Source organism: Litorilinea aerophila (genome assembly GCF_006569185.2).
GTDB classification, from domain to species: Bacteria; Chloroflexota; Anaerolineae; order Caldilineales; family Caldilineaceae; genus Litorilinea; species Litorilinea aerophila.
In genome coordinates this window covers 1-113,515 of sequence record NZ_VIGC02000009.1, presented here as the reverse complement: position 1 = coordinate 113,515, position 113,515 = coordinate 1, and the positions used below count along the sequence as shown (strand labels likewise).

103 protein-coding genes and 2 pseudogenes (1 of these 105 cut by a window edge) are annotated in these 113,515 nt (G+C 64.5%); 48 read left to right on the top strand and 57 right to left on the bottom strand.

Annotation, left to right across the window (positions count from 1 at the left end):
• A protein-coding gene (locus FKZ61_RS08865; RefSeq protein ID WP_141609725.1) for a hypothetical protein crosses the window boundary here: on the top strand, positions 1–670 show its final stretch. 1,136 nt of this gene lie to the left of the window's left edge; only the last 670 of its 1,806 coding nucleotides appear in the window; the start codon falls outside the window, past its left edge; the stop codon is at positions 668–670.
• Here FKZ61_RS08865 and FKZ61_RS08860 read toward each other — a convergent pair.
• Both FKZ61_RS08860 and FKZ61_RS08855 read right to left on the bottom strand, forming a co-directional pair.
• Positions 667–1,629 carry a hypothetical protein gene (locus FKZ61_RS08860; RefSeq protein ID WP_141609724.1) on the bottom strand — a complete coding sequence of 321 codons (963 nt, stop codon included), beginning with the start codon at positions 1,627–1,629 and terminating at the stop codon, positions 667–669. The genes FKZ61_RS08865 and FKZ61_RS08860 overlap by 4 nt on opposite strands.
• 277 nt (positions 1,630–1,906) lie before the next feature.
• Positions 1,907–3,262 carry a hypothetical protein gene (locus FKZ61_RS08855; protein WP_141609723.1) on the bottom strand — a complete coding sequence of 452 codons (1,356 nt, stop codon included), beginning with the start codon at positions 3,260–3,262 and terminating at the stop codon, positions 1,907–1,909.
• 234 nt (positions 3,263–3,496) lie between these two features.
• Between FKZ61_RS08855 and FKZ61_RS08850 the strand changes: the two genes are divergently transcribed.
• Complete coding sequence (locus tag FKZ61_RS08850) at positions 3,497–3,721, top strand: transposase (RefSeq protein ID WP_141609722.1); 225 nt, start codon at positions 3,497–3,499, stop codon at positions 3,719–3,721.
• Positions 3,700–3,831, top strand: a pseudogene (locus FKZ61_RS08845) (IS5 family transposase); the annotation flags it as partial. The gene FKZ61_RS08850 and the pseudogene FKZ61_RS08845, both read left to right, overlap by 22 nt.
• Before the next feature lie 186 nt (positions 3,832–4,017).
• On the opposite strand, the gene FKZ61_RS08840 reads toward FKZ61_RS08845, so the two are convergent.
• The gene (locus tag FKZ61_RS08840; protein ID WP_141609721.1) at positions 4,018–4,989 is read right to left on the bottom strand and encodes a hypothetical protein; all 972 of its coding nucleotides are present in this window, start codon (positions 4,987–4,989) and stop codon (positions 4,018–4,020) included.
• A 1,284-nt stretch (positions 4,990–6,273) separates the two neighbouring features.
• A complete protein-coding gene (locus tag FKZ61_RS08835; RefSeq protein ID WP_141609720.1) occupies positions 6,274–7,272 on the bottom strand; it encodes a serine/threonine-protein kinase in 999 nt (332 codons plus the stop codon).
• Between the two features lie 274 nt (positions 7,273–7,546).
• On the opposite strand from FKZ61_RS08835, the gene FKZ61_RS08830 reads away from it, so the two are divergent.
• From FKZ61_RS08830 to FKZ61_RS08765, 14 genes are all read left to right on the top strand, one after another.
• Positions 7,547–8,170 carry an FHA domain-containing protein gene (locus FKZ61_RS08830; protein ID WP_170199461.1) on the top strand — a complete coding sequence of 208 codons (624 nt, stop codon included), beginning with the start codon at positions 7,547–7,549 and terminating at the stop codon, positions 8,168–8,170.
• Positions 8,167–9,429, top strand: coding sequence for a radical SAM family heme chaperone HemW (gene hemW / locus FKZ61_RS08825; protein ID WP_211358482.1), 1,263 nt, complete (start codon positions 8,167–8,169; stop codon positions 9,427–9,429). Before FKZ61_RS08830 ends, hemW begins: the two co-directional genes overlap by 4 nt.
• 79 nt (positions 9,430–9,508) lie before the next feature.
• Complete coding sequence (coaD, locus tag FKZ61_RS08820; RefSeq protein ID WP_141609718.1) at positions 9,509–10,051, top strand: pantetheine-phosphate adenylyltransferase; 543 nt, start codon at positions 9,509–9,511, stop codon at positions 10,049–10,051.
• A gap of 201 nt (positions 10,052–10,252) precedes the next feature.
• Entirely contained in the window at positions 10,253–10,639 is a 387-nt protein-coding gene (locus FKZ61_RS08815; protein ID WP_141609717.1) for an ATP synthase subunit B family protein, read from the top strand.
• 383 nt (positions 10,640–11,022) lie between these two features.
• A complete protein-coding gene (locus FKZ61_RS08810) occupies positions 11,023–11,613 on the top strand; it encodes a YceD family protein (protein ID WP_141609716.1) in 591 nt (196 codons plus the stop codon).
• A 167-nt stretch (positions 11,614–11,780) separates the two neighbouring features.
• Positions 11,781–11,969: a 50S ribosomal protein L32 gene (gene rpmF / locus FKZ61_RS08805; protein ID WP_141609715.1), complete on the top strand. Its 189-nt coding sequence runs from the start codon at positions 11,781–11,783 to the stop codon at positions 11,967–11,969.
• Positions 11,970–12,093: 124 nt separating this feature from the next.
• Positions 12,094–13,125 carry an ACP S-malonyltransferase gene (gene fabD, locus FKZ61_RS08800; RefSeq protein ID WP_141609714.1) on the top strand — a complete coding sequence of 344 codons (1,032 nt, stop codon included), beginning with the start codon at positions 12,094–12,096 and terminating at the stop codon, positions 13,123–13,125.
• 26 nt (positions 13,126–13,151) lie between these two features.
• Positions 13,152–13,898, top strand: a complete 747-nt coding sequence (fabG, locus tag FKZ61_RS08795) for a 3-oxoacyl-[acyl-carrier-protein] reductase (RefSeq protein WP_141609713.1) — start codon at positions 13,152–13,154, stop codon at positions 13,896–13,898.
• A gap of 297 nt (positions 13,899–14,195) precedes the next feature.
• A complete protein-coding gene (gene nusB, locus FKZ61_RS08790) occupies positions 14,196–14,675 on the top strand; it encodes a transcription antitermination factor NusB (protein WP_211358481.1) in 480 nt (159 codons plus the stop codon).
• 8 nt (positions 14,676–14,683) lie between these two features.
• Complete coding sequence (tatB, locus tag FKZ61_RS08785) at positions 14,684–15,793, top strand: Sec-independent protein translocase protein TatB (RefSeq protein ID WP_141609711.1); 1,110 nt, start codon at positions 14,684–14,686, stop codon at positions 15,791–15,793.
• The gene (gene tatC, locus FKZ61_RS08780) at positions 15,790–16,578 is read left to right on the top strand and encodes a twin-arginine translocase subunit TatC (RefSeq protein ID WP_141609710.1); all 789 of its coding nucleotides are present in this window, start codon (positions 15,790–15,792) and stop codon (positions 16,576–16,578) included. The genes tatB and tatC overlap by 4 nt, the downstream gene beginning before the upstream one ends.
• A gap of 14 nt (positions 16,579–16,592) precedes the next feature.
• On the top strand, positions 16,593–16,793 hold the full coding sequence (locus tag FKZ61_RS08775; RefSeq protein WP_141609709.1) for a hypothetical protein: 201 nt from the start codon (positions 16,593–16,595) through the stop codon (positions 16,791–16,793).
• 154 nt (positions 16,794–16,947) lie between these two features.
• Positions 16,948–17,772, top strand: coding sequence for an NTP transferase domain-containing protein (locus FKZ61_RS08770; protein WP_170199459.1), 825 nt, complete (start codon positions 16,948–16,950; stop codon positions 17,770–17,772).
• Positions 17,765–18,358 carry a phosphatase PAP2 family protein gene (locus FKZ61_RS08765; protein WP_141609707.1) on the top strand — a complete coding sequence of 198 codons (594 nt, stop codon included), beginning with the start codon at positions 17,765–17,767 and terminating at the stop codon, positions 18,356–18,358. The genes FKZ61_RS08770 and FKZ61_RS08765 overlap by 8 nt, the downstream gene beginning before the upstream one ends.
• Here the strand turns inward: FKZ61_RS08765 and FKZ61_RS08760 are convergent.
• Positions 18,308–20,098, bottom strand: a complete 1,791-nt coding sequence (locus tag FKZ61_RS08760; RefSeq protein ID WP_141609706.1) for a long-chain-fatty-acid--CoA ligase — start codon at positions 20,096–20,098, stop codon at positions 18,308–18,310. The genes FKZ61_RS08765 and FKZ61_RS08760 overlap by 51 nt on opposite strands.
• Before the next feature lie 535 nt (positions 20,099–20,633).
• Between FKZ61_RS08760 and FKZ61_RS08755 the strand changes: the two genes are divergently transcribed.
• The 12 genes from FKZ61_RS08755 to FKZ61_RS08700 all read left to right on the top strand — a co-directional run bounded on the left by FKZ61_RS08755 (position 20,634) and on the right by FKZ61_RS08700 (position 35,266).
• Complete coding sequence (locus FKZ61_RS08755; protein ID WP_141609705.1) at positions 20,634–21,065, top strand: OsmC family protein; 432 nt, start codon at positions 20,634–20,636, stop codon at positions 21,063–21,065.
• Positions 21,066–21,099: 34 nt separating this feature from the next.
• Entirely contained in the window at positions 21,100–21,999 is a 900-nt protein-coding gene (locus tag FKZ61_RS08750) for a hypothetical protein (protein WP_141609704.1), read from the top strand.
• Positions 21,996–22,427, top strand: a complete 432-nt coding sequence (locus FKZ61_RS08745) for a thioredoxin family protein (RefSeq protein ID WP_211358480.1) — start codon at positions 21,996–21,998, stop codon at positions 22,425–22,427. The genes FKZ61_RS08750 and FKZ61_RS08745 overlap by 4 nt, the downstream gene beginning before the upstream one ends.
• Positions 22,428–22,437: 10 nt before the next feature.
• On the top strand, positions 22,438–24,228 hold the full coding sequence (locus tag FKZ61_RS08740; RefSeq protein ID WP_141609806.1) for a proline--tRNA ligase: 1,791 nt from the start codon (positions 22,438–22,440) through the stop codon (positions 24,226–24,228).
• Between the two features lie 4 nt (positions 24,229–24,232).
• Positions 24,233–25,609 (top strand): bifunctional folylpolyglutamate synthase/dihydrofolate synthase, encoded by a 1,377-nt coding sequence (locus FKZ61_RS08735; protein ID WP_141609703.1) that lies wholly within the window; start codon positions 24,233–24,235, stop codon positions 25,607–25,609.
• Between the two features lie 63 nt (positions 25,610–25,672).
• Positions 25,673–26,614 (top strand): GTPase Era, encoded by a 942-nt coding sequence (gene era, locus FKZ61_RS08730; RefSeq protein ID WP_170199489.1) that lies wholly within the window; start codon positions 25,673–25,675, stop codon positions 26,612–26,614.
• A 176-nt stretch (positions 26,615–26,790) separates the two neighbouring features.
• Positions 26,791–29,226, top strand: a complete 2,436-nt coding sequence (locus FKZ61_RS08725) for an endonuclease MutS2 (RefSeq protein ID WP_141609701.1) — start codon at positions 26,791–26,793, stop codon at positions 29,224–29,226.
• Positions 29,227–29,298: 72 nt separating this feature from the next.
• Complete coding sequence (locus tag FKZ61_RS08720; protein ID WP_141609700.1) at positions 29,299–30,291, top strand: glycosyltransferase; 993 nt, start codon at positions 29,299–29,301, stop codon at positions 30,289–30,291.
• Positions 30,288–31,340 carry a lysylphosphatidylglycerol synthase transmembrane domain-containing protein gene (locus tag FKZ61_RS08715; protein WP_170199457.1) on the top strand — a complete coding sequence of 351 codons (1,053 nt, stop codon included), beginning with the start codon at positions 30,288–30,290 and terminating at the stop codon, positions 31,338–31,340. Before FKZ61_RS08720 ends, FKZ61_RS08715 begins: the two co-directional genes overlap by 4 nt.
• A 207-nt stretch (positions 31,341–31,547) precedes the next feature.
• Positions 31,548–32,228 (top strand): HD domain-containing protein, encoded by a 681-nt coding sequence (locus FKZ61_RS08710; protein ID WP_141609698.1) that lies wholly within the window; start codon positions 31,548–31,550, stop codon positions 32,226–32,228.
• Between the two features lie 126 nt (positions 32,229–32,354).
• Positions 32,355–34,757 (top strand): S8 family serine peptidase, encoded by a 2,403-nt coding sequence (locus FKZ61_RS08705; protein WP_141609697.1) that lies wholly within the window; start codon positions 32,355–32,357, stop codon positions 34,755–34,757.
• Complete coding sequence (locus FKZ61_RS08700) at positions 34,757–35,266, top strand: MogA/MoaB family molybdenum cofactor biosynthesis protein (protein WP_141609696.1); 510 nt, start codon at positions 34,757–34,759, stop codon at positions 35,264–35,266. Before FKZ61_RS08705 ends, FKZ61_RS08700 begins: the two co-directional genes overlap by 1 nt.
• A 312-nt stretch (positions 35,267–35,578) precedes the next feature.
• On the opposite strand, the gene FKZ61_RS08695 is transcribed toward FKZ61_RS08700, so the two are convergent.
• From FKZ61_RS08695 to FKZ61_RS08675, 5 genes are all read right to left on the bottom strand, one after another.
• Positions 35,579–36,133, bottom strand: coding sequence for an NUDIX hydrolase (locus FKZ61_RS08695; RefSeq protein ID WP_141609695.1), 555 nt, complete (start codon positions 36,131–36,133; stop codon positions 35,579–35,581).
• 1 nt (position 36,134) lies between these two features.
• On the bottom strand, positions 36,135–37,244 hold the full coding sequence (gene menC / locus FKZ61_RS08690; protein WP_141609694.1) for an o-succinylbenzoate synthase: 1,110 nt from the start codon (positions 37,242–37,244) through the stop codon (positions 36,135–36,137).
• Between the two features lie 83 nt (positions 37,245–37,327).
• Positions 37,328–38,194 carry a hypothetical protein gene (locus tag FKZ61_RS08685; RefSeq protein WP_141609693.1) on the bottom strand — a complete coding sequence of 289 codons (867 nt, stop codon included), beginning with the start codon at positions 38,192–38,194 and terminating at the stop codon, positions 37,328–37,330.
• A gap of 80 nt (positions 38,195–38,274) precedes the next feature.
• Positions 38,275–39,312 carry an AIR synthase family protein gene (locus FKZ61_RS08680; protein WP_141609692.1) on the bottom strand — a complete coding sequence of 346 codons (1,038 nt, stop codon included), beginning with the start codon at positions 39,310–39,312 and terminating at the stop codon, positions 38,275–38,277.
• 811 nt (positions 39,313–40,123) lie between these two features.
• Positions 40,124–41,479, bottom strand: a complete 1,356-nt coding sequence (locus tag FKZ61_RS08675; protein WP_170199455.1) for a LysM peptidoglycan-binding domain-containing protein — start codon at positions 41,477–41,479, stop codon at positions 40,124–40,126.
• A gap of 282 nt (positions 41,480–41,761) precedes the next feature.
• On the opposite strand from FKZ61_RS08675, the gene abc-f reads away from it, so the two are divergent.
• From abc-f to FKZ61_RS08655, 4 genes are all read left to right on the top strand, one after another.
• On the top strand, positions 41,762–43,783 hold the full coding sequence (gene abc-f, locus FKZ61_RS08670; protein WP_141609690.1) for a ribosomal protection-like ABC-F family protein: 2,022 nt from the start codon (positions 41,762–41,764) through the stop codon (positions 43,781–43,783).
• Positions 43,784–43,800: 17 nt separating this feature from the next.
• Positions 43,801–44,073 (top strand): acylphosphatase, encoded by a 273-nt coding sequence (locus tag FKZ61_RS08665; RefSeq protein ID WP_141609689.1) that lies wholly within the window; start codon positions 43,801–43,803, stop codon positions 44,071–44,073.
• Positions 44,074–44,687: 614 nt separating this feature from the next.
• The gene (locus tag FKZ61_RS08660) at positions 44,688–45,938 is read left to right on the top strand and encodes a valine--pyruvate transaminase (protein ID WP_141609688.1); all 1,251 of its coding nucleotides are present in this window, start codon (positions 44,688–44,690) and stop codon (positions 45,936–45,938) included.
• Between the two features lie 49 nt (positions 45,939–45,987).
• Positions 45,988–47,658, top strand: a complete 1,671-nt coding sequence (locus FKZ61_RS08655; protein WP_141609687.1) for a DEAD/DEAH box helicase — start codon at positions 45,988–45,990, stop codon at positions 47,656–47,658.
• A 78-nt stretch (positions 47,659–47,736) separates the two neighbouring features.
• Here FKZ61_RS08655 and ettA read toward each other — a convergent pair whose 3' ends face one another.
• Positions 47,737–49,416 carry an energy-dependent translational throttle protein EttA gene (gene ettA, locus FKZ61_RS08650; protein WP_141609686.1) on the bottom strand — a complete coding sequence of 560 codons (1,680 nt, stop codon included), beginning with the start codon at positions 49,414–49,416 and terminating at the stop codon, positions 47,737–47,739.
• 299 nt (positions 49,417–49,715) lie between these two features.
• On the opposite strand from ettA, the gene FKZ61_RS08645 reads away from it, so the two are divergent.
• The 6 genes from FKZ61_RS08645 (at position 49,716) to FKZ61_RS08620 (ending at position 56,714) form a co-directional block, all read left to right on the top strand.
• Positions 49,716–52,649 (top strand): lamin tail domain-containing protein, encoded by a 2,934-nt coding sequence (locus FKZ61_RS08645; protein ID WP_141609685.1) that lies wholly within the window; start codon positions 49,716–49,718, stop codon positions 52,647–52,649.
• Between the two features lie 39 nt (positions 52,650–52,688).
• Positions 52,689–53,501 carry a polyphosphate polymerase domain-containing protein gene (locus FKZ61_RS08640; protein WP_141609684.1) on the top strand — a complete coding sequence of 271 codons (813 nt, stop codon included), beginning with the start codon at positions 52,689–52,691 and terminating at the stop codon, positions 53,499–53,501.
• A 98-nt stretch (positions 53,502–53,599) separates the two neighbouring features.
• Positions 53,600–54,292: a DUF4956 domain-containing protein gene (locus FKZ61_RS08635; RefSeq protein WP_141609683.1), complete on the top strand. Its 693-nt coding sequence runs from the start codon at positions 53,600–53,602 to the stop codon at positions 54,290–54,292.
• A 111-nt stretch (positions 54,293–54,403) separates the two neighbouring features.
• The gene (locus FKZ61_RS08630; protein WP_141609682.1) at positions 54,404–54,817 is read left to right on the top strand and encodes a Fur family transcriptional regulator; all 414 of its coding nucleotides are present in this window, start codon (positions 54,404–54,406) and stop codon (positions 54,815–54,817) included.
• A gap of 89 nt (positions 54,818–54,906) precedes the next feature.
• Positions 54,907–55,392, top strand: coding sequence for an adenosine-specific kinase (locus FKZ61_RS08625; RefSeq protein ID WP_141609681.1), 486 nt, complete (start codon positions 54,907–54,909; stop codon positions 55,390–55,392).
• 254 nt (positions 55,393–55,646) lie between these two features.
• Positions 55,647–56,714: a metal ABC transporter substrate-binding protein gene (locus tag FKZ61_RS08620; protein WP_170199452.1), complete on the top strand. Its 1,068-nt coding sequence runs from the start codon at positions 55,647–55,649 to the stop codon at positions 56,712–56,714.
• Positions 56,715–56,725: 11 nt separating this feature from the next.
• Here FKZ61_RS08620 and FKZ61_RS08615 read toward each other — a convergent pair whose 3' ends face one another.
• The 11 genes and pseudogenes from FKZ61_RS08615 to FKZ61_RS08570 form a co-directional block, all read right to left on the bottom strand.
• A complete protein-coding gene (locus FKZ61_RS08615) occupies positions 56,726–57,535 on the bottom strand; it encodes an alpha/beta hydrolase (RefSeq protein WP_141609805.1) in 810 nt (269 codons plus the stop codon).
• A 119-nt stretch (positions 57,536–57,654) separates the two neighbouring features.
• Entirely contained in the window at positions 57,655–59,664 is a 2,010-nt protein-coding gene (locus FKZ61_RS08610; RefSeq protein ID WP_141609679.1) for a (Fe-S)-binding protein, read from the bottom strand.
• A 98-nt stretch (positions 59,665–59,762) separates the two neighbouring features.
• Positions 59,763–60,827, bottom strand: coding sequence for an Mrp/NBP35 family ATP-binding protein (locus tag FKZ61_RS08605; RefSeq protein ID WP_141609678.1), 1,065 nt, complete (start codon positions 60,825–60,827; stop codon positions 59,763–59,765).
• Positions 60,828–60,854: 27 nt separating this feature from the next.
• Positions 60,855–62,324 (bottom strand): NAD(P)/FAD-dependent oxidoreductase, encoded by a 1,470-nt coding sequence (locus FKZ61_RS08600; protein WP_229964191.1) that lies wholly within the window; start codon positions 62,322–62,324, stop codon positions 60,855–60,857.
• Between the two features lie 151 nt (positions 62,325–62,475).
• Positions 62,476–62,847 carry a hypothetical protein gene (locus FKZ61_RS08595; RefSeq protein ID WP_141609676.1) on the bottom strand — a complete coding sequence of 124 codons (372 nt, stop codon included), beginning with the start codon at positions 62,845–62,847 and terminating at the stop codon, positions 62,476–62,478.
• Positions 62,848–63,081: 234 nt separating this feature from the next.
• Positions 63,082–63,564: a hypothetical protein gene (locus FKZ61_RS08590; RefSeq protein ID WP_141609675.1), complete on the bottom strand. Its 483-nt coding sequence runs from the start codon at positions 63,562–63,564 to the stop codon at positions 63,082–63,084.
• Between the two features lie 40 nt (positions 63,565–63,604).
• Positions 63,605–64,297, bottom strand: a complete 693-nt coding sequence (locus tag FKZ61_RS08585; protein ID WP_141609674.1) for a metal-dependent hydrolase — start codon at positions 64,295–64,297, stop codon at positions 63,605–63,607.
• Between the two features lie 206 nt (positions 64,298–64,503).
• Positions 64,504–65,355: a NuoI/complex I 23 kDa subunit family protein gene (locus tag FKZ61_RS08580; RefSeq protein ID WP_141609673.1), complete on the bottom strand. Its 852-nt coding sequence runs from the start codon at positions 65,353–65,355 to the stop codon at positions 64,504–64,506.
• Between the two features lie 17 nt (positions 65,356–65,372).
• The gene (locus FKZ61_RS24445) at positions 65,373–66,530 is read right to left on the bottom strand and encodes an NADH-quinone oxidoreductase subunit D (protein WP_407659884.1); all 1,158 of its coding nucleotides are present in this window, start codon (positions 66,528–66,530) and stop codon (positions 65,373–65,375) included.
• Between the two features lie 219 nt (positions 66,531–66,749).
• Positions 66,750–67,238 (bottom strand): annotated as a pseudogene (locus tag FKZ61_RS24440) (NADH-quinone oxidoreductase subunit C); the annotation flags it as partial.
• 119 nt (positions 67,239–67,357) lie between these two features.
• The gene (locus FKZ61_RS08570; protein ID WP_407659883.1) at positions 67,358–68,113 is read right to left on the bottom strand and encodes an NADH-quinone oxidoreductase subunit B; all 756 of its coding nucleotides are present in this window, start codon (positions 68,111–68,113) and stop codon (positions 67,358–67,360) included.
• Between the two features lie 902 nt (positions 68,114–69,015).
• On the opposite strand from FKZ61_RS08570, the gene FKZ61_RS08565 reads away from it, so the two are divergent.
• The 3 genes from FKZ61_RS08565 (at position 69,016) to FKZ61_RS08555 (ending at position 71,065) form a co-directional block, all read left to right on the top strand.
• Positions 69,016–70,416, top strand: coding sequence for a B12-binding domain-containing radical SAM protein (locus FKZ61_RS08565; RefSeq protein ID WP_229964190.1), 1,401 nt, complete (start codon positions 69,016–69,018; stop codon positions 70,414–70,416).
• A 61-nt stretch (positions 70,417–70,477) separates the two neighbouring features.
• Entirely contained in the window at positions 70,478–70,684 is a 207-nt protein-coding gene (locus FKZ61_RS08560; RefSeq protein ID WP_229964189.1) for a hypothetical protein, read from the top strand.
• A gap of 54 nt (positions 70,685–70,738) precedes the next feature.
• Positions 70,739–71,065 carry a hypothetical protein gene (locus FKZ61_RS08555; protein WP_229964188.1) on the top strand — a complete coding sequence of 109 codons (327 nt, stop codon included), beginning with the start codon at positions 70,739–70,741 and terminating at the stop codon, positions 71,063–71,065.
• Here FKZ61_RS08555 and FKZ61_RS08550 read toward each other — a convergent pair.
• The 9 genes from FKZ61_RS08550 to FKZ61_RS08510 form a co-directional block, all read right to left on the bottom strand.
• Positions 71,024–71,329, bottom strand: a complete 306-nt coding sequence (locus FKZ61_RS08550; RefSeq protein WP_141609669.1) for a YkgJ family cysteine cluster protein — start codon at positions 71,327–71,329, stop codon at positions 71,024–71,026. The genes FKZ61_RS08555 and FKZ61_RS08550 overlap by 42 nt on opposite strands.
• An 8-nt stretch (positions 71,330–71,337) precedes the next feature.
• Positions 71,338–72,105 carry a class I SAM-dependent methyltransferase gene (locus FKZ61_RS08545; protein WP_141609668.1) on the bottom strand — a complete coding sequence of 256 codons (768 nt, stop codon included), beginning with the start codon at positions 72,103–72,105 and terminating at the stop codon, positions 71,338–71,340.
• A gap of 47 nt (positions 72,106–72,152) precedes the next feature.
• Positions 72,153–73,811, bottom strand: a complete 1,659-nt coding sequence (locus tag FKZ61_RS08540; protein ID WP_170199450.1) for a DNA methyltransferase — start codon at positions 73,809–73,811, stop codon at positions 72,153–72,155.
• Between the two features lie 19 nt (positions 73,812–73,830).
• A complete protein-coding gene (trmB, locus tag FKZ61_RS08535) occupies positions 73,831–74,640 on the bottom strand; it encodes a tRNA (guanine(46)-N(7))-methyltransferase TrmB (RefSeq protein WP_170199448.1) in 810 nt (269 codons plus the stop codon).
• 87 nt (positions 74,641–74,727) lie between these two features.
• A complete protein-coding gene (gene thrC, locus FKZ61_RS08530) occupies positions 74,728–76,092 on the bottom strand; it encodes a threonine synthase (RefSeq protein WP_141609665.1) in 1,365 nt (454 codons plus the stop codon).
• Positions 76,093–76,134: 42 nt separating this feature from the next.
• Complete coding sequence (locus FKZ61_RS08525; protein ID WP_141609664.1) at positions 76,135–77,127, bottom strand: electron transfer flavoprotein subunit alpha/FixB family protein; 993 nt, start codon at positions 77,125–77,127, stop codon at positions 76,135–76,137.
• Positions 77,128–77,235: 108 nt separating this feature from the next.
• Entirely contained in the window at positions 77,236–78,015 is a 780-nt protein-coding gene (locus FKZ61_RS08520; protein ID WP_170199446.1) for an electron transfer flavoprotein subunit beta/FixA family protein, read from the bottom strand.
• A 126-nt stretch (positions 78,016–78,141) separates the two neighbouring features.
• Positions 78,142–79,221 (bottom strand): GTP-binding protein, encoded by a 1,080-nt coding sequence (locus tag FKZ61_RS08515; RefSeq protein WP_141609662.1) that lies wholly within the window; start codon positions 79,219–79,221, stop codon positions 78,142–78,144.
• Between the two features lie 13 nt (positions 79,222–79,234).
• A complete protein-coding gene (locus FKZ61_RS08510; protein WP_141609661.1) occupies positions 79,235–80,449 on the bottom strand; it encodes an MFS transporter in 1,215 nt (404 codons plus the stop codon).
• 243 nt (positions 80,450–80,692) lie between these two features.
• On the opposite strand from FKZ61_RS08510, the gene FKZ61_RS08505 reads away from it, so the two are divergent.
• The 4 genes from FKZ61_RS08505 (at position 80,693) to FKZ61_RS08490 (ending at position 84,743) form a co-directional block, all read left to right on the top strand.
• On the top strand, positions 80,693–81,439 hold the full coding sequence (locus FKZ61_RS08505) for a hypothetical protein (RefSeq protein ID WP_211358478.1): 747 nt from the start codon (positions 80,693–80,695) through the stop codon (positions 81,437–81,439).
• Positions 81,440–81,443: 4 nt separating this feature from the next.
• On the top strand, positions 81,444–82,694 hold the full coding sequence (locus tag FKZ61_RS08500; protein ID WP_170199444.1) for a CDP-alcohol phosphatidyltransferase family protein: 1,251 nt from the start codon (positions 81,444–81,446) through the stop codon (positions 82,692–82,694).
• Between the two features lie 16 nt (positions 82,695–82,710).
• The gene (locus FKZ61_RS08495; protein WP_170199442.1) at positions 82,711–83,814 is read left to right on the top strand and encodes a lysylphosphatidylglycerol synthase transmembrane domain-containing protein; all 1,104 of its coding nucleotides are present in this window, start codon (positions 82,711–82,713) and stop codon (positions 83,812–83,814) included.
• 149 nt (positions 83,815–83,963) lie between these two features.
• Positions 83,964–84,743, top strand: coding sequence for a hypothetical protein (locus FKZ61_RS08490; RefSeq protein WP_141609659.1), 780 nt, complete (start codon positions 83,964–83,966; stop codon positions 84,741–84,743).
• 44 nt (positions 84,744–84,787) lie between these two features.
• On the opposite strand, the gene FKZ61_RS08485 is transcribed toward FKZ61_RS08490, so the two are convergent.
• The 7 genes from FKZ61_RS08485 to FKZ61_RS08455 all read right to left on the bottom strand — a co-directional run bounded on the left by FKZ61_RS08485 (position 84,788) and on the right by FKZ61_RS08455 (position 93,096).
• Complete coding sequence (locus tag FKZ61_RS08485) at positions 84,788–85,666, bottom strand: alpha/beta fold hydrolase (protein ID WP_141609658.1); 879 nt, start codon at positions 85,664–85,666, stop codon at positions 84,788–84,790.
• 14 nt (positions 85,667–85,680) lie between these two features.
• A complete protein-coding gene (gene menH, locus FKZ61_RS08480) occupies positions 85,681–86,487 on the bottom strand; it encodes a 2-succinyl-6-hydroxy-2,4-cyclohexadiene-1-carboxylate synthase (protein WP_141609657.1) in 807 nt (268 codons plus the stop codon).
• A gap of 28 nt (positions 86,488–86,515) precedes the next feature.
• A complete protein-coding gene (menE, locus tag FKZ61_RS08475; RefSeq protein WP_141609656.1) occupies positions 86,516–88,054 on the bottom strand; it encodes an o-succinylbenzoate--CoA ligase in 1,539 nt (512 codons plus the stop codon).
• A gap of 72 nt (positions 88,055–88,126) precedes the next feature.
• Positions 88,127–88,960 (bottom strand): 1,4-dihydroxy-2-naphthoyl-CoA synthase, encoded by an 834-nt coding sequence (locus FKZ61_RS08470; protein WP_141609801.1) that lies wholly within the window; start codon positions 88,958–88,960, stop codon positions 88,127–88,129.
• A gap of 165 nt (positions 88,961–89,125) precedes the next feature.
• Positions 89,126–90,919: a 2-succinyl-5-enolpyruvyl-6-hydroxy-3-cyclohexene-1-carboxylic-acid synthase gene (gene menD / locus FKZ61_RS08465; RefSeq protein ID WP_211358476.1), complete on the bottom strand. Its 1,794-nt coding sequence runs from the start codon at positions 90,917–90,919 to the stop codon at positions 89,126–89,128.
• 147 nt (positions 90,920–91,066) lie between these two features.
• A complete protein-coding gene (locus FKZ61_RS08460; protein ID WP_141609655.1) occupies positions 91,067–92,479 on the bottom strand; it encodes an isochorismate synthase in 1,413 nt (470 codons plus the stop codon).
• 2 nt (positions 92,480–92,481) lie between these two features.
• A complete protein-coding gene (locus FKZ61_RS08455; RefSeq protein ID WP_141609654.1) occupies positions 92,482–93,096 on the bottom strand; it encodes a TetR/AcrR family transcriptional regulator in 615 nt (204 codons plus the stop codon).
• A 237-nt stretch (positions 93,097–93,333) separates the two neighbouring features.
• Between FKZ61_RS08455 and FKZ61_RS08450 the strand changes: the two genes are divergently transcribed.
• Entirely contained in the window at positions 93,334–94,299 is a 966-nt protein-coding gene (locus FKZ61_RS08450) for a glutaminyl-peptide cyclotransferase (RefSeq protein ID WP_141609653.1), read from the top strand.
• 140 nt (positions 94,300–94,439) lie between these two features.
• Here the strand turns inward: FKZ61_RS08450 and FKZ61_RS08445 are convergent, their stop codons facing one another.
• Together FKZ61_RS08445 and FKZ61_RS08440 are read right to left on the bottom strand one after the other, a co-directional pair.
• Positions 94,440–94,721 (bottom strand): metal-sensitive transcriptional regulator, encoded by a 282-nt coding sequence (locus tag FKZ61_RS08445; protein WP_170199440.1) that lies wholly within the window; start codon positions 94,719–94,721, stop codon positions 94,440–94,442.
• A gap of 56 nt (positions 94,722–94,777) precedes the next feature.
• Complete coding sequence (locus FKZ61_RS08440) at positions 94,778–94,975, bottom strand: FmdB family zinc ribbon protein (protein ID WP_141609799.1); 198 nt, start codon at positions 94,973–94,975, stop codon at positions 94,778–94,780.
• A gap of 514 nt (positions 94,976–95,489) precedes the next feature.
• Here FKZ61_RS08440 and FKZ61_RS08435 point away from each other — a divergent pair.
• On the top strand, positions 95,490–96,779 hold the full coding sequence (locus FKZ61_RS08435) for a hypothetical protein (protein WP_141609651.1): 1,290 nt from the start codon (positions 95,490–95,492) through the stop codon (positions 96,777–96,779).
• Positions 96,780–96,798: 19 nt separating this feature from the next.
• On the opposite strand, the gene mntA is transcribed toward FKZ61_RS08435, so the two are convergent.
• From mntA to FKZ61_RS08350, 17 genes are all read right to left on the bottom strand, one after another.
• The gene (gene mntA, locus FKZ61_RS08430; protein WP_170199438.1) at positions 96,799–97,236 is read right to left on the bottom strand and encodes a type VII toxin-antitoxin system MntA family adenylyltransferase antitoxin; all 438 of its coding nucleotides are present in this window, start codon (positions 97,234–97,236) and stop codon (positions 96,799–96,801) included.
• Positions 97,237–97,469: 233 nt separating this feature from the next.
• Complete coding sequence (locus tag FKZ61_RS08425; protein WP_141609649.1) at positions 97,470–97,871, bottom strand: hypothetical protein; 402 nt, start codon at positions 97,869–97,871, stop codon at positions 97,470–97,472.
• 1 nt (position 97,872) lies between these two features.
• On the bottom strand, positions 97,873–98,292 hold the full coding sequence (locus tag FKZ61_RS08420; protein WP_141609648.1) for a hypothetical protein: 420 nt from the start codon (positions 98,290–98,292) through the stop codon (positions 97,873–97,875).
• 13 nt (positions 98,293–98,305) lie between these two features.
• Entirely contained in the window at positions 98,306–99,460 is a 1,155-nt protein-coding gene (locus FKZ61_RS08415; protein ID WP_211358474.1) for a hypothetical protein, read from the bottom strand.
• Positions 99,444–99,830 carry a cupin domain-containing protein gene (locus FKZ61_RS08410; protein WP_141609647.1) on the bottom strand — a complete coding sequence of 129 codons (387 nt, stop codon included), beginning with the start codon at positions 99,828–99,830 and terminating at the stop codon, positions 99,444–99,446. Before FKZ61_RS08410 ends, FKZ61_RS08415 begins: the two co-directional genes overlap by 17 nt.
• Positions 99,831–99,889: 59 nt before the next feature.
• Positions 99,890–100,279, bottom strand: a complete 390-nt coding sequence (locus FKZ61_RS08405) for a cupin domain-containing protein (protein ID WP_141609646.1) — start codon at positions 100,277–100,279, stop codon at positions 99,890–99,892.
• Between the two features lie 22 nt (positions 100,280–100,301).
• Positions 100,302–100,715, bottom strand: coding sequence for a c-type cytochrome (locus tag FKZ61_RS08400; RefSeq protein ID WP_141609645.1), 414 nt, complete (start codon positions 100,713–100,715; stop codon positions 100,302–100,304).
• Between the two features lie 228 nt (positions 100,716–100,943).
• The gene (locus FKZ61_RS08395; protein WP_141609644.1) at positions 100,944–101,450 is read right to left on the bottom strand and encodes a nitrous oxide reductase accessory protein NosL; all 507 of its coding nucleotides are present in this window, start codon (positions 101,448–101,450) and stop codon (positions 100,944–100,946) included.
• 18 nt (positions 101,451–101,468) lie between these two features.
• The gene (locus tag FKZ61_RS08390) at positions 101,469–102,302 is read right to left on the bottom strand and encodes an ABC transporter permease (RefSeq protein ID WP_211358473.1); all 834 of its coding nucleotides are present in this window, start codon (positions 102,300–102,302) and stop codon (positions 101,469–101,471) included.
• A gap of 23 nt (positions 102,303–102,325) precedes the next feature.
• A complete protein-coding gene (locus tag FKZ61_RS08385) occupies positions 102,326–103,177 on the bottom strand; it encodes an ABC transporter ATP-binding protein (protein WP_211358472.1) in 852 nt (283 codons plus the stop codon).
• On the bottom strand, positions 103,174–104,547 hold the full coding sequence (nosD, locus tag FKZ61_RS08380) for a nitrous oxide reductase family maturation protein NosD (RefSeq protein WP_141609641.1): 1,374 nt from the start codon (positions 104,545–104,547) through the stop codon (positions 103,174–103,176). Before nosD ends, FKZ61_RS08385 begins: the two co-directional genes overlap by 4 nt.
• Positions 104,548–104,558: 11 nt before the next feature.
• On the bottom strand, positions 104,559–105,233 hold the full coding sequence (locus tag FKZ61_RS08375; protein WP_141609640.1) for a cytochrome C: 675 nt from the start codon (positions 105,231–105,233) through the stop codon (positions 104,559–104,561).
• Positions 105,234–105,383: 150 nt separating this feature from the next.
• Entirely contained in the window at positions 105,384–107,369 is a 1,986-nt protein-coding gene (gene nosZ, locus FKZ61_RS08370; protein WP_141609639.1) for a Sec-dependent nitrous-oxide reductase, read from the bottom strand.
• A 34-nt stretch (positions 107,370–107,403) separates the two neighbouring features.
• Positions 107,404–107,646: an ATP-binding protein gene (locus tag FKZ61_RS08365; protein ID WP_211358471.1), complete on the bottom strand. Its 243-nt coding sequence runs from the start codon at positions 107,644–107,646 to the stop codon at positions 107,404–107,406.
• 421 nt (positions 107,647–108,067) lie between these two features.
• Entirely contained in the window at positions 108,068–108,349 is a 282-nt protein-coding gene (locus tag FKZ61_RS08360) for a hypothetical protein (RefSeq protein ID WP_229964187.1), read from the bottom strand.
• A 715-nt stretch (positions 108,350–109,064) separates the two neighbouring features.
• Positions 109,065–112,181 carry an ExeM/NucH family extracellular endonuclease gene (locus tag FKZ61_RS08355; RefSeq protein WP_170199436.1) on the bottom strand — a complete coding sequence of 1,039 codons (3,117 nt, stop codon included), beginning with the start codon at positions 112,179–112,181 and terminating at the stop codon, positions 109,065–109,067.
• A 310-nt stretch (positions 112,182–112,491) separates the two neighbouring features.
• Complete coding sequence (locus tag FKZ61_RS08350) at positions 112,492–113,190, bottom strand: Crp/Fnr family transcriptional regulator (RefSeq protein WP_170199434.1); 699 nt, start codon at positions 113,188–113,190, stop codon at positions 112,492–112,494.
• Between the last annotated feature and the right edge of the window lie 325 nt (positions 113,191–113,515).

Genomic DNA, 113,515 nt, shown 5'->3' with positions numbered 1-113,515 from the left:
CTACACCAAGCCCCACAGCCACCGGGTCGTGGCTTATCTGCGCCGACAGGTGACGAACCAAACCGCCTGGGTGCGGGTGGGCGCTAATGCCGAGATGACTGCCTGGCCCGAATGGAAACTCAAAGGCTGCCCGTATCCGCTGGACGTGGCCCTGGAGCGTTTCTACACCGGCAAAACCCTCCAGCACAGCGCCTTGGCCCACTTCGGCTCCGACCCGGTTACCCAGAACCTGCCCGCCTGGTTTGAGCATTACAACGGCCGGCAGACCATCGAAGCCGGGATCAAGGAGAACAAACAGGTCTTCCACCTGCACCACATCCAAGTGCGCTCTGAGCCCGCCATCTATTTGCAGGAGTGTTTCGTGGTCTTCGCCGCCAATTTCATCCGCTGGGCGTCGCACTGGCTGGCGAGCCAGGCACTACCAGGCGACAACGCCCTGAATGTGGGCCAGTTGGGTATCAAGCGCCAGGTGCAGGTGGCCGCTCATGCCTCGGCACAGGTGATCCGGAATTCAGAAGGTCGGTTGTTAAAGTTCAGCGAGCACAGCGCCTTTGCAGGCAAGGTGCTCCGACTACCAGGCCGTAGTCATCCGCCGCCTGAAAGACCCAAATTTGCAAGTTTGATGCCGTTTTTCATCGAATCGCATCTGATTGCACAACCGTTACGCTAGGGCCATAGGTTCCTTAATAACTTGAATATAGAGAGGTTTTTACCATCACCTGGGTTCATCTGTGGAATCTGTGGGTCTTTTAATAGAGCCACAGGTTCCTTAATAACTTGAATAGTATACTCAGCGATATTTTTAAGAGAGTCCTTGGGATGTTTCTTGTGCTCAAAAACATCTTTGCATTCATTAAGCATGTAAATTAAAAACTTCTCTATAATTTGCTTATTTCGAGAATCAACGGGCATACCAGAAGGTATGCATGCATGTCCGGAAATATAATAGCTCCCTGCCCCATATTTATTGAGCTCTAGAATTAAGGGGTTTTGAACGATATATGCCAAAATAGTGGCAATATACAATTCGGTTAGACTGGCTATATTGAAAAACTGTAATGTGGTCTCTTTGTACTCTTGACGAAGTCTTGAGAATAATGTGTGAAATGTTGCATTACCTGTCCAGATTTGTTGCCAATTCTTTGTCACATCGACTGTGCTATCAATGTCGTAGAATACTAGGTGCATTTGCTGATTATTTTTTACTAAGCCTATATTGCTCCAATCCATATCAAAATACGCAAAACGGGCTAATTCAAGATGTTGAAATAGCAGTAACCAATTTTTGATCCACCAATCTTCGCCCTGATAAAGAGCCTGGAGTACTTCATTAATATCGAGCTTATCTGCTTTCAATTGAGAAAATATATAGAGGTAATTAAAATTCTTCCCCCGTACAAGGCAGGGCTGTCTTAGTTTCCCAAACTCATTAAGCTGGGCCGTTAAGCCTATCTTGACTAAGGCATTGTAGCTATTTGATAACAGAAAGTTATGTCCTGGTGCTTCCTCTGGCCATAACTTATAGAACTTTCCATTCATGAAATACCACGCAGATTGATTGCCTATTTTAAAATCAGAACAAAAGCGCCTTATTTCATGTTCTGTTTTCCGGCTTATAAATGAAGACATATGCTAATGCTAAAGCTCCCACCCTATTTATTTTTGACCAAATCAGTGACTCTTTTGCAAATAAGGGGCGTTCAACAAGGGAAGGACAACAGACGGGGCCGATCCCGAAGGAATCATGCACCATGCTCTTGGGAGGGGACAAAGGGAACCATTTGAAGGCGCAAGTGGACAGAATGGCATCTGAGATATGTCACCAGGGCCAAAAACCAGACCCCAAAGGCCAAAAGAAGCGCAACACAAGTTCGATCTCGACCCGGAATTCGACAATTTACCGATTTCAAATTGATATCGGTATAGAATCCCTCGCTGAGATTATCAATAGTGTCTTATCATCGCCAGAGGGTATAGAAATTTTTCGTAAGTTTTCTACTAATGATTTGAAGTCTGCTTGGCTTAGATTTCGTAAGGTAGACATAGCACCATATACTCCATCACTCATGACAACGATTCCTTGTACTTTCAGAAATTCTTCGACAATGGGATTAACTGTAAACTCGAGTTCAATCTTTTCCTCCTTTAAAATCAATTGTGTATATAATGGTTTGCCACTTCTTATTTCTACTGCCTCTGAATCAAGCTTCCCTATACACGCTACTGTATCTCCCATTTGATAGAGGTATAGTTTTCTGGAATGCACATCAAAAATGAATCCGGTAAATGAAGCCTGCCACTCTAATCCTGGTTGCCCTTTGAATCTCGGGAGGATGTCTCTTTTGGCTTTTAACATGTTTATAATCCCCATCCCCAGGACTTTCAATAATTCCTTTCTCATTCTTTCTTGTAGCTCTTGTAGGAAGTGTTCTTTATCCTTCAGACCCGGTATTTCCCCTACCCTTAACGCTTCCTGCGCTAAATTCAAAAAAACCTCGTGTCCCAAAATACGTGCATGGATACGAGAAGTGAATAATCCGGACAACTGAGGTCCTGGCGCCCCATCGGTTACGTATCCTATATAATAAGGGGGAATGCTTATCAGACCAGCGACATCTTCAGCTAAAGGTTGCGGTTCCTTCGGATTTCCACAATGACGTTGCCCTGCGGATGTCAGTAGTTCTACGTCAACTACAGAAGAATGGATAGGCTCTACAGCGATGACACTTTTTGAAAAGCCTTTTATTGTATCTTGGATATTGTCAATTTTATGACCTACTCTTTGTATGCCTTTAGAAATTTTCCCGAAGTAATCTGTCTCTCGGCGCAAGAAGAGAAATATAACCATTAAGGTGAGTATTTCAAGCAGGTACATCAATATAAACCATGGAAGTATATAAGAACTGTTTCCTCCAGAAGGTGTTGGAGTTATCGTGGACAAAGTAGTGTTCGTAATTACTGAGACCGCGGACTTAGCAGAAGATTGGCTAATTGTCGGACTCTGAGTTACAGCTGGAGCAGGAGTAAATGTATTGGTTAAAGTCTGAAGAGGGAATTCGGTGGGTATTGAAGTAGTGATCGGTGTAATAGTTGCTGAAATTTCATTTGTTACACTTTCGAAGGTTTTTGTTGTGTCCTCGGTAGTAAGTATTGTAGTGTTTTTTATGAGGATTGGGGGAAGAGCCGGCATTTTTGCGAAAGGAAACAGGGCGACTTTTCCCAGATATATCTCTTGAACTGGTCTACTAAGCAGAGAACTCACCAATATCATCCATGTCAAACATATCTGTATCTGTGTAGCCATATTATCAACACCCACTATTTTTGCAGTTTTCGGTTCTCCCTCCTGAGGAATCAGCGTTCAGCGATGAGCGCTACCTCTGGTGCTAGACAAAAAGTGCAAACATAGTAAACACCTTCGCTAAATTGTGATAGTGAGCATATACCCGCCATCCAACAGGTCCAGCCAGTCGTGAGCTAAGAGTCTATATGAAAAGTGACAGCTATCGGCCAAGTCGTGGTACACGTTGTGTTCGTGAACACGCAACGATACCCAACCGACCTGACCGACAGCCAGTGGGCCATTATCCAGGATCTGATTCCACCGGCCAAACCTGGAGAACGACCGCGCAGCCTGGATATGCGCCAGGTCGTCAATGGGATTCTCCATCTGACCGTCAGTGGAATCCAAGGTTCGCCGAATGGACCTTCGCCTGGCTAGGGCTCAACCGCCGGCTCTCCAAAGACTACGAACGACTGTCGGCAAGCAGTGAAGCGTTCATTCATATCGCCATGATTGGCATCATGCTGCGCCGTTTAGCACCTACCTGACCCTTTTCATACAGGCTTTTAGGAACTGGCTAGGTGCCTGGTAAGGTACTGTTCTGGTTAACTCAAGTGATTAGAAACTGCCTGTAGTGGCGCTAAGAAAAGAAGTAGTCCGTATCCGCGGGAAAAGAAGGTTTGTAGTCTTTGCAAAATGCGCGAGTGATAAAATTTAAGACGAAACAAGGTCAGCTACAAAATTGTCTTAGTACACTCTATACAAAAACCACTTGCCTTGCTTGAAAGATGAATCAAGTCACGAAGATATTTGTAATGTTCAATGGAAGAGATGGGAATAGTACCCACCTCTCCATGCACAGGGCAAACCCCTGCGATTTCGTCCATTTGTTTGGCTCCATTTGTTCCCGGCGGACCGAAATAGATACTTATCACCCCGTTGACCATTCTTTTCGATTCTGAAATGACACTTGAAGTAAGAGATGAATTGATAAAGGGATTACTGAATGCTCCCCCAGTATTGTGTTCCCCATCACTATATATTAGCACTCTAATGTTGGGTATTTCGATAACGTCACCTCCATAATGTACTCTTTGGCTTCCAATTTCAAATCCATTATTTAGGTCATTAAACTGAGCTGAATAATGGGTGGCTATATTACCTTGCAGAGCCGCCTCATAAATCTCCTTCGCAACTTCAAGTCCTCTAGTGATATTTGTCATATCCCCAAAATTATCAAAGAAATTGAGTACTTGCTGTTTCCAAAAATGCCATGTGCTAGTATAATCGCCTTTTTTCATGCTTGCGAGTTGGTATATGCCTAGGATTTTGGCATTATCGGAAAATCCTATTAAAGCTAAAAAGTAGTGATCGGGAGTTCTCAGGGCTTCGGATCCACCACCACCATGCAATAAAGTTGCAATAGTTGTGCCGAAGGCATTGGACACGGCCTCTATCTTGCTTAGGGGATTACCACTGTTCGGATCCAATCTTTCTCTCATAGAGCCGCTAAGATCGAACACCAAAATGCCGATACCATCTTTTCCTTCGTACTGGATTGTTCCTCCCCCAATCGAAATGTTCGGTTGTTTTTTGATAGTCTCTTTAGGGACTAATACACCCCCATCGCCTTCTGGACAAAAACCATCGCCAACAGAATCGAAAATATGTTTAGGATTCTCTGAACAAACCCATTGCTTCTCCATTTTTATGTCTCCCATTCATAGAGGAAGATCATGGTAACTCCATAGAAGGCCGTAAATCACATGAATCACAAGCTCGACTGTGTACAAAATTGTACAAAATGAGCGGATGAACAAGTCAATAGCAGACGACAGAAAGCAGATGCTGGCAGTGCGACGGTGAGATTTTTCGCAGATCCGACGGGGTCTCGCCTGTCTGAAAAAGCAAATACAGCCAGAGTCTTCTACGGACCAAGCGCAGCAGGTCGTGAAAGGTGGCTCTGGACTTGGGATACCAAGCAGCCTGTTGACAAGGCACATCGCCGGCTGGGCAGAGGGCGTGGCCCATGAGTACTACCAAGGAGAAGAGGCCAAAGAGAGCTGGCGTGGTGCGCTCGATGGCCAAATCGCTCCACTGGCGTTGCGTCTCGATGCCCAAGTGAGTTCGGCTCGGTATCACTGTAGGCATGATCCACCACCATCCGCAAACCACAACCATAACCTGATTCGTGAAGGTATTGATGTGTAATAGGGGGATTTATTTTACTTGACCTCTTCCCCCACAGGCACCACAGCGTACTACACCCGAGCCATAGCAATTCTCACATCGCTTAGTTTTACCTCCACTTAGAAGGTCACCGCTGTCATAGTAGGTACCCTTACCCTTACACTTGGGACACCGAAGTGACCCCTTACCACTGCAAGCTTTGCATGTTGCCATGGCTACCCCCACTTGATCAGTTCGTGTAAACAGAAAAAACGCCCTAGAGACGAAAGCATCATCTAAACTGTGGTCCTTTTGAAAGCGAAAGTTTCCCGACTCTCGTCAGATGCGCCACCTGGCGGGTCATGGATTCGACGAGCGCATTCAAAACCGTCGGTTTCAATTTGGCATTGGTATAATCATTTCCACTCCCTGCAGAGTTTATCCAAAACAGGGAGAGAATGTAAAGCCCTTTTTTGAAAATTTTCAAAAATTGAAAATGAGTACCGTCAAGCCAAACATGAATTTGACCTGACAGCAGTTTGGAGTTGCAAAAACGAGAGGTTTGAACTGGATGGCAGTCTAACGCTAGTCCAGTCTGGCGTAAATACCACAGCAGAAACTTCAGGTGCCCTCTGGGCGCACTATCTCTGGTGGATGTTATCGGCGAATTTCTGCTGGGATTTATGGCTCTGCTGCAAAAAGGTCAAATGAGGACGCTGCCCCACGCAGATGAACGCGGATTCGGGTGATTCTCTCCTGCGCTTCTTTGTGCCTTCGTGCCTTTGCGTTCAGAAATACCCTTTTTGCAGGGGAGCCATTTACTAAAGACTAACGATCAGGGCGATGATCAACAGGGTGAGCGCCGTGAGGATCAGGTGCAGGTTCTGGCGGAAGAGCTCCCGCCAACTGGGTTCCGGTTCCGGTGCCGATTGCACCCCCATGGGCGCGACGGGCAGAGCGGTGCCGAACAGCAGCTCCCGGAAGGCCCGAGCTGAGGGAGGGCGTTCGTTGGGGTGCATGGCCAGGGCCTGGAAGATGGCCCGCTCCACCCGTGGGGAGACGGCCGGGTTGAGCTGACGAATGGGCGGCAGGCAGCCGGGGCGCAGGAAACGCTCCTTGGCATCCACCGGCGGTACGCCAGCCAGGAGGTGATACAGGGTGGCACCCAGGCTGTAGATGTCGCTGCGCACGTCGGTGAAGCCGGTGTCGCCGCCGTACTGCTCCAGGGGCGTGTAGGCCACGGTCCCCCGCCCCTGAACCACGGTGACGGTCCGGCTGTCGTCGGACTGAAGCACCTTCACCAGTCCGAAGTCGACCAGCTTCACCACGCCGTGGGGCGTAAGCTTGATGTTGCTGGGCTTGATGTCCCGGTGCAGCACAGGCGGCTGCTGATCGTGGAGGTACTCCAGGGCGTCCAGCAACTGGCCGGCCCAGCCCAACACCTGCTCTTCGGGCAGGAACTCGCCCCGCTGGCGAACCTCCCGCACGATCTCCTGGAGATCCCGCCCGTCCACGAAATCCATCACCAGATATTCCCGGCCGCCTGTGGTGAAGTAGTCCGAAACTTTGGGCAGGTTGGGGTGATCTAGCCGGGAGAGGATGCTGGCCTCGGTCCGAAATTGTTCCGAGATCTGCTTCATCTCCTGTTTCGAGCGGGCCGGATCCGAGAGGGTGGGCAGAACCTCCTTCACGGCACAGATGCGACCGTCCAGGCGCAGATCCGTGGCTTTGTAGACGGCCCCCATCCCGCCCTGCCCCACCAGCTCCAGGATTTTATAGCGCCGACGCAGGACGGTGCCGGCTTCTAAAATGGGTAGCACCTGCATCTCCTACACAAGTTTGGCCTTTGATCCAGCGTTCGGGGCATCTCCCTGCCCTGGGCCCCCTCCCTGGACGCATTTTTCTTGTGCTTTATTTTTGGTATAATGGCGACTGTATCCAGTATCATCTGCCCCCTGTCTACGGAGCATTATGCGCGACACTGGTAGCCGTGTCAATTTGGTCGAAAGCATGACTATGCCAATTAAACCTGAGCAAGAAGATACGACCCCCCTTGGCCATGAACCTGCGGCCCCCCGGCAGCGGGAAAGCGCCATGCTGGTTCTCCAGCGGGGCTCAGAGGCAGGACGTCGCTGGCCTCTGGATCGCTCCCGCCCCATCACCATCGGGCGCAGCGAGGAGTGCGACATCATGTTGCCGGACCGTCAGGTGAGCCGCCTCCATGCCCGCATTCGCTGGCAGGGGGAATATTACCAGCTGGAGGACCTGGGCAGTAAGAACGGCACCCACGTCAACGGCCAGGAGGTACAGTCGGCCACCATTTTGCACGACGGCGACGAGATCCAGATCGCCCTGCGTTTCAAGCTGGCTTTTGTGGACGCAGGTGCTACCGCCCCCCTGACCTTCGAGCCTGCCACCAGCGGCTTGCGCCTGGACAAGGAGACCCGCCAGGTCTGGGTGAACGGCAAGTTGATCGATCCGCCCCTCAGCCTGCACCAGTATCGCCTGTTGGAAGCCCTCTGGGATGCCGGCGGCGGCGTGATCACCCGAGATCAGGTCATTGCGGCCGTCTGGCCGGAAGCCAGCAGTGAAGGCGTGAGCGAACAGGCCATCGATGCCCTGGTGCGCCGCCTGCGGGAGCGGATTGCCGAGCTGGACGAGGATTTCCGCTATATTGTGACCGTCCGGGGACACGGCTTCCGCCTGGAGAATCGTTGACCTTGTGGGAACCCATGTCCGCCGAGCCTGAATCGGCCTTCTCGCCCCTGGGGCTCTACATCCACGTCCCGTTCTGCGAGCGGAAGTGTCCCTACTGCGATTTCAATACCTACGCCGGTTTCCAGCACATTCACCAGGATCTGGTGGACGCCCTGTGTGCCGAAATGGCCCGCTGGCAGGAGCCCCTGCAGGCACGCCCCATCACGTCCATCTTCCTGGGCGGGGGGACGCCCACCCTGTTGACGGCCGGCCAGCTGCACCAGATTTTCGAGGCGGTGCATCGTCACTTCTCCCTGGCGCCCGGCTGCGAAATCACCAGCGAAGCCAACCCCGGAACGGTGGACCGGGACAAGTTTCAGGTGTTGCGCTCCCTGGGGGTGAATCGCCTGAGCCTGGGGGTCCAGAGTTTCCAGCCCGACGAATTGCGCTTTCTGGGGCGCATCCACGACGTGGCCGACGTCTACCGGGCCTTTGAAGCAGCCCGAACGGCCGGCTTCGACAACGTGAACCTGGATTTCATGTTTGGCCTGCCCGGCCAGAGCCTGGCCGACTGGCAGCAGACCCTGGAGGAGGCCCTGGCCCTGGCGCCGGAGCATCTCAGCCTGTACAGCCTGATTGTAGAGCCGGGCACGCCCCTCTACCACTGGGTGCAGCGGGGGGAGGTGCCCCCTCCAGACGATGACCAGGCGGGAGCGCTGTACGAGGCCGCCATGGAGCGCCTGGCCGCGGCGGGCTACGTCCACTACGAGATTTCCAACTGGGCCAAAGCCGACCCTGCCCGGCCGCTCTTGTCCCACGAATCCCCCCCTTGGGCCTGCCGTCACAACCTGCTCTACTGGCGGAATCAGGAATACCTGGGCGTCGGTCCCGGCACCCATAGCCACCTGCGCCAGCCGGGAGAGGGCGGGGTGCCGGTGAGCCGCCGCTGGTCCAACCAGAAGCCGGTGCCGGGCTACATCCGCCGAATCCGTTCCGGCGCGGAGGTGACCGACTTTGCCGAGGAGCTGACGCCGCCGGTGAGCATGGGCGAAACCATGATGTTGGGCCTGCGCCTGGTGCGGGAAGGGGTGCCGTTTCTTCGCTTCCAGCAGATCCACGCCGTGGATCTCCGCCAGGTCTTTTCCCAGGAGCTGGAGCGGCTGGAGACGTGGGGGCTCATCCAGATGGACGAAGCCCGGGTCCGTCTCACCCGGCAGGGGCTGATGGTCGGAAACCAGGTCTTCTGTCGCTTCCTGCCGGACGAGGCGGCAGAGACATAGGCCTGAAAATCGATCCGGCGTGTGGAGCCGAAGGATACAAGGGGCCGGCCACGGGTCGGCTGTGGAAAGGGTTTGCACCATGATTCGTGCTCTCTACCCGGGCACTTTCGATCCGATTCACAACGGCCATATCGACATCGCCACCCGGGCCAGCCGTATCTTCGACGAGGTGGTGGTCGCGGTCTACGATGCGCCGCCCAAGAAGCTCCTCTTCACCACCGAGGAGCGGGTGCAGATGGCCAGCGCGGCCCTCACCCATCTTCCCAACGTCAGCGTCATTTCCTACCGGGGCCTGACGGTGAGCTGTGCCCGTTCGGTAGACGCCCAGGTGATCGTGCGGGGGTTGCGCAATGTGGCCGATTTCGAGTTTGAACACCAGATCGGCTGGGCTAATCATCAGCTGGCGCCGGAGATTGAGCTATGCTGCCTGTTCTGCAACGGCGAGTATGCCAACCTGAGCGCCACCATCCTCAAGGAAGTGGCCAGCCTGGGGGGGGACTACCGACAGTGGGCCCCGGAACATGTCCGCCTGGCCCTGCAGCGCAAATTCCCGGAAGCGGATTCGGCCGCGCTGCCCAACGTGGTCTCGCGCAGCGACGGCAAGCTTTCCCATCATGGGTAAGGACTCTCCCGACGGAAGTCCGGCGATTGCTTCAATTTCCAACCGCAGGCCGGTTGAGTGTGCCCTGCGGTCCAGCGTCCAAGCGGGAGGTGGCTCATCGCAATCCTACAGCTGGTCGATCAATTGGCCGACATGCTGAGCCAGGGATGGCACATACCGTTCACGCCATACCGGGTCATTCGCGCCCGGGATTTTGAGCAGATGATCGAGCGGCTTCGCATCAACGTGCCCAGCTCCATCCGGGACAGTGAGCGCACCCTGGCCGAGCGGGATCGGATTCTGGCAGAGGCCAGCGCCGAGGCCGAGCGTATTATCCAGCAGGCCCGGCAGCAGGCCATGGAGATGGTGAGCGAACGAGCCCTGCTGGCCACGGCCCGTCAGGAAGCGGAACGGATCATCGAGGAGAGCCGGGCCCTGGCCCGCCGCCGCACCGAAGAGGCCGACCGGTACGCGGTGCAGAAGCTGGAGGAACTGGCCGAGCGGCTGCAGCTACTCCTGCGGGAGGTCAACAACGGCATCCAGATCCTCCAGGCCCCGGAAGACGAAGAGGCAGACGAGGCATCCCCTGGTCCATCCAAAGGCGCCTGAGCCTGCCGGAGGGGGCAGGCCAGGGGTGGCACTGGTTCCGGTGGCACGCACCCGAAGATCGGGCAAGGTTTTGACAGATGGACGCCCCAAAGCTATAATGACCATCTGTCTGCGTACCGGCAGCCTCTCACGGTAGGGGTTCCCGTGGCCATCCTTCTGGCCTGCCGAAAAGGGCTGCGCTGGCGCCGACAGGTCCGGTGAACCTGGCCGGGTACCGGTCAGGGTTCTGGTAAATCCCGGCAGAAACTCGTCGGTGGTTTCCACCAGAAGGCGTGCAGCCAATCTCTGCCGCGGTATTGACGGTACTTACGCCGGACTGTACGAGTGGTCGAAAACGACCCGGCACATTCACAGGAGCCCTGCTGTGTCAGGGGCAAATAGCCATGCAATTCAACGTTGCTCAACTGCTCAAGGAGCCCACTGGCTCGACCCGTCGTTACGAGTTGGTGGAGGACATCCGAGACATTGATCCGGAGTTGGAGCTGCTTGGCCCGTTGATGGGCCAGGTCCAGCTCATGCGCACCCACAGCGGTGTACTGGCCAGGGGACACCTGAGCACGGCCGTGAAGGTGATGTGCAACCGTTGCCTGGAACCCATTGCCATGGCGGTGCGCTTTGACTTCGAGGAGAGTTTCCGCCCGCTGACGGAAGTGCACACCGGCCGTTTTATCCTGCCCCAGGAGTTTGAAGGCGCGTCCGAAGAGCTGGAAGATGAGGCGCTGCTCATCGACGCCCACCACATTTTGGACATCTCCGAGGTGGTACGTCAGAATATCTGGCTGGCGCTGCCCATGTATCCAGGCTGTAACTGGGAAGGCGCGGGAGAATGCCCCAACTGGCTGAACTATCAGCAGGACATGCGCAACGTGGATGTCAGCCTGATCACAGAGGAAGAGCAGGAAGCCGATACAGGCAGCATCGATCCCCGTTGGGCGGCCCTGTTGCAGCTCCGCAGTCGGCTGGAAGACGAGTAAAGGCTCTACTGCACAAAGGTCAAATGAGGACGCTGACCCACGCAGATGAACGCTGATTCGGGCGATTCTCTCCTGCGTTTCTTTGTGCCTTTGCGTTCAAAAATGCCCTTTTTGCAGCGGAGCCAGTAAATCGCGAGTTATAGAGATTATTTACAAAGGAGTCCAAAATGGGTCCACTACCAAAACGAAAAGTGAGCAAGGGCCGGCGTGATCGTCGGCGTGCCCACGACGCCATCGGTTCGCCCAAGCTGGTGGAGTGCTCCAACTGCCACCAGATGACCATGCCGCACCGGGTCTGTCCCCACTGTGGCTACTACAAGGGGCGGCAGGTCCTGGATCTGGCGGATCAGGTCTGAGCGTCGAGACAGGCGTGCCCAGGGGGGGATTTGGTGAACACGACCAAATCCCCTTTTTGTTGTGGCTCTGATCTGTGGCGGATGGAAAAGCCGTCCGCTCAAGCGCTGAAGGATGCACGTTGACATGACGGTGGAATTCCCGTTGATTCATCAGCACCTCCTGGGGGGGGAGCGGGCCGTCGCCCTGCTCTTCCCCGGCCAGGGCAGTCAATTTGTGGGCATGGTGGATGACCTGGTGGCCGCCTATCCGGCGGCCCAGGCTGCCATGGCCGAAGCGGATGAAATCCTGGGCTTTGCCCTCAGCGAACTGTGCCGGCAGGGGCCAGAGGAGGTACTCACCGACACCATCAACGCCCAGCCGGCCCTCCTGGCTGCCAGCGTCGCCATCCTGCGGGCGCTGGAGTCGGAACTGGAAGGGCTGCAGGCCCAGGCAGGTAGCTCGGGGCAGCCTGTCTTTGTGGCCGGCCACAGCCTGGGGGAGTACACCGCCCTGGTGGCCGCCGGCAGTCTCACCTATGCCGACGGCCTGCGCCTGGTGCGGGAGCGGGGGCGCCTGATGAAGGAGGCCGGCGAACAGACGCCAGGCATGATGGCCGCTGTGCTGGGCCTGGAGGAAGAGGCCATCGCCGCCATCTGTAGTGAGGTGCAGGAGCGGACCGGCGGCGTGGTGCAGGTGGCCAACGACAACTGCCCGGGCCAGGTGGTGATCTCCGGCGACCGGACGGGGATGGAGGCCGCCATGGCCGCGCTGGAGGCCGCGGGCGCGCGCCGGGTTGTTCCCCTGGCCGTCAGCGTGGCCTCCCATAGCCCGCTGATGGCACCGGCCGCGATCGCCCTGCAGGAGGCCATCGCCGCTACCCCCATTACCCCGCCCCGGGTCCCCCTGATCGCCAACACCACGGCCCGGCCCCTCAGCTCCCCAGACGAGATCCGCCAGGAGCTGGCCAGCCAGTTGACCGGCAGCGTCCGTTGGACGGCATCCATGCGCTTTGCCGTGGAGGCCGGCGTCACCGACTTTGTGGAGCTGGGCCCAGGGGATGTGTTGACCAAGCTCATGCGGCGCATCGATAGCGGGGCACGCCGGCATACGGTCAATACGCCGGAAGGAGTGCGCGCCTTTGTCGACTGGCTGCGCAGCCCCCAGAACCCCAAATAACTTGTCAGGTAGAAAGAAGTGGAGCTATGGATTTTGCGGGTAAAGTCGCTTTGGTGACCGGCAGCAGCAGCGGCATCGGTGCTGCCATTGCCAGGGAATTGGCCAGCCAGGGCGCGGCGGTGGCCATCCACTACCGGGGGAACGCCCAGGGCGCAGAGGCAGTGGCCGCGGCCATCCGGGAGGAACAGGGCACCTGCGCCATCTTCCAGGCGGATGTGAGCGACGTGCAGCAGGCCGCCGACCTGGTCAAAGCTGTGCAGGAGACCCTGGGCGGCCTGGACATCCTGGTCAACAACGCCGGCACCACCCGGGACACCCTGTTGCTGAGCATGAAGGAAGAGGACTGGGACACGGTGATCGCCACGAATTTGAAGAGCGTCTATGCGGTCAGCCGTGCGGCGTTGCGGGGCATGATTCGCAAGCGCTGGGGGCGCATCATCAACATCACCAGCGTGGTGGGGCTGGCCGGCCAGGCCGGGCAATCCAATTACGCCGCCAGCAAGGCCGGTATCGTGGGCTTTACCAAGAGCCTGGCCCGGGAGGTAGCCAGCCGTAACATCACGGTGAACGCGGTCGCCCCGGGCTTCATCCCCACAGCCTTGACGAACGTCCTCAGCCAGGAACAGCATGACGACATCATCCGCAACACCCCGGTCGGGCGTATGGGCACGCCGGAGGAGGTGGCGTGGGCAGTGGCCTTTCTGGCCCACGAGCGCTCCGCCTTTATTACCGGGCAGGTTTTAAGTGTTGACGGTGGGTTGGTAATGATGTAGGATCAGGCAGGGATCATGCACGATCCCTGCCAGGTGTTGTGTCCTGCCACATCCATCGCCTGCCCTGCGCCGCTCTGTACAACTGGACGCCGGCTGGATATGCCCGTTGAATCCAGTTGAATGCAATACCGTGAATGCAGTACCGTGAATGCAATACCGACGTGAGAGCGACGTAGCCGTTCCGGCGGATGGATATTCTGAGCAAATCACAGGTACATACTTTCGTCCATGCCAGGCCAACAATCGATCCCTTGCCAGCCAACTTCATCCAACCCTTCCACCCCTGATACCGCCAGGGTGGAGGACAGCCAACGTTCTCCCGAGGAGCGCAATGGTCGCCCGGAGCACCTCCAGCTCATCCGGCAGCGGCAGCGGGCACGGCGGCTCGCCCTGCAGGCGCTGTTCGAAATCGACAGCGTAGGGCACCGACCCGGCCCTGTGGTGGACGAGCGGCTGGCCGCGGAATATCCCGGGGAACATGGGGCCGAATTCTTGCGCTGGCTGGTCAGCGGTGTGGTCCGCCACATGGACGAGCTGAATCGCCTGATCGGCAAATACGCGCCAGAATGGCCGGTGGAACAGCTGGCCATCGTGGACCGCAACATTCTTCGCATGGCCCTCTTCGAGTTAGGTGCCACCGAAGCCACGACGCCGCCGAAGGTGGTCATCAACGAGGCCGTGGAGCTGGCGAAGCTCTTCGGCAGCGATAGCAGCCCCCGTTTTGTCAACGGCGTGCTTGGCTCTGCACTGACAGAAGTGCAGCGTAAACTTTTCTAAGGCCTGCTATGGACAGCTTCTTTGGAATCGGCATCACGGAGCTCTTCTTCATCGCCATCCTGGCCCTGATCTTCCTGGGGCCGGAACGTCTACCGGGCACCATCCGGGAGGTGATGAAGTGGCTGCGGTACATCCGCAATTTGAGTCAGGAACTTTCCAGCCAGTTCAGCGAAGAGTTCAAGGCCCTGGAGGATATCAACCCCCAGCGGATCTTGAAAGAATTGGGCGACCAGCTGGAAGCGGACGCAGAGGTCCAGAAGGGCCAACCCAAGGGCGCCCAGAAGGAGGCCGGCCAGGGAAGCACCAAGGCCGCACCCAAGGACAAGCCAGTCCCCGCCGGCAAAGCGTCCACAGCCGCAGGGGCTAAAGCCACGCCAGCCACAGGGGCCAAGGCCGGCACAGCCGCCACGGCAGGCAGTCAAGGTAGTGTCAGCCCGGCCGTGGACGGGAAGGCCAACGGCCGGGGGGATGGCACCCCGGCGGCCGCTTCGAAGAAGGACGTGAATCAAACGGGTGCCAATCAAACGGGTGCCAATCAAAATGTGAAGAAGGACGGAGAGGCGGCGCCGGCAGAGGCTGCCTCTGCCCCGGCTTCTGAAGCGCGCCCGGCCACGGATCAGCCCAAGAAAGAGGGTGACCTGGCGGCGCCAGTTGCCCAGGAGATGCCCCCAGTAGCCACGGACCAGCCCCAAGCGGACCCTGCCATCCAGGCCCGGGCGGAGGCCGGTGAGGAACCGGTGAACGCCTCGGACGCCCCATCGGCCGCTGGCGAGCCCACCGCCGCGTCGGCGGACAACCGCATCCTCCCGCCCGAGTTGGAGCGTGGGATGGCTGCCCAGGCGTCTTCCCCAGAAGTTGCCCCGGATCCCGAGGCTGCCCCGGCGGAGGAAGCGCCAGCACCAGCAGCGGACGGACCTGAACCGCCTGAGCCGGCTCCCGCGGGCCAGCCACAACCAACGGCGGAAACGAAGAGCCCGTCCCCTTCGGCTGAAAGCGACCCATCCGCCGAAGTCGAGGCCGAAGCAGAGCCGGATGTGGTCGCGCCCAAGCGGCCGGCAGCCGGAACGCCTTCCATTAGTGTGAACGGGAAATCTGGCCAGGCTGAGGTTGAAGGATGAGCGAGCAGGTTCTCGATCCCATCGAAGAAAGTAGCATGACCCTCCTGGAGCATCTCCAGGAGTTGCGGGTACGCCTGATGTGGATCGTGGGCGGGCTGATCTTGGGCACCCTGGTGGCCATGATCTTCGTCACGCCCATTATCCAGTTCATCACCGAGCCCCTGGGACGTTACGGGGTCAAACCCCAGGCCATCGGCCCCACGGACACCATCGGCATCTTCTTCAAAGTCAGCTTCACGGTGGGGGCGGCCCTGGCCATGCCCATCATCGTCTACCAGATCGTAGCTTTTGTGGCCCCAGGCCTCTACCCCCACGAGCGGCGTATGCTGCTCATGATCCTGCCCGGGGTGATGCTCCTTTTCGTCACCGGCATCGCTTTCGCCTACTTTGTGCTCATGCCCGCCGCGGTGGGCTTCTTGCAGAATTTCCTGGGCGATGTGATCCGCCAGGACTGGACCATCGACCGTTACATCAGTTTCATCACCCGGGTGGTCTTCTGGATCGGGGTCTCCTTTGAGACGCCCCTGGTGATGGCCTTTCTGGCCCGGGCCGGCATCGTCAGCGGCCCGTCCTTGCTGGGCTTCTGGCGCCATGCCATCGTGATCGTGGCCATCATTGCCGCCGCCATCACCCCCACCATCGATCCGGTCAACATGACCATTGTCATGGGGCCGCTGCTGGTCCTCTATTTCATCAGTGTGGGGCTGGCCTACTTGCTCTACAAACCCCGGGAACCCCGGGACTTCTCCCAGGAGCCCTTCATCCGCCAGGATGACGACAGATAGGGACCCGGCTGACCATGGCTGACCGCTATCAGCTCATTGCCCGCAAACAGGAGGTGCGACGCCAGATCGAGCGCCTGCAGCGGGAGCTGGAAGCCCTGTGGGCCCAGGTGGGCCGCGGCCAGCAGCGCCGGGTGGCCCGGCTGGAAGGGGAACTGGAGCGGCTGATGGCGGAAGAGTATCAGTTGCGGATGGCCATCGACCGCAGCCCCGGTTAGCTCCGGCCGACAAGCGCGCCAGAGCCTGCCAGGTCGGTACCAGGTCGGTACATGAATAGAGCAGCAACCCACAGGGGGCGGCGCGTGATAGCGTCGCCCCTGTTTGAGCCTTTGGGTCCTTTCCCTGCCCACCCAGCAGAAGGAACGTTTGCCCGTGCAAACCCCGCCGCAGACCACCTTTGATGCCATCATCCTGGCCGGCTATGACCCGGACCGTCCCCACCCCTTGACCCAGGGACGCGGGGAGCCCCACAAGGTCCTGCTGCCCGTGGCCGGCAGACCCATGATCGGGTACGTCCTGCAGGCCCTGGCCGACAGCGGCTGTGTGACGTCCGGGGTCATCGTGGGGATGGAGCCCACGGCCGGCCTGGAGTTCGACCTGCCGGTGGACTACCTCCCCAACCGGGGCTCCATCTTTGCCAACGCAGCGGCCGGTTTCCAGCATCTGGCGGGCCGTCAGGACCCCCGCCGCCACGCGCTGCTGGTCTCGGCGGATGTGCCTTTGCTCACCGGGGAGATGGTGCGCTGGTTTGTGAACGCCTGTCAACCCCTGGACAAGGATGCCTATTGGGGAATTGTGGAGAAGCAGGTGCTGGAGCGAACCTTCCCCCACAGCCGGCGCACCTACCTGCGCCTGGTGGAGGGACAGTTTTGCAATGGGGATCTTTTCCTGGGGCGCATCGAGGCAGCCCTGCGCCAGCAGGCGCTGATCCGGGAGCTGGTGGAACGGCGCAAGAATGTCCTCTCCCAGTTGCGGCTGCTGGGGCCGCGGGTTCTGCTCAAGTTCTTGCTGCGGCGTCTGAGCATGGCCGATCTCATCGGCGTGGCCGACCGGGTGTTGGGGTTGCAGGGACAGCCGGTCATCCTGCCCTTTGCCGAAGCGGGCATGGACGTGGATAAACCCCATCACCTGGCCCAGGTGGAGGCCTATCTGCGCAGCCGTGGGCAACAGGCTGCCGGAGGGGCTGCCCATGGTTGAGCTGTTGCGGGCCCTGCGCTGGCATCTCCATCACTGGGATGTGGCCCTCAGCTATCGCTGGGCCCTGCGCCGGGAGCCGGCCACCCGGCCAGCGGGCTATTGGTTTGCCCGACTCTGTGCCCACATGGGGGATGGATGGCTCTGGGGGCTGGTGGCCTGGCTCCTCTGGCGGCGGTGGAACACCGGGGGCGATTCCGCTGCCGACGGCGTCAACCGGCGCTGGATGCTGGCTGCCTGGGTGGTCAACATGTTGGCCACCGCCGGGCTCACCCTCTGGATCAAACACCACATCCGCCGCCCGCGGCCCGGCGTAGCCCGGCTGATGTATGGCCGGGGGCCGGACATTCACAGCTTCCCCAGTGGCCACGCAGCACGCCTGGGGACCATCAGCGTATGGGCCAGCTCGCTATTGCCGGGCTGGGGGCGTCTGGCGTGGCCACTGGCTGCGCTCATCGGCTGGAGCCGGGTGCGGCTGGGCATCCACTACGTGGGCGATGTCTTCGCCGGTTTCCTGCTGGGCGCGGGGCTGGCGTGGCTATTTCGTCGCCACCTTCCGTCCCTGCCCATCTTCCGACGGATTGGCTGACTGGGCGGCTTTTTGAGCGGCCTGTTTCTGCCGCTCTTCTTCCACCAGGAGGCGACGCAACACCTTCCCCACCTGGCTTTTGGGCAGCTCGCTGCGGAACTCCACCTGGGTGGGCACCTTGTAGGGGGCCAGATTCTCCCGGCAGAAGGCCCGGATCTCGTCTTCGGTGGCGCTTTCGCCCGGCTTTAGCACCACGTAGGCCTTGACCGTTTCACCCCGCTTGGGATCGGGGATGCCGGCGACGGCTGCCTCCAGCACCTTGGGGTGCATGAAGAGGACCTCTTCCACTTCCCGGGGGACCACGTTGTAGCCGCTGGCGATGATCAGGTCCTTCTTGCGATCCACGATGTAGAAGTAGCCGTCCTCGTCCATCTTGCCGATGTCGCCCGTGTGGAGCCAACCCCGGCGGTCGATGACCAGGGCCGTTTCATCGGGGCGATTCCAGTACCCCTTCATCACCTGGGGCCCTTCAATGACCAGTTCCCCCTCTTCTCCCGGCCCCAGAACCCGATAGTCCCCTGTCTCATCCGGCTCCAGAGAAACCACGTGGATGGCTGTGCTGGGGATGGGCAGCCCGATGGAGCCCACCCGTCGCTGGCCGTAGATGGGGTTGGCCGCGGCCACCGGCGAGGATTCACTCAGGCCATAGCCTTCCACCAGGCGCCCCTGGGTGATCTCCTCGAAGCGGGTGGCCACTTCCACCGGCAGGGCAGCGCCGCCGCTGAGGCACGCTTTAACCGACCGCAGGTCGTACTCTTTGACCCGGGGATGGTTGTTGATGGCGGTGTACATGGCCGGTACGCCCGGGTAGATGCTGATCTTCTCCCGGTGGATCACCTCCAGGATGTGCTGGGTGTCCCGGGGGTCCGGCACGATGACCAGGGTGCCGCCGGTCGCGACGGCGAACAGCATACCCACCGTCATGCCGTAGACGTGGAAGAAAGGCAGGGCGCCCAACACCCGCTCATTGCCGGGCTCGAGCCGGGTAAACCAGGGGAGGAGTTGATGCACATTGCTGACCAGGTTACGGTTGGTCAGCATGGCCGCTTTGGGCACACCGGTGGTGCCGCCCGTGTACTGGAGGAGGATCACATCGTCCGGGTTGCTTTGGATGGTGGGCGGCGTGGCCTCGTGGCGCTGGAGCAGCTCGTCCAGGCGGTGGATGTGGGGGGCAGGCGGGACGTCGGCGATCAGGCCTTTGGCCCGCAACTGCCGGCCGGCCAGATGGCGGAAGGGCCAGCTCAGGGTGTCGGAGACGTCGGTCAGGATCACCTGCTCCACCTGGGTCTGCTCCCGGATCTGGGCCAGGCGCTGGTAGAAGCCGCTCAGCATGACGATGGCCCGCGCACCGCTGTCGGCCAGCTGATGCTGGAGCTCCCGGGGCGTGTAGGTGGGGTTGACGTTGACGATGATGGCGCCGGCTTTCAGGGCGCCAAAGTAGGCGACCACGTACTGGGGCAAATTGGGCAACATCAGCGCCACCCGCTCCCCCGGCTGGATGCCCAGGCCATGGAGGGCTGCGGCAAAGCGGTCACTCAGCTCGTGAAGCTGCCGATAGGTGTAGGCCGACTGGATGGCCAGGCCCAGGGGGAGGTACTTCAGGACCATCTTCACGGCCACATGGTTGGGAAAGCGGAACGCGCTCTCCACGAGCAACTGGTAGAGGGGGATAGACGGGATCTCGATGGTGGCTGGAACGCCGGGTTCGTAATGTTCAAGCCAGCGTGGTGGATTGCTCATGGCGCCCTCCTTGGTCAATTGAAACCATCCCGTATCGGCCTGAAGTCTACGATTTCGACCATGATGATCCTGATATCGACATCGATATGGACCACAACATGGGGTGGCCTGGCACGGGAACAATACCGGACAGGACAACGTACTGTTTTCCAGGGCACGGTACTTCCACGGCGCGCCCTGGAGATGAACGAAGGTGCTGGCCCTGGACGCCGATCTGGGGGGAGCTGTCCGTCCGAAGCACCCATGATTGTACGGCGAATCGGTAGTAGGCTAAGTATAGCACAAATTGATTGCGGCGTGGATTGACGGAGTATTGAAGGCCCGGTTAGAATGGACGCCGCGACCAGCCGAGGGTGAAGATTCAGGAGCCGGAGTTCATCACAAATCAGGGCAGGCCAACATTCACAGGCCAACATTCATGGGATGTGCCAGCCGATGATTTCAATCATCGGCCCAAGGCTGGGGTTTCTCTAGAGAAGAGAGTGCAATTCAGTTTCAACATTCAGTTCACCATTCAGTTCAACAAGGAGCAAGCATGCCTGGCACCGCGCGGGTCAAGTGGATCGAAGACAAGACATACCTGGGCATTGACGCCAACGGACGGGCAGCCCTCATGTCCGGTGGGGGGGAAGGTCCAGGGGTGAGCCCCATGCAGATGTTGCTGCTGGGGCTGGGCGGCTGCTCCATGGTGGATGTGATCAACATCCTCCAAAAGCAGCGGCAACCTGTGGAAGATGTGGAAGTGCTCCTGGATGGCCAGCGGGGCGAGGAGTGGCCCCGGCCCTGGAAGACCATCCACATGCACTACGTGATCACCGGTCGGGGGCTGGATCCCGCCAAGGTGGAGCGGGCCATCAACCTGAGCATTGAAAAGTACTGCGGCGTCCATGCCACCCTCTCCGGCGTCGCCCAGATCACCCACGACTTTGAAATTCGAGAGAGCAGGCCGGAGCCGGGAACGGGATAAGCCCCCCGGCATTGGGAAAGGGAGCAAGCAAGCCATGGATACATCCAGCCAGGCCGGCACCCGGCGGGGCCGCGGTAAAGATCTGGTAGAACACTGGACCTACCAGGCCACCCGCATCATCAACAGCGCCAGCCCAGAGGCCGCCCGGGAACGGGTCCAGACCCTGCGCCAGACATACCCGGACGCCACGCCGGAAGCCCTGGTGGAGCAGCTCATCAAACAGAAGAGCCTCCAGACGGCCGGCGTGGGCCTGCTGACTGCCGGCGCTTCGGCGGTGCCCGGGCTGGGAACCCTGGCCACCTTGACCCTGGGCACGGCGGCCGACATCGGCATCACCCTGCGCATGCAGACCGAGCTGGCCCTGGAGATCGCCGCCCTGTACGGCCATGACCTGCCGCCCGAACGCCTGCGCAATGTCATCATGCTCATCACGGGCATCAGCCTGGGCGGGGAGCGCCTGGTGGGACAGGCTGGCCGCCGGGTGGCCGAAGGCGTGGCAGAACGGCTGGCCAGCCGCTCCGCCGTCAAGGCGCTCCCCATCGTGGGGGCCCTCGCCGCCGGCGCCATCAACGCGGTCACCACCTACGTCATCGGCCGCCGGGCCCACGCCTACTTCTCCCTGGGGCCAGAGGCCATGCCCTCCTGGGAGGAGAGCCTGCGGGCCATCACCGGCGTCGATGAGCGCAAGATAGTCACCTGGCTGGAAGAGCTGGTGGACGGCCTGAAGGAGGGCGCCCGCAGCCGGCGGCGTCACCTGGTGGATTCCCTGCGCAGGCTCGAGATGCCCCAGTTGCTGCCCGACCTGAACCCCCGACGCCTGGGCGAACAGGCGGCCCAGGTGGTCTGGACGGCCGGCGGAGACCTGCGGGATCGCCTGGCCAGGTTGGGCCGCCGGGAACGAGACCACGCCGGCGGCCAGGAGGAGCGGCCATGATGGGCCGCCTCTGGAAGCGCCTGGCCCGCCGGCCCGCGGTCCAGGAAGCGCCACCTGCCGAGCCGTCAACTCGCCCGCCCGAGCCCCGGATCCTCACCGACGCCGATTTCGCCGCGGCCCTGGCCGGGGAAGAGCGGCTCCTGGTGGTGGACTTCTGGGCCGAGTGGTGCCAGCCCTGCACCATCATGGCCGCCTACGTGGACTTCCTGGCGGCCGACTTCGGCCAGCAGCTGGCCGTGGCCGCCCTGGACGTGGACGAAAATCCCGAGACGCCGGCCCGGTACCAGGTGATGGGCCTGCCCACCCTGCTCTTTTTCCGCCGGGGTGTGGAGGTGCACCGCCAGGTCGGCCTGTGCGACTACGCCGAGCTGAAGGAGAGGGTGGCCCACTTGCTGGCAGACACAGACACCGAACGGACGGACGCCTGACGCCATGCGCATGTCACGACTGTTTTTCCGAACCCTGCGGGAAGTTCCTGCCGACGCCGAGAGCGCCAGCCATCGCCTGCTGCTGCGGGCCGGCCTGGTGCATCAGCTCGCGGCCGGCATCTTCGACTTCCTGCCCCTGGGGCAGCGGGTAAAGGCCAAGATCGAGGCCATCATGCGGGAGGAGATGGACGCCATCGGCGGCCAGGAGGTGAGCCTGCCCCTGGTCCATCCGGCCGAGCTCTGGCAGCGCAGCGGCCGCTGGTACCAGATCGGCGACGATATGGCCCGCTTCACCGACCGCAACGGCCGGGCCTACTGCCTGGCCATGACCCACGAAGAGGCCATGGCCGAACTGGTCCAGCAGGTGGTGCGCAGCTATCGACAGCTCCCCCTGCTGCTCTACCAGATCCAGACCAAGTTTCGCGACGAGCCCCGGCCCCGGGGCGGCCTGATCCGGGTGCGGGAGTTCACCATGAAGGACGCTTACTCCTTCGACCGGGATCAGGCCGGCCTGGACGCCTTTTACCCCCGGATCTACCAGGCGTACTTTAACATTTTCCGGCGCTGTGGCCTGGATGTGATGGCCGTGGAGAGCGACACCGGCATGATGGGCGGCAGCATGGCCCACGAGTTTATGGCCCTGACCCCCGTGGGCGAGGATACCCTGCTCCTCTGCGATGCCTGTGGCTACCGGGCCAACCGCCAGATCGCCCGCTTCCGCAAGCCGGAGCCGCCCCAGGCGTCCCCCCTACCCCGAGAGGAAGTCCACACGCCGGGGGTGGACACCATCGCCGGCTTGGCTCGTTATCTGGGCATCCCGGAAGCGGAGACGGCCAAAGCCATCTTCCTGGTGGCCGAGATGCAGGAAGACGGGTCCGGCGAACCCCGCGAACAGTTCGTCTTTGCCGTGGTGCGGGGCGACATGGAGCTGAACGAAACCAAGCTGGCCAACGCCGTGGGCGCGCGCCGGCTTCGGCCGGCCACCCACCAGGAGATCCGGGCCATCGGCGCCGAGCCGGGCTACGGCTCCCCGGTGGGCGTCGACCGCAGCCAGGCCCTGGTGGTGGTGGATGACCTGGTGGCCCGGTCACCCAACCTGGTGGCCGGCGCCAATCGGCCCGACTACCACTTCCGCCATGTGAACTTTGACCGGGATTACCAGGCCCATGTGGTGACGGACATCGTGGCCGCGGCCGAAGGGCATGGTTGTATCCGCTGTGGCAGCCCCCTGCGTGCCGCCCGGGGCATCGAAGTGGGCAACATCTTCAAGCTGGGCACCCGATACAGCGAGGCCATGGGCGCCACCTACCTGGACGAGGAGGGCAACGCCCGGCCCCTGGTCATGGGCTCCTATGGCATCGGTTCCGGGCGGCTCCTGGCCAGCATCATCGAGCAAAACCACGACGAGTACGGCATCATCTGGCCCATCACCGTCGCGCCCTATCAGGTCGCCCTGGTGAGTCTCTTCACCGGGCGGACGCCCCAGGTGGTCGAGGCGGCAGACCGGTTCTACGAAGCGTTGATCGGCGCCGGGGTGGAGGTGCTCTACGACGACCGGGACGAGCGGGCCGGCGTGAAGTTTAACGACGCCGACCTGCTGGGCATCCCCATCCGGCTGACTGTGGGCGCCCGGGGGCTGGCCGAAGGCCTGGTGGAGTTGAAGCTGCGGCGCAACGGCGAAACCCGGCCCGTGGCCGTGGAGGAACTGGTGCCCGCGGTGCAGGAGGCCATCCAGGCCGAGCGGGCACGGATTGAAGCGACGTTAACCCAAGAGGTTTTGGACATTCAACCAGGACGATAACCCTGTGGAACAACCTGATTTTCCCTACTACAACACGGTCGACCAGATCTACCATGCCGAGTGGTCCACCGCCAAGCTGGCCCGGCTGGAACTGCTGCGGGAATCCATCCGCGCCCTGTGGCCCAACGGCCATCCCACCCGGCTGATCCACGTGGCCGGCACCGGCGGCAAGGGCTCCACCTGCCGTTTTCTGGAGCTGGGATGCGGCGTGGTCGGCCGGGCCGGCGCCTTCATGAGCCCTCACCTGTTCGACTACCGGGAGCGATTCAGCATCGACGGCGAGTTCGTGAGCCGGCAAGACGTGACCCGGATCTGGCAACAGCGCATCCAGCCCCACTGCGTGCGCCTGGCCCTGCGCAACCCCCACCACGTCCACACCTTTCACGAGGTTTCCATCCTGATGGCGCTGGCCCTCTTCGAGGAGCATCAGGTGGAGTGGGCCGCCATCGAGACCGGTGTGGGCGGCCGCTACGACCAGACCCGGGCCCTGGACGTGGAGGCCACGGTCCTCACCAACGTGGGCAGCGACCATGCCCACATCCTGGGGCGGGAACAGTGGCAGCGGGTCCTGGACAAGGCCGGCATCGCCCGGCCGGGGGTGCCTTTCTTCACCAGCGATGCCGACCCGGCCAACCTGGAGATCATCCAGGCCGTCTGTGAGGACGTGGGCGCCCCCCTGACGGTGATCGGCCGCCAGGAGGTCTACGCCCTGGCGGAGCGGGCCACCGAGCTTTGCGGCGGCTCCATCCCGGAGGAATCCCTCCTGAGCGCCGACTACCAGCAGTGGAACGCGGCCCTGAGCTTTGCCGTGGTCCGCCATCTCTGTCCCCAGGCGCACCCGGACCAGATCCTGCGGCGCTTCATCGACGCGCGGCTGCTGGGGCGCTTCTGGAAGGTGGAGGAGGGCATCTACGCGGACATCGCCCACAATGCGGAGAAGATCCGGGCCCTGGCTGGCGAGATCCAGCGCAAGTTTGAGCACCAGCAGAAGATCCTGGTCATGGGCATCTCCGGCCACCGCATCCCCACCGAGGTCTTTGGCGCCCTGGCCCGAGTGGCCCGGGCCATCATCATCACCGGCGCCTCCTACAAAGGCCAGGATCCCAACAAAGTCCGCAGCGAGCTGGAGGCGATCACCGGGGACACGCCCATCCTGGTCATTTCTGAGCCCCGTCAGGCGCTGGAGATCGCCAGGTCCATGCGGGGGGAGAACGACATCATCCTGCTGACCGGCTCCACCTACATGATCGAGCAGGTCTTGAATCCGGATCCGTACATGCGGTATCTGAGCGCGACCTTTGGCTGGCGCATGCGCACCAACACCGAGGCCACCGGCACCATTCAGCTGAACCTGCCCAAGCCGCCGTCGCCCTACCGCTGATGTTTGGGTCAATGAAAGGGGAGCATCGTGGACGGTGAGTCGACCCTGCTGGACGTAGCGCAACTGCCCGCAGACCATCGCAGCGGTTTTGTGGCTGTCATCGGCCGGCCCAACGTGGGCAAATCCACCCTGTTCAACCGGCTCCTGGGGCAGAAGATCGCCATCACCAGCCCCAAGCCCCAGACCACCCGGGATCAGGTCCTGGGCATCTTGACCCGGGAAGACACCCAGATCATCTTTCTGGACACCCCCGGCATCCATCAGCCCCGGCACAAGCTGGGCGAGTACATGGTCACCGTGGCCACCGAAACCATCGAAGATGCCGACGTGGTTCTCTGGCTGGTGGATATCAACGTGCCGCCGACCGAGGAGGACCAGCAGATCGGGACGTTGCTCCATCAGCTGCAACAGAAGGGCACCCTGCCGCCCCTGGTGCTGGGCGGCAACAAGCTGGACCTGTTCCAGGGCGACGAGGGCGCGCTGGCCGTTCGCCTGGACGCGTACGCGTCGCTGTTGCCCTGGCTGGCCCAGGGCGAAGAACCCCTGCGGCGGGTGGCCCTCAGCGCCCTGACCGGCGCCGGCGTGGACGAGCTGGTGGCGCTGTTGCGGGAGCTCCTGCCCCTGGGGCCCCGATATTACCCGGCGGATCAGGTCACCGATTTGCAGACCCGCTTCATCGTGGCCGAGCTCATCCGAGAGCGGGCCCTGCACCTGCTCCAGCAGGAAGTGCCCCACAGCATCGCGGTGGTGGTGGACGAATTCGTGCCCCGCAGCGAGAACCTGACCTACATTTCGGCCGTCATTTATGTGGAGCGCCCCAGCCAGAAGGGCATCGTCCTGGGGGAAGGCGGCCGCATGATCCGGCGCATCGGCCAGGAGGCCCGCCGGGAGATCGAGGAGCTGTTGGGCACCCGGGTCTACCTGGAGCTGTGGGTGAAGGTGTGGGAGAAGTGGCGCCGGCGGGAGAACATGCTGCGTCGGCTGGGCTACGCCACCCGGTCGTGAGCCCCTTACCCTGGGAATGCTTTGGTGGATGCCCAAACGCTGTGATATGATCAGGCGCGGCAGGGGGAATTTGTCCCCTCGCACTGTTTTCATGTGCGTTTGGATGTAGGCCGACCCGGCGTCAACGGGGATGGCCGTGGAGGTAAGGGCCTGCCTGGCAGGCCATCGATTGTGCCATGAATCCGCGAACCCTTCGCGTGTTGGAATACGATAAAATCCAGGAACGGCTGGCCCAACACTGCGCCTTCAGCGGCGGTGTGGAGCTGGTCCAGGCCATGTTGCCCAGCGACGACCTGGACACCGTGCGGGAGTGGCTGGCCCAGACGGCCGAGGCCCATCGGCTGCTGGAACAGAAGGCCGACGTCAGCTTCGGCGGCGTGCGGGACATTCGCCCTTTCCTGGACAAGGCGGAGCGCCACGCCATGCTCTTCGCCCAGGATTTGGTGGAGATCCGGAGCACCCTCCAGCGGGCCCGGAGCCTGCGCAACATGCTCCTCCACCTGGAGCAGAGCTTCCCCCGGCTGGCCGACCTGGCCTACAACATCGAGCCCTGCGACCACGTGATCGCCGAGATCGGGCGCTGCATCAACGACCGGGGCGAAGTGATGGACCAGGCCAGCGAAGCGCTGGCCCGCATTCGCCAGGAGCTGCGGGTCGCCCAGGAGCGGCTCCTCAGCACCCTGGATCGGCTGGTCCACAGCCCGGATATCCGCCCCTATCTCCAGGACGCGCTGGTGACCCAGCGCCAGGGCCGCTACGTGATCCCGGTCCGGGCCGAGTACAAGGGGCAGGTGGAGGGCATCGTCCACGACCAGTCCTCCAGCGGCGCCACCCTCTTCATCGAGCCCCTGAAGGTGGTCCAGCAGAACAACGCGGTGCGGGAACTGGAGCTCCAGGAGGAAAAGGAGATCCGCCGCATCCTCACCGAGCTGACCGAGCTCATCGCGGACGAAGCCATCTACCTGCGGCGGAATTTCCAGATCCTGGCCGAGCTGGACTTCATCTTCGCCCGGGCCCGCTATGCCTTCGCCCTGGAGGCCACCGTGCCGGAGATGGTGCCGTGGCGTCCGGTGGCAGAAGCGGGCGACGATGGCCAGGTGGAATTCCAGCATCCGGGCTCGGTGATCGACCTGCGTCGCGCCCGGCACCCCCTGCTGGATCCGGAGCGGGTGGTGCCCATCGACGTCTACCTGGACGATGAAACCTACATCATCGTCATCACCGGCCCCAACACCGGCGGCAAGACGGTTACCCTGAAGACGGTGGGGCTGCTGGCCCTGATGGCCCAGTCTGGCCTGATGTTGCCCGTGGAGCCGGGCAGCAAGCTCAGCGTCTTCGAAGGCATCTACGCCGATATCGGCGACGAACAGAGCATCGAACAGAATCTGAGCACCTTCAGCAGCCACATGACCCACATCATCGAGATCCTGGAGGAGGCCGACCCCCGCAGCCTGGTCCTCCTGGATGAAGTGGGGGCCGGCACCGACCCGGATGAGGGCTCGGCCCTGGCCATGGCCTTGCTGGACAACCTGCGCGATCGGGGCATCACCACCTTTGCCACCACCCACTACAGCGACCTGAAGCTGTACGCCCACAACACGCCGGGGGTGCGCAACGCTTCGGTGGAGTTCGACGTCGAGACCCTCAGCCCCACCTACGAGCTGAGCATCGGCCTGCCCGGCCGATCCAACGCCTTGACCATCGCCCGGCGGCTGGGGCTCAACCCGGTCATCGTGGACCGGGCCGAGACCATGGTGCGGCCAGACGCCCTGCAGGCTGAAGCCCTGCTGGATGACATCAAGCGGGCCCGGCAGGAGGCTCTCCAGGCCAGCGAACGGGCTCGGGAACGGGAACGCCAGATCCAGGCCCTGGAGGCCGACCTGCGCTACCAGCTAGCCCAGATCGAAGAGGCCCGCCGCAGCGTCATCGCCGAGACCCGGGCCCAGATGCAGGCGGAGCTGGAGGAAGTACGCCAGGAAGTGGAGCAGATCCGCCGCCGGCTGGCCCAGGGCGGTTCCCTGGGGGGCGCGCACCAGGAGTTCCTGGCCCGGGCCCAGCAGACGCTGAGCACTCGCCAGCGCAGCCACGGCGAAGTCGACCCCCAGGTCATCGTCCCGGGCAACGCCGAAGAGCGGCTGGCCGGCCCCATCGAGGTAGGCGACCGGGTATGGGTGCCCAGCCTCCAGGCCAGCGGCGAAGTCCTCTCCGTCAACCCCCGGGCCGACGAGGCGGAGGTCCAGCTGGGCAATTTCCGGCTGAAGCTGCCCATGAAGCGCCTGGAGCTGCGCCAGAAGGCCGTGCGGGAGAGCGCCCCGGCCCCCAAAGTCCGAGTTCAGGCCGGTGCCGTCCACGAGAGCCCGGGCATGGAGTTCGACATGCGCGGGGAGCGGGTTGAGGAGGGGCTGGAGAAGCTGGACCGCTATCTGGACAGCGCCTACCTGGCCCGGTTGCCCTGGGTGCGCATCATCCACGGCAAGGGGACCGGCGCCCTGCGGGATGCCGTACGGGCCATGCTGCGGGAGCACCCGGTTGTCGGGGAATTTCGTGCCGGCGATCTGGGCGAGGGTGGCGACGGCGTGACCGTGGTCAAGCTGATCGACGAGGGCTCGTAGCGCCCGGCCAACAGCCCGGCAAACGGCAAATCCATCGGCTGCATTATCCGTTTTTTGTGAAGGAATCATGTTATGTCTATGCCTGCCCAGGAGAAGCTCGTCTGTAGCGTCGGTGTCACGGCCTACAACGAGGAGGAGAACATCGGCAACCTGCTGACCGCCCTGCTGGATCAGCACCTCCACCGGGTGGAGATTGCGGAGATCATCGTGGTGGCCAGCGCCTGCACCGACCGCACGGTGCCCATCGTCCGGGAGTTCATGGCGCGCGACCCCCGCATCAAGCTCATCGAGCAGGAGCGGCGGGAGGGCAAGACCAGCGCCGTGAACCTCTTCCTGGCCGCCGCCTCCAGCGACATCTGCGTCCTGGAAAGTGGCGACACCATTCCCGACGAGTACGCGGTGGAGCACCTGGTGCGGATGTTCGAGGATCCCAACGTGGGCATGGTGGGCGCCCAGAAGGTGGCGGTGAACACGCCGGATCACATCGTGGGCCTGCTCAGCCATCTGCGCCTGCGTCTGGAGCATGAGCTCTGCCTGGAGATTCCCCGCCTGGGCGAGATGATCGCCTTCCGCAAGGTCTTCGACCGCATCCCGCCCGACGTGGCCATGGATGAAGCCTTCGTGGAGGCGCTGGTGGTCCGCCACGGCATGCTGGTCAAATATGCCCCCGATGCGGTGGTCTACAACACCGGGCCCACCACCATCAGCGACTTTGTGCGCCAGCGCCGGCGGAACCACGCGGGCCACCTCTATTTGAAGCACAAATATGGCTATGCGGTCAGCAGCATCCAGAATCGCCGGGTGTTGCGGGTGGCCCTCAAGGAAGTGTGGGGCGTCATCCAGCTGCTCTGGCTGCTCTTCCTGCTGGCCGTGTTGGAGGGGTGGAGCCGGCTCCTGGGCTGGTACGACTTTGCCATCCGTCGGGAGCGGCACGTGGTCTGGGACATGGCCTGGACCCAGAAGCAGAACGTGAAGTCTGCCCGCGAGCACATGCCCAAGGGGGTCATGGTGGAGCCGCCCAAGAAGGCTGTGCCAGCGGTTTCCCCAGGCCGGTTGAAACAGTGAGATCATACCGGGAACACCTGTTCAGCCTGTTGAAGCTGGCTGTTGGACTGGGCCTGCTCTACCTGCTGTTTGCCCGGCTGGAAGATCCCGGCCTGCTGTGGGAGCGCATGGTGCAGGCGAATAAGTGGCTGCTGCTGGCCGGCGCCAGTTGTTACGCCGGCGCGGTGGCCATCAGCGCGCTGAAGTGGGGTGTGCTGCTCCGGGCTGCCGAGATCCGGGTGCCTGTGCCCCGCCTTCTGCACTACCAGTGGGTGGCCGAGTTCTTCAACAATTTCCTGCCCGCGCAGGTGGGCGGCGACGTGATGCGGGGGTACGCCCTGGCCCACGACACCCGGCGCACCGCGGATGCCGCGGCCAGCGTCCTCATCGACCGTTTCCTGGGCCTGATCGTCTTCATGGCCGCGGCGGCCCTGGCTTCATCCGCCATGTTGCTGTGGGGAAAGCCCGACGGCACCCCGTTGACCGCCCAGGGGCTCCTCTTTCTGCGCTTTGCCGCCGTGGGGAGCCTGGGCTTCACCCTGCTTCTGCTGGCGGCGGTGGCTGCCCTGCTCAGCCGTCGGCTGAAGCGCCTGGCAGAACGGCTGCTGTCACGCCTGCCCCTGGCCACCTACACCATGCCCGTGTGGCAGAAGCTGGCCCAAGCCTTCAACGTCTACCGCCACCATCCCCGGGCCCTGGCCCTGACCGGCCTGGGTAGCGCGGCCATCGTGGTGCTTACCAGCATCAACATCTGGCTCATCGCCCGGGCCATCCACCCCGGGCAGGTCAGCCTGCTGGAAGTGCTGGCCATCAACCCCATCATCGTCTTTGCCCTGTTGGCCGTCCCCCTCTCGCCCGGCGGGCTGGGGGTGCGGCAGCTCTCCTTTGCCGGCCTCTTTCAACTCATCGGCCAGGGCTATGGGTTGGGCGTGGCTGTGGGCCTGCTCCAGCAGTTCATCGGCTACCTGGTCAGCCTGCCCGGCGGCTACCTGTGGCTGCGGGGGAACAGCGCCAGAAAGGCCACCGCCGAGGAGCTGGTCCAGGCCCGACCTTCGCCGGGCGATGTCTGAGGGGAACCGGCAAGGCGCACCAGACAGCCGTATTTGCATCCGGGCGGGTCACTGATACTCGCCCTTTTTGTTTGCTTTCCAGGCGTGGGCATCAACAGGTGGGTATTTCCAGGATGGGGAAGCCTTCAGGCGGATTTCCTGCCCCCATGCCGACCGCTTGACATCTGCCCCGTCGAGCCACAAGTTTCGTGAGGAGTTTTCTGCACCATGTCATCCGTCTACCTGACCGAGGAAGAAGCCCGTGCCCTGTACGTGCAGGGGGACGCCGCCCACGATTTCGACCATGTGCTCCGGGTGACCCGCCTGGCCGAACAGATCGCCCGGGCCGAGGGTGCCGATGTGACCGTCGTCCGCCTGGCGGCCCTGCTCCATGACGTGCCCGTGGTCGACGACGGGCCGGCGGACGCTCGCCTGGCCCATCACCTTCGGGCTGCCCGCTTTGCCGGCGACTTTCTGGCAGCCCGGGGATTGGGAACCGGGCAGGTGCGTCAGGTCGTTCATGCCATCGAGGCCCACCGTTTTCGGGATCAAACCCGACAGCCCGAAACGCTGGAGGCCCAATGTCTCTACGATGCCGACAAGCTGGACAGCATCGGCGCCATCGGCGTGGGGCGGGCATTCGCCTTCGCAGGCGCCCATGGGGCCCGGCTGTGGACGGAACCCTGGACCCAGGCGCCCGACTTCCCGCGCAGGCCCCAGGGCGCCGACTACACGCCGGTGCACGAGTTCGTCTACAAGCTGCGGGCTGTGTTGGATACCCTGCATACCGAAACGGCGCGTCGCATGGGCGCCCGGCGCCATGCCTTCATGGTGGCCTTCTTCGACCAACTGGATGCAGAGATGGCCGAGACCGGGTGGCCTGTCGCCGCGGACGGCAACGGCTCCTAGTACAGTCTGGCGTAAATACCACGGCAGAAATTCGGCGGCCCTACCTCTAGTGGGAACCATCGGCGAATTTCTGCCGGGATTTACTAGGTCCTGCCCGCCTTTGACCCACAGGGAGGAGCGAAACCCTTGTCCACATCCGGCCTAGTACCCGTCAACCCCGTCTCCTGGACGGCCCTGCTGGGGGCTGCTCTCTTCTCTTGTCTTCTGACCCTGGGGCTATGGAGTCTCCCGGCCCTGGCCCAGGAGGCTGCACCCGGCCAGGCAGTGGCCCCGGCAGCCACCTGCCAGCTTCCAGACTTTGCCCCGGGCGAGATTCTGGTGGGCATGGCGTCCCGCGTGGAAGGGGCGGCCCTGCAGTCGGACGCTGGCTCCCTGCCGGTGCTGGAGATCCTGTCGCTGAGCACGGGAGAGGGCACGGCCGCCCTTGCGGACACGGCCGCCCATGCCTACCGGCTGCAGGTGCCCGTGGGCCAGGAATGGGCCGTGATTCAACAGCTCCAGCGCCAGCCGGATGTCTACTTTGCCACGCCCAACTGGCTGGTCTTCGCTGCGGACAGCCGCCAGAGCCAGCCTGAAGTGCCGTATCCGGTGGACGATCCCCTGTACGCCGGTGAGCAGTGGTACCTCCAGCGCCTGAACGCCAGCCGGGCCTGGCAGGCCATCTTCAGCGAGACCCACGCCAGCCTGACGTCGGTGCAGGTGGCGGTGATCGATACCGGCGTGGATTACAGCCATCCGGACCTGGTGGGGCGGCTGTTGGCAGGCCGCAACTACATCTCGCCCACCCTCTCCGCCGCGGACCTGGATGGCCACGGCACCCACGTGGCCGGCCTCATCGCCGCCACCACCCACAACGGCAAGGGGATCGCCGGCCTGGCGCCCAACGCCCTCATCGACCCGCGCAAGGTGCTCCAGACGGACGCCTGCGGCCGCCTGAGCGGGACCATCGCCAACGTGGCCCAGGCCATCCGGGATGCCACAGACGCCGGCGCCCGGGTCATCAATCTCAGCCTGGACACCGAGACAGATCACCCCGTCCTGCGGAGCGCGGTCCAATACGCCTGGGGAAAGGGGGTGCTCCTGGTGGCAGCCGCGGGCAACCAGGGCACAGCCGTCCGCTATCCGGCTGCCTATCCGGAGGTGATGGCTGTGGCTGCCACGGACTATTTCGATCGGCGGGAGTACTACAGCAACACGGGCCTGGCAGTGGAGATCGCGGCACCAGGCGGTGATACCAACAGCGCCATCCGCAGTACCTGGTCCTCCCAGGTGGTGGCCGCCAGCAAGTGTGCCCTGGGCTACATGGTGGTGGATGGCGGCGCCTACTGTCGAGCCTCGGGCACCAGCATGGCCACCGGCCTGGTCAGCGGTGTGGCGGCGTTGGCGTGGGGGCTGCGACCTGGCTTGACAGCAGCCGATGTGCGGGCCATCTTGAACGAGAGCGCCTGGCCCCTGGATGGGACCGCGGAACAGGTGGGGAGCGGCCGGCTGGACGCCCACGCCGCCGTCCGTCGCACCCTCTTGCCGGACCTGCTGGCCGACACTTCCCAGCTCCGCCACCTGGCCCCGTCCGATGCCGCACCCATCTCGGTGACCCTGCACATCGAGAACCCTAGCGCCATCTCCATCCCGTGGGAGGCCAGCGTTTCAGCCGACCCCCACTGGCTGGCCATTGCCAGGCCCGGCGGCGTTCCCACCACGACCGGCACCCTCACCGGCACCGTCCAGTATGGCCAGCCCTTGCCGCTGACCGTGGTGCTCTCCCCCACCGGGCTGTCGCCGGGCATCTACGTGGGCACCCTGCGGCTGCGGGGCACCCGCCCCGATGGGGCGCGCGTCAGCCGGACGGTGGAGGCCCGGCTGACGGTCTATGCCGCGGGGACGGGCAGTCAGGTTTACCTGCCCCTGGTGGCCGGGGGACAGGACGCCGCCGCGGGGGTGAGCTTCCGGTGGGAAACGCCCCTGCCGGGCACCCGGACGGTCTACGGCCTGACGGACAACAGCAGCGTGGGGATTTCCCTGCCCTTCTCTCTGACCCTGCGAAGCCGGACCTACCAGACGGCCCGGCTTTATTCCAATGGGGTAGTCTCTCTGGGAGAGGAGTTGCCGGGCGTGGGCCTGCCCAACGGCTGCCTGATCAACCGGACCGCGCCGCCCCACGCCATCTACGGCTGGTGGGCCGACCTGGATCCCGGCGCCGGCGGTACCGTCTCCACCTTCTCCGCCGCAGCCGACAAGTTTGTGATCGAGTATGAACGGGTGCCTGCGGCCGTGGGCTCTGTTCCGCCGGGGGCATCGGCCTATCTGGTGACCTTCCAGGTGGTGCTGCACCGCAATGGCGCCGTCGGTCTCAACTATCGGGAAGCGCCGGGATGGCTGGCCGGGAACTGGCCCCGGGTCACCGTCGGCGTGACCACCCTGGATGGCCGCTTTCGCGGCCAGGTGGCGTGTGTGGATGAGTTCTATCGCCTGGGCACCGTGCCCGGGCCTCGGCAATCCTACTTGATTCAACCAGAGGAGCTGTACTGATGGGCGTCAACGTACACCGCCAGCAGGCGGAAAGCCAGGGGAGTGTCCCCATTGCCATCGTCACCGTCAGCGACACCCGGACCCCGGAAACCGACGTCAGCGGTCGCCTGATCCGGGAATTGGCCGAGGCGGCCGGCCACGTGGTGGTGGACTACCGCATCGTTCGAGACGAGCCCGACCAGGTGGAGCAGGCGCTGGACGACTTCGCCGCCGGCCTGGCCCGGGTGATCATCTTCAACGGCGGCACCGGCATCAGCCGCCGTGACCGTACCTTCGACGTCCTCAGCCGCCGGCTGGAGAAGACCTTGCCCGGCTTCGGTGAGCTCTTCCGCATGTTGAGCTACCAGGAGGTCGGCGCCGCGGCCATGCTGAGCCGGGCCACGGCGGGCGTCTACCGGGACCGCATCGTGGTCAGCACGCCCGGCTCACCCAACGCCGTGCGCCTGGCCATGGAAAAGCTACTCCTGCCAGAAATTCAGCACCTGGCCTGGGAGCTGGTGCGCACGTAGGTACAGCTATCTTTGCAGATCCGCCCCATCGATTTCACAGCCGCCCCCCATATCCGTGGCGTCCGATCTGTGCGGATGGCGGCTCCTGTCGTAGGTGCGGTCTCCGGCCGCACGGTGGCGCCCGGAAGGGCGCCCATTCCCGTAGGGGCGGGCCGCCGTGCCCGCCCGCTGTCGAACCAGCCACCCACGGCGGCCAGAGACCCGCCCTACGCACGTGTTGCACCCAATCCGGACAAAAGAAAAGATAGTGACCAGTTGCCAGCACCCCCGAGGAGACAGAGAGACTCCACCTCAGCGCTGTGCTTTTCCCTTTCACCCCGGATCGTCTCCGCCTTCGGTGAATGCATAGGCCATGGTGCCGTCGGCCAGGGGGCGGTAGTGGCCGAAGAAGATGGGGCCCGGGCGCAGGGCGCGGGGGATGAGCTCGTACAGGTCGTCCACCAGGGGATAGCTTCCCAGCGCATTCACGGGAATCCATTCAGGCGTGCCTTCGTCCGTGGTCTGCACCTCCCGGCTGGGGCTGACGCCATGAAAGACAAAGACCAGCACGCCGGGCCGGGGCGCCTGCTCGTCCGTGCTGGTCTGGATGTGGACGATGCCCCGCAGGGTCAGCCTGTCCACCTGGATTCCTGCCTCTTCCCGCAGCTCTCGTCGGGCCGCGCTGTGGATATCCTCGTCCGCCTCCACGTGGCCGCCCAGGCCGTTGTAGCGGTTGGCCCACAGGCGTTTGGTGGGCGCCCCTTTGAGCAGGAGCACCTCTCGGCCACCGGTGGTCGGGTTGACGCTGGTCAGGAAGATGAGGGTGCGGGGGATGACCTGGTGGCGGCGCTGCCCCGGGCCCGGAACACCCTGTTCCGACACGTTCATCTTACGCCCGCATCTCCCACCGTTCCACGGTCACCTCGTCCAGGTACGCCTCATCCACCTCGGCCCCGCAGCCGGGCGCCGTGGGCACGGTGAGGGTGCTGTCCTCGTTGAGGGTGAAGGGATTGTGGACGATATCCCGGGCGAAGTAGCGGGCATTGGCGCTGATGTCGCCCGGCAGGCTGAAATTGGGCAGGCTGGCCAGGGCCACGTTGGCCGCCCGGCCGATGCCCGTCTCCAGCATCCCACCGTGCCAGACGGGCATGCCTGCCTCTTGGGCCATGTCGTGAATCCGCTTGGCGTCCACGAAACCGCCGATGCGGCTGGGCTTGATGTTGATGATGTCACATGCCTGCATCTCGATGGCCCAGCGGGCGTGGGCAGGGGAGACGATGCTCTCGTCCAGACAGAGGGGGGTCTTCAGGTGGGGTTTGAGCTTGGCATGGTCGAAAATGTCGTCGTGTTCCAGGGGCTGCTCGATGAGCAGCAGGTTGAACTCGTCCAGCCGGGCCAGGTGCTCGGCGTCGCTCAGGTGATAGATGCTGTTGGCGTCCACCTGGAGCATCAGGTCCGGCCAGGTGTTGCGCACGGCCCGGGTCGGCTCGATGTCCCAGCCCGGCCGGATCTTCAGCTTGATGCGGCGGTATCCCTCTTCCAGGTAGTTGCCCACCACCCGGATCAGGGTGTCGATGTCCTTCTGGATGCCCACGCTCACCCCTACCGGCACCCGATCCCGGGTCCCGCCCAGCATCTCCTTCAGGCTACGCCCCTGGAGCTTGCCGAAGAGATCCCAGACGGCAAATTCCAGCCCGGCCTTAGCCATGCGGTTCCCCCGCACCCGGGCGAAGGCCGGGGGCACATCTTCCGGCCCCTGCAGGTCGGCCTGGAGCAACATGGGCACCAGGAAGTCCTGCTGGATGGTCCAGACGGTGTTGGTATTCTCCTCGTTGTAAAAGGGGCTGGAGCCCACGGGGGATTCCCCCCAGCCGGTGATGCCGGCTGCATCGACCCGCACGATGACCGCGTAGCTGCCGTCCTCGCGCCAGCCGCTGGTCTCAAAGGGCGTCACGTAGGGCAGTCGGATTTTGCGCAATTCCACTCGTTCGATCTTCATGGCATCACTCCTGGGTGGTGTTGGAGGTGGTAGATGGTAGGCGGTAGACGGTAGACAGTAGGCAGTAGTGGGTGGCGTGGTGGTCATTCGGGTTGGTGGATCAGGATGTAGCGCCAACCGTGGGACTCCAGGTGCAGGCAGTCGACCATGACATAGCCGGCAGCGAAGGCGGCTTCCAGCACCTGCCGCAGGTAGAGGCGCCAGGCCATGGAGAGCTCGCCGTCGGTGCGCCGGATGAGGCCGATGTCCTCGGGGATGGGCACGGCCAGGGGCCGCCCGTCCAGGGGCAGGGGCGCGTCCACCGGGTGGGGCAGGCCATGTTCCCCCTGGGCCACGGGCAGCACGGCCAGGGCGTCCGCCGGCCAGGGCTGTCGCTGCCGGGGGGTGGTCACCTCCCGCAGCACGTAGGGGCTGTTCAGGCGCCAGTCCACCTGACAGCGGTCGCTGGGCACGCCCGCGTTGAGGGCGTCCCGCAGCTCGCCGTAGACGTTGCGCAAATAGGTGCGGCAGGTGGCGCCCAACCGGTGGATGTTGAAGACGCCGTTGACCCGGTAGAGCGGATCGTAGGTCCAGGTGATCCAGTCGGTCAGGCCCTGGCGGAGCACCGCCTCCCGCTGGGCCAGCTTCAGCCGCAGGCCCACCCCTTTGCCCTGCCAGGCCGGGAGAACCCCTACCATGTGGCTGCAGATCTTGAGACGGGGCGGCGCACCTGGGGTGGCCGGATCGGTGCCCAGGCCCAGCCACCAGAGGGCCGCGCCCACCATGCCCCCGGTCTCGGCAGGGCCGGCCGGGTCATAGGCCCCCAGCAGGACGCCACCATTTTTGATCAGGGTCATGGTCACATGGTTGGGGACGACGTCGATGGTCTCGCTATGCCAGACCTGACGCTGAAGTTCCTGAAAATGGAAGCAACCTTCGATATCCTGAACAGGGCGGAAGGTGATGTTCATGGTGCTGGGTTCGATTGACTCACTCTTGTGGATTGTGTATGCCATGGCCAACGCACGGGGCTTTCCCCCAGGGGCGTGCCTCACGCCCAGAGGCGGGTGATCTCGTCCACCGGGAAATCGGGCAGGGGGCAGGGGCGACCCCGCTGGCGGGCCATCAGCCCCTGCTCGGGTGCCGTCACCCGGCCGATGACTGCGGCCGGCCACCCCTGGGCCTGCCAGCCTGCCAGCAGCGCTTCTACCTGCTCTGGCCCGGCCGTGGCCAGCAGCGCGCCCGAGGCGATGGTGCCCAGGGGATCCAGGCCGAATTCGGCGCACAGGCGCCGGGCCAGGTCGGGCACGGGGATGGCATCCAGGTCGATCTCCAGGCCCACCGCGGCGGCCATGGCCAGCTCTCGCAGGCCGGTGACCACCCCACCTTCCGTCGGGTCGTGCATGGCAGTGACCAGGGCCTGTTGGGCGGCGAAGTGGGCGGGCACCAGGACGCTGATGCCCGGGTCAAAGAGGAAGTTGGCCGCCCGGTCCAGCTCCTGGGGAGACCAGCCCCGTTCCAGCAGGATGGGGCGCATCTCCCGGGCGATGATGCTGGCGCCCTCCACAGGGACAGAGCCGGCCAGCAGGACCACGTCGCCGGGGCGGCTGCCGCCGCTGCGCACGAAGCGCTGTCGGGGGACGGTGCCCAGCATGGTGCCGGCCACCACGGGCTGGGTGACAGTGTGGGTCACCTCGCTATGGCCGCCGGCCACGGTGATCTTCAAGCGCCGGCAGGCCGCGCCAATCTGCTGGAAGATGCGCTCTGCCAGCTCCCGATCTGCCTGGCCCGCTGGCAGGAGGATCGTGGGCAGGTAAAAGCGAGGCACGGCGCCGGTCACTGCCAGGTCGTTGGCGCAGACGTTGACTGCGTAGTAGCCGATTTCGTCGGTGGCGAAGGTGATGGGGTCGCTCTTGGCCACCAGCAGCTGGTCGGATTGGGAAGCAAAATCGATCACGGCGGCATCTTCGCCCACGGCAGGCCCCAACAGAAGCGCGGGATCCTGGGTCGGCAGCCCGGCCAGCAGCTGGTGTAGCAGCTCGGGTGGCACCTTCCCGGCCTGGAGCCGGGCAGATTCGTGGTTGGCCATGGTGCTTTTTAACGGTGCTTTTCAATCGTTTGATGGTATTTCAACCGGCTCACATTGTTTCTAACCGGTTCATTGTACTGTACCTGGCAGGCCGCACCAAAAGCCGGGTGCCCGCTTTTGTGGGGGCGGGCCGCTGTTGCCAGGCCCACACGGACGCCGGTACCCCGTCGAGCTGGCCCCGTTCGGCGGGCCGGAGACCCGCCCTACGTTCCCGTTGTTCCCAATTCGCGTGGGTGGCAGCCCTGGCCGCACGGTTTCGCCAGATCCAGGCCGGTGAAGGGATGGCGACGGGTGCGCCATATGTAGAGGCGAATCATGATTCGCCTCTACCGCCTACGACGGGGGCACCGGTTTTCGTGGGGGCGGGCCGCTGTTGCCAGGCCCACACAGACGCCGGTACTCCGTCGTTCCGGCCCCGTTCGGCGGGCCGGAGACCCGCCCTACGTTCCCGTTGTTCCCAATCCGCGCGGATGGCAGCCCTGGCCGCACGGTTTCGCCAGAGGCAGGCTGGTGAAGGGATGGCGGCGGGTGCACCATATGTAGAGGCGAATCATGATTCGCCTCTACCGCCTACGACGTGGGCACCGGTTTTCGTAGGGGCGGGCCGCCACGGCGGGCCGCTGTTGCCAGGCCCACATGGACGCCGGTACTCCGTCGTTCCGGCCCCGTTCGGCGGGCCGGAGACCCGCCCTACGTCCCCGTTGTTCCCAATCCGCGCGGATGGCAGCCCTGGCCGCACGGTTTCGCCAGAGGCAGGCCGGTGAAGGGATGGCGGCGGGTGCGCAGTCTCGCTCGGCGGGTTCGTCTGGGTTTATGGCACGATGTGGACCGGCATGCCCAGGTAGGCGTTCTGGAAGAGGATGGCTGCGTCTTCATCGGTCAGCATGGCGCAGCCGAAGGTAGCCGGCTGGCCGATGAGCCCCTCCCAGATCTTCTCCCCTGTCTCCCAACTGACGGGCAGCCCGTGGATGCCGTTCTCGTAGCTCCCCACGTCGTAGATGCCCAGCCAGTAGGGCATGTCCAGCTGGTAGGCATTGCTCTGGGCCATCTCCAACTTGGTCTGAACCTGGAAGGTGCCGGTGCGGGTGATCCAGGCGCCGTAGCCGGTGCTGCACGGCCAACTGTAGGCCACGGCTTCGCCCCGCAGCAGCCAGCACTGCTGGCGACTGAGGCTGACCAGGAAGCGGGTGCCGGAGAGGGGAACCGGCGGCAGGCGCAGCGGGAGGGGCGGCGGTCCGAAGGGGATGCGCAATTCCAGGCCGGTGTACACCGTCTCCGCGTCCGGCAGATCGTTGTACTCCAGCACAGCCAGCACCGTGCTGTCGAAATCCCGGGCCAGCCCCGAGAGGGTATCTCCGGGACGGACGGTGTAGTAGAAAAAGCCGTTGCGAGCCGGCCCCAGGCGCAGGGGGGCCGGGGGCGGTGCCTCCGGCTCCGGCCGCGGTGGGATGGTCAACTGCTGGCCCACGTAGATGGCGTCGGGGGCCGCGATGCGGTTGGCGGCCAGCAGGTCGGCCAGGGAGAGGCCGTGGGCCTGGGCGATGCCGCCCAGGGTGTCGCCCGCCTGGACCACGTACACCGCTGCCGCCTGGCGGGAGCCGGCCTCCCGTGCCTCCCGCAGGTCTGCCGGCGTGGCCGGCAGCAGCAAAATCTGGCCGATGGCCAGCCCAGGGTTGTCGAGTGGGAGGTCGTTCAGCCGGGCCAGGGCTGCCTCGTCCACCCCGGCGCGCAGGGCGATGGTGTGCAGGGTGTCGCCCGCCTGGACCTGGTAGGTCCGGTTGAGGGTGGCGATGGGCGGACGGCTCGCTTCCTCCCCAGGTCCGACGGGCGCTTCAGCCATGGGGGGCGGGATGGCCATGTCGGCAGCCAGGCTGGGCGTCAGACGGAGCTTCTGCCCCACGTAGATGGCGTCCGGGTCATCCAGGCCGTTCAGGGCCATGAGCCGGTCCAGGGGGATGCCGTAGTTGGCCGCGATCTGGCTCAGGGTATCGCCCGCCTGGACTACGTGGATGGTGGCTTCCGGCGTAGGCGGCGAGGGCTGGGCGCTCGCTTGTCTGGCTGTGCCCACGCCCAGCAGGCCTACCAGCAGGAAGATCACCAGGGGACGAAGCAGGGGGCGGCCTGATCGTCCTGGATGAAGAAGAAAGCTGTTCTGGAAAAGGTTCATTCGGGTGCGTTCCATCTGGCGAGAAATGGGCGAGAGAGGCGTCAGGTGGTGCGCCAGCTGTGGGGAATAGCATAGCGAATGTGGATTTCTTTGACAAGTAGGGACGGCGTCTCGGTCATGGTTCCAAGCCCGTCGAAATGGCCTCCTGGGAGGCCGTACAGAAGCGCTGCCTGCTGTGCCCGTGGACCGGCTAAGCTACGCTCTTTGTTGAACTTATGGTAGACTCTCCTGCACAGAGGGGCTGTCTGTGAAATCTGTGGTTTCTGCAGTGGAGTCATCGTTATGTCCATCGTGACGCTGAACAACGTGGGCCATTCCTTCGGCGACTTTGATGTCTTCACCGGCATCACCGCGTCCATCCCCAACGACGGCAAGATCGGCCTGGTGGGTCCCAACGGCATCGGAAAGACCACCCTGCTGCGCATCGTGGCGGGGTTGGCCACCCCCACCACGGGCCAGGTCCACGTGGCCCAGGGCGCCCGCATCGGCTACCTGCGCCAGGAGGCCATGGAAGCCTTCGCCGGCCAGGACAACACGGTGTACGCCGAGATGCTCACGGCCTTTGGCGATATCAAAGCCCAGGAAGCGCAGCTGCAGGCGATGGAAGCCCGCATGGCCGCGGGGGATGTCTCCGAAGAACTGCTGGCCGAATACAGCGCCGCCCAACAGGCCTTCGAACTGGCCGGCGGCTATGAATACGAGACCCGCATTGCCCAGGTACTCCAGGGGCTGGGCTTCAGCAAAGAAGACTGGTCCCTGCCCCTCAGCCACCTGAGCGGCGGCCAGAAGACCCGGGCCTTGCTGGCCCGTCTCCTCCTGGAACAGCCCGATCTCCTGATCCTGGACGAGCCCACCAACCACCTGGACGTGGCAGCCATCGAGTGGCTGGAGGGAACGCTGCGTTCCTGGTCCGGTGCGCTGCTGGTGGTCAGCCATGACCGCTACTTCCTGGACAGGGTGGTGGACCGCATCTGGGAGCTGAGCCGGGGCGGTATTGAGGCTTACCGGGGCAACTACAGCGCCTACCTCCAGCAGCGGCAGGAGCGCTGGGAACGACGGGAGGCCGAGTTCCAGGCCATGCGGGAAAAATTCCTGAAGGAGCTGGACTACATCAAACGCAACATCGCCCGGGACAGCACCTCCAACATGGCCAAAGGCCGCCTGCGCCGGCTGGTGCGGGAGGTCAAGGTGGTGGAAGCGGGTGGCCTGCAGGCCCTGCTCAGCAAGCAGTGGGGCAAGGTGATGGAGGAAGTGGACATCGCCGATAGTCGCTGGGGCGTGGCCGATGTGGAGCAGGCCATCAAGGCTCTCCAGAGCCCGGTGACCCGGCCACCCCGACTGAACTTGCGGCTGCACACCAAACTGCGCAGCGGCAACCTGGTGTTGCGCACCAGCCAACTGACCATCGGCTACCCGGGCCACCCCCTTTTCGTGGCCGACCCCATTCAGCTGGAACGCCAGGAGTGTGCCGCCCTCATCGGCCCCAACGGTAGTGGGAAGACCACCTTCCTGCGCACCCTGATGGGCCAGCTGGAGCCCCTGGCCGGCGAGATTCGCCTGGGCGCCAGCCTGCGCATCGGCTATTTTGCCCAGGCCCACGAGGACCTGGACCCGGAGAACACGGTCCTGGAGGAGCTGCTCCGCCACAAGCACATGCTCCTGGGGCAGGCCCGCAGCTACCTGGCCCAGTACCTGTTCCGGGGTGACGACGTCCACAAGCCGGTGAAGCTCCTCAGCGGGGGCGAGCGGGGTCGGCTGGCCCTGGCCATCCTCGCGCTGGAGGGAGCCAACTTCCTGCTCCTGGACGAGCCCACCAACCACCTGGACATCCCCGCCCAGGAGATCCTGCAGTCGGTCCTGGAGCAGTTCGACGGGACCATCCTGCTGGTCTCCCATGACCGCTACCTGATCGACCGCCTGGCCACCCAGATCTGGTCCCTGGAGGATGGCCGCATGCACATCTTCCCGGGCACCTACGCTGAGTATCTGGCCGACCGTGCCCGACAGGTGGAGGCTGCCCGAGAGGTGGCCGCGACCACCCAGGCCAACGGGCGGGAAGAACTGCGCGCAGCCCGGATGCGCCGCAACGAAGAACGTCGGCGGGAACGGGCTTTGGCCGATCTGGAGGCGGAAATCCACCGCCTGGAGGCGGAAGTGGCCCGGCTGGAAGAAGCGCTGCAGCAGGCCAGCCAGGCCCAGGATCTGGCGCGCATCCAGGAACTCAGCCAGGCCTATGCCGAGACGCAGCAGGCGCTGGAGCAGTCCATGGAGGCGTGGGCCGAGCTGGCCGAAGCCCTGGCGTGAGCAGAAAGGAGAGGAAGATGCAGAGGTTGACAGCCATCGTCCATGGCCGCGTGCAGGGCGTCAACTTCCGCTACTTCACCCTGCAGGAGGCCCGCCGGCTGGGGCTCACCGGTTGGGTGGCCAACCGGCCGGATGGCACCGTGGAGGTGGTGGCCGAAGGCCCAGAGGATGCCCTGGCCAGCCTGGAGCGCTGGCTCCACCGGGGCTCCCCGGCCGCCCGGGTGGAGCGGGTAGAGGTGCAGTGGTCTCCGGCCAGCGGGGAATTCAGCCGGTTTCAGATCCGCTATTGATGGGTCTACGGCAGAAACTACTACAGTTTGGCGTAAATGCCATGACTCCCCTGCAAAAAGGGCATTTTTAAACGCAAAGGCGCAAAGGTGCAAAGGCGCAAAGAAACGCGGGAGGGAATCTCCCGAATTAGCGATTTCATAGCCACCCATGGCGGGCCGGAGACCCGCCCTACGCATCCGCCGCGTCCAATTTGCGTGGATGGCGGCCCCTGTCGTAGGTGCGGTTTCTAACCGCACGATGTGACCAGCTCCCGGCGGGCGAAGGGACAGCGACGGATGCACGGTAGGGGCGGGCCCCCGTGCCCGCCCGCTGTCGCCACATCCCGGCAGGTGAAGGGAAGGCGACGGATGCGCAGCTACGAGCTGCGCCTACGGCGGAGGGCGCCGGTGTTCGTAGGTGCGGTTTCTAACCGCACGGTGTGACCAGCCCCCGGCGGGCGAAGGGAAGGCGACGGATGCGCAGCCCGGTAGGGGCGAATCATGATTCGCCCCCACGACGTGATACCCGTTCCCGTCGGGGCGGTCCCCCGTGCCCGCCCGCTGTCGTTGTCGAACCGGCCACCCACGGCGGGCCGGAGACCCGCCCGACGAGTGAATCTACGAAGGGTCGATCTATGAACTATTCGAAATTTGGTCAGAAATTTCTGGGAGATTCCGGCATCCTGCGATTGATGGACGACCTGGGCAACGCCGCCCGGGAACCCGGCATGATCATGCTGGGCGGCGGCAACCCCAGCCACATCCCCGCGGTGGAGGCCCGCCTCCGGGAGCGCATGGAGCGCATCCTGGACAGTGAGGGGGATTTCGAGGCGCTGGTGGGCAATTACGACGCGCCGGGCGGCAATCCCACCTTCATCGCGGCCCTGGCCGAACTGCTCCGGGAAGAGTGCGGCTGGGCGGTGGGGCCGGAGAACATCGCCCTGACCAGCGGCAGCCAGACGGCGTTCTTTTTCCTTTTCAACCTCTTTGCCGGCCCCTACGGGGATGGACGTGACAAGAAAATCCTCCTGCCCCTCGCGCCGGAGTATATCGGCTATGCAGATGCCGGGATCGCCGGCGACATCTTCGTGGCCCACCGTCCCCAGATCCAGCACCTGGGCGATCACCTCTTCAAATATCGGGTGGATTTCGACACCCTGACTGTGGGCGACAACATCGGCGCCATCTGCGTTTCTCGGCCCACCAACCCCACGGGCAACGTGCTGACCGACAACGAGGTGGCCTGCCTGAGCCAGCTGGCCAAAGCCCATGGCATCCCCCTGATCGTGGACAACGCCTACGGCGCGCCCTTCCCTGGCATCATTTTTGAGGGGGCCACGCCCGCCTGGGAGCCCCATATCATCATGTGCCTCAGCCTCTCCAAGCTGGGCCTGCCGGGCGCGCGCACCGGCATCGTGGTGGCCACGCCGGAGGTGATCCGGGCCATCACTGCCATGAACGCGGTCATCAGCCTGGCGCCGGGCAGCTTCGGCCCGGCCCTGGCCCTGGACCTGGTGCGCACCCGGGAAATTATCCGGCTGAGCAATGAGGTGATCCGGCCCCACTACCTCCAGAAGGCCCGGCAGACCGTGGCCTGGTTCCAGGAGGAGCTGGCCGGCCTGGACTTCTACATCCACCGGCCCGAGGGCGCCTTCTTCCTCTGGCTCTGGTTCAAGGATCTCCCCATCACCTGTCAGGAACTCTACCGACGGCTGAAGGAGCGCAAGGTGCTGGTCCTGCCCGGCCACTACTTCTTCCCCGGCCTGGAAGCCCTGGACTGGCGCCACAAGCACGAGTGCATCCGCATGAACTACGCCGGCGATCCGGAAGTAGTCCGGGCTGGCGTGCGCATCCTCGCGGAAGAAGTGCGCCGGGCCTACGCATAACCCGCATCACCTGTCGCACTACACCCTTCGGTTTCGGCAAGGAGTATCCATGTTCACCCTACGACCCCATCAACGAGCTGCCGTCGACGCCGCCCTTGCCAAGCCCCACGGTGGTACCCTGACCGCGGTGATTCCACCCGGCGGAGGCAAGACCATCCTGGCCCTGGCCGTGGTGGATGCCCTGTTCAAGGCCGGGCGTATCGACGCCGTCGCCGTCTTCACCCCCCGTCTGGGCCTCTGCTCCCAGTTCGAGCTGGACTGGAAGGCGGTGCGGGCCCACTTTCAGCCGGGGGCCATGGGGCCCATCGTCCACCGGGAGAACGCGGCCATCCATGCCCTGCGCACCTTCGGCTACGTCTCCAGCTACCAGTCCCTCTGCGCGGATCCCGCCGTGCACCGGCGTTTCGCCCGGCGCCACAGCGGCCGGCTGGCCATCGTCTGTGACGAAGCCCACTACCTGGGCGAAAAGCTCTACGGCAGCGGCGACACCACCCAGGCGGCCCGCATCCTCTCCGACCTGGGGGAGCACGCCGCGTGCAAGATCGTCATGACCGGGACGCCCTACCGCTCCGACGAGAACCCCATCGTCTTCGCCGAATATGACCACCAGGGCAACATCGTGGCGGATGTCCAGATCACCTATGCCGACGGGGTGGCCCAGGGCTTCCTGCGCCCTTTCGACGCCGTGCTCTTCGACGGCCGCCTCTATCAGACCCGGCGACGCCAGCGGCGGGGCCGGGCCGTCTATGCCACCGAGGAGATCGAGCTGCGCCATACGGCCCAGCAGTTGACCCGGGTGGCCACCGACCCCCACTTCTGGCAGGTGGCCGCGCGCCATGCCTTCGAAAAGGTCAAGGAACTCCAGGAGATCTGGCCCCGCTACTGCGGCATTGCCGGCTGTGCCACCCAGGAGCACGCCCGCCAGGTGGCCGACTACCTCCAGTCCCTGGGGGCCCGCTGCCTCCTGGCCGTTTCCGACGACAGCAACGCCCATGAAAACCTGCGGGCCTTCAAGCGGGGTGGCTGGGACATGCTGGTCACGGTGGGGATGGCCCACGTGGGCTACGACCACAAACCCATTGCCGTGGCCGCGGTGCTCAACGGCATCCGCGAGTACAACTGGCTGGACCAGTTCACCATGCGCGCCGGCCGGGTAGTCCCCAACCGCCCCCGAGCCGAACAGACCGCCTGGATCTTCGGCCTGAACGACCTGGCCATGCGCCGCTATGTCAACGCCAAGCGGAACGAGGCGGCCCGGGCCATCAAGCTGGCCGAGGGGGAGGAGGCGCCGGAGCCAGGGGCCGGACCCGGCGGCGGCATCCAGGGGCCTCGGGTCCTCTACCATGGCGTCACCCTGGAGGCCATCGCCAACATCGGCTTCAACCACAGCGGCTATTCTGAAGAGCTGGAGGAGGAGCCGCCCCTGGTGACCGACCGGGAGCGGCGGGAGCAGTTGCGCCGGCGGCGGCAGGGGCTGGTGGGCCAATACGCGGCCAAGGTCTACGGCCACGTCAACGGCGAGACCATCCGCAAGGTCAACGCTACCCTGATTGAACGCTACGGGAAGCCCGTCAGCCAGTGCGATATCCCGGATCTGGAGCGCCAGATCCAGTGGTTGGAAAAACAACTGGGGTTGGACGAAGCCTCGGGCGACCCGCCGGAGGCGGCGCCACCCGAGGCGGAGGATGAACAGCCGCTGATCCAGGGCGGGCTCTTTTGAGGGGACACGCCCACCGGGAGCAGTGGCCGGGCGCCGGGTGGGCGGCATCGGCAGAGCGCTCCCACCCGGCGTGTCCCGCTACGCCCGGCGCAGCTTGCGGTAGGTGATGCGGTGGGGCCGGTCGGCCGCCGCGCCCAGCCGCCGACGCCGGTCGGCTTCGTACTCGCTGTAGTTGCCCGGGAACCAGACCACCTGACTGTTGCCCTCAAAGGCCAGGATGTGGGTGGCGATGCGGTCCAGGAACCAGCGATCGTGGGAGATGATCAGGGCGCAGCCGGCGAAGCTCTCCAGCGCGTCTTCCAGCGCGCGCAGGGTGTTCACGTCCAGGTCGTTGCTGGGTTCGTCCAACAGCAGGACGTTGGCGCCGGATTTGAGCATCTTGGCCAGGTGGACCCGGTTGCGCTCGCCGCCAGAGAGGCTGCCCACCTTCTTTTGCTGGTCAGTCCCGGTGAAGTTGAAGCGGGCCACGTAGGCCCGGGAGTTGACCAGGCGGTCGCCGATGCGGATCTGTTCGTTGCCGTCGGAAATTTCCTCCCAGACGGTCTTATTGGGGTCCAGGATGTCCCGGCTTTGGTCCACGTAGGCCAGTTTGACGGTGCTGCCCACGGTGATGGTCCCGGCGTCGGGCTGTTCCTGGCCCACGATCATGCGGAAGAGGGTACTCTTGCCGGCGCCGTTGGGGCCGATAATGCCCACGATGGCTCCCGGCGGCACGTCGAAGCTCAGGTTCTCGTAGAGCAGGTTGTCGCCGAAGGCCTTGGTGATGTTCTCGGCCCGGATCACCACGTCGCCCAGCCGCGGCCCCGGCGCGATGTAGATCTCCCGCTCCTCTCGCGCCCGCTCCATCTCCTGGGAGAGGAGCTCGTTGTAGGCGTTGATGCGGGCCTTGCGCTTGGTCTGTTGGGCCTTGGGCGTCATGTGGAGCCAGGCCAGTTCCCGCTCCAGGGTCTTCTGACGCAGGGAGGCCTGCTTCTCCTCCTGAGCCAGGCGCTGTCGTTTTTGCTCCAGCCAGGAGGAGTAGTTCCCCTTCCAGGGGATGCCGTGACCCCGATCCAGCTCCAGGATCCAGCCGGCCACGTTGTCCAGGAAGTAGCGGTCGTGGGTGACGGCGATGACGGTGCCCTTGTACTGCTGCAGATGGCGCTCCAGCCAGGCCACCGATTCCGCGTCCAGGTGATTGGTGGGCTCGTCCAGCAGCAGGATGTCCGGCTCCTGGAGGAGGAGGCGGCAGAGGGCGACCCGCCGCCGTTCGCCGCCGGAGAGCACCGCGACCGGGGTATCCCCCGGCGGACAGCGCAGGGCGTCCATGGCCAGCTCCAGCCGGCTGTCCAGATCCCAGGCGTTGAGCGCGTCCAGCTTGTCCTGGACCTCGGCCTGGCGGGCCAACAGGGCATCCATCTCCTCTGGGGACAGATCCTCGCCGAACTTCATGTTGATTTCATCGAATTCGGCCAGGGCATCCACCACTTCCTGCACGCCCTCCTCCACCACCTGGCGCACGGTTTTGTTGTTGTCTAGCTGGGGTTCCTGCTCCAGGTAGCCGATGGTGTAGCCTTCGGCCAGGATGGTCTCCCCGATGAAGTCCTTCTCCACACCGGCCATGATGCGCAGCAGGGTGCTCTTGCCCGCGCCGTTCAGGCCCAGGACGCCGATCTTGGCGCCATAGAAATAGGAGAGGCTGATATCCCGCAGGACCTGGTTGTTGGGTGGGTAGGTCTTGCCGACGCCTACCATGGAATAGATGATTTTTTCGCTCATTATTTGAAGTCCGTCTCTTTGCTTTCTTTACAGCCGACCCAAATGACCGCTCCAATGTAACACATGCGGCCGCTTTGCATAAAGCCGCCCCGGGTCTGTGGCATCGTTCAAGCGCATCGGGAAGGTGGGTGGACTCCTTTTCAGCCTTCCATATTTCTAGAATCCCGCCGGACCATGTACACTTGTAGGATGCAATCTTCCCTGTCCGCCTGTTGGACGCGGGGCAGCGGCGGCTTTGGCCATCCGGATCGGCCGGGGAGGCTGCCGGGCCCCATGGGGCACGAACGGGTTGTGAATCGATGAACAAGGGCATTTATTTTCGACGGCGCTGGGGGCGCACCCTGGCTCTCCTGGCCGTCCTGCTGATTCTCCTGAACCTGCAACGGCTGTTGGCAGACCCCACCACCCCCAACCCAGGAGAGGCCGGCCCGGTGGTCATCAACGAGTTTCTGGCTGCCAACGGGGGCGGCTTCCTGGACGAAGATGGCGACCCGTCCGACTGGATCGAGCTGTACAACCGCACGGCCACCGACATCAACCTGGTGGGCTGGAGCCTGAGCGACGATCCGGCCCGGCCCACCAAGTGGGTCTTCGAGGATGACCTGGTGATCCCCGGGGGCGGCTACCTGCTGGTGATGGCGTCGGGCAAAGACCGCAGCCAGATCGACGCCGAGGACGGCGAGCGCTACGTCCACACCAACTTTCGCCTGAACAGCCAACAGGGCTTCCTGGCCCTCTATTCGCCCACGTCCCGCCGCTTCATGGACGCCTCTGCCATTGAATATGGCCAGCAGTTCGAAGATGTCTCCTACGGCCGCATCGGGGACGGCTACGGCTACCTGGCCAACCCCACGCCCGGCGCAGCCAACGACACAGACCAGGTGTGGCAGGATCTGCTGCCAGCGGTCCAGTTTAGCCCGTCCCGGGGCTTCTACGACGAGCCGTTCCTGCTGACCCTGTCCGTGGACGATCCGGAAGCGGTCATCCGCTACACCACCGACGGCAGCACGCCGACGGAGGAACACGGCCACCTCTACCGGGAGCCCATCCCCATCACCACCACCACGGCAGTGCGGGCAGCCGCCTTCCGCCCGGGCTATCGCCCCGGGCTGGCCGTCACCCACACCTACATCTTCCCGGCGGATGTGGCGCGTCAGCCGGCAGAGCCGCCAGGTTTCCCGGCCACCTGGGGGACCCACGCCATCGACTTCGGTGGCTATCAGGCCGGAACGCCCCAGGAGGCCGACTACGCCATGGATCCCCGCATCGTGGAGGACCCCCGCTACGGCCCCATGGTTCAGGAGGGGCTGCTGGCCCTGCCCACCATTTCCCTGGTCACCGACCAGGACGCGCTTTTCGAGATCTACAGCCGTCCTCGGGACCGGGGCCGGGAGATGGAGCGGCCGGTCTCGGTGGAGTGGATCGACCCCCAGGGGCAAGTGCCGGATTTCCAACTTAACGCCGGCCTGCGCATCCAGGGCGGCGCCGGCCGCTGGGAGTTCATGCCCAAGCATTCCTTCCGCCTCTTCTTCCGCCGGGAGTACGGCGCCGCGTACCTGACGGTGCCTATCTTCGCCAATTCGCCCGTGGACCGGTTCGATACCCTGATCCTCCGGGGCGGTGTGGACCGCAGCTTTGCCGGCCACCCCTGGGCGCCGGACAACCCCATCGACCATCGCCTGGATACATACGCCCGGGATGAATGGGCCCGCGCCTCCCAGATCGCCATGAGCGGCCTGGGCTCCCACGGACGTTTCGTGCACCTGTATCTGAACGGCCTCTACTGGGGCATCTACAACCTGGTGGAACGCCCGGACGAATCCTTCGCCGCCGCGTACCTGGGCGGCCAGAAGGAAGAATGGTCCAGCGCCAACCACAGCGGCCCCGTGAGCGGCCCCCAGGATCGAATCAACGTCCTCATTCAACTGGCCCAGGCCGGCGGGCTGGCCGACCCCGAGAAATATGCCACCATGTTGGAGTTCATCGATCCCATCCAGTTCAGCGACTACATCATCCTCAACTGGTACGCGGGCAACCGGGACTGGCCGGAGAACAACTGGTACGTGGTGGTGCAAAACCCGGCGGGCCGCAATCTCTTTTTTGTGTGGGACGCGGAGCGCACCTGGGAGGATGGCGCGGCCATCGTGCTGGGCTCGGATGGCTTCGAAGGGGCGCCCTACCCCAATGTGGTGAAACGGGTCTTCACCGCCCTCATGGAGAACCCGGAGTTCCGGCTCCTCTTCGCCGACCGTCTCTATCGGCATCTCTACCACGACGGCGCGCTCAGCCAAAAGAACGCGCTGGCCCGCTGGGAAGCCATCACCGCCCCCCTGGAGAAGGCCATCGCGGCCGAATCCGCCCGCTGGGGCGATGTGCGCTACCCCGAGCCCATCACGCCGGATGACTGGCAGCGGGCCCGGGCTCTGGTGGCCGAGCAGATGGTGGGTAACGCCGACCGGCTGATGGAGATGGCCCGGGCCCAGGGCTTCTACCCGCCCATCGATCCGCCCACCTTCAGCCAGCAGGGCGGCACCTTTGCCGACCGTCTGGCCCTCACCCTGTCCGCCCCCGAGGGGGAGATCTACTACACCCTGGACGGCAGCGATCCCCGCCAGCCGGGCACCGGCCAGGTGGCGCCCGGCGCCCGCCGTTACCAGGGCGATCCCCTGCTGTTGACCACGGCCACCACGGTCAAGGCCCGGGTGAAGGTCGGGGAGACCTGGAGCGCCCTCCAGGAGGCCACCTTCCGTCGGGAGGGCCAGCGCAGCGATGTGCGCATCACTGAAATCATGTACGACCCCGTGGGCGGCAACGACTACGAATTCATCGAGCTGAAGAACCTGGGCAGCGTGACGGCCCGCCTGGGCGGCGCCTACTTCGAAGGCATCGACTTCGTCTTTCCCCGCTACACCCGGCTGGCGCCTGGCGCCTTCCTGGTATTGGTGCGGGATTTCAAGGATTTCCGTCGGCGCTACCCCGAGGCCGAGATCGGCGGCATCTACCAGGGGCGGCTGGCCAACGAGGGAGAGACCATCGCCCTCTACAGCGCCACGGGCCAGCTCATCACGTCGGTGACCTACAGCAGCGATGACGGCTGGCCCCAGAGTGCAGCCGGTGCAGGGGATTCCCTGGTCCTGGTGGATCCCCAGGGCGATCCCAACCTGCCGGAAAGCTGGCGGGCCAGTGCCGAGCTCTACGGCTCGCCGGGCCGAGATGATCCACCCGTGGAGTGAAGCCCGGGAGCGTGCCATCCAGGGAAGTGAGAGGCGAACATGCAAGCCATCGACCGCAGCTCCAGCGCCCACCTGCGGGTGAAAACCCGGCTGCGCTACGAGCTCAAGTATCTGCTGCGGCGAGAGCAGTACCAGGCCGTGGCGGAAGAGTTGACCCAGTACATGGTGCCCGATCCCAACGGCGATGCCTTGGGCGGTTACCGGATCGCCAGCGTCTACTTCGACACGCCGGACCTGCGCTCCTTTTGGGACAAGCTGGACGGCCACCGGGAGCGGCGCAAGATCCGGGTGCGGGCCTACGGCAACCAGCCCATCGGGCCGGACACCCCCGTCTACCTGGAGGTGAAACACCGGGTGGATCAGCTCATGGGCAAGCGGCGGATTCAACTGCCCTATGCCCAGGCCATGGACTTCGACCGGCTGGATCAGGCCTATCAGGCGACAGCCGACCCGTCCGAACGGGCGCTGTTGGGCGAAATATGCTGGCTCTACTACACCCTGCAGCTCCATCCCACCTGTGTGGTGACCTATCACCGTCGCGCTTTCCAGGGCAATGAATACTACCCGGATCTACGCATCACCTTCGACACCGATCTCAAGGGGCGCACCCATGACCTTTCCCTGCTCTCCACCGGCCATGCCCAAAACCACTACTTCCTGCCGCCGGATTTCTGCATCATGGAGGTTAAGGTTAACCACAACGTGCCCTACTGGCTGGCCCAGCTCCTGAGCCGGCATCGCTGCACCTTTCAGCGCATCAGCAAATACTGTCTGGCCCTCCAGCAGAGCCGACGGATCGCGGGCCGGCGCCGCATGCTCATCTACCCCGGCTCAGACGGTGCGTCGCCGTAGGGGTGCCTGCACCTCGGTCACGCAAGGATGCGTGACCTGCGTCCCTTATGTCACTACTACGTACCATCCCCCATGGGCCTATGAATGTAGGAACGGAAATGGATTTCACTCAGCTACTCCAACAACTTCACGACGCCACGGAAGTCTTCACCGTGCAGGATGTGGTGATCACCGTGGTGCTCAGCTTTCTCCTCTCCCTGGTGATCGCCTGGGTCTACCGGGAAACCCACCGGGGCGCCACCTATGTCCAGTCCTTCGTCCATACCCTGATCCTCATGTCCATGGTGGTGGGGATCGTCATGCTGATCATCGGCTCCAACATCGCCCGGGCCTTTACCCTGGTGGGGGCCCTCTCCATCGTCCGCTTTCGGAACGCCATCAAAGAGACCCGGGATGTGGGCTTCATCTTCTTTGCCATGGCCATCGGCATGGCCTGTGGCACCCGCTTCTATCTGCTGGCCATCATCGCTACCTTTGTCATCTCTGCCCTGGTGTGGGTGATGGTGAATTTCAACCTCTTCGCCAAGGAGACCGCTAGCCAGCTCCTCAAGATCTGGCTGCCCAGCACCGTCTCCTACGATACCCTTTTCGACAACGTGTTTGGCCGCTACCTCAACCGCTATGAGCTGGTGGCCATCGAGACGGTACAGGCCGGCACGCTGACGGAGCTGGTCTACAGCGTGGAGATGAAGCGCCCTTCCGAGGCCCAGGAGTTCCTCTCGGCCATCGGCAATCTCAACGGCAACAACCGGGTGGTGCTGATCACCGGCCAGCAGGAAGTGGACCTCTGAGCCGCCGTTGAAAAAGGCGTCCAGGTCGTGTATCATGATTGGGACATGCAGCCTGCAGCGGCAGATCGCAGGCTGCCCCGTCGTATCAAGCGATGATGGCAGGAAAACCCCATGACTGACCGTTGGATTGAGCGCCTCCGCGCCGCCGGCTACAAGATTACCCCGCCTCGCCTGGCCGTCCTGGAAGTCATCCGCCAGGAGGGAGAACACCTGAACCCCAGCGAGATCCTGGAGCAGGCCCGCACCATCCACCCCGCGTTGGGGCGGGCCACCGTCTATCGCACCCTGGAACTCCTGACCCAACTGGGCGTGGTGCGCCCCATTTACGTGGGCGAGGAAGGTCCCATGTACATCCGGGCCGAGGGCGGCCACCATCACCTGGTCTGCTCGGCCTGTGGCAAAATTATCGACTTCGAGCAGTGCATGGCCGACGAGATGGCCCAGGAGCTGGCCGAGCGCTTCGGCTTCCAGATCGAGAGCCACCTGCTGGAATTCTACGGCCTGTGCGCCGACTGTCACGGGTAGGTGCCTACCCTGGTGGAGCATACCCATTGTGGGACATACCCATTGTGGGACATACCCATTGTGGGGCATACTAAATGGAGGAGCAAGCCATGGAGCTGTCCACCGTCCGTATCGAGAAACCGGAGTCCATCAACTTTATTCTGGGGCAGAGCCACTTCATCAAGACTGTCGAAGACATTCACGAGGCCCTGGTGACGGCCGTGCCGGGCATCAAGTTCGGCCTGGCCTTTTGCGAAGCCTCCGGCCCGGCGCTGGTCCGCTGGACGGGGACCGACGAGGCGTTGATCGAGCTGGCCAAAAGCAACGCCCTGAACCTGGCTGCCGGCCACACCTTCATCCTCTTCCTGGGCGAGGGCTTCTTCCCCATCAACGTGCTCAAAGCGGTCCAGGCCGTTCCCGAAGTCTGCCGCATCTTCTGCGCCACCGCCAACCCCACCGAGGTCATCATCGCCGAGACGGAGCAGGGTCGAGGCATCCTGGGGGTGATCGACGGCGTCCGCACCAAGGGCGTGGAAGGGGAGGCCGAGATCGCGGAGCGCAAAGCCCTGTTGCGCCGTTTCGGCTACAAACTGTGACGGCCCCTGCCAGCCGGGAAAACGCCCTGCTGCCTCAGCGCCGCAGGGCGTTTTTTTGTCCTGGTTTTCTGCCATGGGCAGCAGCCTGGTTTGCCCGTCTGGCCACCTTGGCGTTATAATGCTGCCCACAAATGAGAATAATTCTCATTTGTGGGCGTGGTGGACGTACCTGGCCGACAGGGCATCCCCGCCCCTAGAAGGCACTTTGAATGCAAAGGCGCAAGGGCGCTAAGACGAAAAACGAGGAGATAGAAATGGGCCTTCGGCGACTGAGTTACTGGCAATTCCCCTTTGTCCTGCTGCTCTTACCCCTGCTGCTGGCGGCCTGCGTGGCCTCTGGGCCTGGGGCCACCGGGAGCGTCTCCACCGGGGCCGATCCCCACGCTGTGGAACCGACCCACGCTGCGACGGAGGCGCTCCAGGCGTTGCCGCCCCTGGAACCGGTCACCCTGGCGTCCGGCGAGAAATTGCGGGTGGTGGCCAGCACCCAAATTATCGCCGATGTGGTGCGGCAGGTGGGGGGCGAGTACATCGAGCTGGCGACTCTCCTCCCCGCCGGTGCCGATCCCCACAGCTACACGGCCACGCCGGCGGACCTGCGCACCCTCAACCAGGCCCACGTCATCTTCATCAATGGCCTGGGGTTGGAGGAGGCGATGGACCCTGTGTTGGAGAATCTGGAAGGCGATGCCGTGTTGGTGCCGGTCAATGTGGGCGTGACTCCCCGGTCCCTGGCCGAGGAGGCCGGCACAGGGGAGGAGCACGGCCATGAACACGACCATGAACACGGCCAGGGCGTCGACCCCCACACCTGGTTCGACGTGCGGAATGTCATGATTTGGGTCCAGAACATCCAGGAGACCCTCTCCCGCCTGGACCCGGCCCACGCCCCGGCGTACCAGGAGGCCGCGGAACGCTACCGCCAGGAGCTGGAGGCCCTGGACCGTGAGATCCGAACCGCGGTGGAGTCCATCCCTCCGGAGAAGCGCCTCCTGGTGACCGACCATGAGACCCTGGGTTACCTGGCAGCGGCCTATGGCTTCAAGCTGGTGGGGGCGGTGCTCCCCTCGTTCAGCACCATGGCCGCGCCCTCGGCCCGGGAGCTGGCAGCCCTCCAGGAGCAGATTCGCTCCGTGGGCGCGACGGCCATCTTCGTGGGCACGAACGTGAATCCGGCCCTGGCGGAACAGGTGGCCCGGGATCTGAACATCGCCGTCGTGCCCATCTACACGGAGGAGCTCAGCGCCCCGGATGGCCCGGCACCCACCTATGTGGCCATGATGCGTTACAACATCCAGGCCATCGTGGAGGCGCTGCGGTAAGGGGCGCTGCCTCAGGCGGTGGTGTCCCGGGCGGCTGTCGGCCAGCCCAGGCTGCGAAGCCAGGCAGCACAGAGGGGCAACCAGCTGGCCACGTGGGGATCTTCGTCGGCCAGCCCCAGCCCGTGCCGGCCGTGGGGGTAGACGTGGAGTTCGAAGGGGACCCGGTGGCGGCGCAGCGCCTGGGCAAAGAGCAGGCTGTTTTCCACCGGCACGGCCGGGTCATCGGCCGTGTGCCACAGGAAGGTGGGCGGCGTCTCCGGGCTTACCCGGGTTTCCAGGGACAGCTCCAGGCGTTGGGCCGGTGTGGCATCCGGCCCCAGCAGGTTCTCGAAGGAGCCGGCATGGCGAAATTCCCCCGCGGTGATGACCGGGTAGCAGAGGATCAGCCCATCGGGCCGGCAGGACAGGCGCTCCAGCGGGCCTGTTCCCTGGAGGGATGGGTGCCGGAAGTGGACGCCCAGGCTGGCCGCCAGGTGTCCCCCGGCGGAGAAGCCACAGACGGCCACGTGGTCCGGATCCACCTGCCAGGTCGTCGCCTGTTGTCGGATGAGGCGCAGGGCCCGGGCGGCATCCTGCAGGGGGCGGGGATGGCGGTGGGGCGCCACCCGGTAGTGGACCACAAAGGCGTGCCAGCCCAGGCGGTTGAAGCGCCGGGCCACCGGTTCTCCTTCGTGGGGTGCCCGGTTTCGATAGCCGCCACCCGGGCAGATCAGCACTGCGCCCAGGGGCCTTTCGGTCTCCAGCAGGTACGGCTCCAGCCAGGGGCGAAAGGAGGGTGCCGGCCCGGCCGGCGCTTCCCCTGCCAACCAGAGCGGGATCATTGGCGCTGTGGAGGATTCCAGTTCCATGGGATGACCCCCTGCAAAAAGGGCGTTTTTGAACACAAAGGCGCAAAGAAACGCGGGAGAGAGTAACCCGAATCAGCGTTCATCTGCGTGGGTCAGGAGAGCCGCTCGGCCACCAGTTCGGCGATGTCCTTGACGGCCAGGGCATTGTCCGTCTTGCGGGACGCATCTGTGAGCATGGTCAGGCAGAAGGGGCAGCCCACAGCCAGGGTGCCAGCGCCGGTGGATTCCGCTTCTCGATAGCGGTGGACGTTTACCGCTTCGTCCCCGTGTTCTTCTTCTTTCCACATCTGGGCGCCCCCGGCCCCACAACAGAAAGAGTGGGCGCCGTGGCGGGGCATCTCCACCACTTGAAGGCCCAGCTCCTGGAGCACCTGCCGGGGTGGGGCCACGATGCCGTTGTGGCGCCCCAGGTAGCAGGGGTCGTGGAAGGTGATGGTGTCGGTGCTGCCGTTGGCCTGGACCTGGATCTTGCCGGCCGCGGCCAGTTCCGACAGGAGCTGGGTGTGATGGATGACCTCGTAGTGGCCGCCGTACTGGGGATACTCCTTGCCCAGGGTGTGGAGGCAGTGGGGACAGGTGGTGACAATGCGTTTGGGCTGTACTGCGTTGAGGGTTTCGATATTGGCCAGGGCCATCTCGTAGAAGAGGTACTCGTTGCCGGCCCGCCGGGCTGCGTCGCCGGTGCAGCTCTCCTGTTCGCCCAGCACGGCAAAATTGACCCCGGCTGCCTGGAGCACCTGGGCCAGGGCCCGGGCCGTCTCCCGGGCGCGGGGATCATAGGCCGGTGCACAGCCCACCCACCACAGGATCTCCGGTTCCGGGTTTTCGTCGATGGTGGGCACGTTCAGTCCCTCTGCCCACGCCAGCCGCTCGGCTGCACTCTGGTTCCACGGGTTGCCGTTGCGCTCCATGCCCCGGAACGCGTTCTGGAGCTGACGGGGAAATTGACTCTCCATCAGCACCTGGTGGCGCCGGAGGTACAGGATGTCGAACATGGGCTCATTGCCCACCGGGCAGATCTCCACACAGGCGCCACAGGCGGTGCAAGCCCAAACGGCCGACTCGCTGATGGCGAAATCTAGCAGACTAAATTCGGATGATTGCCCGGCGGCCAGCTCCTCCAGGTGGGCGTTCAGGTAGAGCCGCTTGTTGACCTCCAGCGCAGCGGGGGAGAGCTCCTTGCCGGTGGCATAGGCCGGGCAGACGTCCTGGCAGCGGTTGCACATGATGCACGCGTAGGCGTCCACCAGGTGGGTCCAGGGCAGCTCCTCGATCCGGGCCACGCCAAAGCTTTCCACCGTCTCGTCCTCGAAATCGATGGGGTCCAGCGCACCCAGGGAAGTGCGCTGGGGTTTGGTCAGGTAGTTCACCCCGGCCATGACCAGGTGGAAGTGCTTGGTGTAGGGGAAATAGGGCACAAAGAGCAGGATCAGGCCCAGGGCGCCCCACCAGCCAAACCGATGGCCCGCGGTCAGTGCGCCTTCGCTCCAGCCCTGCCAGGCCAGGCTGAGCAGATGGGCGAAGGGCTGTCCCCAGTCGCCCCCTTCCGCCGCGACGGCAAAACTGGCCGCCAACAGTCGAAAGCCCACGTGGAACAGGATGAAGAGGCCCACGATGAGGGAATCCCGGGCGATGGCCCCTTCCTGGACCGCCGGCAGCAGCCGGATGTTCTCCCGGTAGCGGAGGGCCGGGCTCCGGAAGAGGAAGCGTCGGGCCAGGAAGTAGATCATGCCCACCAGTACGCCGGCGCTGAAGAGGTCGGCCAGGAAACGGTAGAATCCACCCAGCCAGCCTTTGCCCAGGAAAGCGATGGGGAAAAAGCCCTCCAGCAGGTCGCCAAAGTTGACCAGGAAGTAGAACATGAAGCCCCAGGCGATCAGCCCGTGGAAGAGGCTGGTGGCGGGGCGGGCTTTCCAGATGGGCCGGGTGGTGACCCAGGTGATTAGGGCTTCCCGGGCCCGCCGACGCAGCGTCTCGGCGCTGGGGCGTTCCCCGCTGCCTCGGGCAATGACCCGATAGACGTTTTGGAAGCCGATGAAGGCATAGGCCAGGGAAGCCGCGGTCAAGACGAGGAAGAGCAGCTTTTCGGACAGGCTGAGCATGATCCGGACATCTTTCCCTGTGATAGGATGGGCTATCTGAGGATGGTTGGGTCGGGTGCGTGCCGTTCTGGAGGGCACGCACCCGGTGGTGGTGGACGTTACAGGATGCGCAGCTCCGGATCGGGCAGCAGGGTCATGACGCTGATGCGCGCCGCCACCAGGCGGGCCAGGGTCCGGAACTGTTGGGCCGCGGCGCTGTCGGGAGCATCGATGACGATGGGCTTGCCCGCGTCGCCGCCCTCTCGGATACGGGGATCCAGCTCGATGCGGCCGAGAAATTCCACGCCCATCTGGCGGGCCGCCTCTTCACCGCCGCCCATGCCGAAGATCTCCCCGGCCATGTTTTCGATCACCCCCAGGATGGGCACCTCCAGCCGCTTAAACGCGGTGGCGCCCCGCCGGGCGTCGCTGATGGCCACGGCCTGGGGCGTGGTGACGATGATGCCACCGGTCAGGGGGACGCTCTGGGCCAGGCTGAGCTGCGCGTCGCCGGTGCCCGGGGGCAGGTCCACGATCAGGTAGTCCAGGGAGCCCCAGCGCACGTCGGTGAAGAGCTGCTGGATGGCTTTGTGGAGCATGGGCCCCCGCCAGACCACCGCCTCGCCTTCAGGCATGAGGAAGCCCATGCTGATCACCTTGACGCCGTAGGCTTCCAGCGGCACCATCTTGTTCTGCTCGATGCGGGGCTTGCCCGAAAGGCCGAACATGATGGGGATGTTGGGGCCGTAGATGTCGGCGTCCAGCACGCCCACCTGGGCCCCTTCCAGGGCCAGGCTGACGGCCAGGTTGGTGCTGACCGTGCTCTTGCCCACGCCGCCTTTGCCGCTGGCCACGGCGATGATGTTCTTGACGTCGATGTTGAGCTTGCCGGCAATGCGGCTGTCTGCCCGGACGGTGGCGTCGAAGCGGACGTTCACCGTCTCCACGCCGGGCACCAGCCGCTTCACGGCTTCGATGCTCTCCTGTTCCATGCGGCTGCGCAGGGGGCAGGCCGGCGTAGTCAACATGATGGTGAAGCCCACTTCCTTGCCCCGGATGGTGATATCCCGCACCATGTTGAGGGTCACCAGGTCCTGATGCAATTCCGGCTCCTGGACCGTGCGCAGGGCCTGGAGGATGGCTTCTTCCGTAATGCCGTTCTGTGGGTTTTGTGTTGCCGTCATATCTGATTCCTCTCTCGTGTATCCACGTCATCGCCTTTCAGAGGCGTGACGCCCTTGGGCTGCCACGGGTTCCGTGGTGTGGTTCGTCGTATCTCCTGCACGATTATGGGGCCGGCCCACGGCCGGTTCGTTGATCTGGCGCAAGCGGCCGGCCTGCAGGTCCTGGCGGATCAGGCGGACGACCTTGCGACCCATTTCCACGGCGAAGTTGGTGCCCCGATCCCAGGGATAGACCTGGCTCATGGAGGCAAAATAGAGGCCGGGCAGGGGCGTCCGAATATCCGGGATCATCCGGGCGTAGCCCACCGGCGGGACCGGCTGGGCGTAGGAAGCCTTGTGGAGCCAGGCGCCGGTGATCCAGTCGGGCTGAAAATTTGGGTTAAAACGGCGCAGGTGGGGCGCAAATTCGGCCGTGAGCTCCTCCGCGGTCATCTGGAAGTAGGGATGCTCTGGCGGCAGATAGTCGCCCAGGTAGAGCAGATGATCCCCGGCGTAGTGGGACGGGTCCACCATGTTGGTGTGTTCCACCAGGGCCAGGAAGGGGATCCCCTCCTGCTTGGGGACGCTGATCCAGTACATGTCCCGGGTCAACGGACGGTCCAGGGCCAGGGTTAACACCACCGCGCCCAGGCTGCGCAATTGTCGCAGGCCGGCCAGGTAGCTTTCTGGCAGCGCCGGCGCCAGTCGGGCCATGAGCCTGGGGCTGGTGGTGCTCAACACCACGTCAAAGGTCTGGGAGGGCTGACCGGCCACTTCCACCTGAAAGCCGCCGCCAGGCAGGGGATGAATGGCCTGGACCGGCGTCTGCAGGTGGATCTGGGCTCCCTGGGCCTGGACCCGGCCGGCCAGGTGGTCGATAAATGCCTGAAAGCCGCCGTCGAAGTAGGCGAGCTGGGTGGTGCGGGCCACCACCCGAGCCCAGAACCAGGCCAGGTTGACCTCCCGATAGTAGTCGCCGAATTTGCCCTGCAGCTGGAATTCCCAGGCGGCTTCGTAGGCCCGGTTGCCCATCCACTTGCGCAGCCAGGCGTCCGCCGGGATCTGGTCGAACCGACGCCAGGGGCGCAGGGGGTGGTAGCGCAGGTAGGCGACCACCAGCCCCATGCGCAGGCGATCCACCAGGGGGATGAGGGGGAAGGTCAACACCCGGGTGACACTGTCCAGGGGGTAATTTTGGCCCCGATGGTGGATGGCGGTGTTGGGGCGGTAGCGTCGGAGGGCATGGGCGAAGCCGATCTCGTCCAGCAGCTGGAGCATGGCCCGGTCCGACAGGAACAGATGGTGGTAAAAATGTTCCAGCGGCCATTCCCACTCCGGCCGCCCTTTGAAGCCGGCGGCCAGCCCACCCAGGTAGGGCTGGCCCTCGAAGAGGGTGACCCGAATGGGCGGGCCGCTCTGGCCGGCCGTCAGGTCGTAGGCGGCGGTCAGGCCGGTCACGCCACCGCCGATGATGGCGACCCGGAGGGGGTGGGGTCGTTCAGGTGGTTGTCCGTTCACAGGCATGCTCTCAATCGGATACGCCCCATGGGATGGCCTGGGGGCCGTGGGCTCCCATGGGATGCGTCCTCCTTGCAACGGTGCCGGCGTCCGATAGAAAAAACCAGCGCCGGCACGCGCTGGTTTGTCCTGCAGGCTTGCCGAGGGAAGGTCACACGGCCAGGGAAAGCTCATTGGGCCGGACACCCTGTTGCAGGTGGGTGTTCAGCTCTTTTTTGGCCTTGTTGTACAGGTCGATCAGGTCGCTGTCACTCCCCTTAAACGACTGGACCGTCTGGGTCGCGCAGAGGTAGCAGCCACGGAGGAATTTGTAGTTGTTGCTGTTGCACTTCAGGCAGCCATCCAGCTCGATCATCATCAGGACAAAAGCCAGGCTGTCTGGATGGGTCTCGGGAAGTGCCGCAACACGGTCAACCAGGGCGCGCCACTCTTCCCCCCGTAAATCTCGCAGGGCCGAGATCAGATGGGCCGGGAAGAGCAACTCGGCCTTGGCATGGACGGCAAATTCGCTAATTTCCGACATGGATTCCTCCATCATTCAACAAACCCTTACTATTGGGGCTACCTCGTTCAGAAGTGGAGCTGATTTCACATGGCGCTCCACGGATAGAGCTCGAATTGATCCCACTATCTTTGCCCTTTCGGTTTTAGCCACAGATTCCACCGATAACACGGATTACACAGATCGCGCTGGGTAAAAATCTGTGTTCATCTGTGGAATCTGTGGATCGAATGCAATCTGCAAAGATAGGGTGACTCAAAAATTGAGCTCCACATTCGGAATTTTAACATGCTTGGGGGCCGGGGCGTCGTGCCCGTTGGCCGACTGGTCCACCAGTTGATTGAGGGCGCCCACCAGTTGGTTCACATCCAGCCCCTGGCGCCGGCAGATGGCGGCCAGCGTCTCGTCTGGCTCCACGGCGCAGCTACTGCAACCGCCCAGGTGGAAGGCCGCCATCACCTCCTGTACCTGGGAATGCAGGAGCTGGGCTTCCCGCACGGTCATCTCCGGGTGGAAGGCGACCGTGTGGGTACGCTGGAGCAGCTCGGCGTGGAGGCGGGCGCCGGTCTCGTGTAGGGCTTCCCGCAACTGGCGAATTTCATCGCTGGCATCGAACAGCGCCCGGTTGTAACGGTCCAGCCGTTGTCGGGCCGTTTCCAGCTCCTGATGTAATTTCCAGACATAGCCGGCCACCAACAACGTGGCAATCAGGGCGATCCAGGCCACCATGTCAGCCATCCCTCCTTTTTTGGGTCTCAGATCAACCGGCTGAACTGGCTTACAGGGTAAACTCTGCGCCGGGTTCCAGCACGGTGCAGTCGATCTCGGCCACTTCCCGCAGCCGCTGGGCAAAGCTCTGGGCATCCTGTTGGATGGGCGGGAAGGTGTTGTAGTGGATGGGGATTACGTGTTTGGCCTTGACAAACTGGGCCGCCTGGATGGCGTCCTCCGGCCCCATGGTGAAGTTGTCGCCGATGGGCAGCAGGGCCAGGTCCACCCCGCCCGCTTCGCCGATGAGCTTCATGTCGTAGGTCAGGGCGGTGTCCCCGGCGAAGTAGAGATCGCGGCCGTCGTTGAAATGGATCAGGATGCCCATGGGGTTGCCGCCGTTGCTCCCGTCCGGCAGGGCGCTGCTGTGGTGGGCGATGGTCATCTTGACCCGGCCGAAGGGGAAGGTGTAGGCGCCGCCGGTGTTCATGCCGTGGACTTTCTCTACCCCCTGGTTCTGCAGCCAGGTGATGATCTCGAAGTTGCTGATCACCAGAGCGCCCGTGCGTTTGGCCAGGGCCAGCGCGTCGGCGATATGGTCGGCGTGGCCGTGGGAGATCAGGATGTAGTCTGCCTGGATCTGGTCGGCGCTGGCGGGGGCCAGTGGGTTGTTGGGCGCAAAGAATGGGTCGATGACCAGATGGGTGCCGTCTGCGTTGACGGTAAACGTGGAGTGGCCGTAGTATTTCAATGTGATTGCCATGCCCTGTCCTCCTCTGCACAACTCAAGGGACATCATTTCAGGGGCGGCTTTCGCCGTCCCAGAAGTTCGAAAAAACACAAGCCAGACCCACCTCTACCGGCAAGTCTGGCTCTCCGCGTTCACCAGGGTTGACTGTGAGACGCAATCACAAGCAGTTCAGGAGAGAGATATCCCTGTTGCCGGTACGAGATGAACCGGGCCGTCCCTCACTCCCCACTTTCTTGCTGGCGCTGGCGGGCACGTTCGGCGGCCTTGCGCTTCAGTTCTTCCAGCCGGGCCTTTTTGGCCTCTGGATCCTCGTCCTGGCCCTTTCCTTCGTCGGAGGCCGACTTGCCCCGGGCGGCAGCCCGCTCGGCCGCCTTCTTCTTCAGAGCTTCCAGCTCCTCCGGGGATCGTTGGGCCTTGGGGCGTTCGGCCGCCTGGGCCTTTTTCTCTGCCTCGGCTTTGGCCTTGGCCTCTGCCTTGGCCCGCTCTTCCTCTTCCTTCTGCCGGATTAACTCCTGCTCGGCCGCGTACTGGGTGGGCCACAGCGCCGCGTAGTACTCGATGGGAACGGTCAGTTCCTCTTTGTCGTAGACGAGCTGGGGATAGCGGTCGTAGACGGCCAGCTCGAAATCGTGGTTCATCTTGATGGCGTCGAAGGGGCAGAATTCGGCGCAGAAGCTGCAGCTCATGCAGACCGCAGCGTCGATGTAGAACTCTGCCGGCCGGGTAATGGGCTTGCCGTTCTCGTCGCTGTCCCGCACGATCCAGATGCACTGGGGTGGGCAGACCTTGGCGCAGATGCCGCAGGCGGTGCAGCGGTCTTCGCCCTTTTCCGTATCCCAGATCAGCATGGGGATGTAGCGGAAGCGCTCTGGCAACAGCCGCTTCTCCTCGGGGTATTGGATGGTCAACAGCCCTTCCTGGTCAATGGGCTGGCGGATGATCCGTTCGCCGTCACCCAGGTCGATGCTGCCCTCGTAGCGGCTTGGCACCCGCTCCCGGTCGTCCAGGTAGGTGTCCCGCAGGTGCTTCAGGGTGACGCCAAGGCCCTTGAGTAATCCTGTTCCAAACATGCTCGCTCCTGGATTGATTAGCGGTCCACTTCGCCCAGCACGATGTCGATCGCGCCGAGGATGACGATGGCATCGGCCACTTTGTAGCCTACCGACATGGGGCCCAGCGCGTTCAGGTTGATGAAGCTGGGGGCGCGCACGTGATACCGATAGGGGTTGGGCTTGCCATCACTGACCAGATAGAAGCCCAGCTCACCCTTGGGCGCCTCGATGCGCTGGTAGACCTCGCCCTCCGGCGGGCGCAGGGTGTAGCCGCCCTTGCCGCCCATGATGGTGCCGAAGCCCTGGTTCAGGGTGGCGGAAGCGTAGGCCGGCGCGCCATCCCCCTCGCCGCCGGGGATGTCCCGGATGGCCTGCTTCAGGATCTTGACGCTTTCCCGGGCTTCCAGCAGGCGGATGTAGTAGCGGTCGTAGACATCGCTGCCGGACAGGGTGGGGATGTCAAAGTCAAAGCGGTCGTAGATGCAGTAGGGCTCCGCCTTGCGGATGTCGTAGGGAATCCCGGCGGCCCGGATCATGGGGCCGCTGACGCTCAGGGCGATCAGGTCCTGGGGCGACAGGTAACCCACGCCCCGGCCGCGGGCCTTCACGATCTCGTTGCCGCTGAGCATGTGGTCCAGTTCGTCCAGGGCCCGGGGCAGCCGTTCGTGGACCAGATAGCGAGCCCGCTCCAGCCAGCCCGGGGTGAGGTCTCGCACCACGCCGCCGAAGCGCATGTAATTGCACATCATGCGGGAGCCGCTGACCTCCTCAAAGAGGTCCAGGATCATTTCCCGCTCTTCAATGGCATAGAGGGCCGGGGTCTGGAGGGCGCCCAGGTCGTTGAGGATGAAGCCGATGGACCACATGTGGTTGACGATACGGGTCAACTCGGCCATGATCACCCGGATGTACTGGGCCCGCTCCGGTACCTCGATGCCTGCCAGCTTCTCCACCGCCAGGGCATAGCCCAGGTTATTGCTCATGGAGTTGATGTAGTCCAGGCGATCGGTGAAGGGCATGTTCATCAGCCAGGTGTTACGTTCACCGATCTTTTCATGGTTGCGGTGGAGGTAGCCCATCTCCGGCTCCAGGGCCAGGATGGTCTCACCCTCGATGCGGGCCAGCATCCGGAAGACGCCGTGGGTGCTGGGGTGGTGGGGCCCCAGGTTGATGACGATGCTGTCGGTATGGATATGGGGCTGTTGTTCTTCGTCCGGCGAGGGCACCACCGTGTGGGGGGCCTGGCTGACGGGCACGTAGGAGACAGGCTCCTTCCAGCTCTCCGGATCCCAGCCGGCCGGGTAGGTGGTGTTCTTGCCCCAGGGCAGCTTGTCCTCGTGCCAGACGTAATTGCCGTTAGGGTGGCGGCTGCGGAAGGGCTTGGCGTCCTCTTCGTAGTAGGCCTCTTTCCAATCCTTGCGCATGGGGTGCCCGTGGAAACCCTCCCACAGGAGGATTCGCCGCAGGTTGGGGTGCCCCTCGAACTTGATGCCGTACAGGTCGTAGACCTCTCGCTCCTGCAGGTTGGCCCCCGGGTAGACCGACGTGGCCGAGGGGACCGTCTCGTTCTCAGGGACCCGGACGTGGAGGGCGATGGGGCCGCCGCCCTTTTTCGTGCTGTAGAGATGGTAGACCACCTCGAAGCGCTCGGACACGCCGCTGCGCAGCTTGCCCTTGTAGGCACTGTAGTCCACACAGGTCAGGTTGGAGAGGAAGTCATAGCCCTCGTTGTCCCGCAGGTGGGTCAAGAGGGGCAGGAGCTTGTCCGGCGCCACGATGAGGGCCGGATCGGTCTCCTCGGCCCACCTGCCGATGACGGCGCCGGGTACAGCGTCGTTGAAGGGCAGGCTGGGGTCGACAGCCTGGGATTGGGCATCGGCCACTGCAGTTGCATCACTCATGGGATATCGCCTCTTTGTGCAATTGTGCGGGCAATTGTGTGGACAATTGCGTCACGCTTGCGTCACGTTGCAATCGGGTGCAATCGGTGTGCAATCGGTTCACGCCAGGGGCGACCGCTTCAGGCAGTCTGCTGCTTCTTGGCACGGTAGCGGGCCTTGGCCTGTTCGATGCGAGCCTTGGCCTTTTCCGACAACTCCCGGGGGGCTGCCGCTTCGCCCCGGCGTGCTGCACCGCGCTTGGCGGCCCCGTCTCCTTCTGCCTGGGCCGAGGCCAGGGTATATTCCTTGATCAGCTGGATCTGCCGGGGATCGAAAATGTCCGGGCCCAGCCGCGGGACGGGCACATATTCGGATGTGTCCCGGCGATACCAGGGCACCTTGGCAATGCTCTGCCGCTCCACCTTTTCGTGGAGCTTGAGCAGCCCGAAGATGAGCGCTTCAGGCGTGGGCGGGCAGCCGGGCACGTAGACATCCACGGGGATGTACTTGTCGATGCCGCTGACCACGTTGTAGCCCTCTTTGAAGGGGCCGCCGCCCGTGGCACAGGCGCCCATGCTCAGCACATAGCGGGGCTCGGCCATCTGGTTGTAGATGCGCACGATGGCCGGCACCATCTTCTTGGTGACGGTGCCCGAGACGATCATCAGATCGCTCTGCCGGGGGCTGGGGCGCATGACCTCCATGCCGAAGCGGGCCAGGTCGTAGCGGCTGGCCGCGGTGGCGATCATCTCGATGGCGCAGCAGGCCAGGCCAAACAACAGGGGCCACATGCTGGACTTTCGGCTCCAGTTGTAAATTTTATCCAGCGTGGTCACCACTACGTTGCCCTCGAGCCCTTCTGGCACGGTAATGGTGTCGTGCAGATACTGCTGCATCTGCTGCTGTTTCAACTCGATAAACCGGGACTTGGGGTCGCTCGTCATCGCTATGTCTGTCCTTTTATCGTCCTGTGCCAAGGCTTTGATCGACATGCCAATCCGACATGCCCGAATGCAGAGCGGCAGTGACGCAGCTCCCGGGCACACAGGGCCCGACGTCGGGCCACCGTAAACGCCAGGGGAGATGCCTGCTGGCTTTCCGGCTGGAACCCATCAGGGTCCATCAGGCGAAGCCCCTGCCGGAAGCCGGACTTTGCCTGCATTCTACCTGATGGATGGGCCAAATGCAACTTTTCAGGGCAGGGCGGGCACTTCCCGCCGTCCACTTTTCAGGTTGCTTTCTACGATGCCCTCTTCACCGGCGCCATGGGTTCCTTGAACATGGGTCCCTTGAAAAGGCCTTTCCATGGGCTACACCCGGCACATGGCCGCCCGAACCGCTGTCCATGACCGCCGTCCATGACTTTCGTCAATCGGGGGGCTATTCGGGGGCAATACAGTGCGGTTGAACCGGATGCCGTTGCGCAGGTGGGCCCAAGATAGCACCAGTATAACGGCGCCGATCCCTGCTGTCAAGTGTCTTTTTTCACAAATGGTGGTTGAACACGTTTTCTTGCCGGGACAATAATTATCATGAGTTTCATAATAATTGACGCTGGTGGGAGCCTGTGCTATACTCCGCACCGAGTCTGGCCCGGTGCAGAGGGAGCCAGGCTCGGCCCACCCTCCCGGATGCGCACGCCTGCCGCCTGTATTCCTGCCAGCGGCGGTGGCGCGCTCCATTTGGCGAAACCTGGGTGATTCATGTAGAGTGCTTCCCGTAGCGTGTTTTGTGCGTGCTCCTGTTTCGTGTGGAGTGCCCTGCATGGATGCCGGAGATGATTTGGAGGTAGATTCAAGTGGCGATTTCATGGCCCTGGCGCACCAAGCGCAAATCAAACATCCTGTGGTTGGATCTGGGAGACCTGGGCGACCTGGTTCACCCGGATGGACCCCATGAACAGTGGCAAGACCATGGGCTGGGGCTCCTGCGCACCATCCTGCATCAGAACGGCATTGTCACCGACCTGGCCTCCACCCGCGCCGTGACCTCCTGGGAGCAATTGGCCCGGCAGATGAAGGGGTACGACATGCTGCTCATGAACGTGCGCAGCTATACCTTCCCCGTGGCCTACCGCTCGGCCCAGATCTTCAAGGAGTTGAATCCCCAGGGCAAGGTGTTGACCGGCGGCATGCACGCCACGGTCTCCCTGGATGAGATGGAAGCCATCCCCGCCTTCGACAAGATCTGTCAGGGACCAGGCGAAAAGATCATTGTGGACCTGGTCCGGGATCCAGACGCGTTCCCCCGGGTGATCCAGGGGGTGGGGGCGCGCTCCATGGCCGAGTGGCCTATGATCGACCGGACCCTCTGGCCCAAGCCGGCCAGCTGGCGGGTGCGCCGCAAGTTCAACTGGCCCCTGGAGCCCGAATGTGGTTGGGGGCCGGGACCGGTCGCCACCATCCTCACCAGCCGGGTCTGTCCCTGGCAGTGCGTCTTCTGCAACGAAAATTCCTACATTCCCAACATGGGGCGCCGCCCGGTGGAGGCGGTGATCGACGAGCTGAATTACCTGGACAACAAGTACGGCGTGGGCTCCGTGGTCATCCACGATTCCATGTTCTTCCAGAATCCCCGCTGGCTCAAGGAGTGGATCGAGCTCTACCCCCGCAAGGCGAACAAGGTCTGGCCCTACTGGGCTGCTGGCCGTTCCGACACGGTACGCCAGTGGCCCGACCTCTTCGAGGCCCTGGTCCGGGAGACCAACTGGAACGTCATCTCCATCGGCTTTGAGTCGGGCAGTGATCGAATCCTGAAATTATTGAACAAAGAGTGCACCGAGGAAGATAACTACTTCGCCATTGACCTGGTCAACCGCCTGGGCGACGAGATGGAGCGGCAGGGCAAGGAGCCGCCCAAGTTCTGGGCCAACATCATGTTGGGCATTCCCGGGGAGACGCCGGAAGATGCCTTCAAGACCATGCGCATGCTCAAGCGCATGAAGCGGGTCTTCCCCTCCATTTCCTACTACGCGCCCTACCCGGGCTCCGCCCTGGGCCATCAGCTCATCGCCGAGGGCAAGAGCCTGATGACCAAGGACAACTACCACCGCTTCCCCGACGATGAAAAGGTCAAAGGGGTGGACTACCAGTTCTACCGGGAGTTGCTGGCCGGCAAGTACGACCATCTGATCAACGAAGGGCTGGACTCGGTGGAACACGACGCCGGACTCTACCGCGGTTCCCTGGTGAAGGCCTGATGGGTGTGGATGGGTGTGGCGTAGAAGTGCGTGATGTGGAAGCCGGCATAGGGGGAAAGGTATGAGCAGCTTCAGCAATCCCCACTACATGTACCTTTTCGATCTGAAGAACGGCAAGAAGAAGCTGGCCTATGGCGAGTCGCCGGAGGATGCCCTGGAGATCCTGCGCATCCGGCTGACCGACGAGGAGATGGCGGAGATCATCACCGATAGCTACGTCAAGATTTCCCAGCGGGATCTCCAGAAATACGTCTCCCTGCTGGGTTGAGTTGAACTCTGCCTGCCGGGCATCATGTGGAATTTGTGGGATCGGCTCCGGCGTTTGCGGCGGCTGCGCGCTGATCTGCGTGGTGAAGAGAAGCAGGTCCTGGTCTCCATGGCCGCGGGGCAGCGGCTGCGCTCCCATCGCTACCTGGACGGCACCAAGATCTACCTCCTCCACGCGTTGGAGGATGACCGGGGGCAGCCCGTGGCGGCTGAGACGGTGGCCTCTCTGCGCCGCCGCGGCCTGATCGAAAGCAACATGAAGTTCCCCGTGGCCACCTACCTGTTGACCGACAAGGGGGTCGCCCTGGCCCGTCGCCTGACCCGGGAGGCGGTGCGGCCCTTATCTTCTCGCAATTTCCCTTCCGGCGCCGGCCCGGGGTAAAAGGGGCTCCTCCGGCGCCGTCATCCATTCCAGTTGAATCAGATTTCGATAGGCTTCTTCTGCCGAGGTGCCGCACATCTCTGCCGAGGGGCGCAGGCGCACGCAGACGGCAGGCCGCTCCGGCTTGCCGTACAGCTTGCATCGGTTGTCCTCGGTGAGCTGTACGCAGCGCACGCCCGCTGGCTTGCCGTTGGGCATGCCCGGAATGGGCGAAGAAATGGACGGGGCGATGCAGCAGGCGCCGCAGCCAACGCGGCATTCCATGGCAGGATTCACCCCTCTGGCTTTTCCGCCACACACAGGATGCTGGTCCCAAAGGGCAGGGTCGTCCAGCGCAGCAGTTGGGCCTCCAGCCAGCCCACCCCATGCAGGATGGTGTTGAAGGGCTCTGGGATGGGCTCCATCTCCACCTGGTAGACCTCTTCGTCCTCGGTCAGGTGGGGGCTCTCCAGATCCGGCTGATAGGGGCGCAGGAGACGGATGCCCGCAATCAGGGGGAAGAGGAAGAAGTTGTTGTAGCTGATGCGTCGAACCCGCAGCCCGCTGAGCTCCAGCTTCTGGCGTAGCTCCGGCACGGTATAGCGGCGCTGGTGGTTGTTGATCTCGTCGTTGTAGCTCCACAGCCACATGAACGCCGGTACCGTCACCATCAATTTGCCCCCCGGCTTTAGCACCCGCCGACATTCGGCGAACACGCCCAACTCGTCGGGAATGTGCTCCACCGTATCCAGCAGCGCCACCAGGTCGAACTGGTTGTCGTCAAAGGGGAGGCAGGTGCCGGTGCCCTGGAGCACCCGTAGAGCCCGGGCTCGGGCCACGGCCAGGGGGCGTGGGTTGTCGTCCAGGCCGATGACCTGCCCATAATGGGCCAGGTGATGGGCCATGTTGCCGGCGCCGCTGCCGATATCCAGTACCAGGCGGGGTTCGCCGTTGCGGCGCGGCGGCAGCTCGGCGTCCAGATATTGCAGAATGGCCCGGGTGCGCCCGGCAAACCAGGCGTGTCTATCTTCTTCCAGCACAGTTAAAACCGGTGTTGCCATCGTTTCTTGCCTCGAATATGTGGATATAGACCTGCCGATGTATTCCTTCACACCGTGCGGGTCACCAGGGTTTCATGGCCGTAGATGTCGGTGATGCGCACTGCCACCACCGTCGGGTGGGGCGCCGCAGGCAGCCGGTAGAGGCCAGACACCTGGGCCCGGCGATGGGCCGGGACATCCACCAGGCAGCTCCGGAAGATCTGCCCATCGTAGGCCATGTCGATCTCCACCGCGTCCACCAGGGCTCGCCAATCCGGCCGGGGGTGGGAGCGCAGCCATGCCGCCAGGGCGTCCGTCCGGTAGTCGCGGATTCGCACCTCCACCCAGTGGCTGGCCGTCTGGCCATCTTCGCCTGCCCGACGCCGGATCTCCAGATCCACCGCGGTCCCCGCCGGTTCCGACGCCGGCGGGGGTGGCTCCCCAACCTGCCAGAGGGTGAAGCCGGGTGTCGGGCGTCCGCCGGGCGCGGCGCCCAGCCGCTGTAGTCGCTGTCGGGTGGTCTGGATGGCGCCGTAGTTCAGGTCGGCGGCGATCCAGCGTCGCCCCATCTTCTGGGCCACCACCACGCTGGTGCCGGAGCCCACGAAGCAGTCCAGCACCAGGTCGCCCGGCCGGGTGGAGGCGGCGATGATGCGGCGCAGCAGGGCCTCGGTCTTCTGGGTGGGGTAGCCCACATCCTCGCCAGGGGTGGTCCCCAGCCCGGGGATGTCGTCCCACAGGTTGTCCACGCCCCGCTCCACCGCGTACCGGCCATCGCCCAGGTCGGTCAGGTAGTACTTGACGCCGATGTTGCCGCCGTTGGAGGCGTAGACCCGGCGCTGTTTTTCATCGACGATGATGTCGCCGCCGTAGGGCGCGTACAGGCGTCCCTCCGCGTGGAGGGCCTTGAGCCGGGCAAAGCTGTAGGTGCCCGGGTCAGAAGTGCGGAAAAAGCCCCGCTCGTCCTCCATGAAGCGGGCTGCGGCCTGGCGGCGGGTGAAGATCAGCCGTTTCTTCTGGGGCTGCCAGAGGGTCGGCGCCGCCCGGTTTTTGGCGAAGATCTCGATGTACTGGGTGCTGAAGGGAAAGTAGAAGGCGTTGACCTTGGCACCCCGGGCCACCTGGCTGCGCCAGGCGATGGTGTTCAGGTAGTTCTCCGGCCCGAAGACCTCTTCCAGCAGCAGGTGCAGGCGATGGACCTGCCGGTAGTCGCAGTGCACCCAGATGCTGCCGTCCTCGGCCAACAGCTCCCGGAGCAGCAGCAGCCGCTCGTACATGAACTGCAGGTAGCTGTCTCCCGGCCACCGGTCGCCATACTGCACCTGTTCGCCCACCACTGGCCGTCGCCCGGTGCGCAGGCGGATCTTCCGGGTGTAGTCGCTGCCGCTGTCGAAGGGCGGGTCGATGTAAATGAGACGCACCTGGCCGCCCAGGCCGGGGCCATGGGGCGGCGGCCGGAGCAGATGGGCCAGGACCGCTTTGTTGTCGCCGTAGAACAGCCGATTGGACGGATCTTCCGCCGTTGTTTCATCCGCCGGGGCGTCCCAAGCGGGCTCGCCGGCTTCTCGTTCGGCGGCCAGGGCTCGATGCGCCTCCAGTTGGATGGCCGGCGGCGCGATCACCTGTTGCGGCGCCTGTTTCCCCTCCCACTGCAACATGGCCCGGCCCCGGGGTGGGCCGATAGCCACCGGGGATGCCTGGGGTTGCACGCTCTTTCCAGATGCCATGGGCACGTGCCTGGGGTTGTCAGCGTCGTTCAAAGTAGAAGGCATAGACCGGGCGCCCATGGGTGATGCACCAGAACTCCCGATGGGTGGGGGCGAACTCCCCGATGCGCTCCGCCAGGGCCGGGTTGTGGGGGTGGAAACCGCCGTGGCGTTCGATCAGGTAGGCGACGTATTCGCCGTACTCCTTCACATCGCTCTTGAAGTGAAGCAACCCTCCTGGCCGCAGCTTGGTGGCCAGGAGGTCCACAAAGGGGGGCGAGAAGAGCCGCTTCACCCGGTGCTGGGGCTTCCACCACGGGTCTGGGAAGAGGACGTGGAAGGCGTCCACCCGGCCGTCGGGCAGGATGCGGGGCATGTTAAAGCGGCAGTCGTCATCGCTCACCCAGATGTTGTGGAGCTCGAAGCGCTGGATACGCCGCAGGAAGAGCCGGGTCGCCTTGGTCTTGGTCTCGTAGCCGATGAAGAGGCGTTCCGGATAGCGGCGAGCCCGGTCCAGCAGGAAGTCCCCCCGCCCGAAGCCGATCTCCACTTCCAGGGGACGGGCGGAGGCCAGCTCCTCCCGGAGGCGCCGGCCGTTGTCCCCGCGGGGATCATCCAGGGCCAGGGCCCGGAAGAAAGGCTGGTTCAGCCCCCAGTCCGGCAGGCGGTCCGCGTCCGGCCGCCGCCGGGGGTCGCCGCCGATGAGGCCCTTGCCGGCTTCCCAGTCCGCGTAGGCCTGGCGGATCTTCTCCTCGGTCAGTTCTTCCCATTCAAAATCCATGCGCCCCTGGGAAAAGGGAGCAGCATGGTAGTCCAGCAGTGGATTCGGCGGTGTCTTGCGTTCAGCCATGGCGATGTCCGTTGGGGGATTAAGGGATTGGGAGGCTGGGTAAACATCTCTCCGGATCACCCCATAACCCAATCCCCCAATCCCCATTCACAACTTCAACTTGCGCGCGATGGTCTCCCGGACCACGTCGGCGTCGGCGGGCAGGTAGACGGGCGGGTTGGCGTAGCGGCTTTCCACCTCTTCCAGCCGTCCTTCGTGGTAGCCCACCTTGAAGCTGGTAAATTTGAGGCCGTGGGCCGTGCTGATCACCACCACCCGATCCCGGGAACGGATCTCGCCCCGCTCCACCAGTTTGAAGAGGACGGCCAGGGCCACCCCGGTGTGGGGGCAGGTGTACATGCCCGTGAGATCGGCCAGGGCCGCCGCGTTGGCCAGCTCATCTTCGCTGGCCTGCTCCACAATGCCGTCGGTGGCCTGGATGGCCTGGACAGCCTTCTCGTAGCTGACGGGGTCGCCGATCTGGATGGCGGTGGCCAGGGTTTTGTCGGCCTGGATGCGGGCCTTTTGGGCGAAGCCCTGCTGATAGCTGCGGTAGAAGGGGTTGGCCTTTTCTGCCTGGGCCGCCACCAGTCGGGGCATCCGGTCGGTGATGCCCAGGTCCATCAACAGGCGCAGCCCCTTGTACAGGGCACTGATGTTGCCCAGGTTGCCCACGGGGATGATGATCCAGTCCGGCACTTCCCAGTCGAACTGGCGCACGATCTCGATGCCTACCGTCTTCTGGCCCTCGATGCGGATGCTGTTCATGGAGTTGGCCAGATAGATGGTGTTGTCCTGGGTCACCTCCCGGACGATGCGCATGCAGCCGTCGAAGTCGGTATCCAGGGCCAGGACGTGGGCGCCGTTGGCCACAGGCTGCACCAGCTGGGCGGTGCTCACCTTGCCCTGGGGCAGGAAGATGATGGCCGGGATGCCTGCGCATGCCGCGTAGGCCGCCAGGGCCGCGCTGGTGTCGCCGGTGCTGGCACAGGCCACGGCCCGGACGGGGCTGCCGTCGGCCATCATCTGCTTCACCACGCTGACCAGCACTGTCATGCCCAGGTCCTTGAAGCTGCCCGTGTGGCTGTTGCCACAGAGCTTCACCCACAGGTCGGACACGCCAATCTGTTTGCCCAGGCGCTCGGCCCAGAACAGGTTGGTATTGCCTTCGTACATGCTGACTACATTTTCATCCCGCAGGTCCGGCGCAATCCACTCCCGCATGCCCCAGACGCCGCTGCCGTAGGGCCAGCGGGTAGTGCCCACCCGGCTGTCGATGAGGCGCTTCCAGTAGTCCGCCGGCTGACTGCGCAGGGCCTCCAGGTCGTGGTGGACCTCCAACAGGCCGCCGCAGTGGGGGCAGGTGTAGATGACCTCGTAGATGGAGTACTCGCCAGGACAGCCCCGAAAACAGCGGAAGTAGGCCCGGTAGGTACTGTCCGTGGAGGGTGACTGGACGGGATCAAGCAACATGACTGGTTGGCCTTTCTTCGCTTCCAGAAAAACGGGCCGGCCCTATTTCTGCTGCCCCAGCCGCTTTTTGAATTCGGCGGTGAGGGCCGGGAGTACCTCGAACAGATCGCCCACGATGCCGTAGTGGGCCCGGGAAAAGATGGGCGCATCCGGATCTTTGTTGATGGCCACGATGATCTTGCTGCCGCCCATGCCGGCCAGGTGCTGGATGGCGCCGCTGATGCCGGCGGCGATGTAGAGATCCGGGCGGACGGTCTTGCCCGTCTGCCCCACCTGGTGCTTGTAGGGGATGTACCCGGCATCCACTGCAGCCCGGCTGGCGCCCACGGCCCCGCCCAGCACCTGGGCCAGTTCGGCCACCAGTTGGAAGCCCCGGGCCGGGTCCGCCGCCACGCCCCGGCCGCCCGAGACGATGATGCGCGCGTCGGTCAGGCTGATCTCGCCGCCGTCGGTCTGGGCGACCTCCAGGATCTTTTCCGGGATCTGCTCCTCGTCCAGCGACAGCGGGAGTTCCCGAATCTCGGCCGAGGCAGCATCCGCCGCTTCGGGCATGGGGAAGGAACGAGGGCGCACGCTGGCAAATTGGCGCGGGGTGGTGAAGGTGACATCCACCAGGATGTTGTTGGAGTAAATCGAGCGGGTCGCCACCAGTTGGCCCTCTTCCACCCGCAAGTCCACCACATCGGGGGCCAGGCCAGCGTCCAGCTCACACGCCACCGCCGCGCAGAGCTCCCGCCCGTTCTGGGTGGCGCTGGTCAGGATCACCGTGGCGTCGGCCTCCTGGATGGCCTGGCGCAGGCCGGCGGCGTAAGCTGTGAGCCGATAGCGGGCCAGCAAAGGGCTGGTGAGGGTCAGGACGGTATCCGCCCCATACTGCGCGGCCGCAGCCGCGGTGGCTTCCGTCTCTTCGCCCATGACCAGGGCGACCAGGGGCGTCTTCAGCGCGTCGGCCAGCTTCCGGCCCTGGCCCAGCACTTCCCAGCAACTGGGGACGGCGCTGCCCTGGGCTTGTTCGATCCAGACTAAAAGGGACATGGCAGGCTCCTGGTACAGTTTGGCGTCAATACCACGGCAGAAATTCCGGGTGCCCTCTGGGCGCACTACCTCTGGTGGAAACCATTGGCGAATTTCTGCCAGGATTTACTAGATGACCTTCTCGGCCAGGAGGGCGTCGACCAGCTTGGCGGCCTTCTCTTCCACGGTGGCCCCGTCGAAGATCTGCACCTGGGTCTTGCGCTCCTCCGGCTTGCGGATACGATCCCAGCGGACGTGGCTGTCGGGCACGGCGACGCCCAGTTCCTCCGGCGTCAGGGTAGGGATCTGGGCCCGGCTGGCCTTGCGGATGCCCATGAAGCTGGGATAGCGGGGCTCGTTGATTTCCTTTCCCACGCTGATCACCGCCGGCAGGGGCACCTGGACCGTCTCCCGGGCGCCGTCCACCAGGCGGACAGCCCGCACCTGCCCCCCCTCCACCTCCTGGATCTCCACCACGTTGGTCAACAGGGGGTAGCCCAGCTTCTGGGCCACGCCCACATGGACGCTGCCGCTGTTCTCATCCACGCTCTGCTTGCCGGTGAGGACCAGGTCCACTTCCCCTTCGGCCTGGACCGCGGCCGCCAGGAGGGTGGCCGTGAGCCAGATATCCCCGTCGGGCAGCTGGCTGTCGTCGATGCGTTTGGCGCCGGCCACGCCCATGGCCAGGGCATGTTTGAGGGCATCGGTGGCCTCCGGTCCTCCCAGGGTGATGGCCACCGTCTCGGCGCCGAAGCGTTCATCCAGACGCACAGCCTCTTCCGCAGCGAATTCGTCCCAGGGGTTGATGACCATGGCCGCCTTCACGTCGCCGGTGCGCACTTCATCGGCGGAGACTTTGGGCAGCTCGGCTGTGTCGGGCGTCTGTTTGATTAACACTGCGATTTTCACATTGCCTCTCCTGTCCATTCCATGGCGCCCCAGCTTTTCTGGGCTTGTTATTCTCTTTTGCAATCGTACCAGAAGCCCCAATGGCTGACAAGGCTGTCGCCGTCTCGGGTTCTCATCTGGCGAAGTTCAAGGGAGCGCCGCCATGCGGTGGGTGGGCCGGGGCGGTTGAGGGCTGAAACACTCAAAGTGGGCGAAGCGGTACTGGAAGTCCGTCGGCGGGCAGATCTCGGCCATGGCATGGCGGACGGCCTGGGCCAACACGTCCGGATGGCTGCCCACCCGGGCGTTGATCACAAACTGGGCCTGCTCCTGGGTGGTGCCCTCGGTGGCCACGTCCCACGAGAGGGGCGCGCCGGCCTGGGTGAGGCTCGCCTTGCAGACGATGCCCGGCGCCTGAATCTGGGCTTTGAGGTGGGCGATGGCCGCGCCCTGGGCCGTCAGGGTCGCCTCCAGCAGGTGGAAGAAGTGGCGCAACCAGTTCTGCGGCGAGAAGGGCTGCCGGCCGCGGAGGGTGCCCCGGGCGTTGAGCCAGCCCAGGGCCGCCTCTGCCTCGCCGTAGCGCCCGTAGTCGATGTCCAACACCCGCGGCGGCCGGCCCGCGCGGGTGAGGACCGCCGTCAGCCAGCCATCCAGGCCGGTCCCGGCGCGCGCGGCCAGGGGCATGATCTGGGCGTCGGGGTAGCGGGCCGTCAGCTCCTGGGCCAGGTCCTCTTGCTGCTCCAGGCTGAGCTGATCCACCTTGTTGAGGCCGATGAGTTCGGCCTCGGCCAGCTGCTGGCGGTAGAGGTAGTCCACCGTGGCGGGAAAACCGTCTAGCTGGCGCCCCGCATCCAGCAGGACGGTGAGGGGGGCCAGCTCGAAGGCGTCGGCATGGTGGTGTTGCAGAGGCAGGAGCACCGTGGCCACCAGGTCCGTACAGCTCCCCACCGGTTCAGCCAGGATAACGTCGGGCCTGACCGTCCGTTGCAGGTGTTGTAACGACTGGAGCAGGTCTGGGAAACGACAGCAGAAACAGCCGCCGGACACTTCCGCCACCGGGAGCTGCTGTTGGGCAGCCAGGGCCGTGTCCACCAGGTCTGCGCCCTGATCGTTGGTGACCAGTCCCACCCGTTTCCCCTGGGCTGCCAGGCGGTGGGCTGCTGCCAACAGCAGGGTGGTCTTTCCGGCGCCCAGAAAGCCGCCCACCAGCACGACTTTGGTCTTCATGGTTTTCCTCCCGTCATCCTGTGGTTTCGGCCTGGCGGGGCAGCCAGTAGACGGCCGGCACGCTCAGGAGCGCGATCAGGCTGCTCCACCAGAAGGCCGTCATGAGCCCGTAGTGGTCGGCCAGCCAGCCCACCGTCCAGATGGCCACGGCCCGGATGATGAAGTTGAGAAACATGAACACGCCGTTGGCCGCGGCCCGGTTGTCTGGAAACTGGTCCTGGACGATGGCCAGCAGGACCGGTGTGGGCGAGATGGCCGTCAGGCCCAGGGCCACCAGCACCGGGGCCGTCAACCAGCCGGGCCCCATCAGGAAGAGGAGCAGGAGCAGGGGGGCCAGGGTCAACAGGAGCAGGAGCACCCGTCCCCGTCCCAGCCGGTCGCTCAGGGTGCCGGTGGTCAGGGCGCCCACCACGCCCGCCCCTTCCAGGATGGTCAGGGAGGCGGCGGCCAGCCACAGGCTCGTCTGAAGCTCATCCCGCATGAAGATGGGCAGATAGGTGGTGATGGCCACCACCATGAAGGCCTTGGGCAGCATGATCCATGCCAGGACGGGGAAGGTCTGGCGAACCCGGACCCAGACCATTTCCATACCCGGCCGTCGGGCCGGTGGGCGGGCAGCCACCTGGCGTAGCCGCCAGTAGAGGACGGCCGAGGTCAGCCAGCCCAGGATGGCCAGTCGCCAGAGCCCTTCCAGGCCCCACCAGGTCACCCCGGCCACGGCCACCACCGGGCCGACGGTGCGCCCCAGTTCGCCGCTGGCCATGAAGATGCTCATGCCCGTACCGATGCGCTGGCCGGCCACCCGCCCGATCATGGCCGGCGCCGGCGCGTGGAAGGCGGCAATGCTGACGCCCGCGGCCAGGAGCAGCAGGGTCAGCACCAGGTAGTCGGGCGCGAAGCCCATGAAGCTCATCAGGGTGGCCGTGATGCCCGGCGCCAGGATCACGAAGTAGCGCAGGCTGACCCGGTCGGCCAGGTAGCCGATGAAGGGGTTGAGCAGGCTGGGAAGCTGGGTGAAGATGGCCAGCCCGCCGGCCACCGCATAGCCGATGTTGAGCCGGTCCTGTAGCAGGGGAAGAAGCGGGGCCAGAAAGGCGCTGAAGCTGTCGTGCATGAAGTGGCCGCCAGCGATGGTCATCACCTGGTCCAGGTGAAAGCGGTTGGCGGCCTGGGCCGCCTGGGTATCGGGAACGCTCGGGGCAGGGTGCTGTCGTGCGGGTATGGCCATGGTGGATTTGTCGCATTCGTTCGTTGATCGCTGAAAGTGGTGGTTGAAAGCGTCAGCCTGCCTGGGGAAAGACCGCGCCGTGGGATCATTTCAGTCTGCCTGGTATAACGCGGATAGCCGTTGAAGTCAAATCTGGCGCGTATCGGCCTGCGCTGCCATCCCCCATCGTGACGGCTCTGCCCGCCGTGCCGGCGTTGCCCTGCTTGTGAAAAAGGAACGGATTGGAGTATAGTATCGGCTACCATGACCGACGCATACCCCCATGCCGAGGCGCGGCGCCGTACGGTGCTGGTGGCCGTGATGAATAACCCCGAGGATCTGCACCGGGCGGCTGCAGAAGGCTGGTATCGCATTCCCCAGCGACGGGCTCCCAGGCGTATCGGCGCCGACTACCTGGCCTTCTACCAGACGGGCGCCTTCCGGGGGCAGCCGGAGGCCTGGACCATCACCTACTTCGCAGCCACCCGCCGATATCGCCTGGTCACCCGGCGCCAGCTTCTGCCCGAAGAGGCAGACCACCCCCGGGCGGACGACTATTACTTTTGCATCGAGATCGGCCCCCTCCAGCGCCTGGAGCGGCCCATTCCTTCGGCGACCTTGCGCCGCATCACCTTCATTCACACGACGTTGGCACGCCTCTTGGAGGCCCGGGACGTTCGGGAGCTCTACCTGCGGGAGGATCCTTTTGAAAAATTGTGGCACGCCCTGCGGGAGTATCGCCTGCGCCCGCTGCCAAACCGCATCGTGGGGGAGCGCCCCCTGGACATCACCCTGCGGGCCCGGGGCGGCTACCTGGGTATCCAGTGCACGGCTGAGGAGAGCGCCATCGAAGAGGTGAGCATCGCGGCCGTCCAGCCCTGGCCCTTGCCGGAGCGCTGGGCGCTGTTGCACCTGCCCGCGGCGCGGATTCAACACGATCTGAACGGCTGCCTCCAGGAGATCGGCGCGGCGTTGCTCCAGTTGGGTGGTTCGATGTTAAACCAGGACTGACTTCATGTCTGGCATCAGCAGCACGCGACCCTCCCCGGGCCCAGGAGAGCTGGCCCAATGGAACCGGCAGGCCTTGCAGGCCCTGCGCTGGCAGTGGATTGGGGTACTGGCCGTCTATCTGGTTGCCTGGCTGGGAACCTATGGCTGGCTCAGTCGTTCGGCGGACTTCAGCGGGGCGGCCCGGTGGTTGGTGATGGCCGGCCTGCTGTTGGCCCTGGTGCTGGGGATCCTCTGGCGTGCCCTGTCCCAAAACCATCGGCCGCACCAGAAAGCATTGTTGCCCAGCCTGGGCTATGGCAATGGCCTGTCGCTGGTGCGAGGCCTGCTGGTGGGGTTGCTGGCCGGCTTCCTCTTCTCTCCCCGGCCGACCGGCAGCCTGGCCTGGATGCCGGCCCTCCTCATCACCTTCACCCGCCTCATCGACCACGTGGATGGCTACGTGGCCCGCATCACCCAGGGCGAGACCAGGCTGGGCGCCCTGCTGGACATCGAGCTGGATGGCCTGGATGTGCTGGTGGCCGTGGCGCTGGGGATCCAGTACGGGGTTCTGCCCCTCTGGTACCTGCCCCTGGCATTCTCCCGACAGCTCTTTGTCGCCGGCCTCTGGCTCCGGCGCCGACAGGGCCTGCCCATCTACCCCCTGCCCGAGAGCGAGAATCGCCGGCTCATCGCCGGCTTCCAGACCGGCTTTCTCAGCGTGGTTCTCTGGCCCATCCTGAGCCCGCCGGTGACGACCCTGGCCAGCGTGCTGTTCGCCCTGCCCCTCCTGGCCAGCTTCGGGAGGGACTGGCTGGTGGTCAGCGGTCTGGTGGATGGGAGCAGCCCGGCCTATCACACGGCCCGTCGTCGCCTGAAGGCGATGCTGGAAGGCTGGATGCCCCTGGCCGCGCGGGCCGTGGGCCTGGTGGCGGGCGGGGCAATCCTCGGGCAGGCGTTTCCCGACTTCGCCTCCTGGCGCAATACCCTGGCCGAAATGGGCGTGGCCCTCTCGCCCTCCATCCTGGGTGGGCTGGCCGTCGTTCTCCTGCTGGCGTTTGCCCTGGGCGTGGTCGGCCGGGTGGCTGCCCTGGCGCTGATCGCCCTGGCCTGCCTGGACATCTGGGCAACCGGCTTCCGGTGGTGGGTCAATGTCCCGCTCCTGGTCTCCGCCATTCTGGTGGCCCACTGGGGGAGCGGCCTGGCCGCGCTGTGGCAGCCGGAGGAGCGCCTGCTGCAGACCCAGTTGGGTGTGCCATCTCCTGCCGAAGCCGAATGAGCCCTCGCGATCCTGCATGAAGACATCCTGGTGGTGGGCCATATTGGCCCTGGGCCTGCTCTGGTGGACCTTTCGCCAGGCCGCCCTGGTGGACATTGTCCGGGTTTTTCAAGGGGTGAGACCGGGGGAGCTGTTGCTGCTGGCCCTGGTCAATGCCCTGATCCTGCTCAGCTTCAGCGCGCGCTGGTGGCTCTTCCTGCGGGCGCAAGGGTATACCCTCCCCTACCTGACCCTCTCCATCTATCGGCTGGCTGCCTTCGCCCTCAGCTATGTCACCCCCGGTCCCCAGTTCGGCGGCGAGCCGCTGCAGGTGTACCTGGTCTGCCGGCGACATCGAGTGCCCGTGGCCAGCTCGGTGGCTGCCGTTGCCCTGGACCGGCTGCTGGAGATGTGGGTCAACTTTGCCTTCCTGGCCGGGGGCTCCCTGGTGGTCCTGGGGATGGCCCTGTGGCCTTCCGCGGTCGCCTTTCGGGCCGGTGGCGTGCTGCTCTTGTTGGTTCTCCTGCCCACCCTGGTCCTGGGCGCCCTCTGGCGGGGCCATCATCCCATCTCTGGAGCGGGGGAAATGTTGCTGGCGTGGTGGCAGCGGATGGGTCGAGGGCGAGCGGAAGCACCGGTCCGGCTGGTCACCCTGCTGGGCGAGGTGCAGCGCAGCGAGGACGAGGCCATCCGGCTCTGTCGGGGCAATCCCCGGCTCTGGCTGGCTGCCCTGGCCGCCTCCTTCCTGACCTGGGGGCTGCTCCTGGGCGAATTCTGGCTCATGGCCTACGTGTTGGGGATGGCGCTGTCGCCGGGCCAGCTTCTGTTGGCGCTCCTGGCGGCTCGGGTGGCCATCCTGTTGCCCATGCCTGCCGCCCTGGGGACCCTGGAGGCCAGCCAGGTGCTGGCCATGGAGCATCTGGGGCTGGGGGCCGCGGCCGGCATCAGCCTGGGCGTTTTGATCCGGGCGCGGGATCTCCTGCTGGCGGCCCTGGGCCTGTGGCTGGTGGTGCTCCTGTTGGGGCGCCCCCTGACCGGACGCCTCCTGGCCTCGACCCGCCAGGGGATGGACTGGCGGGAAAGGGGGTGGCCTCTCCTGCGGGGGGATGAGCCGCCTTCAAAACCACCCAACCCAGCATAAGGAACTGTTCGTTTCTTGTTTTTTAAGGAGGTTTTCCGGTGATGGCTCTTCCGATGGCAAGCCGACGTCGCGATCCTGTTTCAGGTGGGGTATCGTCCTCGTGGTGGAAAAATTGGGGACCACGCCTGTTCCTGGCCTGGCTGTTGGGCATGGGACTGTGGCCGCCGGCCGTGGCGGATGCAGCCAGCCCGACAGATGCGGAAACCGTGGTTTTGCCCGGCCACCGGCTCTTTCTGCCCGTGGTCACCCGCCACACGCCCGGGGCATGTCCCCAGCAGTCCCAGGCTACCTTTGCCGCTGTGCCGGTCCAGGGGCCGCCCTCTTCCCGCCAGGCCGCCCAACACCCGGACCTCAACCTGGCCCTGCGGGGCTATGTGCCGACCTCCGCTCTCCTGACCCTGGTGGATGTGGATGGCCCCACCGACAGCGATCCGCCCCAACTGGCGGACCTCTTCTCCCCGCCCCGCCTGCCACCCTTTACCGCCGCCTACCAGGTCTACGACTGGGACTGGCAATGTGCGCCGGATGGTTGCCGGGGAGCGCCCATTGCCTTCCCCCCGGTGACCCTGCTGGAGCTGGCCGCCGATCCCGGCGAACCCCTGACTGTGCCCGACCGCGCCACATCCATCTGGACCGGCCACCTGAAAGCCATGGTCCTCTACGCGGAGAGCCGCCGCATCACCTTGGCCTACACCCGGGAGGATACCGCCGCGGTGGGCTACCTGGTCCACCTGGAAGGTATCTGCGTGGATGTGAACTTGTTGGCCCTCTACCGGCAGTTGGACAGCGCGGGGCGCACCCATCTTCCCGCGCTGAGGGGGGATGAGGTGCTTGGGACCGCAGCCGACGCCCGCTTCCAGGTGGCTATCCGGGACACCGGTTCGTTCATGGATCCCCGCTCCCGCAAGGACTGGTGGCAGGGCTATTGAGATTCCGGTTGCGATGCCGGCCGTCGCTCAGGTAGGGGGAGCCTCTATGCCAATTTGTCGATCATGCTCTTGATGCGCTGGGCCACCAGGCCAGGGTTCTCCATGGGCAAAAAGTGGGTGTACTCTGGCAGATGCTCATCCTGGCCCTGGGGAAAGTGCTGGGCCAGGTCCGGCGCGGTGGGCGAGCGGCGCATGTCCTGGGCGTCGGCTGCCTGGGACGAGTCGGCCCGCATCACCCAGACCGGCACCTGGATCTGGCCCAGCCGGTCGTAGATGTCGGCATCCGGCGCCAGGCCGGTGGCATAGAGGGACGCTTCCACGGCCGGCGGACAGGCCAGGACATAGCCGGGCTGGCCGTCCGCCGTGGTGGCATCCCGGCGCAGGGCATGCTGGCAATAGTCCCAGAGCACCCGCCGATCCCAGCTGGCATAGGGAATGCGTTCGACAAAACGCTCGAACATGGCCTGGGGCGAAGGCCAGCGGTTGCGTCGCCGGGCGGTGAAGTGTTCTTCCGGCAGGCTGTGGCCGTAGTAGTGCCGGGGAAAGATGACGGGCTCGATGAGCAGCAGCGCCTGAAAGTGTTCGGGGAGCGCAGCCGCCGCCTGGGTCACCAGATGGCCGCCCAGGGAATGGCCCACACCGATCATCTGCTGCAGCCGTCGGGCCTGGAGCAGGGCCACCAGATCGTCCCCCAGGGCGGACCAGGCGTAGGGAGGAGGCGGACAGTCGCTGTACCCGTGCCCCCGGATGTCCACGGCCACGCAGCGGCGCCCAGGCAGTTCGGCTACCACCGCGTCCCAGCAGCGTCCATGCATTCCCGCAGCGTGGACCAGGAAGATGGTGGGCGGGTCGCCGGGCCATTCGTGGAGCGCCAGACGAACCTTGCCTGCTGGGACGATGGTGGTAATCGGTGTGCGCGCCATGGTTCTTCCCTTTACTATGACGATGTGGAGAACAACCACTCCTGGAAGCGTCGGGGTTGTTCCAGGTGTACCGTGTGTCCGGCGTCGGGCACCACGGTCAGGGTGGCCTGGGGCAGCGCCTGGGCCATGCGCCGGTTGATGGCGACGAATTTGGTATCCAGGGCGCCCACCAGCAGGTGTACCGGCATCCGCAGCTCGCCCAGGCGGGACCACAGGGAGGGCTGGACCCCGGTCCCCATCCCCCGCAGGCTGTTGGCCAGGCCATGGGCCCGGTTTTGCAGCCGTTGCCGACGCAGCCGGTCCCGCACATCATTGGGCAGCCGCTGCTGGCTGGCGAACAGGGGCAATGCTTCCCAGAAGTCCACAAAGGCCGGCACACCTTCCCGTTCGATCCGGTCGGCCAGCGCCTCATCCTGTCTCTGTCGCTGCTGCCGGGCTTCCTCGTCCTCCAGGCCGGGCGAGGCACTTTCCAGGTAGAGGCTCTTCACCTGGGCCGGATAGGCCAGGGCGACGTAGAGGGCCAGCCGTCCGCCCATGGAATAGCCCAGCAGGTGAACCGGTTCGGGTGCCAGCCGCGCCAGAAGGGTCGCCAGATCGGCCGCTGCCGCATCCATGGCGTACCGGGCCGGCGTGGCCGGCGCGGATGTGCGGCCATGACCCAGCAGGTCCACGGCCAGCACCCGATAGCGCGTGGCCAGGGCCGGGAAGTGGGGCCGCCAGTTGTCCACGCTCCCGGTGAAGCCGTGAAGCAGCACCAGCAGAGGGCCCCGTCCGGCCATTTCGTAGTGATAGGTTACCTCATCCAGTTGCGCGTAGGGCATGGTATCTGAACGTGCCGCGGTGGGCCTGTCACTGGCCGGGGCGCTGGAGCATCTCCGCCACCGTTCGCCGGGCAATTTTCCCCGAAGCGGTCTGGGGGAGGCTTTCCACAAAGGTCAGAATGCGGGGACGCTTGTAGCCGGCCAGCCTGGGGCGCAGGAAGGCGTCCAGCTCGGCCACGGTGACCCGATGCCCGGGGCGTAGCTGGACCATGGCCGCCACCCGCTGTCCCCACTCTGGGTCGGGGATCCCCACCACGCAGGCCTCCTCCACCGCGGGGTGCTGGCGCAGGGCCGCTTCCACTTCCGCCGGGTAGACGTTCTCTCCGCCGCTGACGATTACGTCGCTGCGCCGCTGGAGCAGCCACAAATCTCCATCCCCGTCCAGATAGCCGATGTCGCCAGTGTGGAGCCAGCCATCCCGCAGGGCGCGGGCCGTGGCTTCCGGATCCTGGTAGTAGCCTGCCATGACGGTGGGGCCCTGCACCCGAATCTCCCCCGGCTCTCCGGGCGGCAGCACTTTCCCCTCCTCGTCCACCACCTGGACCCTGGTGAACATCAGGGGGCGGCCCACAGAGCCCGGTTTGCGCAGGGTGTCCCCGGGGCGTTGGGTGGCCACCTGGGAAGCGGCCTCGGTCAGGCCGTAGGTGGTGGCCACGGGGATCCCCTCGTCCCGACAACGGGCCAGCAGCTCGGCCGATGCCGCGGCCCCGCCCAGCAGAATCAGGCGCAGGGATGCAGGCAGCCCGCCCCGGGGGCCTCCTTCGCCCGGCCGGTTGAGCAGCCGGTGTAACATGGTGGGCACCAGGGAAGTGAGGGTGACGCCATCGGCTTCCAGGCTGGCCTGGAAGGCGTCCACCTCAAAGTGGTCATGCAACACCAGGGGGATGCCGTACAGGCAGCAGCGGAAGACCACCGCCAGCCCACCCACGTGATAGAGGGGCAGGCAGCTCAGCCAGCGGTCATCCTCCCGGAGGCCCAGCCGGTAGAGGGAGGCCGTCGCGCTCCAGAAGTGGTTTCCGAAGGTGAGCATGGCGCCTTTGGGCCGGCCGCTGGTGCCGGAGGTGAAGATGATGGCCTGGACCTGGTCCAACGGGGTCCCCTGTTGCCAGGGCCTCTCTCCGGCCGGCGCGGTCTGTGCCACCAGGGTGTGGGCATCCAGCCGGCGGCAGCCAGGGGGCGCGGCGGCCGCGGCCACGGTTGCCAGCTGGTCTTCGGACACCAGAAAATCGGCCCCGGTCAAGGTCAGTTGCCAGGTCAGCTCGTGGGCCACCAGCCGGGTGTTGAGGGGAACCAGCACCGCGCCCAGTCGGGCCAGCCCATGGATCAGGGCCACGTAGGCGGGGCTGTTGGCCAGGAGAGCCGCTACCCGGGTACCCGGCCGGACGCCCGCCTGCCAGAGGGACGCGGCCAGGCCTTCCACCTGTTGGTCCAACTCACCGTAGCGGAGGACTTCCCCGCGAAAGTACAGGGCCGGCCGCTCCGGCGTGACCGCTGCCCGACTGCGGAGCCAGTCTACGGGCTGGTGGAGTGGAGGAGTGGGTGATTGGGTGATTGGAGGGTGGGTCATTGAATCACCAAATAACCGAGTCACCGAATGACCGGATTACCTGCAACGGCCAACAGTTGCCCGGCCCCTGGCCTACGGCCAGCGGGGGAATTTCTCGAACTCGGGCCGCCGCTTCTCCACGAATGCGTCCCGACCTTCCCGGGCTTCATCGGTCATATAGGCCAGGCGGGTGGTCTCCCCGGCGAAGATCTGCTGGCCCACCAGGCCGTCGTCGATCAGGTTGAAGGCGTATTTGAGCATCTTGATGGCCGTGGGGCTCTTGCTGTTGATGGTTTTGGCCCATTCGCAGGCTACCTTTTCCAGCTCGTCGTGGGGCACCACCGCGTTGACCATGCCCATCTGGAACGCCTCTTCAGCCGAGTAAACCTTGCCCAGGAAGAAGAGCTCCCGGGCCCGCTTTTGGCCCACCTGGCGGGCCAGGTACGCGGAGCCATACCCCGCGTCGAAGCTGGCCACATCCGGGTCTGTCTGCTTGAACTTGGCATGCTCCTTGCTGGCCAGGGTCAGATCGCAGACCACGTGGAGGCTGTGGCCGCCGCCCACCGCCCAGCCGGGCACCACGGCCATGACCACCTTGGGCATGAAGCGGATGATGCGCTGCAGCTCCAGGACGTTCAACCGGGCCAGCCCGGTGTCATCCACGTAGCCGGCGTGGCCCCGCACCCGCTGGTCGCCGCCGGAGCAGAAGGCGTAGACGCCGTCCTTGGGCGAAGGACCGTTGCCCGTCAGCAATACCGTACCGATGGAGCCATCCATCCAGGCATCCCGAAAGGCCTCGATCATCTGGTCGATGGTCTGGGGGCGGAAGGCGTTGCGCACCTCGGGCCGGTTGAAGGCGATGCGCGCGATGCCTTCTCCCTTGTGGTAGGTGATGTCGCTGTATGCCTTCACCTGCTGCCAGGCGATGCCGCTGGAGGCCAGCAGTTTTTCCAGGTTTTGGGCCGCAATTTCGGCCAGTTGCTCGTTCGTCTGGGGTTCGCCCATGGTGCTCCCATGCTCCTTTTTCCCAAAATTTTCCAAAAATAAGGGCTCTTGCAGATTACTTCGTCCACGTATTCCGTCGGTAGCGGTTCAGTTCTGGCGCTCGTCAACCTGCAGGGCGACCCTCGCCACCCGTTGCAGGATGGCCTGCCCCATCGCCAGGTCCTGGGCACTGTCACAGGGCACTTCGATCAGGGTGGGGCGTGCCTCGGCCAGGCAGGCACTCACCTGGGTGCCCACGGCCGGCCCGGGCGCGACCTGCTGATACGCCAGGCCGTATAGCTGGGCCACCAGCTCAAAACGCAGGTCGTGGGGCGTCAGGAAGAGGTGGGTGAAACTGGGCTCGAAGCGGGCCACCGGCAGCCGGCGGAAAATGCCGCCGCCCCGGTTGTTCAGCAGGACCACGCCGAAGCGCCCCAGGCCAAACTGGCCCAGGGCCAGCAGCCCGTTCATGTCGTGGTAGAAAGAGATGTCGCCGGTGATCAGCAGGGTGGGCCGGTCGGGCGCAGCCGCGGCCACGCCCAGGGCCGTGGAGGTGATGCCGTCGATGCCGCTGGCGCCCCGGTTGACGAACACCTGCAGGGGCTTCAGCCGGGGCAGCCCATACCGGTCCACGTGGCGGATGGGCAAGCTGTTGCCTACGAAGAGGTTCGCCCCGGCAGGCAGTCCGTCGATGGCTGCGGCCACGGCTGCCCCTTCAAAATCGCCCTGCTCAACTGCCTCGGCCAGCACCTGGCCAGCTGCCCGGCTACCCGCCAGCCAGCCCTGGGCCCACCCGCCCAGCCCCCGCGGGGACAGCTCTGCCGCCAGCCTGCGACAGGTGAGGGTCGGATCCGCCTGCAGAAAGGAGTGCACCAGGTGGCTGTCGTCGGCCCAGACACCGCTGGACCGGATGTGAACGGTGGGCGCGGCCACCCGTTCCAGGTAGGCGTTGAGCGCAGCGGAGGTGGGCACCGCGCCCAGGCGGAGTACCAGTTGAGGCGGCGGCCAGGGCACGTCGCCCGCGGCCAGCAGGGCGTCATACGCGCCCACCAGGGGCGCGTCGGCCACGTGGGGGCCAAAGCGAAGTCCCGAGGCCGGGTCGGCCAGGATGGGATAGCCGCTGGCCCGGGCCAGGGCCGTCACCGCGTCGGCAAAGTCCGGGCCGGCGGCGGCTGCCCGGCGAGGGCCGCACACGATGAGGCCCCGCTCGGCGCCGGTGATGGCCTCGGCCAGGCGCTGCACCTGGGTCGGCGTGGGCTGGATCTCACCGTGTGCCACCGTCAGGTCGCCAGGCGGTTGGGCAAAAAGGGCCGCCACCTGCTCTTCGACCGCCTGGAACGCGGCTGGGGAGGCGGGCTCCAGGGGTTTGCGGAAAGGAAAGTTGAGGTGAACCGGCCCGGAACGGAGCCCGGCCGCGCAGGCATAGGCCCGGGCTGCCAGGGTACGCAGGTTGCGCAGGGCCACGGCCGGCGGCGCGGCCTCGGGCAGGGCCACATCCATCGCCCACAGCACGTGGTCGCCGTACATCTTCACCTGGTCGATGGTCTGGTTGGCGCCGCTTTCCCGCAACTCGTGGGGACGGTCCGCCGTGAGCACCAGCAGCGGAATCTGGGCCTGGTACGCCTCTACCACCGCAGGGTGGAACTCGGCGGCGGCCGTGCCGGAAGTGCAGACCAGGGCCACCGGCCGCCCGGTGGCCTGGGCCAACCCCAGGGCGAAGAAGGCGGCGCTTCGTTCGTCCAGGTGGAGGTAGACCTGGATGGCGGGGTGGCGGTCAAAGGCCAGGGTCAAGGGAGTGGAGCGGGAGCCGGGCGCGATGCAGGCGGCTTCCAGGCCGCATCGGGCCAGCTGTTCCACCACGATCCCAGCCCAGAGGGCATTGGGGTTCACGGCTGTCGTCAACTTTACTTTCGCTCCTTTTCAATCACGAAGCCTTGGGCCGATGATTGAAATCATCGGCTGGCACACCCCAAGGGCGTTGAAACGCACTCCACGGGGCGGATGGTACCTGGCATGAATTCGTTTTGTCACTGTTTATCCCCCATCCCCCTAACCCCTCCAAACCCCCAACGCCTCCAGCACCGGGCGAAACTTCCAGCCTGTCTCCTCCCACTCCCGTTCCGGGCGAGACGCAGCCACAATGCCTGCGCCGGCGTAGAGCCAGGCCCGCCGCCTTTGGACCACAGCCGAGCGGATGGCCACGCTGAAAGCGCCGTCCAGGTTGCGGTCGATCCAGCCCACCGGCGCCGCATACCAGCCCCGGGGCGTCTGTTCGTGTTCCTGGATGAAGGCCAGGGCCGCGTCTCGGGGCCAGCCGCCCAGGGCCGGCGTGGGGTGGAGGAGCTCCACCAGGGGCAAAACGCCGTCCGGCCTGCGCAGTTCCGCCTGGATGGGCGTGAAAAGGTGCTGGATGTTGCTCAGCCGCATGATTTCGGGCGTGGCGGGCGCGGTCAGGGCCGTGGTCAGGGGCGCGAGTCGTTCCTGGATGGCCTGGACCACCAGGGCGTGCTCGTGGCGATCCTTGGCCGAAGCCAGCAGTTCGGCGGCCAGGGCCTCATCCTCCTGGGGAGTCGCCCCCCGGGGCGCGGAACCGGCCAGCCCCATGGTCTGGAGCCGGCTTCCCTGGACGGCCACCAGGAGCTCCGGTGGCGCGCCGAAAAAGGCGTGGTGGGGCCGGGGCTCCACCAGGAAGGTGTAACATCCCGGGTAGCGTTGGTCCAGGTGAAAGAGGGCCGCGTCGATGTCCAGGTGGGTGGGGCTGCGCACCTGGCATATCCGGGCCAGCACCACCTTGTCCATCCGGCCGGCAGCAAAGTGGCGCAGGGCCTCCTCGATCATGGCGGCCCAGGCGGGATAGCTCAGGGGATAATCCACCTCCACCTGGGGGGCCGAAGGCGGTGCGGGGATGACCTTTGGCAGGCTGCGCAGCAGGCGGTAGCGGGCGGCCAGCGCCTCCTGGAGGGCCTGCTGGCGTGCCCGGGCCGACTCGCCTGGCGCAAGCAGGGCATTGATGGTGAGCCAGCTCTCCCCGCGGCAGGTGACCAACTGGTAGTGGGGCAGGATGAAATGGGCAGGATGAAAGGCCGCCCAGGTGAAGTCCGGCACGAAGTCCTGACGAAAGGCGAAGCCGCCGAAAAGGCGGGGCGCGGCCAGGGACGGCCCCTCGTCCATGGCCAGGGCCTGGGTGAAGAGGCTCCGGGCCTGACGCTGAATCTGGTGGAAGCGACCCTCCCCCCAGCCCATCAGGCTGAGGGCGACCCCCACCCCCGCAAACTGGATATCCTGGCTGCCGTCCCGCCAGTAGAAGCGGGGCTGTTGCTCTCCGTGGCGCAGGAAGGTGTAGATGTCGATGCCTTCGGCCGGGCAACAGGCGCTGATCAGCCGTCCCTGGAAGTCCGGCCGATATTCCACGCCCGGGGAGGGGAGATCCGCCTGAGGTGGTCGGGGTGGATGTGGGGTCATGGCTACTCCTTCGCCTCGTCCTCTGGCTGATAGCCGATGCTGCGCAGGAGCAGGGGCGGCAGGGTGCGGACGATGCGTTCTGGCGCCGGTTCGCCGGTCTGGAGCCAGCGGATGACCAGGTTGTAGATGGCGCCCATCCACGCGTGGGCGGTCACTTCCGTATCCACGGGCTGGATCTGGCCCAGGTCAATGGCCTCCTGGAGATACTGCTCGATCAGGCCGGCGAAGCGTTCGTGGACCTCGGCCCGTTTTTCTTCGAAGACGGCACCCAGGCCCACCGCCTGGATGAGCAGGATCTTGGCCGGCCAGCGGTAGCGGCCGAAGGTCTGGAGGCAGGCTTCGATAGCCGCGCGTACCCGCTCCATCCCCTGTTCCCGCTGGCTGATGGCCTCGGTGATGTGCCGCTCCAGGGAGTCGGCGAACTGGTCGATGAGGGCCAGGAAGATCTGTTCCTTGCTGGCAAAATGGAAGAAGACGGAGCCCTCGGACGTGTTGGCCCGGGCGGCCACCTCGTCCAGTTGGGTGTCCCGGTACCCCTTGTGGGCAAAGATATCCAGGGCCGCGTTCAGGATGCGCTCCCGGGCCTGTTGGAATGGGCTTTTGTCCCTGTCGGTCATCGTGTGTTCTTCCATCGGTTCAACGTCATCTGCTCCTGCCATCACCCATGGGTAGGCTTCATTTTTCCCCTTCGGGCCAGGGCAGGCGAGATGGCCTCAGCCTGTCATTCCCATTGTAACACGGCCCTGGAGCCTGGGACGAAGCACAGGGGCAGGGAAATTTGTGGGAAGCGAAGACTGGCCCGATAATGGCGCCATCCGTCCGCATGGAGTATAGTGGGGGAAGTGAGGAGGACCATGGGCAACTCTGCGTTGACTCGTCTATTGCTGGGCCTCGTCCTGGTGGTCGTTGTGTTCGCCGCGCTGGTGGGGCTGGGCAACCAGTGGCGTTCTCAGGCAACTGGAGAGGCCGGCAGTCCGTTGGCCCTGCCTGTGGGGATCGTGCCAGGCGCTTCAACCAGCCCGCTGGCCCTGGCCAGCCCTCTGCCCAGCCCGCCGGTCTCGCCGTTGCCGGCCGCAGTCAGCCCCCTGCCGACTCCGGCCGGGGCTGTCTCCGGCGCGGGTACGCCCGTCTACGGCTATCGGGTGGTGAATGTCTACCCCCATGACCCCAACGCCTTTACCCAGGGGCTGGTCTTTTTCGATGGTTTCCTGTACGAAGGGACCGGATTGCGGGGGCGGTCCAGCCTGCGTAAGGTGGAGCTGGAGAGCGGCCAGGTACTCCAGCAGGTGGATTTGCCCGACCAATATTTCGGGGAAGGGATCGCCCTTTGGGAGGACCGGATCTTCCAGCTTACCTGGCAGGCTCGAGTGGGCTTTGTATACGATCGGGAGAGTTTTTCCCTGCTGGAAGAATTTGCCTATGCGACGGAAGGGTGGGGGCTCACCCAGGACGGCACCCACCTGATCATGAGTGACGGCACGGCCAATCTCTACTTCCTGGAGCCCACCACCCTGGAGGTGGTGCGGCAGGTGGAGGTTCGCGACGGGGCGCAGCCTGTGACTCGCCTGAATGAGCTGGAATATGTGGAGGGCGAGATCTATGCCAACATCTGGCAGACAGATCGGATTGCCCGCATTGATCCGGCCAGTGGCCAGGTGGTGGCCTGGGTGGACCTGGCCGGCCTGCTCCCTCCGGCGGATCGCGGCCAGCCGGTGGATGTCCTCAACGGCATTGCCTACGATTCCGAGGCCAAACGCCTCTTTGTGACGGGCAAGCTGTGGCCCAAGCTATTCGAGATCGAATTGATTCCGCCCGGGTAGTACCGATTGTCTAATCCAGGGGCAGCGTAGGTCCGGTATGGAAACCGGACCTACGCAATCATGAACGCCACTTCCCAAGACAATCGGTATAGGCCCCTTTTGCAGCAGGTCCACCGCAGATTTGCCACTGGGATGGGGCTTCACGATGCGGACGGGTTTTGGGTGACCAGGGCCAGGATGTCTTCCACCAGGGCCGCCCGGGTTGGCCCGTCGACCTCGGCCAACAGGCACTCCCGGGCGTGGCTCTGGACGAAGTGTCCGGTGGCGTTCTGCACGGCCGCGCGAATGGCGTTCAGTTGCTGCACGATCTCCCGGCAGTCCCGGTCATCGTCCAACATCTTCTGCACCCCCCGCACCTGACCCTCGATCCGGCGTAGCCGCACGCGCAGCTCTTCCCGGGTCATCTCAGAGCGAATTTTCATGGTGAACTCCATGTTTTGAAGGCAAACGGACCGTTTGCTCAGCAGCTCGCGCCTGCTCAGGTGAAGGGACTGGTGCGCGGGGGCGTGGCTGTCCTGCCTGTGCTGCCCCCACCCACGGCAAAGGTGGACAGGCGACGTTGGGTCTGCTTGCTGCCACAGGTGGGGCAGACCTGGGGTTCGTCTGCCCGGGACATGGACAGCAGCTTTTCAAAGGGCTGCTGGCATTCCTGACAGATGAACTCGTACATGGGCATGGCGTCTTCTCCTATGATCGTTCTCATGTTCAGATCTGGATACTATAGGGGAGTATAGTATGATGTCTGCTTGCCTGTCAAAAACAGGGGGGCTGGCGATAGCGGGCGGGCACGGCGGCCCGCCCCTGCAGGAGATGGTCGCCTCCTCGTAGGCGCCGCTCGTAGCGGCGCTTCGTCGCTGTCCCTTCACCTGCCTGGGTCTGGCGACCCTGTGCGGCCGGAGACCGCACCTACGGCAAAGGCCGTCACCCGCGCGGATTGGGCACAACGGGGACGTAGGGCGGGTCTCTGGCCCGCCGGAGGCGGCCGGATCGGCGGGGGCTGGCGACAGCAGGCGGGCACGGCGGCCCGCCCCGACGAAAGCCGGTACCCACGTCGTAGGCGCAGCTCGTAGCGGCGCTTCGGTTGACTTCAACGTGACCAAAGTCCCGGTACAGGAAGACGGCCTGTGGTAGAGTCGACCCCGGAGATGGACCAAGAAAGCACATTCGGACGTAGAGATGGAGCGTGGATAATGACGTGGCGTGATGTCAATATCGAAACCGGGAAGGGATCGCTACACGCTTATGGGGGCGTGGCCCTTTTCGCCCTAGCCCTGGCAGCCAGCACCGGCGTGCTGTTGCGCTTTGGCCTCTACCAGGGAATGCCTGCCTGGGCGCAAAACTATACCGCCGTCCGTCATGCCCACAGCCACCTGATGTACTTCGGCTGGGTCACCCTGGGCCTGATGGCCCTGATTTGGCAGAGATTGCCCGGACTGACAGGCCGCCCCCTTCCCCGCGGGGTCGCCCTTCAGATGGGAGCCAGCGCCGTGTTGGCCCTGCTCAGCTTTCCGGCCTTTTGGCTGAACGGATATGGCCCAACCCGGGTCGGATCGTCGGAGCTGCCCCTGGGCGCGATGGTGGCGGGCCTCAACGGCCTGGGCTGGTTTGTGTTTGTCTGGCTCTATGCGCGGGCTACCTGGCGGCTTCCTGCGCGGTCGGTTCCCCTACAGCTTTGGGACTGGGCCCTGGTGCTGTTGTTGTTGGCTTCAGCCGGTGCCGGAGGACTGGCCGCCATGCCTGCGTTGTCGGCCGTCGAGGCCACGCTTCAGCCCTATTTCCTGCACCTGTTTTTGGACCTGTTTGCCGTGGGCTGGTTCAACCTGGCCCTGTTGGGTCTGTTGTGGACAGAGTTGGGCCGCCGCGGTTGTGCCCTCCCCCGCTGGCTGCCCACCCAGAGCCTGGCCATCGCGGTGACGCCCACCTTTGTTCTGGGCGTGACGCCTTCCCTGGTGCCCGACGGGGTCTTTTGGATCGGCGCCCTGGCCAACCTGGCGGCGGCTTTTTTCCTGGCCTGGCATGGGCGCTGGCTCTGGCAGTATCGCCGGGCGCTACCACGGCTCACCCGTTTTGGGCTGATTTTTCTGGCCATCCATGGGCTCAGCGCCCTGGTCGTGCTCTGGCCCGGCTTCTGGGCCTGGAGCGTGGGCACCCAACTGCGTATCTTCTTCCTGCACAATCTGCTCCTGGGCTGGGTGAGCAGCGCGCTCTTGGGGCTGTGGGCCAACGCCTGGCCGGCGCAGCTCCGGCGTCTGGAAGGAGGGATCTACCTGCTGTGGAGTGGCGGCATCAGCCTCATGCTGGTTGCGTTGTTGGGGCTGGGTTTTGGGGCGTGGACCGGCATCGCCGCGGGGAGCTGGCTGCGCCTGGCCGCGTGGGGGAGCGTCCCGGTGGCCCTGGCTGCGTGGGGTGCTTGGGTGATGACATTGCTATCCCCGGCTACCCTTCCTCTATATGTCGTAAAACAGCTTGAACAAAGATAATAAGATCATCCAGGGGGCATTAATTTGATCGGCCAAGTTTCCCCTCCCGCGCTGCCTTCAACAGCGCTTCCCGGTGCTGGCGCAGACGGGGCAGGAAGTCGAAATAGAGGGCCCGGGCGCGGGCTTCGTACTCTACCTGGGTCGCTTTATCGGCCGCGTACAGGAGACGCCCCTCCTTCAAAACCTGCCCTTGCAGCAGCAGGGAAGCGCGATTCAAGAGGACCACGTCCACCGGTCCCCGTACGATCTCCGCTGCACGTGCTGTGAGATCCAGGCGACGTTCCAATAATTCGAAGGGTGTGCGATCCCGTTCATCCAACAGGATGGCAATGTCCAGGTCACTCTGCTGGCGTGCCTGTTGGCGAGCATGGGATCCGAACAGGTAAATGAGGCGGACATCCGGCTGACCCTGGAAGTAGGTCACCAGTGCTTGCAGACGATCTTCTGTCTCACCCATGATCACCGTCCTTTGTGGACGCCCCTCTCCTTGCGTTATACGGTCAGTATACTGCACCCAGTGCCTCCCTTCAAGGCCGGCCCAGGGGCAGGGGTGCGTCCCCGATTGTTGGCCAGTCGGTGCGGTTTTCATACCGCATGGAGGCTGTCCCGTATGGAAACGGGACCTGCGGCCTCGCGGGCGCCAGATGGCCAGGCCGCGGCAATCCATCCTGAGTTCCAAGGAGCGGCATTTCATCCACCCGGCGGTTTGATGCGGGGCCAGGCGTGCCAGGTGAAAGCCAGGGCGGATCCGGCCTCCGCCGTGCGGCCGGCCAGGGTCAACCAGGGGAGCTGGGGTAGGAAGGGAGCCAGCCCCACCAGCCACACGCCCGCGTTCAGCAACACAAAGGCCAGCCACGCGGGCCGGACGTCGCCGCGCGAGACCTGAAAGCGGGGCAAGATCCAGAAGGCCACGCCCAGGGCCAGCTGGACCGTCCACCCCAGCAGCAGGAACTCGATATGCGCGGGCAGCAGAAGCCAGAGTAGGGGATGGAGGGGGAGGCCCTTATTCCAGAGGAGCAGAGCCCCGAAGGTGAAGCCCAGGGCCAGGTGGATCAGCGCAGCACGGATGAACCAGCAGCTCAGCCGGGGCATCTCACTTCTCCTTGACCCGGGGCCAGGTGTTGGCCACGAAGGCCATGCCCCCCAGCCACTGGAGTGTGGCGGAAAGAGCCAGCAGCGTCCCCCAGAACGAGCCTGGCACCAGGACGGTGGCCGGTTCGGCAAAGATGCGTAAGATCAGCCCGGTATTCAACAGCCCGTAGGTCGACCAGCTTAGCCAGTCGTGGCCCCGGGGCTTCTCCCGAGAGTACTTGGGGAACATCCAATAGGCCACCCCGATGATGAGCTGGGTGACCCAGCCCACCATGAAGAGGTGAAAATAGACCGGGTTCAACAGACCCACAAATTGGGGCAGGGGAACCCGGCTGTTGGCTGCCAGGGCCAACCCCGTGAGCAGAGCAATGACAAAGTAGACCAGGGCGGTCTTGACGAACAGGCGGGTGATGGGAGGCATGGACGCACCCGTTTTATGGTTTCGATGGATCCGGTTGTCGTCGTGTCAAGGTCGATGATAGCCGGCGCAGTCCATTTGCGCAAATGGGCAAGGTGGAGAGGGTGTTGCCCAGAAAGAGGAGCACGACCAGCACGTTGAGCAGACCGCCCCACTGACGGCCCGGCCACCAGAGGATCACATCACCGGCGACGCGCAGCGCCAGGCTGAGGTGGAGCAGCACCAGGTGAACGTAGAAGCGGGGCCGATACTGCACCGGCAGCCCCAGCACAGCGGGCAAAATGATGGGTGCGTGGCCAAAGATCATGGTGAAGACGTAGCCCAGAAAGAGGGCATGGAGCCAGGCGTCGTAGGCCGGGCCGGCCATCACGCCGCCATAGGCCAGGCCCAACAGGCCGGCCACCCCCAGCCACACATAGCCCGAGAGGAGGCAGAGGGCGATGAAGCGGGCCTGCCCACCCGCGCCCAGACGTCGCCGCGCGATGTCAAAGCGCCACAGCCACAGCGCCAGCAACACCATGCCCAGGCCAGCCAGTCGCACGCCCAGGTCGGCCTGGCCCAGGGCCATGGCGCTGCCCCCCATCATCAAAGCCACCGTGACCACAAAGGCCACCTGGGCCCCCACCGGCGGGCGCAACAGCCGGCTGAGCTCCAGCCGCTCCCCCGCGATGGTCAGAATCAGGAAATTGGCCCACCAGAGCACCACCCCATAGATGGGCCAACCGGCCAGCCAGAACAGGTTCCCCACCAGCCAGGACGCCGCCCCCGCGGCCAGGGTCCAGGTGAAGATGGCCGGATGGATACGGACGATGGACCCCATCAGGGCCAGGAGGAGCGCGCTGCCCAGGCTGATCAACAGGGGGCCCGGCCAGCCGGGAAGTCCCAGGGCCAGGAGCAGCGCGCCCAGTCCGGCGGCCACGGGCGCGCCATAGCCCCAGGGCCGTCCCAGGGCAACGGCCCGCTCCAGGCTGATCAGCGCGCCCAGAAAACCCCCCACCATCAGCGGGCCGTGGGCCATGGGCAGCGTCGGCCGCAGGGGCGGCAGGGGCCAGCCCAGGCGGATCAGTCCACTCCACAGGGCCAGCAGCAGCGCACCCCCGACCAGGATGCCCGGCAGCAGCGCCCGGCTCGACGGCCCGCCGGGACGGTGGATCTCAGGCGGCCGGGTCATCAGGGCCCTCCTTCTCCGGGCGGAACATCACCAGCAGCAGGGTCAGCGGTGCCTCGCCCGCCCGGACGCTGTGGGGCAGGCCGGGGGGCATGTGGACCCAGGTGCCGGGCCGTGCCTCTATCTCCTCTTCTCCCAGGGTGAGGGTGGCCGTCCCCTCCAGCACCTGGAGCACCGCGGCCATGGTGGATGTGTGCTCCGACAGCTCCTGGCCGGGGGCAAAGCCGAAGAGGACGGCCCGCATCTGGCGGTCTTTGTACAGGGTGCGGCTGACGATGGTGTCTGCCGTGAGGGGCGGCAGCGCCTCCGTCAGATCCTGGATCAGGGTAAAGGGCACGGCCGGCTGTGCCGGCTTTGTCGAATTGGGCTGCATGGCTTTTCCCTTTCTTGCGGCCTTATCCTGCTACCTTCAACCATCGCCATCACCTGGGCTCACAGCCAGCGGGTCAGGCGGCCCCGAAGGGCCCGGACCACCAGCCGCCCCAGGTGCCGGGGGAACAGGCGCTCTTGATAGGTCACCCGGAGTACCCATGGCCGCTCTGTGTCGTTGTGCAGGCTGTGGGGGGTGTCCGCCGGCACGAACAGGCATTTGCCCGGGGCGCCCCGGCACACGAGCCCGCCGACCTCCATGGTTCCGCTTCCTTCCACCACGTCCAGCAGCTCGTGGCGATCCGGGTGGCTGTGGCGGCCGATGCTCTGGCCCGGGGGAATGACCAGGAGCTCGGCATGCAGCTCTTCGTGCTGAAAAAGGGGCACCTGTTGAATCTCCTGACTGCGCAGGTTCTTGTAGCTGTGGATGTTTAATTGTCCAACGTCTGCCATGGTCGATGCCTTTCCGGTCACGTTACCGGTGGATGGTGCGAATGTAGGCGATGATATCCATCAACTGCTCGTCGGTCAGGGCCGGGTTGCCCCCTTTGGGCGGCATCAGCACGCCCGTGGTGTTCAGCGGATCGTCCGGGGCGCGGCCCTTCTTGATGAAGTCCAGTAGCTCCGCGTCGGACAGGCTGGCGATGAACTCGCTCTGGGTCATGTCTTTGCCCAGCCCCTGGACGCCCTCACCGGCCGGGCCATGGCAGGCCGCGCAAGTCTGGGCGAAAAGCTCCTTCCCCTTGGCCGGATCGCCCTGGGCCACCGGCTCCGGGGTGGCGGTGGGGGGGACGGGCGTGGCCGTGGGTTCAGCCCGCCCACCACCACAGGACGTCAGGAGCAGGGCGAACAGCAACAGGGTGTTCAGAAACAGCGTGCGTTTGCGCATGGTCTTGCTTCCTTCTTCCTGTACTCGATGGGTTTGACTCGATGTTGAGACGGTCACGATGTTGAGACGGTCACGATGTTGAGACGGTCACGATGTTGAGACGGTCACGATGTTGAGACGGTCACGATGTTGAGACGGTCATTCGTGCGTTCTACAGGCAAGCTCAATATTTCTCCGGCGCAGCCCCGTAGCCCACGGCGACAGAGGGCAACGTCGGGGCTGCCCTTCTTATTTGGCGTGTGCTTCCCCGTGGGGCGAGCTGGGGTGCGGCCGGGCCAGGCCAGCCACCAGCTCTTCCCAGGTCAGCAGCTCCCCTTCTCGCTCAGCGGCCAATATCTCTGCCGCCGCGCGATCGGCAAAGGCGGCCAGGCCGTGGCCCATGGGCGTGTGCAGGGCACTGCTTCGGACGTAGATGGCCTGGGTGGCGTCTAGCCACTCCTGGCTGTGGTAGTCGTGGACATACCAGGCCACAATGACATGCTCCGGGTGCCGGGCCGCGTGGGCCAACATGTCGCCGATGTCGTCGAAGGCCAGGCTCTGGTAGCGGCCGGGCCCGAGCTCGTAGGCGTAGCCCGCTGCGAAGCGGGGATCGCTGATGATCATCTGGCACTCCTGGCAGATGTCTTCACCGTAGCGGATCTCGGGCGGCGCCGGTTCGGCGGAGCCCCGGGCACAGCCGGATAAGATCCCACTCAGGGCCAGGAACAGCAGGAGGATTTTCCCGATCTGGCGCATTTTTTGCCCCTTCTCTTCCTACAGATCCCCCTTGCGGGCAAAGCAGAAGTACGCGGCCAGGGCCGGCACCACTGCCCACCCGGCCAGGACGCCCAGCAACATCCAGGAAAGTGCCTGACCATAGCGTTGCATGGCGAAGATGCCCGCCGGCCCCAGAACATCCAGGGTCGCCTGGATATTGAGAATGGCTGCTATTTTGAAGACCTGCAGCGGGTTGGTCAGGGAGAGCCAGAAGAGGCCATCCACCGGAAGACGCAACACCAGCGCAGTGCCCATCATGCCCAGGTCGCCCAGGAAGACGAAGAGCAGCCAGAGGAACAGTCCCACGCCCACGGCCACCGAGGCCCGCCGGCTTAGGGCCGAAGTGAGCAGGCCCACGCCCAGCATGGCCAGGCTGAGCAGGAAGGCCAGGAGCACCAGGTGGATGTAGCCCATGGGGTCGGAGGCAGCCACGCCGCCCAGGGCCAGGAGCAGGCCGGCCAGGCCGAAGCCCAGGGCCAGGGAGGCCAGCAGGCTCAGACTCAGCCCCAGGTATTTGCCCAGGAAAATCTCCAACCGGCTCAGGGGCTGGGCCAGCAGGTAGGCCAGGGTGCTCCGTTCCTGTTCCCCGGCCAGGCTTTGGGCGCCCACGGTCAGGGCCATCAGGGGGATCATAAGCAGGACCAGGTTGATGAGGCTGGCCCCGGTGCGGCCAAATCCGGCAAACCCCACCAGCCCGGCGCCGGCCATGGCCAGGTAGGAAAAGGCCAGGGAAAGCAGGGTAAAAGCCAGGGTATATAGGATGAACCAGCGGTTGCGCAGGGCGTCCCACAGCTCCTTTTGGGCCAGGGTCCAGACGGGCTGGGCGCGCATCATTCACCTCCGAATCAATCTCGCTAATCAATCTCAAAGTCGATGACCGGGATGTGGGCCCGGCTGAGGGTGTGGATGGGCCGGGCCTTCTCCCCCGGTGCGACCGCCACCAACAGGCCGGTGCCGTTGCGGCGGGCCTGGAAGCCGTCCGCCTGGAGGATGGCCAGGGCCTCTTCCAGGACGTGGCCGGGCATGCGCAGTTTGATCTGGACCTGCAGGCCCAGGCGTCGGGCAAGTTGGTCGCCCGGGCAGAGGAACTGCAGACGGCCCGCCTCCATCACCGCGACCTGATCGGCCAGCTCTTCCACTTCCTCCAGCCGATGGGAGGTGAAGAGGATGGTCTTGCCCTCGGCCTTCAGCCGGCCCAGCAGGTGGAGGAAGTGGGCGCGGGCGTGGGTGTCCAGGTTGGAGGTGGGCTCATCCAGGACCAGGATGGGGGGATCCCCCAGCAGGGCCAGGGCCAGGGCCAGCCGCTGGCGCATGCCCCCCGATAGGGCAGCCACTGGCTTCTCCCCATCTTCCAGCAGGCCCACCTGTTCCAGCACCGGCACCGCCTGGGTATCGGGCACCTGCCGCAGCCGGGCAAAGAAGCGGACCGTGGCCAACACGCTCAGGTCATCGTAAAAGGCACAGGTCTGGGGCACATAACCCACCCGGCGCCGGGCCTGGGCCCCCTGACGCCGCGCGTCCAGACCGTCGATCCGGATTTCCCCTTCATAGCGCACCAGACCCAGCAGACACTTGATGACCGTGGTTTTGCCCGCGCCGTTGGGACCCCACAGCGCGGTGGCCTGGTGGGCGGGGATGGTGAGATCCAGCTGGTGGACAGCCGTGAAGCGGCCGAATTTTTTAGTCAGGCGAGTGATGGTAATCATAGGTACACCTTCCTCTGCCATGGCGCGGAAAGCCCCGCCGCCAGCAACACCAGGGCCAGGCCCAGCAGGCCGCCGGCTGCCGCCAGAGCCATCCCTGGGCGTGGCGTCGGCAGGTAAGACGAGGGCGGCAGGGCAGGGGGCGCCATCAGTGGATGCTCGTCCACCAGCTTGGGCCGGGGCTGGAAGAGCGGAAAAGCCCGGGCGGCCAGGTCCAGGGCGTCTGCCGCGGGGCTCAGCCGAAACAGCCGCAGCTCCGGCATCTGGGCCATCAGGTCTTCGTAGAGGCTTTGGGACTGGTAGGGGATGTCGCCGATCCGGTCGCCGTCGGCATCGAAGCCGGCGTAGTCGCTCCAGTAGTTGCCGACCCCATCCTGCCACCAGGCGTTGCCGCTGAGCTGGCCGCCGCCGTTCACGGCCACCTGTTCGCCGTTGTCCAGAAAAATGTTGCGGGTATAAATATTGTTTCGGGTCAAGGGGAGCAACATCAGCCCCACCTCGTTGTAGGCAAAGAGATTTTCGACCACCGTAACGGTGGTGTTCGGCTCCCGGGGCGAGTTGTCCACGTAGAGGCCGATTCGGTTGGCCACCAGCCGGTTGCCACTCAGGTGGACGTCGTCCATGTCCTTCATGCCCACCCCGTAACCGCTGGGCCCCCGGTTGTTGTAGAGCACGTTATCCCGCAGGGTCAGGCCCCGCCCGTACATGAGAAACGCGCCCACGGAATTTTCGGCGAGGAAGTTTCCTTCCACCACTTGATTGTCGCTGAACATGAAGTGGAGGCCGTAACGGCTGGCGTAGACCCGGTTGTGGCGGATGACACTGTCCGGCGCGAACCAGATAACCACGTCCCGGCTGCCGACGACCGTGTTGCCTTCCACGAGGCTATGATCGCTGTACCAGACCCGGATGCCGTCCCCCCGCCGGGCCATGGGCAGATCTTTGGCCTGGATCACGTTGCCGCGGATGATGCCGTGGGATGCCTGCTTCAGGTACACGCCAAAGAGCGCGTCCTCAATGCGGCAGTTCTCCACCGTCAGGTAGGGGGCCAGGCCGGTGACGGCGGCGTCTTCCCGATCCAGGGAGGTGCCGCTGCCCCGGATGACCAGGCCCCGCAGGGTCACGTGGGCCGCGGTCACCGTGATCACGTCGCCCTGGCCATCCCCCTGGATGATGGGCCAGTCCACGCCTTCCAGGGTGACAGGCTTGTCGATGTGTAGGGGCCCCGGGTAGACCCCGGCCGGGATCTGGATGGTGGCGCCTGGCTGGGCCGCAGCCAGGGCGGCCTGCAGGTCGAAGGGTGCGTCTGCCGCCACGGCCATCCTGGGGGCGAAGCCGGCCAGTAGCAGGGCCAGGCCAACGAGCCAACGCATGATGCTCCTCCTCACCGGGCTGATGTCGGCTGGTGTTCCTGGGCCTCCACCAGGGGCTTATAGGCCCGACGGTGGAACCAGAGGCCGATGAGGATCAACACGGAGGCCGCGGTGGCCATCCACAGGCCCACATCCGGCACGGCCCAGGTGCGAAACTGGGCGATGCGCCCTTCAAAGAGCACCGGCGGCACGAAGGGCTTGACGCTGCTGGACAGGGGCGCCCTGGGGTCCAGGTTCTGGCCGAAATTGGCCATCCAGTACTGGAGGTCGGCCAGGAAGATGAGGGGGAAGAGGAGCGCCGGCAGGGCCAGCAGGGCCGCCCACCGGGTGTGGACGAAGACGGTGGCCAGCAGCAAAAGGGCGATGGCGACCACGCCGATGATGGAGATGGAGCGCTCGAAGGTGGCGGCCTCGTTCAGGGGGCGCATGCCGATGTAATGGTTGAGCCCATCGATCTCCCGCACATCCCCCTCCAGCCGGTTGAGATAGGCCTGGATGGTCAACCCCTGGGGATACTGGGGCGCGTGGAGGGTCAGCGACCAGTAGGGCATGAAGATGGACGCGATGAGCAGCACCGCTGCGGCCATCATAAAGAGGGTGGGCAGCAGGTACCGGCTGCGATGGGCGTGGAGCTCCTCCGGTGGAATCCGGGGGCCGAGAATCTGTTCAATCCGATCTGCCATCATTGTCCTGCTCCTTTTCGGCGGCCCGGCAGGGGGTGGAGGGGCCATCGTGCCCCTCCACCGGGGTCGGACGTGGCGAATCTGTTCCGACGTTTCAGCCAAAGGTAGGGGCGCTTCTTGCTGCGCCCACGGACAGGGCTTGCCCTGTCCCGACTACGGCTCCACCAGCAGGTAGCCGGCCATCTCCAGATGCAGCGCCGAGCAGAACTCGGTGCAGTAGAAGGTGAAGGTGCCGTCCTGGTCCACGTCCAGCTCGAAGGTGGCCGTCTCTCCGGGTTCCAGGCTCAGGCTCACGTTGTGGCCACCCAGTTGGAAGCCGTGGGTGGCGTCGTGGGCCGTTTCGATGTTGGTGATGTGCCAGATCACGTGGTCACCCTTCTTGACCATCACCCGCTCCGGCGTGAAGTGAGAGCGGACCGCAGTCATGAAGACCTCCACCTGGTTGCCGTTGCGCTCGATGCGCTCTTCGCCCGGTTTGGTGGCGAACTCGGACGGCGCCTGGGCCACCGGGTCCCAGCCCACCTCGGGGTAGGTGTTCCAGGCCTGAATTTTGTCGGCCTTGATGATCTGGGCGTAGTGGGGCTCGCCGATACCCATGGGCATGTCATAGATGACCTTCATGGCGTCGCCGCTGATGTCGATGAGCTGCTCGTTCTGGGGCAGCAGCGGCCCCACGGGAGCGAAGCGGTCCACCGCCCACTTGTTGAGGGCCACCACGTAGAGTCCATCCGGGCTGACGGTGTCACCCTCGGCGGCGGTGATGTGGCCGATGTTGTACTGGACGGGCAGCTTTTCCACCAGTTGATAGGCCTCGGGATCCTCGCCGCCCAGCTTCCACTTGGCCACCGCGCTGTCCAGGAAGAGGCTGGTGTAGGCAAAGCCCTTGTCGTCGTAGACCGTGTGCAGCGGACCCAGGCCCAGCTCCACCTGGGCATGGCGGACGGCGTCGTAGTCCAGCACGGGGATGCCGAACTCGTCCAGCTCCCAGTTCTGGTCGGCGATGGCCTGCTGGATCTTGGCGAAGGAGTAGACGGTCACGTGGGGATCCAGCTTGCCCGAGACCACGATGTACTTGCCGTCGGGGGTCACGTCCGCACCGTGGGGGCTCTTGGGCTCCGGCGCCAGGTAGAGGATCCCCTCTTCCACCGCGGTCGGCATGCGGATGACCTGCATGCCGTTGATAACCTCGGCCTTGCCGGCCGCCACCACCTCCGCGGCCTTCCGCCAGTTGAAGATGTGCAGGTAGTCTGTGTCCCGCTGGCTGGCACCGGCTTCAAAGGGCGGGTTGCCCTCTTCGATGCCGCCGGTGGCCATTTCAGAGTTGAAGGAGTTGCAGAAGGCCCAGCCTTCGCTCTCTAGCTTGCCTGCGTCGCACAGGTCCTGCCAGTACGGGGGGACCTCGATGCTGAAGGAATTCTCCACGTCGATGCGGCCCTTTTCCCGGTCGAACTTCCAGAGGGTGATGAGGCCCCGGTACTTCTCTTTGTACTCTTCGATGGGCGCGTATTCCCAGCCCAGGGGCGTGGCGTACTGGCTGCCCTGGACCACGTACTCGGTGTTGGGGGTGACGAAGGTGGAGCCGTGGTTGCTGATCAGGTTGGGATCCTTGACGATCTGCTTGGTCTCGAAGTCTCGCAGGTCGACCACGGCGATGCGGGCGTTGGCCTTGTCGTTGATGAAGACGAACTGGCCGTCGTAGTCGCCGCCGGTTTCGCTGAGGGCGGGGTGGTGGGTGTCGCCGTAGCGGATGGTGCGCCCTCGCACGTTACCGGCGTTCAGGATGGCCTCGCTCTCCGAGCCGCCGATGCCGTAGCCCTGCCAGGATTCGGGCGTGAAGACGGCGATGTTCTTGAGGATGCGCATGGAGGGGATGCCGATGACGATGAGCTGGCCCGAGTGGCCGCCCGAGGTGAACATCAGGTAGTCGTCCCACTTGCCGCTGGGCACGTAGGTCTTGAGCGCGGCGTTGATGTCTTCGGGCGTCAGGCCCCGTGCATTGGCGATCTCCATGGCTGAGGTCGGCAGCCCCGCCTCCACGCTGACCGGCTCTGGCGTAGGCTCTGCGCGCCTGCGGCCGCACGCAGCGAAGGTGGCGGCCAGCAGGAGCAAGATCAGGGAGAGATACACGAGTCGTTTCATGCTTTTTCGCTCCTGTCTTATTGAGTCAGATATGTTAACGTGGTTTGGAAAAACACCCGGTGCCGGGTGGTTGGGCCAACACAATCAGGAAAGGCAGGGCGATGGCGCCTTCCGGGCACAGGTCCTCACAGGCTGTGCAATAGGTGCAGGCTTCGGGAAAGCGCAGGTATGCCTTGCCCAAAAATTGGTCCAGTGCCTGGGTCGGGCAGACTTCGACGCAGCGGCGGCAGCCGGTGCACAGGTCACGGTCGATTTGGGGGAGTGGATCTTGAGACATGGGCATTCATCCTGGCCGGTCCATGGACTGAGCCTGCTGGAAAAGCGCCTTCGATTGCGCTGTTGGCTATGACAGTCTGGCGTAAATACCACGGCAGGAATTCGGCGGCACGACCTCTGGTGGATACCATCGGCGAATTTCTGCCGGAATTTACTGTATTTCCAGGGTAACAGAGGGGCTCTGGTGGGGCTGCGACTAAAGTCTCATTGCAGGGGAGATGCGGCTACACCGTTGTGGAAAGGAGATGTGGAAAGGAGATGTGGAAAGGGGATGGGAGAAGGGGAGAGCTATCTGGCCTGGCGGAAGGAGGGAGTGCCAGAACCATCACGCCCCGCTCCGGGGCACTTCCCGGAACGGGGCGTGGAGATGCGGGAGGGGATCCGCAGATTTCGCAGGTGGCGCAGATCCGTGGCCGGCGACGTTACTCGACGAACACGCAGACCGCGTAGAGAATGGCGTCGAACTGGGCGATCCCGCTGCCCTGGTTGCGGAAGCGGACCTGCCAGCTGCTATCGCTGTCCGGATAGGAGCCCTCGGGCAGGATCTCCAGGCCGGTCAGGCTCTGATCCGACGGCAGCTGATATCCACCCGCCACCACTTTCTTGCCGCTCGGGCAGCGGACCCGGTCAAAGGCATAGTTGACGTTGGGCTCCGGCAGAATGTGGAAGCTGCTGGTGATAGTCACAATCTCATAGCCGGACATGCCGGGAGGGCCCTGGGGACCTGGTTCACCCTGGGGGCCCGGAGGACCCTGAGGCCCAGGCTCACCCTGGGGACCCTGCGGTCCGGGAGGGCCTTGTGGGCCAGGTTCACCTTGTGGCCCAGGAGGACCCTGCGGGCCAGGTTCGCCCTGCGGTCCGGGAGGCCCTTGTGGCCCGGGTTCACCCTGAGGGCCCGGCTCACCCTGAGGGCCAGGTTCGCCCTGCGGCCCCGGTTCGCCCTGCGGCCCAGGAGGGCCTTGCGGACCGGGCTCACCCTGGGGTCCAGGAGGGCCTTGTGGGCCAGGTTCGCCCTGCGGCCCGGGAGGACCCTGCGGGCCCGGTTCACCCTGCGGCCCGGGTTCACCTTGGGGCCCCGGTTCGCCCTGGGGACCGGTGGCGTTCCAGCTGATCTGGGTTTCCCCTTCTGCACACGCTTCCCGTGGCTCTGTCCCAATGGCAACTTTGATCAACTCACCAGCCTCGGTGAGACAGCCGGTGTAGGTGGCATCCCCGTTGCCGTTTTGGGCCAGGGCCACCCCGCCAATCACCAAAATGGCGATGGCAGAGGCAATGATACCCCTTGACCATTTCATAATCTGGACTCCCTTTGATTGAAGATGATGCGAAAGGCGGCTGCTTTGTCTGCTGCGATGATGGCTTCCATTCTAACGCCGGAAGTCTGGATTGTCCACCGACAAAAATACGCCGCAATAGACCCTAATGCCGGATCAGGGGCAGAAAGATGCTGTGGGAGTCCTGGCCTTCCTGGATGCCTGCTTCTCCAGAGGCTCCACCCACCTGGGCGCCCTGCTTCCCCTTGCCCTGATTGGGCGGCACGATCACCCGGGCCGAGGCCTGGCTCTGGTTGCCGCAGGCGTCCACGGCCTGGTAGGTGATGGTATATCGGCGTTCCTGGCCACCACTGCGCTCCGCCCGGAGCTGGAAGGTGTAGTCGTCCACGATGACGATGTCGTTGGGGGTGTCCCCGTCGCCCAGGCCGTCATCCGGATCGCTGGAGACCACGGAGACCAGGGTGATGGACGCGTCTTCGTTGGCGGAAACGCTGGCGTGGACGGTCACGTACTGGTGGTTCGGCGGCCAGAGCTGGGCCGGATCCACCGTCACGGTCAACACCGGCGGCGTGGCGTCCAGGCAGAGCCCGACCAGCAGGGGATCGTGGTCGGCCATCCGGTACGGCTCGGGGCTGTAGAGGCTCTCCACCTGGCCCGGCGATTTGAACTCCACGTTGTAGTCCAGCACCCGGGGCTCGTCCGCGTTGATGTGCCATTCGGTGACGCCGGTGACTCGGGGCGTGAGGCTGGCGCTGGCGAGCGCGTGGTCCAGGTAGCCCGACTGGCCGTTGAAAACGTACGAATAGGCGTCGACGCCCATGAAGGCTTCCAGCAGGTTGGTGAAGCCCGCCGCCTTGATAGCCGTGATGGGATCTTCCATGGCGTAGGCGTTCAGGTCGCCAATGATCAGGAAGTCCGGATCGCCGCTGCCGGTGGGGTCGGTCGCCAGCCAGTTGACCAGCGCCGTGGCCGCGGCCGTACGGGTCCCGTTACAGTTGCCCTGGCCGTCCCCCAGATCCGGATCGCCCACGTCGTTGCAGTCCGACCCCTTGGACTTGAGGTGGTTGACGGCCACGGTGAAGCGCTCGCCGCTGGTGTTTTCCTGGAAGGTCTGGGCCAGGACCGGCCGGTTCTTGGTGTCGATGAAGGTCGGATCTACGCTGGAGTCCAGGATGGCGAAGGGCCCCACAGGCGTGACCGTGGCCGGCCGGTAGATCAGGCCCACCTTGATGGCATCGGTGCCGATGGCGCCGGTGTCGATGTAGGCGTAGGTACCCGGCCCCAGCGCGTCGTTCAGGCCGGCCACCAGGTCCGCCAGGGCAGCGCCGTCGTCGTTCTGTACCTCCACCACGCCGATGATGTCGGCGTCCAGCGCGGCCAGGGCACTGACGGTCTTGGCCCGCTGCCGCTGGAACTCAAAGGTGCTGTCCGCCCCCCGGCACTCCAGGCCGCCGCTGGGGCCACAGTTGTTGCTGCCATCGTCGATGGTGACGAAGTAATTGAGCAGGTTGGCGCTGGCCACCTTCAGGGTGCCGCCCACCGGCTCCGGTGCTGGGGGACGCGGGTTGGCATGGGTGAAGCTCACGGGGGCCACCGGCTGCACCCGGTAGAGGCTGAAGCGGTAGTCCAACACGCCGCTCAGGCCGGTCACCGTGTCGCCCAACCGCAGGGTGTTGGCCGCGCTCAGGCCAGGGGCCGGGTAGGGGATGGGATCCGGGTTCTGGGCGGTGCTGGCGTCATCCAGGACGATGCGGTTGCGATCATTGGCGGCCTGGGCGGCCAGGGCCGGGGCGCCCGGCGGCACCAGGTGGGTGGGCTGGAAGAGCCGGCCGCCGCTGGAGAGGTGGACTTCACCGAAGCGGCCCAGGTTGAAGTGCTCGGTCACGGTCAGTTCCTGGGGGAAGACAACCCACATGCCCTCCAGGGTCTCCCAGTCCGCCAGGTCTCCCACCGGCAGGGTGACCGGGGTGGGGCTCACCGCGGCCAGCTGGCCGCTGGCGCAGATGTCCACCCGGTCGATGCTGGCCAGCTCGGTCAGGTCGAAGAATTCGCTCACCGTGCCCCGCACCCGAACCAGGTCGCCCACCTGCACATCCACACCCAGGCCGTGATCGAAGACGAAAATACCTTCCGAGGTGGCCGGGTCGCCGTCGGCCTGGCTGTCCTCTTCCTGAACGTAGAAGCCCCGCAGATTGGGCGAGGGGCCCTGGAAGTCGCCCACCACCACACCTTCAATGACCACGCCCGGGGTCCCATCCAGGGGGCTGGCCGGGCCATTGCCCTGGATGACGTGGATGGGCGTGGCCTGGCCGTCCTGGCAGGTGCCGAAGTTGTCCACCGTGAAGCTCCAGGAGAAGTCGGCGGCCATGGGGTCGGGGGTGCCATCCTGGTCTATCACCTGGCTCCCGAAGAGGGTGGCCGTGCAGCTTTCGCCCGGGGCGAAGTCACTGTCCGGGTCCAGGGTGAAGCTCTGGGGGCCGCCCGTGGCCGTAGCTGAATGGGCGCCGCTGACACTGCAGGTGATGGCGTACCAGATGCCGGAGACGGTCACATCTTCGCTGAAGGTGACCGTGAGGTTGGCGTCCGCCGGGACACCGATGGCGCCATCCGCCGGGCTCACCGCGACCACGGTCGGGGGCGTATCCCCACCGCCGCCGCACTGGGCCACGTGGCTCCCCAGGCCGTCGAAGGTGTTTTGGGGATAGCCGGTCCATTCCAGGCTTGGGTCGAAGGGGTCATAGGGGTTGGTGTCGCCAGCGCAGACGGTGGGATTGCGACGCAGGGTGTTGTCCTGGGTGGAGGTATCGCCCGTGCCCCACTGGGAGCCGGGGTCGAAGCCGATCTGGCCGATGGCATCGATGACCACCCCGTTCTTCACCAGCACCACCGCGTCGTCACCGTTGAACCAGCCGCTGCCGTTGGTCTGGTCCGCCTGGGCCAGGATGGCCGGATCGGCGCTGCTGTGGGCGAGCACGTAGACGTCCCCGTCGGCCACCACGCCGGTCAGGGCGATGGTGAGGCCGGGGCTGGTGCTGCCGTTGAAGTACATCTGGATGCTGTAGTTGCCCGCGGCCAGGTCTACGGGCACGCCGGTGCCGTTGTAGATCTCGATGGCCTTGTTGTTGGAAGAGCCCTCAATGTATTCAGAGATGAAGAGGTCACTGGCCTGGGCCCAAAGGGCCGACGGGGCCACGGCCAGGAATAGCCCGCTCAGCAGCAGGGCATACAGGAGTAGGGATGGATATAAGCGAGGACGCCGCATGGCTTATGACTCCTTGATGCTGGAACCCGTTGACATTTCTGGCCAGATCGCCAGAAGTTCACGATGATGGAAACCCGTCGAACGATCCCTGTCAGAGGTCGTGCTGTGGAACTTTTGCCGTGGTCTGGCTGCCGGCGGACGGGTACAGGGGATGCTCGCAGCCCCGGCAGGATGGCAAGGACAGCGCCACGTTCAAAGGGTGGCGCGGCAAAGCGGGGTGTCACGGGGGATGGACACAGGATTACCTTATTCTAATGGAGTTAACGGCGTTGGGACAAACCGTAAAGATCCGGTTAAAGGGGGCCTGGAATCAGGCTTCGGCCTCCCGGGCCAGGCCGGCGGCGTCCAGGATGACAATGCGATGGCGGTCGAATTCGATCAGGCCTTCCGCGGCCAGGCTCCGCAGCGCACGGCCGACCACCTCCCGCACGGTGCCCAGCCGACTGGCCATCTCTTCCTGGGTCAACAGGCGGGGAACCTGGTCAGCCTCATGGCGGCTGGCCTCCTCCAGGAGGAGGCGCGCCAGCCGACCCCGGACGTTGCGCATGGAGAGGTCTTCCACCAGCCCCAGCAGGTAGCGGGCACGGCGGGCCATGCTTTCGATCAGGGCCCAGGCCAGGGCCGGGTGCCGGTCCACGGCTTGCCGCAGCGAGCCCCGGTCCAGATGCCAGACCACCGCGTCGGTGAAGGCGGTGGCCGTGGCCGGGTTCGGGCCGCCGTCCAGCGCGGCCACGTCGTTGAAGGTGTCTCCCCGGTTCAACAGGTGGAGGATGTGCTCCCGGCCTTCCCTGGAAAAGCGGCTGATTTTGACCGTGCCGGCTTCAATGAGATAGAGGCCGGTGGACGGCTCCCCCTCGGTGAAGATCATGTGGCCGGCCGGGCAGGCATGGCGCACGGCCGCCTGGGCCAGCTCCTGGATCACCTGGGGATCCAGGCCTTCAAAATAGGGCACCGATTGCCACAGGGCCATGACCGGCTCGGACACGGCCTCCTGGCGTTGCCGCGGCATGCTCCCCTCCCCACAGGATAGCCAAAGATCCATCCACAGATTTCACAGACGAACACAGAATTTTTATCCAGCGCTGTCGATGTGCCAGCCGATGAGTTCAACCATCGACCCAAGGCCGGCCACGGTCTCATGCAGAGCGACTTCCGGGCTATCTGAGACTCAAAATAGTCGCCAGTGGCCTGCCTACCTGGATTGTATCACAGGCAGCCGGAAGCGGCTGCCAATCAAAACACCCGGGGGCAAGTCGGCCTCCCGGGTGCTATGCATGAGTGCTCTAGTAAATCCCGGCAGAAATTCGCCGATGGTTTCCACCAGAGGTAGTGCC

Excerpts from the sequence above, each read along its gene's own strand:
- FKZ61_RS08515 (WP_141609662.1), bottom strand. The coding sequence starts at position 79,221 with ATGAAGACCAAAGTCGTGCTGGTGGGCGGCTTTCTGGGCGCCGGAAAG.
- FKZ61_RS08560 (WP_229964189.1), top strand. The coding sequence starts at position 70,478 with ATGAGCAGCTTCAGCAATCCCCACTACATGTACCTTTTCGATCTGAAG.
- FKZ61_RS08570 (WP_407659883.1), bottom strand. The coding sequence starts at position 68,113 with ATGCAGCAGTATCTGCACGACACCATTACCGTGCCAGAAGGGCTCGAG.
- FKZ61_RS08495 (WP_170199442.1), top strand. The coding sequence starts at position 82,711 with ATGAAGACATCCTGGTGGTGGGCCATATTGGCCCTGGGCCTGCTCTGG.
- FKZ61_RS08390 (WP_211358473.1), bottom strand. The coding sequence starts at position 102,302 with ATGCGCGCCCAGCCCGTCTGGACCCTGGCCCAAAAGGAGCTGTGGGAC.
- FKZ61_RS08620 (WP_170199452.1), top strand. The coding sequence starts at position 55,647 with ATGGGCCTTCGGCGACTGAGTTACTGGCAATTCCCCTTTGTCCTGCTG.
- FKZ61_RS08590 (WP_141609675.1), bottom strand. The coding sequence starts at position 63,564 with ATGGCTGACATGGTGGCCTGGATCGCCCTGATTGCCACGTTGTTGGTG.
- FKZ61_RS08615 (WP_141609805.1), bottom strand. The coding sequence starts at position 57,535 with ATGATCCCGCTCTGGTTGGCAGGGGAAGCGCCGGCCGGGCCGGCACCC.
- FKZ61_RS08660 (WP_141609688.1), top strand. The coding sequence starts at position 44,688 with ATGAACTATTCGAAATTTGGTCAGAAATTTCTGGGAGATTCCGGCATC.
- menE (WP_141609656.1), bottom strand. The coding sequence starts at position 88,054 with ATGACCCACCCTCCAATCACCCAATCACCCACTCCTCCACTCCACCAG.
- FKZ61_RS08385 (WP_211358472.1), bottom strand. The coding sequence starts at position 103,177 with ATGATTACCATCACTCGCCTGACTAAAAAATTCGGCCGCTTCACGGCT.
- tatB (WP_141609711.1), top strand. The coding sequence starts at position 14,684 with ATGGACAGCTTCTTTGGAATCGGCATCACGGAGCTCTTCTTCATCGCC.
- FKZ61_RS08645 (WP_141609685.1), top strand. The coding sequence starts at position 49,716 with ATGAACAAGGGCATTTATTTTCGACGGCGCTGGGGGCGCACCCTGGCT.
- FKZ61_RS08755 (WP_141609705.1), top strand. The coding sequence starts at position 20,634 with ATGCCTGGCACCGCGCGGGTCAAGTGGATCGAAGACAAGACATACCTG.
- FKZ61_RS08410 (WP_141609647.1), bottom strand. The coding sequence starts at position 99,830 with ATGCAGCCCAATTCGACAAAGCCGGCACAGCCGGCCGTGCCCTTTACC.
- trmB (WP_170199448.1), bottom strand. The coding sequence starts at position 74,640 with ATGGCTGAACGCAAGACACCGCCGAATCCACTGCTGGACTACCATGCT.
- FKZ61_RS08695 (WP_141609695.1), bottom strand. The coding sequence starts at position 36,133 with ATGAACGTGTCGGAACAGGGTGTTCCGGGCCCGGGGCAGCGCCGCCAC.
- thrC (WP_141609665.1), bottom strand. The coding sequence starts at position 76,092 with ATGTTGCTTGATCCCGTCCAGTCACCCTCCACGGACAGTACCTACCGG.
- FKZ61_RS08405 (WP_141609646.1), bottom strand. The coding sequence starts at position 100,279 with ATGGCAGACGTTGGACAATTAAACATCCACAGCTACAAGAACCTGCGC.
- nosD (WP_141609641.1), bottom strand. The coding sequence starts at position 104,547 with ATGCGTTGGCTCGTTGGCCTGGCCCTGCTACTGGCCGGCTTCGCCCCC.
- nosZ (WP_141609639.1), bottom strand. The coding sequence starts at position 107,369 with ATGAAACGACTCGTGTATCTCTCCCTGATCTTGCTCCTGCTGGCCGCC.
- FKZ61_RS08580 (WP_141609673.1), bottom strand. The coding sequence starts at position 65,355 with ATGTTTGGAACAGGATTACTCAAGGGCCTTGGCGTCACCCTGAAGCAC.
- FKZ61_RS08710 (WP_141609698.1), top strand. The coding sequence starts at position 31,548 with ATGTCATCCGTCTACCTGACCGAGGAAGAAGCCCGTGCCCTGTACGTG.
- FKZ61_RS08665 (WP_141609689.1), top strand. The coding sequence starts at position 43,801 with ATGCAGAGGTTGACAGCCATCGTCCATGGCCGCGTGCAGGGCGTCAAC.
- FKZ61_RS08605 (WP_141609678.1), bottom strand. The coding sequence starts at position 60,827 with ATGACGGCAACACAAAACCCACAGAACGGCATTACGGAAGAAGCCATC.
- FKZ61_RS08445 (WP_170199440.1), bottom strand. The coding sequence starts at position 94,721 with ATGAAAATTCGCTCTGAGATGACCCGGGAAGAGCTGCGCGTGCGGCTA.
- FKZ61_RS08540 (WP_170199450.1), bottom strand. The coding sequence starts at position 73,811 with ATGGCATCTGGAAAGAGCGTGCAACCCCAGGCATCCCCGGTGGCTATC.
- tatC (WP_141609710.1), top strand. The coding sequence starts at position 15,790 with ATGAGCGAGCAGGTTCTCGATCCCATCGAAGAAAGTAGCATGACCCTC.
- FKZ61_RS08760 (WP_141609706.1), bottom strand. The coding sequence starts at position 20,098 with ATGAGCAATCCACCACGCTGGCTTGAACATTACGAACCCGGCGTTCCA.
- menC (WP_141609694.1), bottom strand. The coding sequence starts at position 37,244 with ATGAAGATCGAACGAGTGGAATTGCGCAAAATCCGACTGCCCTACGTG.
- FKZ61_RS08585 (WP_141609674.1), bottom strand. The coding sequence starts at position 64,297 with ATGGCAATCACATTGAAATACTACGGCCACTCCACGTTTACCGTCAAC.
- FKZ61_RS08455 (WP_141609654.1), bottom strand. The coding sequence starts at position 93,096 with ATGACCGACAGGGACAAAAGCCCATTCCAACAGGCCCGGGAGCGCATC.
- FKZ61_RS08375 (WP_141609640.1), bottom strand. The coding sequence starts at position 105,233 with ATGATGGCAGATCGGATTGAACAGATTCTCGGCCCCCGGATTCCACCG.
- FKZ61_RS08745 (WP_211358480.1), top strand. The coding sequence starts at position 21,996 with ATGATGGGCCGCCTCTGGAAGCGCCTGGCCCGCCGGCCCGCGGTCCAG.
- FKZ61_RS08640 (WP_141609684.1), top strand. The coding sequence starts at position 52,689 with ATGCAAGCCATCGACCGCAGCTCCAGCGCCCACCTGCGGGTGAAAACC.
- FKZ61_RS08775 (WP_141609709.1), top strand. The coding sequence starts at position 16,593 with ATGGCTGACCGCTATCAGCTCATTGCCCGCAAACAGGAGGTGCGACGC.
- FKZ61_RS08360 (WP_229964187.1), bottom strand. The coding sequence starts at position 108,349 with ATGTCCGGCTATGAGATTGTGACTATCACCAGCAGCTTCCACATTCTG.
- coaD (WP_141609718.1), top strand. The coding sequence starts at position 9,509 with ATGATTCGTGCTCTCTACCCGGGCACTTTCGATCCGATTCACAACGGC.
- FKZ61_RS08505 (WP_211358478.1), top strand. The coding sequence starts at position 80,693 with ATGACCGACGCATACCCCCATGCCGAGGCGCGGCGCCGTACGGTGCTG.
- FKZ61_RS08490 (WP_141609659.1), top strand. The coding sequence starts at position 83,964 with ATGGGACTGTGGCCGCCGGCCGTGGCGGATGCAGCCAGCCCGACAGAT.
- FKZ61_RS08365 (WP_211358471.1), bottom strand. The coding sequence starts at position 107,646 with ATGTCTCAAGATCCACTCCCCCAAATCGACCGTGACCTGTGCACCGGC.
- ettA (WP_141609686.1), bottom strand. The coding sequence starts at position 49,416 with ATGAGCGAAAAAATCATCTATTCCATGGTAGGCGTCGGCAAGACCTAC.
- FKZ61_RS08680 (WP_141609692.1), bottom strand. The coding sequence starts at position 39,312 with ATGGCCAACCACGAATCTGCCCGGCTCCAGGCCGGGAAGGTGCCACCC.
- FKZ61_RS08635 (WP_141609683.1), top strand. The coding sequence starts at position 53,600 with ATGGATTTCACTCAGCTACTCCAACAACTTCACGACGCCACGGAAGTC.
- FKZ61_RS08485 (WP_141609658.1), bottom strand. The coding sequence starts at position 85,666 with ATGGCGCGCACACCGATTACCACCATCGTCCCAGCAGGCAAGGTTCGT.
- rpmF (WP_141609715.1), top strand. The coding sequence starts at position 11,781 with ATGGGTCCACTACCAAAACGAAAAGTGAGCAAGGGCCGGCGTGATCGT.
- FKZ61_RS08435 (WP_141609651.1), top strand. The coding sequence starts at position 95,490 with ATGACGTGGCGTGATGTCAATATCGAAACCGGGAAGGGATCGCTACAC.
- FKZ61_RS08625 (WP_141609681.1), top strand. The coding sequence starts at position 54,907 with ATGGAGCTGTCCACCGTCCGTATCGAGAAACCGGAGTCCATCAACTTT.
- FKZ61_RS08830 (WP_170199461.1), top strand. The coding sequence starts at position 7,547 with ATGCTGGTTCTCCAGCGGGGCTCAGAGGCAGGACGTCGCTGGCCTCTG.
- FKZ61_RS08700 (WP_141609696.1), top strand. The coding sequence starts at position 34,757 with ATGGGCGTCAACGTACACCGCCAGCAGGCGGAAAGCCAGGGGAGTGTC.
- FKZ61_RS08450 (WP_141609653.1), top strand. The coding sequence starts at position 93,334 with ATGGGCAACTCTGCGTTGACTCGTCTATTGCTGGGCCTCGTCCTGGTG.
- FKZ61_RS08815 (WP_141609717.1), top strand. The coding sequence starts at position 10,253 with ATGATCGAGCGGCTTCGCATCAACGTGCCCAGCTCCATCCGGGACAGT.
- FKZ61_RS08420 (WP_141609648.1), bottom strand. The coding sequence starts at position 98,292 with ATGCCTCCCATCACCCGCCTGTTCGTCAAGACCGCCCTGGTCTACTTT.
- mntA (WP_170199438.1), bottom strand. The coding sequence starts at position 97,236 with ATGGGTGAGACAGAAGATCGTCTGCAAGCACTGGTGACCTACTTCCAG.
- FKZ61_RS08860 (WP_141609724.1), bottom strand. The coding sequence starts at position 1,629 with ATGTCTTCATTTATAAGCCGGAAAACAGAACATGAAATAAGGCGCTTT.
- FKZ61_RS08655 (WP_141609687.1), top strand. The coding sequence starts at position 45,988 with ATGTTCACCCTACGACCCCATCAACGAGCTGCCGTCGACGCCGCCCTT.
- FKZ61_RS08740 (WP_141609806.1), top strand. The coding sequence starts at position 22,438 with ATGTCACGACTGTTTTTCCGAACCCTGCGGGAAGTTCCTGCCGACGCC.
- FKZ61_RS08545 (WP_141609668.1), bottom strand. The coding sequence starts at position 72,105 with ATGGCAACACCGGTTTTAACTGTGCTGGAAGAAGATAGACACGCCTGG.
- FKZ61_RS08610 (WP_141609679.1), bottom strand. The coding sequence starts at position 59,664 with ATGCTCAGCCTGTCCGAAAAGCTGCTCTTCCTCGTCTTGACCGCGGCT.
- FKZ61_RS08440 (WP_141609799.1), bottom strand. The coding sequence starts at position 94,975 with ATGCCCATGTACGAGTTCATCTGTCAGGAATGCCAGCAGCCCTTTGAA.
- FKZ61_RS08725 (WP_141609701.1), top strand. The coding sequence starts at position 26,791 with ATGAATCCGCGAACCCTTCGCGTGTTGGAATACGATAAAATCCAGGAA.
- FKZ61_RS08355 (WP_170199436.1), bottom strand. The coding sequence starts at position 112,181 with ATGCGGCGTCCTCGCTTATATCCATCCCTACTCCTGTATGCCCTGCTG.
- FKZ61_RS08350 (WP_170199434.1), bottom strand. The coding sequence starts at position 113,190 with ATGCCGCGGCAACGCCAGGAGGCCGTGTCCGAGCCGGTCATGGCCCTG.
- FKZ61_RS08750 (WP_141609704.1), top strand. The coding sequence starts at position 21,100 with ATGGATACATCCAGCCAGGCCGGCACCCGGCGGGGCCGCGGTAAAGAT.
- FKZ61_RS08810 (WP_141609716.1), top strand. The coding sequence starts at position 11,023 with ATGCAATTCAACGTTGCTCAACTGCTCAAGGAGCCCACTGGCTCGACC.
- FKZ61_RS08460 (WP_141609655.1), bottom strand. The coding sequence starts at position 92,479 with ATGACCCCACATCCACCCCGACCACCTCAGGCGGATCTCCCCTCCCCG.
- FKZ61_RS08550 (WP_141609669.1), bottom strand. The coding sequence starts at position 71,329 with ATGGAATGCCGCGTTGGCTGCGGCGCCTGCTGCATCGCCCCGTCCATT.
- FKZ61_RS08510 (WP_141609661.1), bottom strand. The coding sequence starts at position 80,449 with ATGGCCATACCCGCACGACAGCACCCTGCCCCGAGCGTTCCCGATACC.
- FKZ61_RS08720 (WP_141609700.1), top strand. The coding sequence starts at position 29,299 with ATGTCTATGCCTGCCCAGGAGAAGCTCGTCTGTAGCGTCGGTGTCACG.
- fabG (WP_141609713.1), top strand. The coding sequence starts at position 13,152 with ATGGATTTTGCGGGTAAAGTCGCTTTGGTGACCGGCAGCAGCAGCGGC.
- FKZ61_RS08525 (WP_141609664.1), bottom strand. The coding sequence starts at position 77,127 with ATGTCCCTTTTAGTCTGGATCGAACAAGCCCAGGGCAGCGCCGTCCCC.
- FKZ61_RS08630 (WP_141609682.1), top strand. The coding sequence starts at position 54,404 with ATGACTGACCGTTGGATTGAGCGCCTCCGCGCCGCCGGCTACAAGATT.
- FKZ61_RS08500 (WP_170199444.1), top strand. The coding sequence starts at position 81,444 with ATGTCTGGCATCAGCAGCACGCGACCCTCCCCGGGCCCAGGAGAGCTG.
- FKZ61_RS08765 (WP_141609707.1), top strand. The coding sequence starts at position 17,765 with ATGGTTGAGCTGTTGCGGGCCCTGCGCTGGCATCTCCATCACTGGGAT.
- FKZ61_RS08415 (WP_211358474.1), bottom strand. The coding sequence starts at position 99,460 with ATGACCCGGCCGCCTGAGATCCACCGTCCCGGCGGGCCGTCGAGCCGG.
- FKZ61_RS08840 (WP_141609721.1), bottom strand. The coding sequence starts at position 4,989 with ATGGAGAAGCAATGGGTTTGTTCAGAGAATCCTAAACATATTTTCGAT.
- FKZ61_RS08395 (WP_141609644.1), bottom strand. The coding sequence starts at position 101,450 with ATGCGCCAGATCGGGAAAATCCTCCTGCTGTTCCTGGCCCTGAGTGGG.
- FKZ61_RS08685 (WP_141609693.1), bottom strand. The coding sequence starts at position 38,194 with ATGAACATCACCTTCCGCCCTGTTCAGGATATCGAAGGTTGCTTCCAT.
- FKZ61_RS08675 (WP_170199455.1), bottom strand. The coding sequence starts at position 41,479 with ATGAACCTTTTCCAGAACAGCTTTCTTCTTCATCCAGGACGATCAGGC.
- abc-f (WP_141609690.1), top strand. The coding sequence starts at position 41,762 with ATGTCCATCGTGACGCTGAACAACGTGGGCCATTCCTTCGGCGACTTT.
- FKZ61_RS08425 (WP_141609649.1), bottom strand. The coding sequence starts at position 97,871 with ATGCCCCGGCTGAGCTGCTGGTTCATCCGTGCTGCGCTGATCCACCTG.
- fabD (WP_141609714.1), top strand. The coding sequence starts at position 12,094 with ATGACGGTGGAATTCCCGTTGATTCATCAGCACCTCCTGGGGGGGGAG.
- FKZ61_RS08595 (WP_141609676.1), bottom strand. The coding sequence starts at position 62,847 with ATGTCGGAAATTAGCGAATTTGCCGTCCATGCCAAGGCCGAGTTGCTC.
- FKZ61_RS08400 (WP_141609645.1), bottom strand. The coding sequence starts at position 100,715 with ATGCGCAAACGCACGCTGTTTCTGAACACCCTGTTGCTGTTCGCCCTG.
- menH (WP_141609657.1), bottom strand. The coding sequence starts at position 86,487 with ATGCCCTACGCGCAACTGGATGAGGTAACCTATCACTACGAAATGGCC.